The 111727-nt window shown below is 72.7% G+C and carries 68 protein-coding genes and 60 pseudogenes; 56 read left to right on the top strand and 72 right to left on the bottom strand.

All coding sequences use genetic code 11. The annotated features are described in order from the left end of the window. The first annotated feature begins 699 nt into the window (after nt 1-699). The gene (locus FF86_RS02270) at nt 700-2238 is read left to right on the top strand and encodes an LCP family protein (RefSeq protein WP_044883763.1); all 1539 of its coding nucleotides are present in this window, start codon (nt 700-702) and stop codon (nt 2236-2238) included. Here FF86_RS02270 and FF86_RS02275 read toward each other — a convergent pair. The 4 genes from FF86_RS02275 to ppgK form a co-directional block, all read right to left on the bottom strand. Next, nucleotides 2232-3632 (bottom strand): YihY/virulence factor BrkB family protein, encoded by a 1401-nt coding sequence (locus FF86_RS02275; RefSeq protein WP_044883762.1) that lies wholly within the window; start codon nt 3630-3632, stop codon nt 2232-2234. The genes FF86_RS02270 and FF86_RS02275 overlap by 7 nt on opposite strands. Nucleotides 3633-3840: 208 nt before the next feature. Then, nucleotides 3841-4041 (bottom strand): hypothetical protein, encoded by a 201-nt coding sequence (locus FF86_RS02280; RefSeq protein ID WP_009742431.1) that lies wholly within the window; start codon nt 4039-4041, stop codon nt 3841-3843. A 159-nt stretch (nt 4042-4200) separates the two neighbouring features. Next, the coding region (gene sepH / locus FF86_RS02285) for a septation protein SepH (protein WP_242418025.1) at nt 4201-6009 on the bottom strand (1809 nt) is incomplete at its 5' end. Nucleotides 6010-6322: 313 nt separating this feature from the next. Continuing rightward, entirely contained in the window at nt 6323-7192 is an 870-nt protein-coding gene (gene ppgK / locus FF86_RS02290; RefSeq protein ID WP_044883759.1) for a polyphosphate--glucose phosphotransferase, read from the bottom strand. Between the two features lie 381 nt (nt 7193-7573). On the opposite strand from ppgK, the gene moaA reads away from it, so the two are divergent. Genes moaA through FF86_RS02305 form a run of 3 tightly spaced genes read left to right on the top strand, consistent with a single transcriptional unit; the run spans nt 7574 to nt 9545 of the window. Continuing rightward, complete coding sequence (moaA, locus tag FF86_RS02295) at nt 7574-8560, top strand: GTP 3',8-cyclase MoaA (protein ID WP_055407728.1); 987 nt, start codon at nt 7574-7576, stop codon at nt 8558-8560. Continuing rightward, complete coding sequence (locus FF86_RS02300; protein WP_044883757.1) at nt 8557-9171, top strand: molybdenum cofactor guanylyltransferase; 615 nt, start codon at nt 8557-8559, stop codon at nt 9169-9171. The genes moaA and FF86_RS02300 overlap by 4 nt, the downstream gene beginning before the upstream one ends. A 2-nt stretch (nt 9172-9173) precedes the next feature. Beyond that, entirely contained in the window at nt 9174-9545 is a 372-nt protein-coding gene (locus tag FF86_RS02305; RefSeq protein WP_044883846.1) for a DUF6457 domain-containing protein, read from the top strand. Here the strand turns inward: FF86_RS02305 and FF86_RS02310 are convergent. After that, entirely contained in the window at nt 9509-9931 is a 423-nt protein-coding gene (locus tag FF86_RS02310; protein WP_044883756.1) for a hypothetical protein, read from the bottom strand. The genes FF86_RS02305 and FF86_RS02310 overlap by 37 nt on opposite strands. Nucleotides 9932-10714: 783 nt before the next feature. Between FF86_RS02310 and FF86_RS38600 the strand changes: the two are divergent. The 5 pseudogenes from FF86_RS38600 to FF86_RS38620 form a co-directional block, all read left to right on the top strand. After that, nucleotides 10715-11195, top strand: a pseudogene (locus FF86_RS38600) (hypothetical protein); the annotation flags it as partial. A 2-nt stretch (nt 11196-11197) separates the two neighbouring features. After that, a pseudogene (locus FF86_RS38605) lies at nt 11198-11783 on the top strand (ATPase); the annotation flags it as partial. A gap of 1 nt (nt 11784) precedes the next feature. Further along, a pseudogene (locus FF86_RS38610) lies at nt 11785-13131 on the top strand (AAA family ATPase); the annotation flags it as partial. Between the two features lies 1 nt (nt 13132). Then, a pseudogene (locus tag FF86_RS38615) lies at nt 13133-13408 on the top strand (ATPase); the annotation flags it as partial. 1 nt (nt 13409) lies between these two features. After that, nucleotides 13410-13524 (top strand): annotated as a pseudogene (locus tag FF86_RS38620) (hypothetical protein); the annotation flags it as partial. A gap of 260 nt (nt 13525-13784) precedes the next feature. Here the strand turns inward: FF86_RS38620 and FF86_RS02325 are convergent. Continuing rightward, nucleotides 13785-15140: an MFS transporter gene (locus FF86_RS02325; protein ID WP_082121679.1), complete on the bottom strand. Its 1356-nt coding sequence runs from the start codon at nt 15138-15140 to the stop codon at nt 13785-13787. Nucleotides 15141-15353: 213 nt separating this feature from the next. On the opposite strand from FF86_RS02325, the pseudogene FF86_RS38630 reads away from it, so the two are divergent. Next, a pseudogene (locus FF86_RS38630) lies at nt 15354-15555 on the top strand (hypothetical protein); the annotation flags it as partial. 1 nt (nt 15556) lies between these two features. After that, a pseudogene (locus FF86_RS38635) lies at nt 15557-15821 on the top strand (hypothetical protein); the annotation flags it as partial. Nucleotides 15822-15946: 125 nt separating this feature from the next. Here FF86_RS38635 and FF86_RS02335 read toward each other — a convergent pair. The 9 genes and pseudogenes from FF86_RS02335 to FF86_RS63920 all read right to left on the bottom strand — a co-directional run. Beyond that, a complete protein-coding gene (locus tag FF86_RS02335) occupies nt 15947-17350 on the bottom strand; it encodes an acyl-CoA carboxylase subunit beta (RefSeq protein WP_044883753.1) in 1404 nt (467 codons plus the stop codon). Nucleotides 17351-17743: 393 nt separating this feature from the next. Beyond that, nucleotides 17744-17902, bottom strand: a pseudogene (locus FF86_RS38640) (beta-ketoacyl-ACP synthase); the annotation flags it as partial. Nucleotide 17903: 1 nt separating this feature from the next. Continuing rightward, nucleotides 17904-18970 (bottom strand): annotated as a pseudogene (locus tag FF86_RS02340) (beta-ketoacyl-ACP synthase II); the annotation flags it as partial. Beyond that, a complete protein-coding gene (locus tag FF86_RS02345) occupies nt 18967-19212 on the bottom strand; it encodes an acyl carrier protein (RefSeq protein WP_009742445.1) in 246 nt (81 codons plus the stop codon). The pseudogene FF86_RS02340 and the gene FF86_RS02345, both read right to left, overlap by 4 nt. Nucleotides 19213-19265: 53 nt before the next feature. Beyond that, the gene (locus FF86_RS61750; protein WP_255355677.1) at nt 19266-19391 is read right to left on the bottom strand and encodes a hypothetical protein; all 126 of its coding nucleotides are present in this window, start codon (nt 19389-19391) and stop codon (nt 19266-19268) included. Beyond that, on the bottom strand, nt 19388-19911 hold a 524-nt coding region (locus tag FF86_RS38645), incomplete at its 5' end, for a 3-oxoacyl-[acyl-carrier-protein] synthase III C-terminal domain-containing protein (protein ID WP_304438090.1). The genes FF86_RS38645 and FF86_RS61750, both read right to left, overlap by 4 nt. A gap of 1 nt (nt 19912) precedes the next feature. Further along, nucleotides 19913-20311, bottom strand: a pseudogene (locus tag FF86_RS38650) (3-oxoacyl-ACP synthase); the annotation flags it as partial. 20 nt (nt 20312-20331) lie between these two features. Further along, nucleotides 20332-21360, bottom strand: a complete 1029-nt coding sequence (locus FF86_RS02355) for an ACP S-malonyltransferase (protein WP_044883750.1) — start codon at nt 21358-21360, stop codon at nt 20332-20334. A 275-nt stretch (nt 21361-21635) separates the two neighbouring features. Next, nucleotides 21636-22950: pseudogene (locus FF86_RS63920) on the bottom strand (PucR family transcriptional regulator); the annotation flags it as partial. Between the two features lie 719 nt (nt 22951-23669). Here FF86_RS63920 and FF86_RS02365 point away from each other — a divergent pair. After that, nucleotides 23670-23876 (top strand): RNA-binding S4 domain-containing protein, encoded by a 207-nt coding sequence (locus FF86_RS02365; protein ID WP_173667291.1) that lies wholly within the window; start codon nt 23670-23672, stop codon nt 23874-23876. A 26-nt stretch (nt 23877-23902) separates the two neighbouring features. On the opposite strand, the gene FF86_RS02370 is transcribed toward FF86_RS02365, so the two are convergent. From FF86_RS02370 to FF86_RS02380, 4 genes and pseudogenes are all read right to left on the bottom strand, one after another. Further along, on the bottom strand, nt 23903-24427 hold the full coding sequence (locus FF86_RS02370) for a lytic transglycosylase domain-containing protein (protein ID WP_044883749.1): 525 nt from the start codon (nt 24425-24427) through the stop codon (nt 23903-23905). Between the two features lie 82 nt (nt 24428-24509). Continuing rightward, nucleotides 24510-24909: tyrosine-protein phosphatase (locus FF86_RS38655; RefSeq protein WP_242418027.1), on the bottom strand; the 400-nt coding region annotated here is incomplete at its 5' end. A gap of 1 nt (nt 24910) precedes the next feature. Next, nucleotides 24911-25265: pseudogene (locus FF86_RS38660) on the bottom strand (tyrosine-protein phosphatase); the annotation flags it as partial. 59 nt (nt 25266-25324) lie between these two features. Continuing rightward, nucleotides 25325-26053 (bottom strand): acetyltransferase, encoded by a 729-nt coding sequence (locus FF86_RS02380; protein WP_044883747.1) that lies wholly within the window; start codon nt 26051-26053, stop codon nt 25325-25327. A gap of 155 nt (nt 26054-26208) precedes the next feature. Here FF86_RS02380 and FF86_RS02385 point away from each other — a divergent pair, with 155 nt between their 5' ends. Then, entirely contained in the window at nt 26209-27192 is a 984-nt protein-coding gene (locus tag FF86_RS02385) for an NAD-dependent epimerase/dehydratase family protein (protein ID WP_044883746.1), read from the top strand. Nucleotides 27193-27429: 237 nt separating this feature from the next. Here the strand turns inward: FF86_RS02385 and FF86_RS38670 are convergent. The 7 pseudogenes from FF86_RS38670 to FF86_RS38710 all read right to left on the bottom strand — a co-directional run. Further along, a pseudogene (locus FF86_RS38670) lies at nt 27430-27541 on the bottom strand (polysaccharide biosynthesis protein); the annotation flags it as partial. Nucleotide 27542: 1 nt separating this feature from the next. Continuing rightward, a pseudogene (locus FF86_RS38675) lies at nt 27543-27600 on the bottom strand (hypothetical protein); the annotation flags it as partial. A gap of 39 nt (nt 27601-27639) precedes the next feature. Continuing rightward, nucleotides 27640-27862: pseudogene (locus FF86_RS38685) on the bottom strand (polysaccharide biosynthesis protein); the annotation flags it as partial. A gap of 27 nt (nt 27863-27889) precedes the next feature. Next, nucleotides 27890-28110 (bottom strand): annotated as a pseudogene (locus tag FF86_RS38695) (polysaccharide biosynthesis protein); the annotation flags it as partial. Nucleotide 28111: 1 nt separating this feature from the next. After that, nucleotides 28112-28178 (bottom strand): annotated as a pseudogene (locus FF86_RS38700) (hypothetical protein); the annotation flags it as partial. 1 nt (nt 28179) lies between these two features. Next, a pseudogene (locus tag FF86_RS38705) lies at nt 28180-28354 on the bottom strand (polysaccharide biosynthesis protein); the annotation flags it as partial. A 1-nt stretch (nt 28355) separates the two neighbouring features. Continuing rightward, nucleotides 28356-29188, bottom strand: a pseudogene (locus FF86_RS38710) (nucleoside-diphosphate sugar epimerase/dehydratase); the annotation flags it as partial. Nucleotides 29189-29303: 115 nt separating this feature from the next. Here FF86_RS38710 and FF86_RS02395 point away from each other — a divergent pair. From FF86_RS02395 to FF86_RS35230, 3 genes and pseudogenes are all read left to right on the top strand, one after another. Next, nucleotides 29304-31280 carry a polysaccharide biosynthesis tyrosine autokinase gene (locus FF86_RS02395; RefSeq protein ID WP_044883744.1) on the top strand — a complete coding sequence of 659 codons (1977 nt, stop codon included), beginning with the start codon at nt 29304-29306 and terminating at the stop codon, nt 31278-31280. A 1016-nt stretch (nt 31281-32296) separates the two neighbouring features. Further along, nucleotides 32297-33258 (top strand): DUF4012 domain-containing protein (locus tag FF86_RS38715; protein ID WP_242418061.1); only part of this gene is annotated, 962 nt, incomplete at its 3' end. A 360-nt stretch (nt 33259-33618) separates the two neighbouring features. Next, nucleotides 33619-33816: pseudogene (locus FF86_RS35230) on the top strand (hypothetical protein); the annotation flags it as partial. A 1266-nt stretch (nt 33817-35082) separates the two neighbouring features. Here the strand turns inward: FF86_RS35230 and FF86_RS02410 are convergent. The 8 genes and pseudogenes from FF86_RS02410 to FF86_RS02425 form a co-directional block, all read right to left on the bottom strand. Next, entirely contained in the window at nt 35083-36372 is a 1290-nt protein-coding gene (locus tag FF86_RS02410) for an FAD-binding oxidoreductase (protein WP_255354297.1), read from the bottom strand. Nucleotides 36373-36596: 224 nt separating this feature from the next. Beyond that, a complete protein-coding gene (locus FF86_RS02415; RefSeq protein WP_044883743.1) occupies nt 36597-37343 on the bottom strand; it encodes a succinate dehydrogenase/fumarate reductase iron-sulfur subunit in 747 nt (248 codons plus the stop codon). Nucleotides 37344-37464: 121 nt separating this feature from the next. Next, a pseudogene (locus FF86_RS38720) lies at nt 37465-37891 on the bottom strand (fumarate reductase/succinate dehydrogenase flavoprotein subunit); the annotation flags it as partial. A 1-nt stretch (nt 37892) separates the two neighbouring features. Further along, a pseudogene (locus FF86_RS38725) lies at nt 37893-38088 on the bottom strand (fumarate reductase/succinate dehydrogenase flavoprotein subunit); the annotation flags it as partial. A gap of 1 nt (nt 38089) precedes the next feature. After that, nucleotides 38090-38357: pseudogene (locus tag FF86_RS38730) on the bottom strand (FAD-binding protein); the annotation flags it as partial. A 1-nt stretch (nt 38358) separates the two neighbouring features. Beyond that, nucleotides 38359-38959, bottom strand: a pseudogene (locus tag FF86_RS38735) (FAD-binding protein); the annotation flags it as partial. 1 nt (nt 38960) lies between these two features. Beyond that, nucleotides 38961-39402: pseudogene (locus FF86_RS38740) on the bottom strand (FAD-binding protein); the annotation flags it as partial. A gap of 17 nt (nt 39403-39419) precedes the next feature. Continuing rightward, a complete protein-coding gene (locus FF86_RS02425) occupies nt 39420-40085 on the bottom strand; it encodes a succinate dehydrogenase cytochrome b subunit (RefSeq protein WP_082121678.1) in 666 nt (221 codons plus the stop codon). A 167-nt stretch (nt 40086-40252) separates the two neighbouring features. Here FF86_RS02425 and FF86_RS02430 point away from each other — a divergent pair, with 167 nt between their 5' ends. From FF86_RS02430 to FF86_RS02470, 9 genes and pseudogenes are all read left to right on the top strand, one after another. Then, the gene (locus tag FF86_RS02430; RefSeq protein WP_082121677.1) at nt 40253-41329 is read left to right on the top strand and encodes a LysR family transcriptional regulator; all 1077 of its coding nucleotides are present in this window, start codon (nt 40253-40255) and stop codon (nt 41327-41329) included. A 662-nt stretch (nt 41330-41991) separates the two neighbouring features. After that, nucleotides 41992-44340 (top strand): FUSC family protein, encoded by a 2349-nt coding sequence (locus FF86_RS02435; RefSeq protein ID WP_044883741.1) that lies wholly within the window; start codon nt 41992-41994, stop codon nt 44338-44340. Nucleotides 44341-44497: 157 nt separating this feature from the next. After that, nucleotides 44498-45724, top strand: a complete 1227-nt coding sequence (locus tag FF86_RS02440) for a DUF3696 domain-containing protein (protein ID WP_044883740.1) — start codon at nt 44498-44500, stop codon at nt 45722-45724. Nucleotides 45725-46711: 987 nt separating this feature from the next. Beyond that, the coding region (locus FF86_RS64810) for a DUF262 domain-containing protein (RefSeq protein WP_396229739.1) at nt 46712-47096 on the top strand (385 nt) is incomplete at its 3' end. Nucleotide 47097: 1 nt separating this feature from the next. Next, nucleotides 47098-47473, top strand: a pseudogene (locus FF86_RS38745) (hypothetical protein); the annotation flags it as partial. A 1143-nt stretch (nt 47474-48616) separates the two neighbouring features. Next, nucleotides 48617-49236: alkaline phosphatase PhoX (locus FF86_RS38750; protein WP_242418028.1), on the top strand; the 620-nt coding region annotated here is incomplete at its 3' end. Nucleotide 49237: 1 nt separating this feature from the next. After that, a pseudogene (locus FF86_RS38755) lies at nt 49238-49951 on the top strand (alkaline phosphatase PhoX); the annotation flags it as partial. Nucleotides 49952-51755: 1804 nt separating this feature from the next. Then, nucleotides 51756-51955: pseudogene (locus FF86_RS38765) on the top strand (hypothetical protein); the annotation flags it as partial. A 256-nt stretch (nt 51956-52211) separates the two neighbouring features. Beyond that, nucleotides 52212-53276, top strand: a complete 1065-nt coding sequence (locus FF86_RS02470) for an amidohydrolase family protein (RefSeq protein WP_044883834.1) — start codon at nt 52212-52214, stop codon at nt 53274-53276. On the opposite strand, the gene FF86_RS31385 is transcribed toward FF86_RS02470, so the two are convergent. Then, entirely contained in the window at nt 53192-53755 is a 564-nt protein-coding gene (locus FF86_RS31385) for a hypothetical protein (RefSeq protein WP_052680953.1), read from the bottom strand. The genes FF86_RS02470 and FF86_RS31385 overlap by 85 nt on opposite strands. Before the next feature lie 130 nt (nt 53756-53885). Further along, nucleotides 53886-54912 (bottom strand): CAP domain-containing protein (locus FF86_RS02475; RefSeq protein WP_242418029.1); only part of this gene is annotated, 1027 nt, incomplete at its 5' end. Nucleotides 54913-55501: 589 nt separating this feature from the next. Between FF86_RS02475 and FF86_RS02480 the strand changes: the two genes are divergently transcribed. After that, nucleotides 55502-58537 carry an ABC transporter permease subunit gene (locus FF86_RS02480; RefSeq protein ID WP_044883735.1) on the top strand — a complete coding sequence of 1012 codons (3036 nt, stop codon included), beginning with the start codon at nt 55502-55504 and terminating at the stop codon, nt 58535-58537. A 25-nt stretch (nt 58538-58562) separates the two neighbouring features. Here FF86_RS02480 and FF86_RS02485 read toward each other — a convergent pair whose 3' ends face one another. The 5 genes and pseudogenes from FF86_RS02485 to FF86_RS02500 form a co-directional block, all read right to left on the bottom strand. After that, entirely contained in the window at nt 58563-59849 is a 1287-nt protein-coding gene (locus FF86_RS02485; protein ID WP_044883734.1) for an ABC transporter substrate-binding protein, read from the bottom strand. 201 nt (nt 59850-60050) lie between these two features. Beyond that, nucleotides 60051-60785 carry an NADPH-dependent FMN reductase gene (locus FF86_RS02490; RefSeq protein WP_052680952.1) on the bottom strand — a complete coding sequence of 245 codons (735 nt, stop codon included), beginning with the start codon at nt 60783-60785 and terminating at the stop codon, nt 60051-60053. A gap of 75 nt (nt 60786-60860) precedes the next feature. Then, nucleotides 60861-61318, bottom strand: a 458-nt coding sequence (soxR, locus tag FF86_RS02495; RefSeq protein ID WP_242418030.1) for a redox-sensitive transcriptional activator SoxR, incomplete at its 5' end; no start/stop codon positions are given. Between the two features lies 1 nt (nt 61319). Further along, nucleotides 61320-61415 (bottom strand): annotated as a pseudogene (locus FF86_RS38770) (MerR family DNA-binding transcriptional regulator); the annotation flags it as partial. Between the two features lie 60 nt (nt 61416-61475). After that, entirely contained in the window at nt 61476-62636 is a 1161-nt protein-coding gene (locus FF86_RS02500; protein WP_044883732.1) for an alkaline phosphatase PhoX, read from the bottom strand. Nucleotides 62637-63007: 371 nt separating this feature from the next. Here FF86_RS02500 and galT (FF86_RS38775) point away from each other — a divergent pair. The 5 genes and pseudogenes from galT (FF86_RS38775) to FF86_RS02515 form a co-directional block, all read left to right on the top strand. Beyond that, nucleotides 63008-63679: galactose-1-phosphate uridylyltransferase (gene galT, locus FF86_RS38775; protein ID WP_242418031.1), on the top strand; the 672-nt coding region annotated here is incomplete at its 3' end. A gap of 1 nt (nt 63680) precedes the next feature. Next, a pseudogene (gene galT / locus FF86_RS38780) lies at nt 63681-64168 on the top strand (galactose-1-phosphate uridylyltransferase); the annotation flags it as partial. A 50-nt stretch (nt 64169-64218) separates the two neighbouring features. Next, nucleotides 64219-65143: galactokinase family protein (locus FF86_RS02510; RefSeq protein ID WP_242418063.1), on the top strand; the 925-nt coding region annotated here is incomplete at its 3' end. A gap of 1 nt (nt 65144) precedes the next feature. Next, nucleotides 65145-65427, top strand: a pseudogene (locus tag FF86_RS38785) (galactokinase); the annotation flags it as partial. 382 nt (nt 65428-65809) lie between these two features. Beyond that, the gene (locus FF86_RS02515) at nt 65810-67129 is read left to right on the top strand and encodes a PHB depolymerase family esterase (RefSeq protein WP_242418032.1); all 1320 of its coding nucleotides are present in this window, start codon (nt 65810-65812) and stop codon (nt 67127-67129) included. A 30-nt stretch (nt 67130-67159) separates the two neighbouring features. Here the strand turns inward: FF86_RS02515 and FF86_RS38790 are convergent. The 3 genes and pseudogenes from FF86_RS38790 to FF86_RS38800 form a co-directional block, all read right to left on the bottom strand. Further along, the coding region (locus FF86_RS38790; RefSeq protein WP_242418033.1) for a DUF3418 domain-containing protein at nt 67160-67424 on the bottom strand (265 nt) is incomplete at its 5' end. 1 nt (nt 67425) lies between these two features. Next, nucleotides 67426-69679 (bottom strand): annotated as a pseudogene (locus FF86_RS38795) (DUF3418 domain-containing protein); the annotation flags it as partial. Between the two features lies 1 nt (nt 69680). Then, nucleotides 69681-71449: pseudogene (locus tag FF86_RS38800) on the bottom strand (helicase-related protein); the annotation flags it as partial. A 353-nt stretch (nt 71450-71802) separates the two neighbouring features. On the opposite strand from FF86_RS38800, the gene FF86_RS02525 reads away from it, so the two are divergent. Continuing rightward, a partial coding sequence (locus tag FF86_RS02525) for a sensor histidine kinase (RefSeq protein WP_242418034.1) occupies nt 71803-74418 on the top strand: 2616 nt, incomplete at its 3' end. A gap of 74 nt (nt 74419-74492) precedes the next feature. Here FF86_RS02525 and FF86_RS38805 read toward each other — a convergent pair. From FF86_RS38805 to FF86_RS38820, 4 pseudogenes are all read right to left on the bottom strand, one after another. Further along, nucleotides 74493-74633 (bottom strand): annotated as a pseudogene (locus FF86_RS38805) (transcriptional regulator); the annotation flags it as partial. Nucleotide 74634: 1 nt separating this feature from the next. Further along, nucleotides 74635-75118, bottom strand: a pseudogene (locus FF86_RS38810) (DUF5753 domain-containing protein); the annotation flags it as partial. A gap of 1 nt (nt 75119) precedes the next feature. Then, a pseudogene (locus FF86_RS38815) lies at nt 75120-75203 on the bottom strand (transcriptional regulator); the annotation flags it as partial. A gap of 1 nt (nt 75204) precedes the next feature. After that, a pseudogene (locus tag FF86_RS38820) lies at nt 75205-75359 on the bottom strand (helix-turn-helix domain-containing protein); the annotation flags it as partial. A gap of 1367 nt (nt 75360-76726) precedes the next feature. On the opposite strand from FF86_RS38820, the gene FF86_RS02535 reads away from it, so the two are divergent. From FF86_RS02535 to FF86_RS02545, 3 genes and pseudogenes are all read left to right on the top strand, one after another. Beyond that, nucleotides 76727-76942 carry a DUF397 domain-containing protein gene (locus FF86_RS02535; RefSeq protein ID WP_264762543.1) on the top strand — a complete coding sequence of 72 codons (216 nt, stop codon included), beginning with the start codon at nt 76727-76729 and terminating at the stop codon, nt 76940-76942. Between the two features lie 790 nt (nt 76943-77732). Beyond that, nucleotides 77733-77926 (top strand): annotated as a pseudogene (locus tag FF86_RS38830) (hypothetical protein); the annotation flags it as partial. A gap of 521 nt (nt 77927-78447) precedes the next feature. Continuing rightward, nucleotides 78448-78873, top strand: a complete 426-nt coding sequence (locus FF86_RS02545; protein WP_044883730.1) for a heme-binding protein — start codon at nt 78448-78450, stop codon at nt 78871-78873. Nucleotides 78874-78916: 43 nt separating this feature from the next. Here the strand turns inward: FF86_RS02545 and FF86_RS02550 are convergent, their stop codons facing one another. Next, nucleotides 78917-79216, bottom strand: a complete 300-nt coding sequence (locus FF86_RS02550; protein WP_044883729.1) for a SelT/SelW/SelH family protein — start codon at nt 79214-79216, stop codon at nt 78917-78919. A 134-nt stretch (nt 79217-79350) separates the two neighbouring features. On the opposite strand from FF86_RS02550, the gene FF86_RS02555 reads away from it, so the two are divergent. The 3 genes from FF86_RS02555 to FF86_RS38835 all read left to right on the top strand — a co-directional run. Further along, nucleotides 79351-80667 carry an ABC transporter substrate-binding protein gene (locus FF86_RS02555; RefSeq protein ID WP_044883728.1) on the top strand — a complete coding sequence of 439 codons (1317 nt, stop codon included), beginning with the start codon at nt 79351-79353 and terminating at the stop codon, nt 80665-80667. Nucleotides 80668-80959: 292 nt separating this feature from the next. Then, entirely contained in the window at nt 80960-81949 is a 990-nt protein-coding gene (locus tag FF86_RS02560) for a malate dehydrogenase (protein ID WP_044883826.1), read from the top strand. A gap of 206 nt (nt 81950-82155) precedes the next feature. Continuing rightward, nucleotides 82156-83150: effector-associated domain EAD1-containing protein (locus FF86_RS38835; RefSeq protein WP_242418036.1), on the top strand; the 995-nt coding region annotated here is incomplete at its 3' end. 3298 nt (nt 83151-86448) lie between these two features. On the opposite strand, the gene FF86_RS02575 is transcribed toward FF86_RS38835, so the two are convergent. Next, on the bottom strand, nt 86449-87231 hold the full coding sequence (locus FF86_RS02575) for an aminotransferase class IV (RefSeq protein ID WP_044883725.1): 783 nt from the start codon (nt 87229-87231) through the stop codon (nt 86449-86451). A 126-nt stretch (nt 87232-87357) separates the two neighbouring features. Here FF86_RS02575 and FF86_RS02580 point away from each other — a divergent pair, with 126 nt between their 5' ends. Both FF86_RS02580 and FF86_RS02585 read left to right on the top strand, forming a co-directional pair. Continuing rightward, on the top strand, nt 87358-87828 hold the full coding sequence (locus FF86_RS02580) for an SCP2 sterol-binding domain-containing protein (RefSeq protein ID WP_044883724.1): 471 nt from the start codon (nt 87358-87360) through the stop codon (nt 87826-87828). A 177-nt stretch (nt 87829-88005) separates the two neighbouring features. Continuing rightward, nucleotides 88006-88221 carry a hypothetical protein gene (locus tag FF86_RS02585; RefSeq protein WP_044883723.1) on the top strand — a complete coding sequence of 72 codons (216 nt, stop codon included), beginning with the start codon at nt 88006-88008 and terminating at the stop codon, nt 88219-88221. Between the two features lie 33 nt (nt 88222-88254). On the opposite strand, the gene FF86_RS38840 is transcribed toward FF86_RS02585, so the two are convergent. The 4 genes and pseudogenes from FF86_RS38840 to FF86_RS02595 all read right to left on the bottom strand — a co-directional run. Beyond that, nucleotides 88255-88441 (bottom strand): TerB family tellurite resistance protein (locus FF86_RS38840; protein ID WP_242418037.1); only part of this gene is annotated, 187 nt, incomplete at its 5' end. A 1-nt stretch (nt 88442) separates the two neighbouring features. Then, nucleotides 88443-88876: pseudogene (locus tag FF86_RS38845) on the bottom strand (tellurite resistance TerB family protein); the annotation flags it as partial. Nucleotide 88877: 1 nt separating this feature from the next. Continuing rightward, nucleotides 88878-89157 (bottom strand): annotated as a pseudogene (locus FF86_RS38850) (NUDIX hydrolase); the annotation flags it as partial. A 100-nt stretch (nt 89158-89257) separates the two neighbouring features. Then, the gene (locus FF86_RS02595) at nt 89258-90358 is read right to left on the bottom strand and encodes a GlxA family transcriptional regulator (RefSeq protein WP_044883721.1); all 1101 of its coding nucleotides are present in this window, start codon (nt 90356-90358) and stop codon (nt 89258-89260) included. Between the two features lie 1046 nt (nt 90359-91404). On the opposite strand from FF86_RS02595, the pseudogene FF86_RS64815 reads away from it, so the two are divergent. The 4 genes and pseudogenes from FF86_RS64815 to FF86_RS38855 form a co-directional block, all read left to right on the top strand. After that, nucleotides 91405-91509, top strand: a pseudogene (locus tag FF86_RS64815) (protease); the annotation flags it as partial. A gap of 156 nt (nt 91510-91665) precedes the next feature. Beyond that, entirely contained in the window at nt 91666-92097 is a 432-nt protein-coding gene (locus FF86_RS02605; protein WP_044883720.1) for an ester cyclase, read from the top strand. Nucleotides 92098-92232: 135 nt separating this feature from the next. Next, nucleotides 92233-92948 (top strand): neutral zinc metallopeptidase (locus FF86_RS02610; RefSeq protein WP_242418038.1); only part of this gene is annotated, 716 nt, incomplete at its 3' end. A gap of 1 nt (nt 92949) precedes the next feature. Next, a pseudogene (locus tag FF86_RS38855) lies at nt 92950-93123 on the top strand (neutral zinc metallopeptidase); the annotation flags it as partial. A gap of 35 nt (nt 93124-93158) precedes the next feature. Here FF86_RS38855 and FF86_RS38860 read toward each other — a convergent pair. Further along, nucleotides 93159-93536, bottom strand: a pseudogene (locus FF86_RS38860) (transcriptional regulator); the annotation flags it as partial. A gap of 1 nt (nt 93537) precedes the next feature. Next, nucleotides 93538-94016, bottom strand: a pseudogene (locus FF86_RS38865) (helix-turn-helix domain-containing protein); the annotation flags it as partial. Between the two features lie 67 nt (nt 94017-94083). On the opposite strand from FF86_RS38865, the pseudogene FF86_RS64820 reads away from it, so the two are divergent. Then, nucleotides 94084-94208 (top strand): annotated as a pseudogene (locus FF86_RS64820) (short-chain dehydrogenase); the annotation flags it as partial. Nucleotide 94209: 1 nt separating this feature from the next. Further along, nucleotides 94210-94857 (top strand): annotated as a pseudogene (locus FF86_RS02620) (SDR family NAD(P)-dependent oxidoreductase); the annotation flags it as partial. An 83-nt stretch (nt 94858-94940) separates the two neighbouring features. Here FF86_RS02620 and FF86_RS02625 read toward each other — a convergent pair. Then, nucleotides 94941-95554 (bottom strand): O-methyltransferase (locus FF86_RS02625; RefSeq protein ID WP_396229736.1); only part of this gene is annotated, 614 nt, incomplete at its 5' end. Between the two features lie 306 nt (nt 95555-95860). Here FF86_RS02625 and FF86_RS02630 point away from each other — a divergent pair. The 3 genes and pseudogenes from FF86_RS02630 to FF86_RS02635 form a co-directional block, all read left to right on the top strand. Beyond that, a partial coding sequence (locus FF86_RS02630; protein ID WP_242418039.1) for a LysR family transcriptional regulator occupies nt 95861-96707 on the top strand: 847 nt, incomplete at its 3' end. Nucleotide 96708: 1 nt separating this feature from the next. Further along, a pseudogene (locus FF86_RS38875) lies at nt 96709-96883 on the top strand (LysR family transcriptional regulator); the annotation flags it as partial. Between the two features lie 181 nt (nt 96884-97064). Further along, a pseudogene (locus tag FF86_RS02635) lies at nt 97065-97376 on the top strand (SAM-dependent methyltransferase); the annotation flags it as partial. 193 nt (nt 97377-97569) lie between these two features. Here FF86_RS02635 and FF86_RS02640 read toward each other — a convergent pair. Continuing rightward, entirely contained in the window at nt 97570-97893 is a 324-nt protein-coding gene (locus FF86_RS02640; RefSeq protein WP_044883715.1) for a type II toxin-antitoxin system PemK/MazF family toxin, read from the bottom strand. Further along, nucleotides 97890-98159, bottom strand: coding sequence for a hypothetical protein (locus tag FF86_RS02645; RefSeq protein ID WP_011606673.1), 270 nt, complete (start codon nt 98157-98159; stop codon nt 97890-97892). The genes FF86_RS02640 and FF86_RS02645 overlap by 4 nt, the downstream gene beginning before the upstream one ends. A gap of 62 nt (nt 98160-98221) precedes the next feature. Between FF86_RS02645 and FF86_RS02650 the strand changes: the two genes are divergently transcribed. Further along, on the top strand, nt 98222-98731 hold the full coding sequence (locus FF86_RS02650; protein ID WP_082121674.1) for an SAM-dependent methyltransferase: 510 nt from the start codon (nt 98222-98224) through the stop codon (nt 98729-98731). A gap of 94 nt (nt 98732-98825) precedes the next feature. Here the strand turns inward: FF86_RS02650 and FF86_RS02655 are convergent, their stop codons facing one another. Beyond that, nucleotides 98826-99479 carry a nitroreductase family protein gene (locus tag FF86_RS02655; RefSeq protein ID WP_055863983.1) on the bottom strand — a complete coding sequence of 218 codons (654 nt, stop codon included), beginning with the start codon at nt 99477-99479 and terminating at the stop codon, nt 98826-98828. A 178-nt stretch (nt 99480-99657) separates the two neighbouring features. Between FF86_RS02655 and FF86_RS61755 the strand changes: the two genes are divergently transcribed. Continuing rightward, a partial coding sequence (locus FF86_RS61755; RefSeq protein WP_255355684.1) for a hypothetical protein occupies nt 99658-99709 on the top strand: 52 nt, incomplete at its 3' end. 1 nt (nt 99710) lies between these two features. Then, a pseudogene (locus FF86_RS02660) lies at nt 99711-100392 on the top strand (IclR family transcriptional regulator); the annotation flags it as partial. Nucleotides 100393-100650: 258 nt separating this feature from the next. On the opposite strand, the gene FF86_RS02665 reads toward FF86_RS02660, so the two are convergent. The 3 genes and pseudogenes from FF86_RS02665 to FF86_RS64825 form a co-directional block, all read right to left on the bottom strand. Further along, nucleotides 100651-100890: a hypothetical protein gene (locus FF86_RS02665; protein ID WP_044883712.1), complete on the bottom strand. Its 240-nt coding sequence runs from the start codon at nt 100888-100890 to the stop codon at nt 100651-100653. 339 nt (nt 100891-101229) lie between these two features. Then, nucleotides 101230-101958: pseudogene (locus FF86_RS02670) on the bottom strand (NAD(P)H-binding protein); the annotation flags it as partial. Nucleotide 101959: 1 nt separating this feature from the next. Next, nucleotides 101960-102100, bottom strand: a pseudogene (locus FF86_RS64825) (NmrA family transcriptional regulator); the annotation flags it as partial. Nucleotides 102101-102295: 195 nt separating this feature from the next. Between FF86_RS64825 and FF86_RS02675 the strand changes: the two are divergent. Then, nucleotides 102296-102948 (top strand): LysR family transcriptional regulator (locus FF86_RS02675; RefSeq protein ID WP_242418040.1); only part of this gene is annotated, 653 nt, incomplete at its 3' end. Between the two features lies 1 nt (nt 102949). Continuing rightward, nucleotides 102950-103276, top strand: a pseudogene (locus FF86_RS38885) (LysR family transcriptional regulator); the annotation flags it as partial. Nucleotides 103277-103421: 145 nt separating this feature from the next. Here the strand turns inward: FF86_RS38885 and FF86_RS38890 are convergent. The 7 genes and pseudogenes from FF86_RS38890 to FF86_RS34090 all read right to left on the bottom strand — a co-directional run. Next, nucleotides 103422-104061: pseudogene (locus FF86_RS38890) on the bottom strand (helicase-associated domain-containing protein); the annotation flags it as partial. Nucleotides 104062-104063: 2 nt separating this feature from the next. Further along, nucleotides 104064-105807: pseudogene (locus FF86_RS63925) on the bottom strand (hypothetical protein); the annotation flags it as partial. A 172-nt stretch (nt 105808-105979) separates the two neighbouring features. Next, a pseudogene (locus FF86_RS02685) lies at nt 105980-106795 on the bottom strand (hypothetical protein); the annotation flags it as partial. Nucleotide 106796: 1 nt separating this feature from the next. Next, nucleotides 106797-106873: pseudogene (locus tag FF86_RS64830) on the bottom strand (hypothetical protein); the annotation flags it as partial. A 385-nt stretch (nt 106874-107258) separates the two neighbouring features. Next, nucleotides 107259-107861 (bottom strand): annotated as a pseudogene (locus tag FF86_RS38900) (CocE/NonD family hydrolase C-terminal non-catalytic domain-containing protein); the annotation flags it as partial. Nucleotide 107862: 1 nt separating this feature from the next. Beyond that, nucleotides 107863-108805, bottom strand: a pseudogene (locus FF86_RS38905) (CocE/NonD family hydrolase); the annotation flags it as partial. Nucleotides 108806-109807: 1002 nt separating this feature from the next. Then, on the bottom strand, nt 109808-109969 hold the full coding sequence (locus FF86_RS34090) for a hypothetical protein (RefSeq protein WP_157866921.1): 162 nt from the start codon (nt 109967-109969) through the stop codon (nt 109808-109810). A gap of 196 nt (nt 109970-110165) precedes the next feature. On the opposite strand from FF86_RS34090, the pseudogene FF86_RS38910 reads away from it, so the two are divergent. After that, nucleotides 110166-110299: pseudogene (locus tag FF86_RS38910) on the top strand (RNA helicase domain-containing protein); the annotation flags it as partial. Nucleotide 110300: 1 nt separating this feature from the next. Continuing rightward, nucleotides 110301-110777 (top strand): annotated as a pseudogene (locus tag FF86_RS02700) (AAA family ATPase); the annotation flags it as partial. 72 nt (nt 110778-110849) lie between these two features. Here the strand turns inward: FF86_RS02700 and FF86_RS02705 are convergent. Together FF86_RS02705 and FF86_RS02710 are read right to left on the bottom strand one after the other, a co-directional pair. Next, entirely contained in the window at nt 110850-111200 is a 351-nt protein-coding gene (locus tag FF86_RS02705) for a hypothetical protein (protein ID WP_052680951.1), read from the bottom strand. Next, on the bottom strand, nt 111197-111727 hold a 531-nt coding region (locus FF86_RS02710), incomplete at its 5' end, for an EndoU domain-containing protein (RefSeq protein WP_206778884.1). The genes FF86_RS02710 and FF86_RS02705, both read right to left, overlap by 4 nt.

A 111727-nucleotide genomic window follows, 5' to 3' on the forward strand; every position in this document is an offset into this window, starting at 1 on the left:
CGCCGTCATCCGTTCGCCGGGGTCGAGGGTCTGTGCCGGCTGCGTCCGGCAACTTCGGAAGGTTACCCAAGGGCTGGCCTTCCCGCTTCGAACGGGTTAACGCGGGCAAGCAATCGGTTGTGCGAGATCCGCCAAATCCGCCGTTACGTAACTTTCTGTCGCTGCCCGTTGACGGGGGTCCCGGACCCCGGGTAAGGGCCCGGGGCGGTGCGCCCGAGGGAGGTTCGGTCCGGGTGCGGACGTCATCGGTCACCNCAATCCCGGCCCGATATCCGCGTGTTCATCCGCCTCCTGCGGCAGGGATCGGGCGGCTCCCGGTGAGCCGGGACATCCGAGTCGACGCGGGTGACTCCACCAGGGTGCTGTAAGTGACCTCACATCCGGCCGATGTCGGCATTTTCGGCCCGATCGTCGATGCGGGTCCGCAATTGCGGTCGACGGCCGCGTCCACGGATTGTGAGTCGGGACCGCGTGCAGCGTGCTGGTCGGACCCGCGGTCGCCGGCGTGCCGGGTCGCCCATCCGACAGCCGCCGAGGACGCCGAGGGTGCCCCACGGCACGGGATCGGTGAGAGGCTGTCCCGGAGTGTTCCGTTCGTCGGCTCGCGGCGCACCGCCGGGACCGGCGGCAACGCGTCGATCGCGGCGCCGGCCGGCGCGGGAGATCTGCTCCCGGTGGATGAGGGAGGGGGAGGCGGCCATGACCTGGCCTCCGGAGCGGCCGGAACGGCACGGGCCGCCCGCGGGACGCCGCGCGGGGGAGGGCGGCGGCCGGCGACGTGATGCCCCCCGACGTGATGCCCCCCGGCCCGCCGCTGAGGAGAACTGGCCCGCGGGGCAGTGGCCGCGCCGCGACGCCGGGTCGCCTCCGCCCGCGGTGGACCGCCCGGCTCGTCCACGGGCCCAGCCGGGCGCCGGCGGCGGTTCCCGCGATCCCTACGGCGATCCCCGTTCGGGCCGTGATCCCCACGCCGGGCGTGATCCCCAGGCTGGTCGCGCCGCGCCGCCCGGCGGCCGTCGGGTTGCCGCTGCGCCCGGCCCGACCCGGCCGGACCTGCCGGAAACCGGCGAACCCGCGCCGCGCCACAGCTCGATCCGCCGCGGCGTCACCGCCGTCGCGGCGGTGCTCGCCGCGGTCGTGCTCGTTCTGGCCACCAGCGGCTGGGCCGTGCTGCGACACTACGACGGCCGGGTCCGACACACCCCCCTGACCTTCTCCGCCGGCGTGGACCGGCCGGCGTCCGCCGCCGGCGGCACCCAGAACATCCTGCTGGTCGGATCCGACACCCGGGCGGGGACCAACGGCGAGTTCGGGGTGGCCGAGGGGCAGCGGTCAGACACCACGATCCTCGCCCATCTCGACGGCAACGGTTCGACGACCCTGATCTCCTTCCCCCGCGACCTGTGGGTGCGGATCCCGGCCTACACCGACGCGCGGGGCGCCCAGCACGCGGCCCAGCGTTCCAAGCTGAACTCGGCCTTCTCCTACGGCGGCCCGTCCCTGCTGGTCGCGACCATCGAGGGCCTCACCGGGATCCGCGTCGACCACTACGTGCAGATCGACTTCGTCGGCTTCCAGGGGATGACCGACGCCCTGGGCGGGGTCACCGTCTGCATCAGGGAGCTGCCGGCCGAGCTGAGGGCGCGCGGCTTCGACAACCTGCATGACCACTACTCGGGGTTCTCCGGCCAGGTGGGGGAGAACCGGCTGAACGGCGCGCAGGCCCTGGCCTTCGTCCGCCAGCGGTACGGCCTACCGGAGAGCGACATCGACCGGATCCGCCGCCAGCAGCAGTTCCTGGGGGTCGTCTTCCAACGGATCGCCTCCACCGACACGCTGCTCAATCCGGCGAAGCTGATCGATGTGGTCGACGCCGCGACCTCGGCGATCACCCTCGATGACGGCACCTCCCTGGCCGATCTGCGCCTGCTGGCGGTCCGCATGCAGTCGATCGGTTCCGGTGGGGTCGCGTTCGCCACCGTGCCGGCCGCGGCCGGTCAACGCGCCGGGCAGAGCGTGCTGGTGCCCGATTCCGACCAGCTCGGTGCCTTCCTGAAGCCCTTCGGCGGTCGCGCCGCCGGGGTGAGTCCGGCGGGCGCGTTGCCCGCCGGTCCGGCCACCACCGCGGCCGTCCCGGTGTCCTGGTCCCGGCCGGCTGTGGCCGTGGGCGACGGAGCGCCGGTCAGCGCACAGTCGACTCCGGCCGCCGCCCCGGCGGGCGTCTCCTGCACCTACTGAGCAGGCCCTCGCCACAGCGGGGTCGTCGGCGTGGTGGGGCCGTCGTCGACGGCGCAACGCTCGAACGAGACGCCGCCGCCGGGGCCGGGCGGATCGGCCTCCCTGACGACCGGGCACGGGCCGTCACCGGTCGGCGAGCCGCCGCCGGCGGACTGACCGCCGGCGGAACGCGGATGCTCCGTGGAAGCCGGGCCGCCGACAGCAGCCGGGCCGCCGACAGCAGCCGGGCCGCCGGCAGCAGGCGGGTTGCCGGCGGGAGGCGGGCTGTCTGGGAAAGGCGGACTGTCGGCGGCGGGCGGACTGTCGGTGGGAGGTGAGGTGTCGCCGGTGGTGGGCCCGCCGTCCCGCCTCCTCCTGCGCTGGGAGGACTGCTCGTCCAGCGCCGCGTTGAGCTCGGCGCCCAGCAGTACCGCCAGAGCGGTGATGTAGAAGAACAACAGCGCCGCCACCGGCGCTCCCAGCGAGCCGTAGACCAGCTCGTGGCTGAACACGATCTCCAGGTACAGCCGCAGCACGTCGCTGCCGACCAGCCAGCACACCAGCGCCAGGGTGGCCCCGGGAAGCGCCCGCCACCAGGGCCTGCGCACCGGTAGGGAGAGGTGGTACAGCGAGGTCAGCATCGACAGCGCGACCAGCCCGACGACCGGCCAGAACAGCAGGGTCAGCAGATGGTCGACCGACGGGTGCTGGTCGGCGTCGAGAATCCGGGAGATCAGCCCAGGTCCCAAGATCAGCGCCGGCAGGATGATCACGCCGCTGGCGACCTGGGCGAGGAACAGCCCCAGCGCCACCAGTCGGCTACGCACCGCGGAGCGCTGGTCGCGCTGGCCGTAGGCGATGGTGATGGTGTTGACGAAGGTTGCCATCGCCGTCGAACCGGTCCACAACGACAGCACGAAGCCGATGGAGATCACATCCGGCCGACCGCGAGAGAGGATCTCGTCCACGGTGGGCCGCACCGCGTCGTCGACCACCGACTCGGTCAGCAGGTCACCGGCTCCGCGCAGGATGCTGTCCCGGATGCTGCTGAGGGCGTCCCCGCCGATGGCGTCGGCGACATAGCCGAGCGCACCGAGCAGGGACAGCAGCAACGGCGGCAGGGACAGCAACTGCCAGAATCCCGCCTCCGCCGCCAGGCCCAGCACCCGGTGGCGCCAGGCGTTGGCGAGCGTCGTGCGGGCCAGGCGCAGCGGCCCCCGGGGGACCCGGCGCTGCTGGCGGTCAAGACGGCGGAACATCGCGCTGCGCCGCACCTTCGCCTGGGCCACCGTGCGACGCTCCCGGGCGTGCGCCACCAGTTCCGGGTTGGCCTCGAGGACGACCCGGCGAAGCAGCACCGACCAGCGGCCCCGCGCCGGGCTGCGAGCCACGAGGGTGGACGCCTCCTTCCCCATGGCGGACACGGCCCCACCGTATGGCCTGGTGGAGTGCCTGGAGGTCAACGGCGCCCACACGGTGTCGGGGTAGATCCCCTGATTGGGGGAGGGGGCGGGGAAACGCTCGGTCTGACGTCACCGTGCCCGCTCTCCACCGTGACTGGGAGCAGCGAAAGGGGCACGCCACGTGGTCGTGGCATGCCCCTTTAATACCTGAGCGTAGGACTCAGGACACGCTGAGCTTGTCGGTCTCGTCGTGGTATTCGACGGCCATCTCACGCAGCTTGGAGTCGTGCGACTTGGCATGATGGCGGCAGAAAAGGAGATCCCCGCCGCCAGGCAGCACCACCCGCACGTATGCCTGGGCACCGCACCGGTCGCAACGATCGAGGTTGGTCAGCGTCGGCTTCGTGGTAGTCCCTGTCACATCTACTCCAACTGTGTTAGGCGGTCAGACGTTCCTGCTGACCATGTGACGGTTTACTCACAGCCGGCTCTCGTGGCGTCATTNCATCCAGAGCGGCGTGGTGTCCGCGGAGCTTCGGACCCGCGGACGGTTACTCGCCCCCGGCGAGCTACGGCCTGATCAGGGCCGTCGGGCGCCGAAGACGATGTCGTCCCATGCTGGCACTGACTTGCGTCCACGTCGACCGCCTGCGGGACGTTCCCCCCCACGGGTGCCGTTGTTCTGGCGGCTTCGTGACGCAGCGGGTGCACTCGACTTCTCTGCGGTCGACTCGTCGGTACCCTCCGTCGTCGAATCCTCCGGATCGGTAGAAGACGGCTCACCCTTGGCCGCTGGCGCCGACGCGCCTCGGCGTTGCCTGGCGGCGGTGGCGGGGGCTCCTTCCGCCGCGCTCGGGACCGCGGGGGAGCTCACCGCGGGTGTCTGGGCCGACTCCTCGGTGGGGGTGGCGGAGGCGCCGCCATCCGCGGATGGCGCTGCGGCGGCGGCATCGTCGGCCTGCCCCGGACGCCGGTCCGGGGGGGTGGCGACCGGCCTGGCCGGGCGGGTGGGTGCCCCGGCGGCGGCGCTCGGGCCGGCGGCCGCGGCGGGCGTCACGCCGGATCCGGCCGGCGACGTGGCGGAAGTCACGGCCGGCGCGCCGGCCTGGGCGACGGCGGCCCGGGGGGTTCCTCCCGTTCGTCCGGATCCGGCTGCGGCCGGTGCGCCCGGTCGGGACGACCGGGCGGCCGGGGCGGCGCGACCGGTGGCGGCTGCCGGCGGCGCGGCGGCGGTCCTGGTGCCGCCCGGCTCGGGGGCGACCCGGCGGCCGGTCCCGCGCGGCAGCGAGCCGACCCGGGTCGCCGCCGTCCGCCGCGGCGTCTGCGGCTCGGGGCGGCGCGCACCAGCCTCCTCGGCGGGCAGGGAAAGGTCAGGAGCCTCACCGGCCGCCTCGCCCCCCGCCGGGGCGGCCCAGGATTCGGCCGGCTCCGGCTCGGGCCGGGTCACCGGGCGGGTCGTGGCGGAGTAGTCGGCGGCCGGCTCGTCACGGCCGGCGGCAGGGCCCGGCTCCGGCACGGCGCGGAACGTCTCGGTCCGGGCCGGCTCGTCCCAGTGCTCCCGGGGCGCCGGCTGCCAGCGGCCGTCGGCACGTGCCGACGGGTGCCGCATCGTGGCGGCGGCCGGCGGCACGGCCGCGGGACGCTGCGGAGGCGTCCCGCCGCCACCGGACGGACGATCCTCGGCGGGGTAGGCGGCCGCCGGGGCGGCGGGAAAGGCGGTGGGCTGGACATGGGGCCGGACCATGGGCTCCTGCGGCGCCGCCGGGGGCGGGGCGGCGGCGACCGTCGGCTGGGCTGGCGTGGCGGGCAGCCCCTGGTCGGACACGAGCGTCAGCGCCGGACCCGCGGCCCGCAGCACGGGCGGCGCGGGCGGCGGCGGTGGGGGCTGCTCGGCGCTTTCCGGGGCGACCAGCGCCCGGGCGGCGTCGTCGTGGGGGCGGACCCGGCGCACGACCGGATCCCACGTCCAGCGGGCGCAGCGGCTGTCCGAGGTGAGCTGAACGAGCCAGATTCCGTCGACGCGGCGCCAGGCGTCCCACTGAGCGGCGGCGGGATTGTCCTGGGCGACGATCAGCCGGGCGTCGACGACCTCGCCGAGCGGCCGCCCGGGCACCCCGCCGGGGTCCTTGGGCAGCAGCGCCGCCCGGGCCTCCTGCACGACGCGGGCGCGCTCGGCCAGCACGGGACCCTCGTAACGCTCCACCCGCTCCACGGGTATGCCGGCGGCTCTGGCGACCTCCGCGGCGGTCTCCCCGGCGCGCAGCCGGGCCTGGATCTCCCGCGGGGTCAGCGCGCTTTCGGTGCGCACCTCGCTGCGGCGCATCCCGCGCAGGGCAGCCCGGAGCCGGTCGTCCACCGGCACTCGGAACTGCTCACCGTCGGTCCTNCCNCCTGCGTCCGCGAGCACGAGGTAGCCGCCGTCCTCGCTGAGTGCGACCGCCCTCAGCTCACGCATGGCGCCTCCTGTTCACTCGAAGCCGTACCGTGCCCGGGTCGGCATGCCGCGGCGCACATCTCGCCGGTCGGCCGACGAGCCTGCGAGCAGATCGGCATGACGCACCTGAACCCGCCTTCGGCCTGTGCGTCCCGGTAGGTGACACCCTGCCATCGATGCGGCCGGCTGGTGGGCTGACGGCGGACGACACGCACAGTCTGACCGAGTCGGGCCTGTCCGTCCGGGCCCGGGAGCCGGCCGGATGATCCTACGGCCGGCGGCCGCCGGGCGGGCGGGTCGCCGGTCCCCGCCGCCGCGTCGGGCGGGCCGACGGGCGCGGGCGGCTCTGATCGGCCAGGCCGGACAGCGCGGCGCCGACGATGCCCGCCTCGTTCTGTAGCTGTGCCGGTACCACTCGGGTGCGCAGGTCGAGCTGGTCGAGGAACTTGTCGGTCTTCTTGCTGACCCCGCCGCCGATGATGATCAGATCGGGCCAGAGCAGTGCCTCGAGCGTGTTGAGGTACCGGGTCACCCGCTTGGCCCACTTCTCCCACGACAGGTCCTCCCGCTCGCGGGCCGCGTCGGAGGCCTTCGTCTCCGCGTCGTGTCCCTGGATCTCCAGGTGCCCGAGCTCGGTGTTCGGGATGAGCTGCCCGTGCAGGAACAGAGCGGTCCCGATGCCGGTGCCGAACGTCGTCATGATGACCAGTCCGGCGGTGTCGCGGCCCGCCCCGAAGGCCATCTCCGCGATCCCGGCCGCGTCCGCGTCGTTCACCGTGGTGATGTCCGCCGCAGTGGCGGATCCGGGCGGCTGCGCCGGCACCGAGGTGGCATCCCCGTCGGTTCGGCCGAGGACGCCGGCGAGCAGGCCGACGATGTCGGTGCCGATCCAGGACGACGCGATGTTCGCCGCCGTCAGCGCCACGCCGTTCTTGACCACCGACGGCAGGGCGACACCCACCGGACCGGACCAGCCGAAGTGGCCGACGACCTCGGCGATGGTCGCCGCGACGGCGGCGGGCTCGGCGGGCTGTGGGGTCGGGATCCGCAACCGGGGCGCGGCCAGCGTGCCGTCCTCGATGTTGACCGGAGCGCCCTTGATCCCGCTTCCTCCGACGTCAACTCCGAAGACCTGCATTGCCCAGCCCCTCCCCGCGCCGAAAGTTCCCGCCTGTGGCGCCGGCGTCGCCGGCCCCGCGGTCGCGTGCGCGGACGGCGCCGCCCGCCGCACATGCGCGGCCGGGTGGGCCGGTCCATCGACCGCCGAGAGCTAAGTCTCGCAGGCCCGCTGACCACGGGCGCCGGCCGCCCGCCCGGCAGCCCCTTCGGCGCGCGACGGCCAGGGGCGGCGCGACGCCCCCGGCCCGCCGCCCGGCGGCGTCCGCGGGCTCGGCCGGGGCGTGGTTCGGTCGGCCCGACCGGGTCTGCCTTGCCGGCATCACCGGTCGGTCCGCCTGGCCGTCCGCCCCGGCCGAAGGGCCCGGTGGGTTGGGGCGCTTGGGCTCTATACGCTGGACCGGTGAGTCTTGTCGACACCCATGGTCGCGTTGCGACGGACCTGCGAGTGTCGCTGACCGACCGGTGCAATCTGCGGTGCGTCTACTGCATGCCCGCCGACGGCCTGCCCTGGCTGGCGCCGGCGCGTCTGCTGACCGACGACGAGATCGTTCGCCTGGTCGGCATCGCGGTGCGGCTGCTCGGCGTGACCGAGGTCCGACTCACCGGCGGTGAGCCCACCCTGCGGCCGGGTCTCGCGGCGCTGGTGGCCCGGCTCGCCTCCCTGCGGCCGCGGCCGGAACTCTCGCTCACCACGAACGGGCTCTCGCTCGTCCGGTTGGCCGAGCCGTTGCGCGCGGCCGGCCTGGACCGGGTGAACGTCTCCCTGGACACCCTGGAACCGACCCGCTTCGCCCGGATCACCCGCCGCGACAGGCACGGCGACGTGCTCGCGGGGCTGCGCGCCGCCGCGGCGGCCGGTCTTGCCCCGGTCAAGGTCAACAGTGTCCTCGTCCGGGGCGTCAACGACGACGAGGCTGCCCGCCTGCTGCGCTGGTCGCTGGCCGGGGGGTACGAGCTGCGGTTCATCGAGCAGATGCCGCTCGACGCCCAGCACGGTTGGCAGCGTTCGGCGATGGTCACCGCGGCGGAGATCCTCGCGGCCCTGCGCGCCGAGTTCACGCTGCGGCCCCTGCCGGGGCGGGGCAGCGCGCCCGCCGAGCTGTTCGAGGTCGACGGTGGGCCCGGTCGGGTCGGGGTGATCGGCTCCGTCTCCGCCCCCTTCTGCGCGGCCTGCGACCGGGTCCGGCTGACCGCCGACGGCCAGGTGCGCAACTGCCTGTTCGCCCGGGAGGAGAGCGATCTGCGCGCGGCCCTGCGCGCCGGCGCGGACGACGAGCGGCTCGCCGCGCTGTGGCGGGCCGCGGTGTGGGGCAAGAAGACCGGCCACGGGATCGGCGAGCGCGGTTTCCGGCAGCCGGACCGGCCCATGTCGGCGATCGGCGGATGACCGCCCCGCGGGCCGGCTGCAGCGCACTCGTGCTCGCCGGCGGTGCCGCCCGCCGCCTCGGCGGTCGGGACAAGCCGGCCGTCGTCGTCGGCGGCACCACCCTGCTCGATCGGGTGCTCGCCGCGGTCGCCGGCGCCGGCACCGAGCGCATCGTCGTCGTCGGCCCCCGCCGACAGCTCGCGGCGCCTCCCGAGGGCGGGGTGTGGTGGTGCCGGGAGGACCCGCCGGGCGGCGGCCCGGTCGCGGCGATCGCCGCGGGGCTGGCCGTGGTCGCCACCCCGTTCGTCGCCGTCCTCGCGGCCGACCTGCCGTTCCTCACCGGTCGGGAGATCGAGCTGCTGCGCCGCGGCGCCGAGGAGCCAGCGGCGCACGCCGCCGTCCTGGTCGACCCGGGCGGGCGGCGCCAGTACCTCGCCGCGGTCTGGCGTACCGCGAGGCTGCGTGCCGCGCTGCCGGCCGACCCGGTCGGGCGGCCGGTGCGCGGCCTGTTCACCGACCAGGTGGTGACGTCCGTGCGCGCGGACGCCCTCGCCTGCCTGGACTGTGACGCGCCCGCCGACGTGGCTCGCGCACGGCGATGGGCCGGCCGGGTCCGGCCGGGCACGATGTGACGATGACCTCCGCTCACACCCCGCCCCCCGGGGACAGCCCGCCGCCCGGTGGTGGCGGCGACGTCCTGGACCGATGGCTCGCCCAGGTCGGCGCCGAGCTCGGTCTGGAGATGACGGGCGTCGACGTCGCCGCGATCCTCGATCTCACTCGGGACGTCGCCCACGGGGTCGCGCGCCCGGCGGCGCCGCTGACCGCCTTCCTGGTGGGACTCGCGGCGGGCCGAGACGCCGCCGTCGGCGGCACCGACACGGTGGCGGCGGTCCGTGCGGTGACGGCCGCCGTGCACGGTCTGCTTGACCGGCGGGCGGTGCTCGACCGGCGGGCGGACGAGACCGCTCAGCCCATCCGGCCGGGGCCCGCCTCGTCGAGGTAGCCGCGCATGTCGATCGCCATGGTGCGCACCGCGTCCTGGTCGGGCTCCTCGTACTGCTCGCCGCCGCTCGTCGCCCGGGCGTAGCCGAAGGTCAGCCGGGGCAGCACCTGCGTCGGGGTGTCGAGGTCGTCGGCCCACTCGGGCTCGTCGCCGGTGAAGGCGGCCGGGCCGGAGGGCAGGTCGTCCGCGCCGGGCGCGGCCGTCACGACGGCCCAGTCGATCACGCCGAGCACGATGATCGCCGCCAGCGCGGGCACGGCCGCGATCGGGTTCCACGCCGTCAGCCCCACCAGGGCGAACACCGCGACCACCGTCAGCCCCCCGACGAGGTGACGTCGAGTGGGACGAAGCGCAGGAACCTTTCGACCACGCCGATAGTGCGCCATACCGACAGTGTGCCCCACGGTCGGCGTGTCCTGATGTGGTCGGTCGGGCCCGCGGGGTGTGGAGCCGGCTCCGGCCGGNAAATCGACCGGCACGCTCGTCCGATGGGTGAGGCCCGGTGTGGGNGAGCGGGAACGTGGGTCGCGTCCCACCGATTCGGCCGAGGCCTTCCGGGTATCCACCATGGACCTGACCGGCGCGACGCGACCCCGCGGCGATGCTCGCCGGACCCGGGTGACACCCGGGCCGACGACCGGGCCGGCACGGGACGGTGATTCTGGCCGCCCGAAAGTTCGGCCGCGGGGCGTCGGACCGGCCGGCGGGAGCCCTCCGTGGGCAGGTGGCGCGGTTGCGCGTGACGGTGGCGCCGCCGGTCGAGGCCCGACAGCGGAGGGTATGGAGCCTCACCCTTTTTGGTGAAGGTTGTGCACGTCGGGCGGCTTCTGGGCCACACTTTTCGGAGGAAAGCGATATGGACCCATGGCCCGGCGCCGCACCATGCGTTCGACCTTGCGAGGCGGGAGGTTTGCCGTGGCGGCTCGACGTCGGACGACCCGTCCGCGCCGAAAGTCTCTCCNAGGCACCCTGCTACTGCTCACGGTAGCGGCGGCGGTGCTTTTGGTCGGCGGCTGCGGCTCGCCGAGTTACGAATATGTGACAAACAAGAAGGACGGCGCGTTTCTCCGGGTTCCGAACGGGTGGAATCACCAGGAGATGCCCGGCCCGGCCCTGTTCGGTATCGATGCCCGCAACGTCAGTCCCGAGATGCTGCAGGGGTTGATGTNGCGGGAATGGGTCGTGGGCATCGACGCGGCCCGGCGATTCGACGACTCGCGCCTGCTCGTCCCGGACGCCACCCTGCCCAAGGGGTTCGCGCAGGTTCGCCACCTGCTGCCGGAGGAGGCGAACGCGGTGTCGACCAACGACCTGCGCAACTTCGTCCTGTCGGTGGACGACGCGGTGGCCGCGCAGGAAAAGGCCGTGCGCCAGGACCCCTACGGCGCCCGGCTGACGCCCGACTTCCTGCTGCTGGCGGACGAGGTCGTGCACAAGAAGGACGGCGTGCACGGGGTGCACCTCGTCTACCAGGTGCAGACCGACGCCGGCCTGGTCACCATCGACCAGACGAGTCTGCTCGACAACGGGCAGACGGTTCTCTACCAGCTCATCCTCGCGTGTTCGTCGCTGTGCTATGCGCAACACGCAGACCAGATCGGCGATGTGGCCAAGTCCTTCACGATCGAGCCGACGGACCGAGGGCAGTAGGGATGGGCGTGATGGACCACGCAGACGGGATCCGCGCGGACGGGATCCGCGCTGACGGGCCGGACGGCCCTGTGCCGCCCGGCGGGCCGACGGCGTCGACTGCGACGGCGCAGCCGGAGACGACGGCCAAGGGCGACGGGAAGCCGCGCCGCCGACCGCTCCCGCTGTGGGACCGGGTGAAGTTCCTGATCCTGCTCGGCGCCGTGTTCCTGTTCGTGGTGGCTGCGGACGTCTCCGGCGATCCGCTGATGACCTGGGGCGACGCGTTCCGGATCCAGGCCAGGAAGAGCGCCTGGGTGCTCGTCCTGTTCGGCCTTGAGGTGCTGCATCAGCTCCACATGCTCATCGCCGAGCGGTGGTCGGCCTACCACGTGTTCTGGACCGACCGGGTCTTCGGCCGGGCGGAGCGCCGGATGCTGCGGCTCAACGACTGGAACCGCTACCGGCTCAGCCGCGCGGCGAAGTGGGTCGTGGCGCTCGCCCTCGCCCTGTTCGTCTACGCCCGGCTGTCCCACACCTCGGTCTTCGACGCGCTCGTGCAGGTGCCGGGTGATCTGTGGAAGGCCATCCCGTTCGTCCTGCAGATCGNCCTGCTGATGGTCCTGGTCGTCGGCCAGTTCGTCGTCATGTTCTGGTTCCTGTCCAAGGGCGGGGTCGACACCTACTTCCCGGAGGACATCACCACCCGCTTCGCCGACGTGTGGGGTCAGGACCACGTCGTCAGCCGAGTACAGGAGAACGTCTTCTACCTGGAACGGCCCGAGGAGATCGAGAGTCGCGGCGGGCACGTGCCCGGCGGCATCCTGCTGTGGGGGCCGCCCGGCACCGGCAAGACGCTCATCGCGGAGGCGGTGGCCGGGGAGACCGGCAAACCCTTCGTGTTCGTCGACCCGGGCGCCTTCTCGGCGATGTTCATCGGCGTGGGCATCCTCAAGGTGAAGTCGCTGTTCCGCAAGCTGCGCAAGCTCTCGCTGCGCTACGGCGGCGTCATCGTCTTCTTCGACGAGGCCGACACGCTGGGCAGCCGCGGCGCGCTGAACGGCGGCTTCGGTGGGATGGGCAGCGGGGCGCGGTCGTGGTTCGCCCGCCAGGGCGCGCCCGCGGCCGGGGCGTCCCGGATGGCGTCGGGCATGGCCGGATCGGGCCCGGCGGGACGCCTCGCCGACCCGTTCGGCGCGCGGGGCGACGGCGGATCGCGTGACCTGTGCAACGGCCTGTCCTACCTCAGCTCCGCCGCCCGCTCGGAGATCACCCGGGAGCAGGCGCGGGAGCAGTTCGTGATGGGCGGTGGTGGCGGCGGGTTCGACGGCACCCTGCAGGCGCTGCTCACCGAGATGTCGGGGCTGAAGAAGCCGCGTGGGTTCCTCAACCGGGTGGTGCGCCGCACGCTCGGCATGCGTCCGAAGCCGCCGCCGAAGTACCGCATCCTGGTGATGATGGCGACGAACATGCCGCAGTCGCTGGACGAGGCGCTGCTGCGTCCCGGCCGTATCGACCGCCAGTACAAGGTCGGCTACCCGAGCAAGGAGGGCCGGATCCGCACCTTCGAGGGGTACCTCGCGAAGGTGCGCCACGAGCTCACCCCAGAGCAGATCGACCGGCTTGCCATCATGAGCCCGGAGTCCACCGGCGCGACCATCAAGGACACCGTCAACGAGGCGCTGGTGCAGGCGGTCAAGGACGGCCGCGAGGTGATCACCTGGCAGGACATGCTCCGGGCTCGGGTGATCAAGGAGTACGGCCTCGCCGACGACCACGAGCACATCGACCGGGAACGGCACAGCATCGCCCTGCACGAGGCGTGCCACGCCGTCGTCGCCTACCGGATGCAGCGCGGTCGCGTGATCGATCTGGCGACCATCGAGCGGCGCGGCGGTGTTGGCGGCTTCGTGGCCCACGTCGCCGTCGAGGACCGGATGTTCATGTGGAAGTCCGANATCGAGATCCAGGTGATGGTCTCGCTGGCCTCCCTCGCCGGGGAGCGGATGTTCTTCGAGGGAGACAACACCGTCGGGGTCGGCGGCGACCTGCGCAGCGCCACCCTGCTCGTCGCCAACTTCATCTCCTCGGCGGCGATGGGCGAGACCCTGGCCTCCCGGCTGTCCATGCTCGAACAGCAGATGGGTAACGCCTCCATCGACGCCGACCGGCCCTTCGGCGAGCAGGTCGAGGTCAAGCTGCGCGAGCTCTACGAGCGCACCGAGGCGGTGCTGNGCGCGAACCGTCGGGAGATCCTCGCCCTGACCCACGCCCTGGAGACCCACAAGACGATCACCGGCGAGGATGTGGAAGCCATCATGGAGGGCCGCACGGGGCCCACCGTCGACGGNCGTCGATACCACGAGCCGGACTTCCTCAACGTCGCCGAGCGCTACCATTCCGACGCCGTGCGGGCGCATCGCGGCCAGACCCGGGAGCTGCACAAGCTGCCCGAGCTCGGCCGCGCGGCGGCGAGCAGCTCCGCCGAGGCGGCAGGGTCGTCGTTCACGGTCCCGGCGGCGGCCCCGCCGACCCCACTCGCCGGCCGGCCGTCGGCCACGGGTCAGGGCCAGGAGGCCCCCGGCAACTAGGTCGAGTGACCGCTGAGGGTCATTCGATCGCCTTCGCCCGCCCCGCTCTGCCCCGTGCCGGGGGCTGGGTGTCGGCGGCCGGGGAGGGGCGTAGCGAGGCGAGGGCGAACACGGCCGCGGCGAGGGCCGCGCCGGCGGCGAGTAGCAGGCCGGCGCGCGGGCCGAAGGTCTGCGCGACCCAACCGGCGATCGGCCCGCCGAACGGGGTCGTGCCGAGGAACGCCACCGACCACAGCGCCAGCACCCGCCCGCGCATGGCCGGGTCGGCGGAGAGCTGCACGGTCGCGTTCCCCGTCGAGATGAACGCGACGCTCGTCCCGCCCACCAGCACGAGCGCGGCCAGCTCCAGCTCGATGGAGGGCGCGGCGGCGGCGAGCAGGAACGCGATGCCGAAGGCCCCGGCGATCACTCCGAGCGGCCGGACGCCGATGCGGCGGCGACGGGCCACCAGCAGCCCGCCGATGACCGCGCCGGCTCCCATGGCGGAGGTCATCATGCTGTAGGTCGCCGCGTTGCCGCCGAAGGTCTCCCGCGCCACCAGCGGCAGCACGACCTGGAACTCGTACGACAGCGCGCCGATGACCAGCATCATGATCAGCGGAATGCGCAGCGCCGGGGTGCGTCGGACGTAGGCGAAACCGGCCCGTAGCTGCCCCGGCGCCCGGTGCACCGGCGGCCTCTCGTACAGCGCCGAGGTGTCCATGCGGTGCAGGGCGACCAGCACCGCGCCGAACGACGCCGCGTTGATCAGGAAGCACCCGGCCGTGCCGACGGCCAGGATGACCACGCCCGCGATGGCCGGTCCGACGATGCGGGCCGCGTTCACCGTCACCGAGTTCAGGGTGATCGCGTTCGGGAGGTGATCGGAACCGACCATCTCCTGCACGAAGCTCTGCCGGGCCGGGTTGTCGACCGCGCTGCACAGGCCGATGAGCGCCGCGGCCACCGCGACCATCCACAGCCGGGCGGTGCCCGTCAGATCCAGCACGCCCAGGGCCAGCGCGGCGAGCCCGGAACCGACCTGGGTGATCATCAGTAGCTGTCGTCGGTTGGTCCGGTCGGCGATGAGGCCGCCGTAGGGCCCGAAGAGCAGCACCGGCAGGAACTGTGCGGCCGTCACCAGGCCGAGGGCGGTTCCCGAGGCGCCCAGCGACAGCACCAGCCAGCCCAGGGCGATGGTCTGCATCCAGGTCCCGCACAGCGAGACGACCTGCCCGGTGAGGAAGCGGCGGAAGTTCGGTATCCGCAGGGCGGCGAAGGTGCCGCCGCTCGGTGCGGCCACCACGGCTGATCCAGCCGTGGCACTGGTACCGGAGTCCGGCCGGTCCGGCTCCGTCGCCGGGGGCCGGCCGGGACTGTCGACCTGCAGGGACATGCACACACCTCCAGGCGGATCAACGCCTGGCGGCGAATCGTTATTTCGCAACAGGTAAACATCTTGCCCGATGGTGACGGAGCTGAGTCGGCGGTTGGCTTTCGCCGCAACCCGCTCTACTATGCGAACATACGTTCGATTGATGCGCCGTGGGGTGGGCAGAGTTCCGCCCGAGTCCGGTGCGGTGCATCGGTGCGGGAGGGGTTGGTGATCGTGATCGATGTCGAGGCGTTGCTGGGCGGGGTCGTCGCCGTCGACGCGCGCGAGCTGCCCGATGCGGAGGTCGCCCTGCTGGTCGTCGACGTCCGCCGGCTGGTCGACGCCACCGACGCGCTGTGGATCCGGCTGCTGGCCGAATTCGACCGGCGCGGGCTGTGGCGGCTCGACGGTGCGCGGTCGGCCGCGGCCTGGCTGCNGCGGGAATGCCGGCTGGTGCACCCCACGACGGCCACGGCACTGGTGGTCGCGCGTGCCGTCGAGGCGCTGCCGGCCTCCGGTGAAGCCTTCCGCGCGGGCAGTCTCAGCTTTGAGCACATGCGGGCGATCGCGCCCGCCGCCGCACCGGAGCGGCGTGAGGTCGCCTTGCGGGCGGATCCGATCTTCGCCCGCGCCGCCCTGTGGATGAACCCGCGGCAGATGAGCAACGTCGTGCGCACCTGGATGCAGTTGGCGGACGGATGAGTGCCACGATCGGGCGGTACAGACGCAGGGGAAGACGGTCGGGGGCGGAACGGTCTCCGGCTCGGACCCCGGGTCAGGGGAGTCCGAGGGTACCGGGAGACGGGGCGCGGTGGCCCCGGTGGCCGCTACAGCGGGATGTTGCCGTGGACGTTCTTGTCGGCGCGGGCGTCGGCGAGCGCGCTGGCCAGCGCGGAGGCGACAGCGCCTCGGGTCGCGGCCGGGGTGACGACGGCGTCGATCACACCCAGCTCGACGGCCCGGTCGATGCCGCCGACGGTGCGGATGTGCTCCTCGGTGAGCTCCGCGAGCACGTCCGGTCGGCGCTGGGCCGGCACCTCGGCCAGCTTGCGCCGGTGCAGGATGCCGACGGCGGCCTCCGCGCCCATGACGGCGACCTGCGCCGTCGGCCACGCGAACACGGCCGTCGCCCCGAGCGAGCTGGCGTTCATCGCGATGTACGCGCCGCCGTAGGCCTTGCGCGTCACGACGGTGACCCGGGGCACGGTGCACTCGGCGAAGGCGTAGAGCAGCTTCGCCCCGCGGCGGACGACGCCCTCCCATTCCTGCCCGACGCCCGGCAGGTAGCCGGGCACGTCGACCAGGACGATCAGCGGCACGCCGAACGAGTCGCACATGCGCACGAAGCGCGCCGCCTTCTCGGCGGAGGTGGCGTCGAGGCAGCCGCCGCGGCGCAGCGGGTTGTTCGCGACCACCCCGACGGTGCGGCCACCGAGCCGGCCGAGCGAGGTCACGATGTTCGGGGCCCACTTCGGGTGCAGCTCGATGCCCTCGCCGTCCAGCACGGCGTTCACCAGCGGCCGCACGTCGTAGGCCCGCCGCGGGTTCTCGGGCAGCAGCTCGGCGAGCTCGCGCCCGGCGACCTGGCCGATGTCACGCTGGTCGGCGAGCAGCACCGCGAGCGCGCGGGTCCGCTCGATCGCCTCGTCCTCGGAGTCGCAGGTCACGTGCACGACTCCGCTGCGCTTGGAGTGCACCTCGGGGCCGCCGAGGCTGGTGGCGGTGCACTCCTCGCCTGTCACCGATCGCACCACGTCCGGGCCGGTGACGAAGACCTTCGCCTCGGGCCCCATGATGACGATGTCGGTCAGCGCAGGGCCGTAGGCAGCGCCGCCCGCCGCCGCGCCGAGCACCAGCGAGAGCTGGGGGACACGGCCGGAGGCCCGGACGGTCGCGGCGAAGATCCGTCCGACACCGTCGAGCGAGGCGACGCCTTCCTGCAGTCGGGCGCCGCCGGAGTGCCAGATGCCGACGACCGGGCAGCCGAGCCGGACGGCGGACTCGATGGCGTGGACGATGCGGGCGCAGCCGTCGCGCCCCATCGCCCCACCCTGTACGGTCGGGTCGGTGGCGAATGCGACGACTTCGTTCCCGTCGACGAGGCCCTGGCCGGCGACGACCCCAGAGGTGTCGCCGGCTGCGAACAGGGACACCGTGTCGGCGTCGAAGAACCGGCCAAGCCGGGCCTCGGGTGTGCGGGGGTCAACTCGGTCGATCGTGGACAGACTCACCGTGCGTCTCCTTGCCTGAACGGCGTCGGACCGGTTCATCGGCCGACGCGCGACCACCTGGGGTACGCGCCGGCACCCGCGAGACACTCGGTCCGGCGACCATGGGCGCCCGCCGCACCGGCGGGCGGTGCCGTGGCGGCGGTGGGGCGGCCGGCGTCACGGCGACATCTAGGTGACTGCGATGGGCGGATCTGGTGCAGCGCTCAGCGGCGGAGCAGGGGTGGTGCTGAGCCAGGCGGGCACCCGTTCGGTGCCTCACCGCCGTCGCTGTGGCCGGCGGATCCGGATCCGCGCCTGGCTGGGCGCGGCATGCGGCTCCGCCGGCGTCCCGACGGTGACGGCCGGGTGCCCGGCCGGTACGGGGCGGCGTGGGCCGTCCCCGCGGCGGGGTCGTCAGACCGTGAAGGCCAGACAGACGTCGTGGCCGCCGAAGCCGAACGAGTTCGACAGGGCCGCGCCCGTGCCGATCTTGCGGTTGTCGATGCTCACGACATCGAGCGCGATCTCGTCGTCGAGGGCGTCGAGGTTGCGGGTCGCCGGGACGATCCGCTCNCGCAGGGCCAGGATGCTGACCACCGCCTCCACCGCGCCGGCCGCCCCGAGCAGGTGACCGGTCATCGACTTGGTCGACGTCACCGCGACCTCGTCGATGTGGTTGCCCAGCGCGGAGCGCAGGGCCACTGCCTCAGCCACATCACCCGACGGGGTCGACGTGGCGTGTGCGTTGATGTGGATGATGTCGGTGGGCTCCAGCGACGCCGAGCGCAACGCGGCACGAACGGCCCGCGCGGCGCCGGCACCGGTGGGATCCGGCGCGGCGATGTGGTAGGCGTCCGAGCTGATCCCGGCGCCCGCCAGCGTGCCGTGGACCCGCGCGCCGCGGGCGGCGGCGTGCTCGGCGGCCTCCAGGACCAGGATCGCCGCGCCCTCGCCGAGCACGAAGCCGTCCCGCGCCTTGTCGAACGGGCGGGACGCCGTCTCCGGCGTGTCGTTGCGGCGGGACAGGGCCTGCATCTGGGCGAAGCCGGCTATCGGCAGGGCCGCGATCGCGGCCTCGGTCCCGCCGGCGATGACGACGTCCGCCCGACCGGCCCGGATGATGTCCAGCCCGAGGGCGATGGCCTCCGAGCCGGACGCGCAGGCGCTGACCGGGGCGTGCACGCCCGCCTTGGCCTTGAACTCCAGGCCGACCGTGCTCGCCGGTCCGTTGGGCATGAGCATGGGCACCACGTGCGGCGAGACCCGCCGGGCACCCTTCTCCCGCAGCACGTCGTGCTGGGTGAGAAGGGTGATCACGCCGCCGATGCCGGAGGCTACGCAGGCCGCGAGGCGCTCCTGGTCGACGTCGGGCGAGCCCGCGTCGGCCCACGCCTCGCGGGCGGCGACCAGCGCCATCTGCTGGCTGCGGTCGAGGGTGCGTGCCTCGACCCGGCCCAGCGGGAGTTCTGCCGCGAGCGGCGCGCCGATCTGGACCGGAAGTTGCTCGATCCATTCCTCGGTGAGCCGCCTGGCGCCGGAGCGGCCCGCGAGCAGACCCGCCCACGTCGAGGCGACATCGCCACCGAGGGGAGTGGTTGCCCCGAGGCCGGTGACGACGACCTGCCTTGGGGTTGTGGTCACGCCGCCACACCAGCCCGCTGGATGTACGAGACCGCGTCGCCGACGGTCTTGAGGGACTTCACGTCGTCGTCCGGGATCTTCACGGAGAACTTCTCCTCCGCGGCGACGACCACCTCGACCATGGACAGCGAGTCCACGTCCAGGTCGTCGATGAAGGTCTTCTCGGGGGTGACGTCGGCGGGGTCGACACCGGCGACCTCTTCGAGGATGACGGCGAGACCGGCGAGAATGTCCTGGGACACGGTGGTTCCTCCTGTGGGATCTGGGCTCTGGTGGCGGCGGTGGCTGCGCGCGATCAGGCGATCGTCGCGGGCGTGCGCCGGGGTGCTGGTACCTGGGACAGGGGTGTGGCGGGCCCGGTCATCGGACCGCCGGGGGCGCGGCGCGCGGACATCCGCGCCGCGAGGTCAAGCAAGGTCACGGGCATCGCACGACCTGCCCGCAGTAGGTCAGGCCGGCGCCGAAACCGAACAGCAGCACCGGGTCGCCCCGGCGGATCTCGCCGGTGTCGAGCAGGCGGGCGAGCCCCAGCGGAATGCTCGCGGCGGAGGTGTTGCCCGAGTCGACGACGTCGCGGGCGACGGCGGCGTTCGTGGCGCCGATGCCCGTCGCGAGTGCCTCGACGATCCGCAGGTTGGCCTGATGCGGAACGATACCCGCGAGCTCGTCGGGCGCCACGCCGGCCCGTTCGCAGATCTGCCGCACGGTCGGCACCAGGGAGATCGCCCAGCGGAAGACCGCCTGGCCTTCCATGCGGAACATGTTGTCCCCGTAGCCGGGGACGCGAATCACCTCCGGCCGGGAGCCGTCGTGGCCCCAGACCGCCGGGCCGATCTCGTCGGTCTCGGCCGCGCCGATCACGGTCGCCCCGGCGCCGTCGGCGAGCAGGATGCAGGTGCTGCGGTCATCCCAGTCGGTGTAGTCCGACAGCCGCTCGGTGGNGACGACGAGGACGTGGCGCACGCTGCCGGCGCGAACCATGTCGGCGGCCGTCGACACCGCGTAGCTGAACCCGGCGCAGGCGCCGTTGATGTCGAACGCGCCGGCCTGGCCGGCCCCGATGCGGTGGGCGATCTGCGGCCCGGCGCCGGGGATCTGCGAGGGCGAGGTACAGGTCGCGCCGATGACGAGGTCGATGGTGTCCGCCGTCAGGCCGGCGGCCGCGAGCGCCTTCTCCGCGGCGGCCGCGCCCATGGCGACGGTCGTCTCCTCCTCGTCGGCGATCCGCCGGGTGGCGATGCCGGTGCGGCTCTGGATCCACGCGTCCGAGGTGTCGACCCGCTGGGCGATCTCGTCGTTGGTGACGACCCGCGCCGGGCGGTAGACGCCGAGCCCGAGCATCCGGGCTCCGCCCGTGGCGCTCACGCCCGCACCCCGACGAGGGCCGCGTCGCCTGCCGGCAGCGCGTCCGGCGGCGTCCGCGGCGCTGGGCTCGCCGGCGCCTGGCTGAGGTGGTCGGTGCCGACGTGTTCGGCGATCAGGTCGCGCGCGGCGGGCAGGTCGTCCGGGCTCTTCACGGCGAGGATCTTCACGCCGGGCAGTTCGCGGCGGGCGATTCCGGCCAGGGTGCCGGCCGGTGGCAGCTCGATGACCGCGGTGACACCGAGCTCCCGCAGTGTCGCCAGGCACAGGTCCCACCGCACCGGCGCGGCGACCTGGGCGACGAGTCGGGAGACGAGATCGGCCGGGTCCGTGACGATCGCGCCGTCGGCGTTGGACAGGGTCGCCACCCGGGCCACGGCCGGCCGGATGCCGCCGGCGACGGCGTCGAGCGCGTCGCGCGCCGAGGACATGTGGTGGGTGTGGAAGGCACCGGCGACGGACAGCGGGCGCAGCCGGACGCCCGCGGGCGGCTGCGCCGCGAGCCGGGCGAGGTCCTCCGTCGTGCCGGCGGCGACGATCTGGCCGGCGCCGTTGCGGTTCGCCGCAGTCAGACCGAGCTCGTCCAGCCGGGCGGTCACCGCCTCCGGCTCCCCACCGAGCAGCGCCGTCATTCCGGTCTCGGTCCGCGCGGAGGCCTCGGCCATCGCGCGGCCGCGCAGGGCCACGAGGACCAGGGCCTCCTCCGCCGAGAGGATGCCGGTGAGGGCCGCGGCGGTGATCTCACCGACGCTGTGGCCCGCCAGGACGAGCGAGGTGGTACCGACCGGGGCGGCGACCGGCAGGCCGAGCTGTTCGGCGGCGATGAGACCGCTGGCGACGATGAGCGGCTGAGCGATCGCCGTGTCCCGGATCGTCTCGGCGGGCGCCTCGCACCCGACCTCCAGCAGATCGATGCCGGCCGCGGCCGACCACCAGCGCAGCCTTTCCTCCGCCCCGGGGAGGCCACGCCAGGCGCGGAGCTGTCCGGGGGTCTGTGCACCCTGGCCGGGTGCGAGGATCGCGAGCACGTGACTACCTAACCCTTCGCGAGGACTACTTGTCGCTGGCGGCCACTCACCGATGTCCCGACCGGGCGTTGTAGATGGCCTACAAACCGATCTGCCGTCACCGTGAATTCGTTCGTGCTGCGGGCATCGGGCCGGATTCGCGTGACAGGCCAGCAGAGTGNCCTGATGTGACCGTTCTCGCACTGGGGTGCGACGACTCCGGAGCGATGCACCCGATCATGTTTTCCCTGTAGATAACGCACCGTCGAGGCGTCCCAGGACGAGCGCAACATGCNGGATGAAACGCTCCCGGTGATCCGCCGGGTCGAGACCGCAGACCTCCGCGGCCTTCCGTAGCCGGTAACGGACAGTGTTGGTATGGAGATAGAGGGCTCGGGCCGTGGCCTCCAGGGACGAACCGAAGTCGAGGTATGCCCCGGCGGTCTCCAACAACGGCGTGCCCGCGTCGCGCAGCGGCAGATAGACCTCCTCGACAAGCGCCCGCCGGGCGTCGGCATCCCCGGCCAGCGCCAGTTCCGGCAGCAACGCCCGGGCCTGAACCGGCCGGGGCGCGGCCGGCCAGGCGGCGACGACGTCGGTCGCGGCGAGCGCCACCCGAGCCGCGCGCGGCGCGCCGGTCAGGTCGGCGACGACCGGGCCGACGACGACCGGCCCCGGACCGCAGGCGGGCAGCAGCGCCCGGGCCGCGTCGAGCGCGGTGTGCACCGCAGTGCCGGGCTGCCGGCCCGGCGCCGGGCCGCTCGGCGTGCCTGCGCCGGTGGGGCCGCCAGCGGTCGCGTTGTCGCCGGCCGCGGTGGCGGTCGCCATCCCGTCGGGTCGGCCGGTGCTGTCGGAAGTGGCGAACCGGCCGCCGACCACCATCACCAGCCGGTTGTGATGGACCCCGGCGAGCACCTCCAGCTGGGCCGCCCGGGCCAGCCGGTGCACCTCGTCGACCACCGCCTCCGGCGCGTTGCCCTCGGCCCCGCCGACGATGACGGTCACGGCCGGCGGGTTGCGCCAGCCCACCGCCGCCGCCCGTGACGGCAGCGCCCGGTCCACCTCGCCGCGCACCACGTGATCGACGACCAGCGCCTCCAGCCGGGCGTCCCAGGCGCCGCGCTCCTCGGCGGCGCGGGCGTAGACGACCGCCCCGGCGAAGGCGATGTCGCGGGAGTAGCGCAGGACGTCGGCGAGCAGCCGCAGCTCGTCCTCCGGGCCGGCCATGTTCGGCACCTCGGCCTCGATCGCCTCCACCGCGACCCGGACCAGATCGACCAGGCGGCGGAAGGTCACCGCCCGCACGAGCTCGCGTGGGGCGACCCGGAAGACGTCCTCCGACAGTTGCCGGGCATGCTCGGGCCGCCGGCACCACTCGACGAACGAGGAGATACCGGCCTGCACCACGAGTTGGATTCCGGCCCGATGGCTCGCCGACATGGCCGGAAACCAGGGCAGGACCTCGCTCATCCGCGCCGCGGCCCGGGAGGCGAGCATCCCGCTGGAGCGTTCGACCCGTCGGACCACGTCCTCGCCCGTGCGGCCGACAGTCGCCGATCCCGACCCATCGCCGGTCTGGACACCCGTGCGCAGGCTGTCCAGCGGGGGGATGCGCTGGTCCGGGTAGTCGTCGAGGGCGGGTAGCTCGCCCGGGGCCGCGGTGCCGAGGGCGGGGGTGCGCACGCCGCGCCTCGCCCGCCCGCGCGCGGCGATGCGGCGTCGCGCGGCCGCCCGATCGGCCTCGGCCGGCGTGGGGTCGCCGTCCCCGTCGCCCGCCGAGGCAAAGGGACCGTCCGCCGGGGCGCGTGGTTCGCCTGATGGGGCGCGTGAATCGTCCGAGTCGAGCAGGCTGTCCGGCGAGTCACCTGGGCCGTCCGGTGGACGGAGTGGGTCGGCCGGCGCGGCGGGTGAGCCGTGGAGTGGGGCTTCTCGACCGTCCGGCGCGGCAGGCGGGGGCGCGGCGCGCGGTGCCGGCGGGCCGCTGCCGGGCGTTTTCGCTGGTCGCGGGGATCCGCTGCCGCGCCTGCCCGTCCCGTCCGACGGGTCCGAGGGGATACCTGCCACGTCCGCCAGCATGCCTCAGCCCTCCGCCCGGGATGTGGATTGTCGTTCCCGAACGGTGGTCCGGACGGGCCGGTGACGCGGGTGAGCGGGTGTGTTCACGGTCGCGCCGGCCACGCCCGATGGTGCCTGTGCGGGGCGTCGGCCGCGAGCAGCCCGCTGTGCGGCGTGTCCGGCCCAAGGCCGGCGGACCGGGCGGGCTCGACGGGGTGGGTGCACCGGGGGATGCCCCGCGCGCCCGGCCACGGGTACCGGCGATGCTTGAGGGCATGCGTGAGGTGAGCATCCAGGGTGACGCGATCCGGCTGGGCCAGTTCCTCAAGCTCGCCGACGTCGTCGGCGTCGGGTCGGAGGTGAAGGGGCTGCTGGCGGGCGGCCTGGTGCGGGTCAACGGAGAGGTGGAGAGTCGCCGCGGGCGTCAGCTCGTCCCCGGCGACGAGGTCGTGGTGCCGGGGGAGCGGCTGCGGGTGGGCTGAGGAGACCGACGGCGCGGGCGGTCTGGTCAGAGCTGGTCGGAGTAGGTGTCCGCCCAGTCCCGGACCTTCGTCACGTACGCCTGGGTCTCGCCGATGTCGGGGATGCCGCCCGCGAGACGCACGGCGTCCGGCCCGGCGTTGTAGGCGGCGAGGATCAGCGAGACGCGGTCCCCCGGCAGGTGAGCGACCTGTTCGGCGAGCCGCGATTCGTAGTACGCGGCGGACAGGATGGCGTCGCGGGGGTCCAGCGGATCCGCCACACCGTCCTCGTTGCCGTCGAGCCCGAAGGCCGCCCAGGTGGTGGGCAGGAACTGCATGATGCCGCGGGCACCGGCATGCGACACCGCCCGCGCGTCGAACTTGCTTTCGACGCGTGCCTGCGCGGCGAGCTGGGCGGGGGTCAGGATGCCGTACGCGGTGGCGGCCGAGCGGAACACCGGGATCAGGTCGTCCGGCACGCGGTGGGTCCGCCGCAGGATGCCGCAGCTCGCCACCAGCGTGACCGCGAGCAGAACGGCCAGGACCGCTCGCAGGGACACCCGGTGGTACATGTGCGCATCTTCCCCCGGCGGCGGTGGGGTCGGTGGGGTCCGGTCAGTCATGGCAGTCCGGACGGTCCGCTGCCGGCGTGGACTAGGCGACCAGGCTCTGACGCAGCGCGGTCAGGTCCGACTCGGCGAGACCCGCCTTCAGGGCCCAGGCGGCCGGGCCGCCCCAGCCGGCGTCGACGCCGGCGAGGAAGCCCCGCATGACCTCCGGGCGGCAGGAGAGCTGGTCGGGCGTGAGCGGGGCGGTCGGCCGGTTGTAGGAGGGACGCTTCGCCAGGCGCGCGTTGACCAGGTGGATCCGCTCGTTGGTCTGCGCGTAGTCGGCGACGATCGCGTCCCGGTCGACCCCGGCGATGCTCAGCAGCAGGGCCGCGAGGACGCCGGTGCGGTCCTTGCCGGCCGCGCAGTGGAACAACGCGGGGCCCGTGGTGGGCTGGGCCAGCACCCGCAGCGCCTGTGCCACGGCGGGGCCGGCCAGCCGCAGGNAGTCCAGGTAGTGCTCGATGCGGTCGACCGAGTCGAGGTCCCGGACGATCGCGGGGTACCGCGGATCGTCCGGCATCACCCACTCGCCGGGCAGGAACGACAGGTTGTGATAGTCGATGGGATGTGCGGCGAGGGGCCCCCGGCCCTCCCGCGCCGCCTCTTCCCTGGCCCGTAGATCGATGATCGTCCGCAGACCGAAGGTCTCCCGCAGCAGCAGGACATCGGCCTCGGTCAGCGTCTGCACCGAATCGGAGCGCAGGAACACGCCGTGCCGGGTGGCCGCTCCGTCGACGGTGGGCAGCCCACCGAGATCGCGTACGTTGTCGCAGCCCGCGAGGTTGAACCAACGCTCCACAAGGCGATCCTAGGGCCATGGGTGGCACCCGCCGGGCCGAAACAGGCGAATCGGTGCCCTCAGCCCGATGTCGGGGCGTCGCGTTGGCCGGGCGGGCGGCCGGTGCGGTCGCCGGGCGGCCGCGGTCGGTCGGGGGCGGCGTCGATCGGCCGGGCGGGCACGCCCGCGACGACCTGGGCGGCGCGGATGTCGTCGGTGACGACGGAACCGGCGCCGACGACGGCGCGGTCGCCGACGTTGCGGCGGGCGACGATGTTGGCCTGGGCGCCGATCCACGCCTGGGCGCCGACGGCCACCCCGCCGGAGATCCGCGCTCCTGGCGCGACCGTCACGTAGTCGCCGAGGCGGCAGTCGTGGGCCACGCTGGCGCCGACGTTGACCACCACGTGCCGACCGGTGCGGACGTTCGTGGTGATGCTGGCCAGCGCGCAGACCACGGTGCCGGGCCCGAGGCGGACGTCGCCGCCGAGGCTGGCGCGGGGGTGGACGAGAGTCGCGGGGCGCCGGCCGTGGACGCTGGCGTACCGGTCGACGCGGAGGCGGGCGGCGGCGTCACCGAAGCCGATCAGGTAGTCGGCGTCGAGGCGGCCGAGCAGGTCCAGCCCGCCGAGCAGGGGCGCGCCGCGGCGGGCGACGGGGTCGGGGTCCGCCGACCCGTCGTCGAGGAAGCCGAGGAAGGTGTAGCGGGTCCGGCCGTCGGCCATGTTGACCGCCTCGACCACGTCGAGCAACTCCCGGCCGTGGCCGCCGGCGCCCACGATGACCAGCGAGCGCGGGTGGTCGGGCACGCGGTGACCCTAGACCGGCGTCACTATGAGTTCAACGTGACACTCAAGGTAGCCGTGTGGGCGGTGTTCTCGGCCGCCTCCGCGCGGGGTGGTCGGCGGATCGGGTCGACTCAACTACTATCAGCATCCTTCTGAATTCGAAGGGTGATGAATCGGTGAAGGTAGTCGTGACGGGCGGTGCCGGTTTCATCGGTGCCCACCTGACCAGAGCGCTGCTCGCCACCGGGGCCGAGGTGGTGGTGATCGACGATCTCAGTACCGGGGCGGTGTCGAACCTCGCGGGCCTGCCCGTGAAGCTGGTGATCGGCAGCGTCACCGACCGTTCCCTGGTCGAGGAGGCGTGCACGGGAGCGGGGAGCATCGTGCACCTGGCCGCGCGGCCGTCGGTGGAACGTTCACTGCTGGACCCCATGGCCACCCACACGGTCAACGCGACGGGCACCCTGACGGTGCTCGGCGTCGCCCAGCGCGCCGAAACCCACGTCGTCCTCACGTCGTCGTCGTCCGTCTACGGCGGGGCGGGGCCGCTGCCCCGCGCGGAGGACGCCCCCACCCTGCCGCGTAGCCCCTACGCGGCCTCGAAGCTCGCCGCGGAGGGGTACGCGCTGGCCTATCAGGCCGGGTTCGGCCTGCCCGTGCTGGCCGTCCGGCTGTTCAACGTGTTCGGCCCGTACCAGTCGGTGGGGCACGCCTACGCCGCCGTCGTCCCTTCCTTCATCGACGCCGCGCTCGCGGGACGGTCGCTGACGGTCCACGGCGACGGCCGCCAGACCCGGGACTTCACCTACGTGGCGGGCATCGCCGACATGCTGTGCGACGCGGCGGTGCGCCGGGTGAGCCACCCGCGGCCGGTCAACATCGCCTTCGGCACCCGCACGGATCTGCTCACCGTCATCAGCGAGCTGGAGCGCATCGTCGGGCGCCGGCTGAGCGTGCACCACGACGCCCCTCGCACCGGCGACATCCGCGACTCCCAGGCGGACGCGGCGACGATGCGGACGCTGTTCCCCGATGCGACCGGACTGGACCTCGCCGCCGCGCTGGAGGCGACGGTCGCCTGGTACGCCGACCGGACCGGCACCACACCGGGCGCCGGTCCCGGCGCGGTGCCCGGTGCACCGGCATCCGAGCGATTCTGACCCATCGCCGCCCGCCGGGTCACGGCGTGACGGGCCGGGTGGCGTCGGAGCGGTCCGCGGTCGGCTGGCGGGGAATCAGGCCGGCCGCCGGGGCGGGCGGGGCGGCCGGGGTCTCGACAGCCGCGGTGGCGGGGACGAGGACCTCCTCGCGGGCCAGGGCGGCGAGCTCGGCCAGCACCTGCGCCGGCGGGGCCCAGGGGTCGAGGGCGAGCGCCCGGGTCGGGTCCAGCGCGGGCNCATCGACATGCGAGATCAGGGGATGGTGCGGGCGCTGGTCGGTCTCGCCGTCGCCGAACAGCTCCTCGTGCAGCTTCTCCCCGCGGCCCAGGCCGGTGTAGACGATCTCGATNGGCTGCCTCTCGCGAGCCGCGAGCCGCGCGGCGACGTCCGCGATCCGCACCGGGTCGCNCATGTCGAGGACGAGGGCCTCACCGGGGGCGCCGAGCNCGCCGGCCTGCAGCACGAGCTGAACGGCCTCGGGGATGGTCATGAAGTACCGGGTGACGTCGGGATGGGTGACCGTGATCGGGCCACCGGCGGCGAGCTGGCCGGCGAAGACGGTGAGCACGGAGCCGTTGCTGCCCAGCACGTTGCCGAACCGCACGCTGACCAGCGTTCCGTCGGCCTCCCGGGCCAGGTGGGCGGTGAGCCGTTCGGTGATCCGCTTCGANTAGCCCAGCGCGCTGACCGGGTTGGNGGCCTTGTCCGTCGAGATGTTCACCAACCGCTCGACGCCGCAGGCCACGGCCGTCCGCAGGATCGCCAGCGTGCCCCAGACGTTGGTCTTCACCGACTCCCCGGGGAAGCGTTCGAGCAGGGGGAGGTGTTTGAGGGCGGCGGCGTGGAAGACGACCTGCGGTCGGCGCTCCATGAACAGCGTGGTGACGAGGTCGAGGTCGCGGATGTCGCCGAGCACGANCGCGTCGTCGTCGAGCATCGCGCGGCCGGTGATCGACAGTTGCACCGCCCGCAGCGCGGACTCGTCCNGGTCCAGCATGATCAGTTCGGCCGGACCATACCCGGCGATCTGTCGGCACAGCTCCGAGCCGATCGACCCGCCCGCGCCGGTCACCAGCACCCGGCGCCCCACCAGGTAGCTCCCGGCGGCGGCCATGTCGGTGCGGACCTGGCGGCGGCCGAGCAGGTCGGCGAGGTCCAGGTCNCGGATGTCGCCGACTCCGACCCGTCCGTCGATCAGATCGGCGACCTTGGGCAGGACCTTCACGATGAGACCGACGCTCTCGGCGATTCTGCTGATGTCCCGGAGCAGTCCGGCGTCCGCGCTCGGGATGGCCACCAGCAGGGTCCTCGCTCCGGTGGCTGCCGCAACCGGGCCGATCGACTCCCGTCCGCCGAGCACCCGGACCCCGAACAGGCGCAGGTTGTGCAGGTTCGGGTCGTCGTCCAGCAGGGCGACGGGGTAGTAGGGGCTGTCCTGGGTGCGCAGCATCGCCGCGAGGACCCCTTCGGCTCCGTCGCCGGCGCCGAAGATCAGCACCGGCTCGGCGCTGTCCCGGTTCGGCCGGCGTAGCTGCTCCTCCACCAGCCGCCACAGGTAGCGCACGCCGAACATCACGACCAGGGTCACCGCACCGCCCAGCAGCGGCACGCTCAGCGGCATCGGGCGCGGCGAGCTGAACACGGCGATGACGACGAGCACGCCGACGTTCGTCAGCAGCACCGCCACGAGCAGCCCGAGGACCTCCTCGAAGCCGCCGAAGCGGTAACGCCCCAGATAGAGGTGCAGCGCCGTGCCCAGGAAATGGAGCAGGCAGACCGCCAGGGCGCAGATCACCCAGAAGTCGAGGTCGGCCAGGGCGTCGTGGGCGAAGTCGAACCTTCCGAGCTGGGCCGACGTGAGGCCGAGGACCATCGCCGCGCTGTCCAGGGCGATCTGCAGTCCGACCCGTTGGCGGAGGTTGAGCCTCAGGACGCGCCGCGCGAGGTGCGCTGTCCGCCGCCGGTCGACCGTGCCGTCTACTCTACGTCTCCACATGAGGTCATAGGGTAAGCGTGACTGAGAGTAAAATAATCGCTACTCATCGAGTATGTTGAGGCGATCCTCGATGACGTGAGTGGTCGGTACATACATCCCGGAGGGTGGTCGACGAGTGGAACTGCGCGACTATGTCCGCGTCCTTCGCCGCAGCTGGATGCTCATGGTGGCCTGCGTGGTGCTCGGCGGCCTGCTTGCCGCCGCCTCGACCTGGCGGGCGACGAAGGAGTACGCCGCGTCCGTGACCATGGTCGTCTCCTCGCCCGACAATGCCGAGGGCGCCGCCTCGGCCTACCAGGGCGGGCTGCTCTCCCAGCAGCGGGTGAAGTCCTACGCGAACCTCGTGGCCAGCGAGCGGGTGGCGGCCTCGGTCATCGACCGGCTCCACCTGAAGTCGACCCCGGAGGCACTGCGGGGGCAGATCTCCGCGCAGGCGGTCCCGGACACCGTGCTGCTGCGCGCCACCGTTCGCGACCGGGTGCCGAGAAGGGCCCAGTCGATCGCCGACGCGGTCGGCGAGTCGTTCTCCGTCGCCGTCGCCCAGATCGAGGCTCCCGCGGGCAACGAATCGCCGTCGGTTCGGGTGAGCGTCTGGGAACGCGCCAAGCTGCCGGTCTCCCCGGTCTCCCCGCAACCGACCCGCAACATGGCTCTCGGTCTGCTGCTCGGGCTGATTGCCGGCGTGGCGGTGGCGCTCGTCCGCTTCCGCCTGGACACCAGCATTTCCGGGGTGGAGGACGCGCGGGAGTCGACGGACCTGCCCAACCTGGCCGTGATCGCCTTCGACACCGACGCGGTCCGCCGGCCGCTCATCACCAACGCCCGGCTGCACTCCGCCCGCGCGGAGGCATTCCGTCAGCTTCGCACCAACCTTCAGTTCGTCGACGTGGATGCCGGCCCCCGGTCGATCCTCGTCAGCAGCTCCGTGGCGGGAGAGGGCAAGACCATCACGATCTGCAACCTGGCCATCAGCCTGGCCCAGGGCGGTGCCCGGGTCTGCCTGATCGAGGGCGACCTGCGCCGCCCGTCGTTCGGGGACTATCTCGGCGTCGAGTCCGCGGCGGGCCTGACCTCCGTCCTTATTGGCGCCGCCGACCTCGACGACGTGCTGCAGCCGTGGGGCGAGGGCCGCGTGGGGGAGGGTCGGGTCGAGGTGCTCGCCTCCGGACCGGTTCCCCCGAACCCCAGCGAGCTGCTGGGCTCCAAGGGCATGGCCGATCTCGTCGCGCTCCTGCAGGCCCGGTTCGACATCGTACTGATCGACGCCCCGCCTCTGCTCCCCGTGACCGACGCGGCGGTGCTCGCGACCCGGGCCGAGGGGGTACTGCTGGTGGTGCGGGTCGGCCGGACCCGTCGCGAGCAGCTTCGCCGCGCCGCCGAGGCGCTGCGCGCGGTGGACGCCCGGATGGTCGGCACGGTACTGAACATGGTCCCGACGAAGGGGCGGGACGCCGCCTACTACTACGGCCAGTACGGCAACTACGCGCCGCGAGGCCGGCACGCCCGCTCGTCGACGCTACGGGCGGCCAGCATCCCCGCGCCGGACGCTGGCGTCGGGCCCGCCCGACCGCTCGGCGCGCCCGCGTCGACCGGCGCGTCGTCGTCGGGATCGTTCCCGTCAGGAATGTCGTCGTCGGGCTCGTCGTCGTCGGCCGCCGCGGCCGGCCGTTCCGGTGGCACCCGAGCCGCGGCCGGGGACAGCGGGCGTGGGGCCATCTCCGTACCGGCCGCGCGGGAACCGATCGATGCGGATCCGGCCGCCTCGGCGGAATCCGGCGAGCCGGGAGACCTGGCCGGCGCCGGGCTGCGCAGCGGCTCCGCTGTTCCGGGGCACGCCCGTACCCGCCGGGGTGAGACTCGGCCGGGCGACGCCGGCAGGTCGGCGACGAAGCCGCCCGCGGATCGCCACACGCCCGGAGGCCGGCCCGACGGCTCGGCCGGGACCGACAGCTCACCCGGAACCGGCAGCTCGCGGAGTGCCGGCAGCTCGCGGAGTGCTGGCAGCTCGCATGGTCTCGGCGGCCCGGGTGGTACCGGCTCCGCCGCGGCGACGGGCGGACGCGACTCCACCCGACCGCCGTCCAACCGGTGACGGCTGGGAATTCGGGGGCTGAGGGATCCGGGAACAGCGGTGCAGGCGGCCGCCCGGACGCAGGACAGGCCATTCCGCGCCAGCTCGGCGTGGAGTCCGCCCCGGACGGCGTGCCGAGCCGGGCCGGGGCGCGTTCGGCGTCCTCGGCCGGCAGGCCGGCCGACCGGGGTGCGGTGGCTCCTGCGCCCGGGACTGTCACCGCTGCCCCCGGTGAGATCGGTGCCGCCGGTCAGCCAGGTGGGTCTGAGGCGATCGTTGCGTCCGAGTCGATCGGCGCGGCGGATGCGAGTGGTGTGGCAGATCCGGCCGGGGAACAGACCGTGGCCGGGGAACAGACCGTGGCCGGCGCGAGCGGCGGGCAGCCCGCGGGCGGAACAGCGTCGTCCCGCCGACGCGGCGGACGGGCCCGCTGGCTGATCGGGGGCCTCGCTGTCGCGTTTGCCCTGATCGCGGGCCTCTCCGGCTGGGTGGCCGTCCGCGGTCTGATGGCGCACTCGCAGCTCGACGAGGCCCGTACGCGCATCGCGACGTTGCAGCGGCAGGTGCTGGCCGGGGACATCCCGGCCGACGATGAGCTCCGGGCACAGGTGGCGGGGATCGCCGAGCGGGCCCGGGCTGCCCGGTCACTCACCGGCGACCCGGTGTGGTCGGCCTTCGGACGGCTGCCGTGGGCAGGCTGCCCGCTGCGCTCGGCGGCGGCGCTCGTGCGGGCCGTCGACACGATGGCCGGCGCCGGGCTGCCGTCCGTCGCGGACCTCGGCGGTGACCTCAATCCGGACCGGCTGCGCCACCAGATGACGATCAACGTTTCCGCGTTGGCGGCGGCCCGCGTCCCGGCCGAGCGGGCCGCGGCGGCGCTGTCGGCGCTGTCGGCGGCCGCCGAGAGAACCGAGACCTGCGGCTGGCCGGGTCGGGTCAGCGGCGTCGAGGACGCCCGCGCCGAGGTGATCGACCGCGGGCGAACCCTGTCCGGGGCGTTGGACAGCGTGGCGCTGGCGGCCCGCATCGGGCCGGACATGCTCGGAGCCTCCGAGCGGAGGCGCTACCTGCTGATCGTCCAGAACCCCGCCGAGTCCCGGGCGACCGGCGGGATCATCGGCGGCTTCGGCCTGCTGACCGCGGATCGGGGGCGCCTGTCCCTCGACGGCATCTCCGGCAACGGCTCGCTACCTGGCGGTCCCACCCAGCAGACCCCGGCCACCGTGCTACCGGGCCCGTTCGCGGCGCGCTACGCGTCGTTCTGGCCGGACCGGGTGTGGGCCAACGCCAACCTGACGCCCGACTACCCCACGGTCGGCAAGCTCTACTCCCATCTCTACCGGACCGGGACTGGCATCGACGTGGACGGCACCATCAGCGTCGACCCGACCACGCTGTCCTATCTGCTGGCGGCCAGCCGGCCTGCGGTGCTGCCCGACGGCCAGGTCGTCACCTCGGCAAACCTGGTCGACCTCGTCGAGTCCAAGGTGTACGCCCGCATCCCGACGGTGCCTGCCCGAGACCGTTTCTTCGCTCAGGTGGGTCAGGCCGTCTATGCGGCGGTGGAATCGGGCAGCGGGGACACGACGAAGCTGCTCACCGCCATGTCCAAGGCGGCCAAGGAGGGGCGACTCAATCTGTCAAGCAACCACTCCGATGAGCAGGACGTTCTTTCGACGACCGCGCTGGGTGGCGCGCTGCCGACGGGATCCGGCCCCTATCTCGCCGTCGTTACGCAGAACGCCACGGCAAGCAAGCTCGACTACTGGCTTCGCCGCCGGACCAGCTATCGGGTGCAGCGGCTGCCGAACGGAGCCGGCGCGGTGACGATCGCCGTCCAACTGACCAACATGGCCCCCGACGGCCTGCCGGAGTACGTCCGCAAGCGCGAGGATGTCCGGAACTTCGGCGGCAACCCGCAGGCCCAGAACAACCTCTGGCTGTCGGTGTACACGGGTCGGGGCAGCCTGTTCGCCGGTGCTCATCTCGACGGCCAGCCNCTCGGGCTGACCAGCGGTTCCGAGGACGGTCTGCCCATCGTCTCCACCTACCTGACCGTCGATCGTGGCCAGACCAGGACCCTGGAACTCAAGGTGCTCGAGCCGCAGGCGGGCCCCGCGCTCGCGGTCCGTCCCCAGCCGCTGCCGGTTCCCGAGCGCCTCGACGTCGAGGGGGTGCCGGTCACCTCCCCTTGGTCACGCAGAGTCAAGAACTGACTATGGAGAGTTGTAGACACGGAGAGTAATCATCGCTACTCTCTGTGTATTCAATCATCCAACTGCTTGACCTGATGATCCGCAGGGAGAGTGCCTGTATGAAGTTCCGATCCCTCGGAGTTGCGCTGGTGGCAGGCGGCGGCATGGCGCTCGCCGCCCTGCCGGTTTCTCCAGCTGCGGCGCTCGACACGCCCATCTTCGGCCCCGACGGCCCGGGCGACCCGGGCGGCCCCGACGGTCCGGGCGGCCCTGACACCGGCTATTCGCCGGTGGGCGACGCGGGCACCGTGTGTGCCGGTCCGACCGGGGCGGGCACCCTCGACGATTCCGTTGTCACTGTCNGTGAGACCGTGACATTCAGTGGTTGCGGATTCCTCCCGGGCACCGAGGTCGAGATCGCGCTCGACGGGGAGTACCTGTACCACGCCCAGGTAACGGGCGGCACGGGTGAGTTCAGCGCGCCGGTCAACCTCCCCAGAACCGGCCAGCACACCATCACCGCGGTCGGCGAGGGCATCATCGCTTCACCGCCGGACTCGGTTACGGACTCGCCCTCGGTCGCGGACTCGCCCTCGGTCGCGGACTCGCCCTCGGTTACGGACTCGCCGGACGTGCCCGGCGGCCCGGAGTCGCTCGACGATCAGAGCATCCCGGCTGACCCGGGTCTGGTTGCCGGGCCGGGCGGCCCCGAGCAGCCGGGCCTGCCCGGCGGTCCGGGGGGACCAGGTGGCCCCCCCGGCTACGAGCCGGGCAAGGACAGGTCGATCCTGCCCCCGATCAACACCGGGCTGGCGGTTCCGCTCACGCCCGCGAAGCAGGCGTTGCAGACCCGCGTCGTCAGCGCCTCCGTGCTGGTGATCGGGTTCGGCGAAGANGGCATCGAGGGCCTGCCGTTCAACCCGGGCTGGATCGGCAACTGGATCAACGACTTCGTGTTCGACCACAACGGCAGGCATCGGAACGACCGCGACGACTGCTTCGGCGACAAGGACGGCCGGGACAACAAGGACGGCTTCGGCAAGGANGGCCGCGACGGTAAGGACGGGTTCGGCAACAACGGGTTTGGTAAGGACGGGTTCGGCAACAAGGACATCCGCAACGACAAGGAGCTGCGGGCCGACGAGCTGGGCGGCTCGGACTTCCGTGACGGCAAGGACGGCCGTGACGGCACGATCGGCAAGGACGGCTCGGACTTCCGTGACGGCAAGGACGACTGGTTCGGGGACAAGGACGACAAGGACCGCGACAAGCGTGACGGCGGCCCGTGCTTCGTCGGCGTCGGCGTCGGCGCCGGGGTCGGCGTGGTCGGCGCGGGCGTCGGCGCGGGCGCGGGTCTCGGCGCGGGCGCGGGTGTCGGCGCCGGTGCCGCGGCGCCCGCCGGCGGTGCGCTGCCCTTCACCGGAGTCGAGACCGGGGCAATGGCCTCGATCGCGGTGGCCCTGCTCGGCGGCGGTGCGCTGCTGCGGGTCGCCGCTCGGCGTCGCCGGGGTGCCGGCGCCACCACGCGTACCGAGGCCTGATCGAGCCCGGTAACGCGAGTCGGGTGCGGCCGGGACGGGTGTGTCAACCCATCCCGGCCGCACTCACGCGTGCGGTGGGGTTCCGGCTCAGCGCAGCGGGTCGAAGGGGGCCAGGTCGGCCGCGGGCGTGCCGACGACGATGGCGTCGGCGAGCAGCCGGCCGGTGACCGGGCCCAGGGTGATGCCCCACATGCCGTGGCCCCCGGCGACGAACACCCGTGGCGACGCGGTCGGGCCGATCAGCGGCAGGCCGTCCGGCGTGCAGGGACGCGGCCCGACCCATTCGTGGGTGCGGGTGTCGAGGTCGACCCCGCGCAGCAGGCCACGGGTGGCCTCGACCACCGCGCGGGTGCGGCGCGGATCCGGCGGTGCGTCCGGACGGCGAAACTCCATCATCCCGGCGACCCGCAGGCCGTCGCCGATGGGCGTGCAGGCCACCCGGGAGGCCGGGAAGTAGATCGGCCCGCTGGGCGGCCGCTCGGTCGTGACGTGGAAGCTGTAGCCGCGGCCGGCCTGCACGGGCAGGCGGACCCCGAAGGGTCGGGCCAGCCGGGGCAGCCAGGCGCCGGTGGCGAGGACGGCGGCGTCGAACAGGCCCGCCGCGGGGAGCGGGCCGAGCACCTCGACCCGGTCGCCGACCTCACGCACGCCCGCGACGGCCGTCGTCTCGTGAACCGCACCGCCCCGGGCCCGCACGCTTTCGGTGAGGGCCGCGACGAACCGTCCCGGGTCGCAGAACCGCTGCCCGTGCACGGAGGCGACGTAACGGACCTGCTCGGACAGCAGCGGCTCGAGGTCGCGGGCGGCGAGGGGATCGAGCACCTCGGCGTCGACCGGCTGGCCGGCGGCGCGCACCTCGGCGAGCTCGACGAGCAGCGCGTCGAGGTCGGCGCGGTCCTGGTAACCGGCGAGGAAGGGCGCGGCGGCCCGGGTCGGCGCGGTCACGCCGCCCGCCGCGAGCTCGTCGAACGCGCCGAGGGCCGCCCGGGTCAGCGGCGCGAGTGCCCGCATGGCGCGCCGCCAGCGACCGGTCGTGCTGTGCCGGACGAATCCGGCAACGAAGCGGGCGAGCCCGGCGTCGGCGACCGGCGGCACGTACACCGGCGAATCCGGCCGCAGCAGCACCCGTAGCCCGTAGCGCAGCACCGCCGGCTCCGGCAGCGGGGTGGCGAGGCCGGGGGTGAGCCAGCCCGCGTTGCCCCACGACGAGCCGGCGCCGGCCCAGGTCGGCCCGGTGGTGAGCCGATCCCGGTCGAAGACCGTCACCCGCACCCCGCGTTCCTGCAGGAACCAGGCCACGCACAGCCCGACCATCCCGCCGCCGACCACCGCCACTTGATCGGGAACGTCCCGCGCCCGCCTGTCCACCGTCACGATTGTCCGCCGGCGGCCGCGGGAGCGCCGCGGTTCCGCCCCGTCCGCGAGCTTTGCCACGATTGCCATGATTCTCGGGCGCCGCCACGTGGCGGCGCCCCGCCGACGGGAGTGCTGTCGACGGGGCGCGGGCCGGCCTTCTCTGTGCCCTCCGGTTCCTTGCCCTTCCAGCGGGTTCTGTGTCTGTTTCGTCCCTGTGGAAAGGCAAGGAAGTCGGGCGGGGCGGGCTACTTGCGGCCGAGGGAGGCGCGCAGGTACTCGCGGTTGAGGGTCGCGATGCTGTCCAGCGGGATGCCCTTCGGGCAGGCGTTGGTGCACTCGCCGGTGTTCGTGCAGCCGCCGAAGCCCTCGGCGTCCATCGCCTCGACCAGGTTGAGCACGCGGCTCGCCCGCTCCGGTGCCCCCTGCGGCAGGCTGTTGAGGTGCGTCACCTTCGCCGAGGTGAACAGCATCGCCGAGCCGTTCGGGCAGGCCGCGACGCAGGCCCCGCAGCCGATGCAGGTGGCGTTGTCGAACGCCGTGTCCGCGATCGGCTTCGGCACCGGTGTGGAGTGCGCCTCCGGGGCGCTGCCCGTCGGCGCGCTGATGTACCCGCCGGCCTGGATGATCCGGTCGAGGCCCGACCGATCCACCATCAGGTCCTTGAGCACGCCGAACGCGACCGAGCGCCAGGGCTCGATGTCGATCACGTCGCCATCGGAGAACGAGCGCACATGGAGCTGGCAGGTGGTGGTCAGGGCGCGCGGCCCGTGCGCCTGGCCGTTGATGACCACGCCGCAGGAGCCGCAGATGCCCTCGCGACAGTCGTGGTCGAAGGTGACCGGGTCCTCGCCCTCCAGGGTGAGCCGCTCGTTGAGCACGTCGAGCAGCTCGAGGAAGGACATGTCCGGGTTCGCGTCGGGCACCTCGTAGGCCACCATGCGGCCGGGTTCGGCCGGGCCGGCCTGGCGCCAGATCCGCAGGGTGAGCTTCACGGTCGGCTCCTTGCGCTGTCTGCGCTGTCGTGGTTTTCCGGGAGCGCGCGGGTCATGGGTTGCGCGTCGATCACTGGTGTCTCGTGGTTCATGGCTTGGTTCACGGCTACCCGACCCCGTCTCACGCGTAGTTGCGCTGGGCGAGGTGGACGTAGTCGAACTCGAGCGGCTCCCGGTGCAGGATCGGGGTGCCGCCGGTGCCGCCGAACTCCCAGGCGGCGGCGTAGGCGAACCGGTCGTCGTCGCGGCGGGCCTCCCCGTCCGGGGTCTGGCTCTCGACCCGGAAGTGACCGCCGCAGGACTCCTCGCGGTGCAGCGCGTCGACGCACAGCAGCTCGCCGAGCTCGAGGAAGTCCGACACCCGGTTGGCCCGCTCCAGGCTCTGGTTCAGGCTGGCGCCGCTGCCGGGCACCTTCACCGAACGCCAGAACTCCTCACGCAGCTCGGGCAGGCGGCCCAGCGCCTTGCGCAGGCCGTCCTCGCTGCGCGCCATCCCGCACTCGTCCCAGAGGATCTCGCCGAGCTCGCGGTGGAACGAGTCGACGGTGNGCTCGCCGTCGATCGACAGCAGCCGGTCCAGCCGGCCCGTCGCCTCGGCTACCGTCGCGGCCACCTCCGGGTGGCTGGCGTCGACCTTGTCGAACTTGTTCGACGCGATGTAGTTGCCGAGCATCGGCGGCAGCACGAAGTAGCCGTCGGCCAGGCCCTGCATCAGCGCGCTCGCGCCGAGCCGGTTGGCGCCGTGNTCGGAGAAGTTCGCCTCACCGATGACGAAGCAGCCCGGGATGGTGCTCTGCAGGTCGTAGTCCACCCACAGGCCACCCATCGTGTAGTGGATGGCGGGGTAGATCCGCATCGGGACCTTGTACGGGTCCTCGCCGGTGATCCGGTCGTACATCTCGAACAGGTTGCCGTACTTCTCGCGGACGGCGGCCTCGCCCATCCGCTTGATCGCGTCGGCGAAGTCGAGGTAGACGCCCAGGCCGCCGGGGCCGACCCCGCGGCCCAGGTCGCNCTGGTTCTTCGCCGCGCGTGAGGCGATGTCGCGGGGGACCAGGTTGCCGAAGCCGGGGTAGATGCGCTCGAGGTAGTAGTCGCGATCGGCCTCGGGGATCTGGTCCGGCGAACGGGTGTCGCCCGGGTTCTTCGGCACCCAGATCCGGCCGTCGTTGCGCAGCGACTCGCTCATCAGGGTGAGCTTGGACTGGTGGTCGCCCGAACGCGGGATGCAGGTCGGGTGGATCTGCGTGTAGCACGGGTTGGCGAAGTACGCCCCGCGCCGGTGCGCCCGCCAGATCGCGCTCGCGTTGGAGTTCTTCGCGTTCGTCGACAGGTAGAACACGTTGCCGTACCCGCCGGTGGCGAGCACGACCGCGTCGGCGATGTAGGTCGAGATCTGGCCGGTGATCAGGTCACGGGCGACGATGCCGCGGGCGCGGCCGTCGATGACGATCAGGTCGAGCATCTCGGTGCGCGCGTGCATCTCCACGTTGCCGGCGTCGATCTGCCGCGACAGCGCCTGGTAGGCGCCGATCAGGAGCTGCTGGCCCGTCTGGCCGCGGGCGTAGAAGGTGCGCGCGACCTGCACGCCGCCGAACGACCGGGTGTCGAGCAGGNCGCCGTACTCGCGGGCGAACGGCACGCCCTGCGCCACGCACTGGTCGATGATCTGGGTCGACGTCTGCGCGAGCCGGTAGACGTTGGACTCCCGGGAGCGGAAGTCACCGCCCTTGACCGTGTCGTAGAACAGCCGGTAGACCGAGTCGCCGTCGTTGCGGTAGTTCTTCGCGGCGTTGATGCCGCCCTGCGCGGCGATGGAGTGCGCCCGGCGCGGCGAGTCCTGGTAGCAGAACTGGATGACGTGGTAGCCCTGCTCGGCGAGGGTCGCCCCGGCGGCCCCGCCGGCCAGCCCCGTCCCGACGACGATCACGCTGTGTCGCCGCCGGTTCGCCGGGTTGACGAGCTTGGCGTCGAAGCGGCGCTTGTCCCAGCGCTGCTCGATCGGCACGTCCGGCGCGGTGGTGTCGGCGATGTCATCGCCGAGCTTGTAGAAGGACATGTCAGCCTCTTTCGTGCTCAGTCGACGAGGCCGGCGAGGACCGACACCGGAACGATCAGGAATCCCACCGTGAGAAGCACGGCGAGACCCGTCGCCACACCCTTGAAGGCGCGGTCGCGGCTCGGCCGGTTGTACCCGAGGGTCTGGGCGGCGCTCCAGAAACCGTGCTGGATGTGGAGGCCCAGGCAGATCATGGCGGCGATGTAGATGACCGTGACCCACCACACGCTGAAGCTCGACACGACGTTGTCGTAGGCGGCGCCGTCGACTCCGTGGCGGTTCAGCGTGAGCGTGGTGAAGTCGAGGATGTGGTAAACGATGAACAGCGCCAGGGTGATGCCGCCGTAGCGCATGATGTGCGTGGCGTAGCCGGCCCTGGCCCGTTGGTGGTGGGAGTATTTCGTCGGTCGGGCCTTCAGGTCACGTCGGCTGAGCTGGTAGGCCGAGACAGCGTGTAGCACCACGGCCACTACCAGGACGAACCGCTGGATCCACAGATACCAGCTTTCGTGCAGGACCGGATTTCCGATCGTGCGCAGCCAGTGGGCGTAGTGGTCGAAGTCGGTTCGGCCGAAGAAGATCTTCAGGTTCCCGAGCATATGGACGATCAGGAACAGCAACATCAGCAGACCGGTGACCGCCATCACGGTCTTCTTGCCGATCGTCGAACGCCAGAAGTTCAACGGGGCGAAGGAGGACCGCGCGGGGCGCGGGGGGCGTCCAGCGGGCGCCGGTCGCGTCGGGGTTGTTACAGCCACGCCCGCACCCTAGAGCCGGGGCCTCGAGTGGTCCAAGACATGATAAACCTGGACTCCATAGCCGGCTTCTATCGAGGTCTACGCTGGCCGGTGTGCAGTTCCACCAGCTCGCCTATTTCGTCGCCGTCGCGGAGACCCGCCATTTCACCCGGGCCGCGCAGCGGATGCATGTGGCGCAACCCTCGCTGTCCCAACAGGTTCGCGCGCTCGAACAGGAGTTGGGCACACCACTGTTCAACCGTGCCCGGGGCAACATCAGCCTGACCGCGGCCGGGGAGACGCTGCTGCCGCTGGCGCGACGGATCCTCGCGGACACGGAGACGGCTCGCCAGCGCGTCAACGAGCTGCTGGACCTGCGCCACGGCACGGTCCGCCTCGGCGCGACGCCGAGCCTGTGCACCGGTTTCCTGCCCGACGTGCTGCGCCTGTTCCACGAGCGCTACCCGGGCATCCGCCTGCTGGTCGAGGAGGGCGGCTCCCGTGACCTGGTCCGCGACCTCGCGGGCGGCGACCTCGACCTTGCCCTGATCATCCTGCCGCTGCAGAGCTCCGACCCGGCACTGGTCACCTCCCCGCTCATCCGGGAGAGCCTGGTCCTGGTCTCCTCCCTCGACGAGCCGCCCGTTGTCACCGGTCGCTCGCTGACCGTCGCAGACCTGCGCAACCAGCCGCTGGTCATGTTCCGGCGCGGCTACGACCTGCGCGAGGCCACCGTGACGGCCTGCCGGGAGGTCGGCTTCGAGCCGACCTTCGCGATCGAGGGCGGGGAGATGGACGCGGTGCTCGGCTTCGTCGCGGCGGGACTCGGCAGTGCCGTGATCCCGAGCATGGTCGCCCGTCGCCTCGGCATGCGGGTGACCCCCTTCGTGGCACCCGGGCTGCAACGCACGATCGGGCTCGCGCGGCGCCGCGATGTCGAGCCGACCCGCGCCGCCGTCGAGCTCCAGCGCGCCCTGTGGGAGTACCTGCGCCACGCCGCCGCCACCGGCAACCTCCCCGACGGCACCCGGCTGCTCGGCGACCGCGCTGGTCCCGCCCCCGCTGTCCCCGCTGCCCCCACCATCGCGGCCGCCCCTACCGTCGCGGCCGCCGCCGGGGTCGAGGTCGGGATTGAGTCCGTTCGGCGGGAGCCCTCGGCCACGGACCTCCCGGTGCCTGGCCGGGACTGACGAAGCGAGTTGGTGGCAGGATTGTCGACGAGGCCGGAAAACTGTCGGTCGGGCATCGACGCCGGCCGGCTTTTCGTAGTTCNCCGGGACCCGTGATGACAGTGTGCCGAAATTCGGCACACCGGGATTCTCGGGGAAGTCTGTCTACGGATAATCCTGTCCGGGAATGTTGGTCGCCGCGTGTTGTCCCGCTGGTGCCGGCGGCGGGGTTGGTCGCGCGTGACCGGCGAGCGCGCCGTCACGTTCGGCGACCGAAGGGGTGGCTGATCGCGCTCGGGCGCGGCGGGCGGGGCGCGGACCGTCGCACGTTCCGTGGTGCGCGGCGGGCGCGCGGTGAGTCCCCGTCGCGACCAGCCCGAAAGGCTCAGGGGAGATCACCCTATTCCCTCACCTGCTGTCACATCTCCCACATCCGGAGAGAGCACTCCGGTAGCTGAAATATTGCTAACTTATAAATAGCCGCACATCGGGTTCCGATCGTGCGAATCGCCGCCGGGGCTGTCGGCCTCGCCGCGTCCATCGCCCGCACGGGCGCGGTCTGGATGACCGATGCCGTTCGCCGGGCACTGCCGCGTCATGCACGAGGGCGGGCCCCCGTCGCCCTCGGCCAGTCGATCCGATCCTCGACCAGGGCGGATCGCGACCCCCGTTGGAGGGATGTATTGAGCATCGGTGAGGCCCGGCTCGACGTCGCCACCGCCAGCCCGCCGGCCCGGCCGGCCGAGCAGCTTCGCACCCGCTGGGTTGACCGCTTCCTTGGATCGGACCCCGGCCTGAACCGGTTCCGGATGGCGCTGCACTGCGTCGTCACGATCGGCGCGATCCTGCTGGCCGAATGGCTGTTCGTTCGGGCCACCCACGCGCTGCAGATCGACACCCACGGCGCCCACCTGCCCGCGGCGAAGGCGGCCGCGGTGGCGGCGGCCAACCACCAGTACCAGGTCATCGCCATGATGCTGGGCGCGCTGATCGGGCTGATCTCGGTCTTCGGGGTGATGGACGCGACCGCGCGGGGCCAGCTCGTGACGATGCTCCTGCTGCCGGTCCCCATGGTCCCGATGCTCGTGCTCGGCATCAGCCTCGCCGATCACCGGACGATCTCGCTGATCGTCCTCGCCGCCAGCCTGGCGGTCGGCACCTACTGCCGACGGTTCGGCATGCGTGGCTTCATCGGCGGCATGGTGCTGTTCATGGGCGTCTTCCTGGGGTTCTTCCTGGGAGCGGGCGTGTCGTTGGGTGACCTTGGCTGGTTGTGTGCCGAGCTCGGGGTGGGGCTGGCGGTGGCGATCGTCGTCCGCTTCGTGCTGTTCTATCCGCATCCCGCGAAGGCCCTGCAGCGGACCCAGCGCTCCTATGCCGCCCGCGCCCGCAAGGTGGCGAAGCTGGCGCTGGAGCTGTTCGAGGACCCGGAACACAGCGCGCGCCAGGAGCAGCGCCTGCAGCGACAGCTGGTCCGGCTCAACGAGGCCGCCCTGATGATCGACGCCCAGCTCGGCGATCCGGCCGCGGTGGCGGACGGCTCGTCGGGCCAGCTCCTGCACCAGCGCCTGTTCGACGTCGAGCTGGCCCTGACCAACGTCGCCCGGTTCGCCCAGGCCATGGCCCGCCTCGACCTGCCCGCCGACCAGCTCGCCGAGGTCCGCGGGGCCCTGCACGGGATCCTCGACCGCGACGCCGAGGCGGCCGACGCCCACGCCCGGGCGCTGATCGAGCTGCTGCGGGCGGTCGACCACGACCCCGATCCCCTCGCCGGCAACCGGGACCGTACCGCGGTCGTCGTCGTGCACCGGTTCGCCGGGTCGGTGCTCGCGCTGACCGAGGCGATGGTCCAGTGGCTCGCCCTGGGCTCGGTGCAGGCCGAGGACGGTGCGGCCGCGTTCCAACCATCGGTGATGTTGTTCGGTGGCTGGCTGCCGGGGTCCGCGGTGCCGAGCGCCGTGGCCTCGTTGGAACGGGGCGTCCACTCCGGTGGCAGCGTCCGGCTCGCCCCCCACGTGCGAGCGGCCATCCAGATGGGCGTCGCGGTCGCGGGGGCGATCGCGCTCGGCGACCTGCTGTCGGGCCGGCGGTTCTACTGGGCGGTGATCGCCGCGTTCATCACCTTCATGGGGGCGAACAACTCCGGCGAGCAGGTGCGCAAGGCGCTGTCCCGGGTGATCGGCACGCTGGTCGGCATCCTGATCGGCTCGGTGCTCGCGCATGCGGTCGGCCACGACACCGCGCTCTCGCTCACGGTCATCTTCGTCTCGCTGTTCCTCGGCTTCTACCTGATGCGGATCAACTACGCCTTCATGGTCGTCGGGATCACCGTGATGGTCTCCCAGCTCTACGTCCAGCTCGACGAGTTCTCCAACTCGCTGCTGCGCCTGCGGCTGGAGGAGACCGCCCTCGGCGCCGGGGTCGCCATCGTGGTCGTGATGGTGGTGTTCCCGCTGCGTACGCGCCGGGTGCTGCGGATCGCCCTGCGGGCGTACGTGCAGGCGGTGGCGAACCTCGTCGAACATGCCAGCTCCCGCCTGCTCGGCGACCCGGTCGGCGGCGACTCCGCCCTGCGGGCCGACGCCCGCGCCGTCGACGCCGCCTACCAGGGCCTGGTCGCCACCGCCCAGCCCCTGCGCCGCACCGTGGTCGGCGGCATCGACGAGGCCCTCGGGGAGGTCATGCGCCTGGCCACCGCGTCGCGCAGCTACAGCCGCAACCTCGTGCACGACGTTGAGAAGGCCGGCCTGCTCGACCTCGGCAGCCGACGGGAGATCAAGGGGGCGACCGCGACCCTGCACGAGTCGCTGGACGTCATCGCCGCCGCGCTGAACGGCCCGCGCGACGCGACCTACACCCGGTCGTCGGCGCTGCTCGACCGGGCCGAACGCCGCAGTGAGGAGCTGGCCGGCACCGTCCACGACGGCCAGCTCGCCATCCGCGACCTCAAGCTCATCGACGGCGCCATGGCCCGCCTCGCCGAGACGATGTCCCTGCGCATCGCCGACTACGACACCGTGGCCGTCGGCTGACCTTCGCCCCACGATCCCGCATTGTCGCGCTCCCGGCCCGGCGGCATCGACCGCCGGGCCGGCAGCGCGTCCGCGCCGGAGTGGACCTCGCCCCCGGGCGGGGGCCGCCTGCCGCGATCGCGCGGGATACCACATGGGGCCCCGCTAGGCTGGCCACATGTCCCTGGTGGCCCTCACCGTCGAGAAGTACAAGTGCTTCGAGCGCCGCCAGACCCTCGAGCTGCGCCCGATCACCGTCCTGCTGGGCCGCAACAACTCCGGCAAGAGCGCCCTCGCCCGCCTGCCACTTCTGCTGGAGACCGGGCTGCGCACCGAGTCCGAGGCACCGCTCGAACGGGAAAATCTCGGGATCGAGCTGGCCGGCGACTTCACCGACCTCATCTTCGGTCAGCGTCCGCATGGAAATGTCACCTTCGGGTTGCATTTTGACGCTGCGGATATCGAGGCAACCATCCAGAACGTCGACGAGTACCAGATCCAGGTGGTCAGTGAATTCCGATCCTCGTCTCGGGATGGTTCATTTCTCAATGCCACTTGGAACCTGGATGATCCGAGGAGGCCGACTTGGAGCTCGTCGACGTCTGTTCGTGATTCAATTGATGTAACATTTCGGGGACTTATTCCGTGGCCGCCGGACCTTCATCTCAAGCGTCGTTCACGTATGAGTGCCATCCCCGATGAATATCCTCTGATTCGGTATGTGGGCCCCTTCAGGGACAGGCCACAGCGGTTCTATCGGCTCCCCTCGCGGGCACCCGCCGCCGTGGGAGTTCTGGGCGAGGATGCACCGCATATTCTTGCGGATGATGTGAGCCGTGGTGACGGAGGTCTGCTGGCTGCGGTGAACGATTATCTCCGCCGCGAGCTCCCCGGCTGGCTGCTTGGCGTGGACCGGAGTAGCAGTTTGTACTCGCTGGTGCTGACCTCGGGCACCGATTCGACCGTTCGGGTCAACCTTGCCGATACCGGCACCGGTCTCGCCCAGGTACTGCCCATTCTTGTGCAACGGACGATGGACGAGCTGCGGCCTCCGAAAAGATCGGTACTGGAGATTATCGAGCAGCCGGAGCTGCATCTGCACCCGGCGGCGCACGCGGCGCTCGCCGATCTGTACATAGCCGGGACGGCGCAGAAGCGATGCCGTTTCCTCATCGAGACGCACAGTGAGACGTTCGTGCTCCGACTGCGTCGACGGGTGGCCGAGGGTCGGATACCATCGAACCAGATCGCTCTTTACTACGTGGAACACGACGGCTCGTCGGCGGATATCCGTCGTATCGAGCTCGACAATCTCGGAAACGTGCAGAACTGGCCGACAGGCATCTTCTCCGAGGACTATGCCGAGACCCGCGCGTTGGCGGCTGCCCAGATCGAGCGGACGTGATCTGGTGCGTGTCGCCACCGATCCCGAAATATTCTCGGACGACGACCTCTTCGAGGTTCTGGTCCGATTCATCGCTCTGATCATCGAGGCGCGCCATCACTGGGATGTCGATCCGGTGAGCGAGAAGCGCGCATCGGACTACTTCGAGCGGAACGCCCCGGCTCGTGCGGCAGTCTACCGCCAGCTCATGCAGAAAAGCGTCACGGACGCGGCGTACAGACCGCCGCCTGCCGCTGGTCGGCCGAGGATAACCCTCTCGACGGCACGGGCGAGCATCCGGGATCTGGAGCGGCCGGCACTGGTGGTCCTGGAGAACCAGGAGTCGGACGGAACCTTTCTCAATGCGGTGTTCCGCGCATTTGGTCGCGATGACCTNCTCGCAGCCCTTGACGCGGGACGGTTGTCGTTCCGACACGCGGGAGGCGGCAAGGTGATTTTCAGGAAGATCGCGATAGAGGCTGCCCGCGAGTACGGCGTTCACGTCCGCGTCTGCGGCGTGATGGACAGCGACCGGCTGGTGCCCCATGCTCGCACGGATGCCCACAGCCACGCTGCCCAGTTAGCCGACCACGGTGTCGCCGTCCTGGTCTTGGCGCTGCGGGAGGTAGAGAACTACATTCCTCCCGCCGCGTTGGCGCCGCTGGTGGAGAAGTCTGGTGTGGGAGGTGCTGTCACGGCACTTGCTCGACTCAGCCCCGAGCAGCGTGGTTACTATGACATGAAGAACGGCTTCGGTGCCACCGGATCGAAGCCGGCGGCGGTGAGGCCTGAGCAGCGGGATCTGTTCGCCGATCTGGACCCGAGACTGGTGCAGGAACTGGGGCACGGTTTCGACGGGAAAATCATCAAGTGTCTGATGCGTCGCGACCTGGACCTGACGGCTGCCGATTTTGGGGCTGTCGGGCCGGGCGTCCGGGCCGAACTTGACGAGCTGATCGCAATGATCGACGAGGTGCTGTGATGGAGACCGTCCCGGGGCAGACCGAGATGATCGTGAAGCCGGAGGTACAGCTACTGGGTGACATTCTGGGCGCGATCGCCCAGGGGACACTGCGGATTCCTCGGTTCCAGCGCCCGTACGTCTGGCGACCGGACCAGATGCTGGAGCTCTTCGACAGTCTGGAGCGCGGATACCCGGTCGGCAGCCTGCTCGTCTGGGAGACGAATCTTCCCCTCCCAAGCCTCGACCGAGTGGGCGACATAGCGGTTCCGGGGCCCCCTCAAGGGACGCCCACGGCCTTTGTGCTCGACGGCCATCAGCGACTATCCACCCTTTTCGGGACCCTCATGAGGTCGGTCGACCAGGCCGTACCCGATGGTCAGAGCGACTGGATCTGGAGGGTTTTTCGGGAGCTCGGTGACCGTCCTTCTCNAGAGTCGGGCGATCGCTCCTCGCGGAACCGCTACCGGCATTGGAAGCAGGTCGGTATGCCACCCGCGCAACTTCTTCCGATGCGCTCGGTGCTGCGAACGCTGGACTTCCTAAATTTTGCTCGGAGGCTTCAGAGTGGAACTGATTTCATTGTTGATCCGCGCGATGTCGAGAACATGATCGACGAGGCCGAACAGGTCTCGCAGCGCATCAAATCCTATCGGTTCGCTGTCGTCCGGCTGCAGGGCGGCACCTTGGATCAGGCCGTCGAAGTCTTCTCTCGGCTGAACAGTAAGGGCAGCCCGATGACTCCGCAGCAGATGGTCTCCGCGTTGACCTATAACGCGGATTCGGCGGACACTCTGGGGGATCGGATCNCCTTGATTCTCGAGGGGCTGGGAAGTCGGGGTTTCGCCGAGCTGCCGTCCAGCACGGTCTTCCGGGCAGTGCTTGCCGTCGCCGGTGAGGAAGATGTCCAGACGGGGCGGTGGGAGAGCCTCGCCAGGCGGAGAAAGGGAAAGCTCGACACTGCGGTCGTACGGACTGAGACAGCACTTGGTCTGACGGTCGAATTTCTATGCTCTGCCGTCGGAGTGCCGCTCGCCCGCTTGGTTCCATACAGCATCCAGGTTCTCCTGCTCACCGCCTTCTTCGATCTGTGCCCGGAACCCGACAGGCGTCAACGCGATGTGCTGGTCCGCTGGTTCTGGTCGACGTCCTGGTCCGGGTTCTTCGCGAGCGCCAACACGACCCAGGTCAAGAACTATCTCGCGGCCATGAAGAAATTTGCGGAGGGCGGGCCCGATCCCGACGGCTGCGACGAGCAGGCCCGCCCGTTCCCGGATCGCTTCGATATGCGCAGCGCCCGGGTGCGGACCTACCTGCTCTGGGAGCTCCAGGAACTGCCCGAGCGGCGTTATNCGACCGGAGAGGAGTTCCAGGCCCTGGAGGAGTTGGTCAAGGCGGACACCAGGGCGTATCGGCACGTCGTCACGTCCGGTACCACCGGCGGTGAGCAGAGCCCCGCGAACAGGCTGATCATGCCGACTGTGCCGGGTCTGTCCGTTCGGCGGGCGCTGCTCGCGCTCGCGCCTGACGTCGCCGACGCGGTGCTGGCGAGCCACGGCATCCCGCCCGAGGCGATGGCCTTGCTGCAGGGCGGCGACGACCAGGGCTTCATCGCCCACCGCGCGAAACATCTTGCCGAGCGGGAGCGTGAATTCATCGTGCGGAAGGGAATACGTCCGGCCGATGCGACGGCGGGCGAGACGGAGATCGATACCGAGTAGTGTGACGTAACACTGCGCAACCATCGGGCCGGGCTTGCTCGCGGTGCCACGGCGGGAGAGCGGCGTTGGTGCTGGTCGTCGGGGNTGGGGAGGGTCGGCTCGGTGACGGTGGGCGAGCGTATCGGTTGGTTGTACGTGCACTGATGTTTCCGTCCGTGTCGATCTCCGGCCATGTTCGGCTGACAGCGTTCCCTGCGGCGTCGATGGGACCGGCGCCGGAGGAGGACACACATGGTTGTGAACCGTCGACAGTTGATGGCCGGCGCGGGGACCGCCGGCCTCGGCTTCGCCCTGGCCGGGGCGGTGGACGCCGTCTTCGCGGGGACCGCGAACGCCGCGACGCCGAAGGCCTTCCGCGGGTACGGGGAGCTCGTCGCGGATCCGAAGAAGGTCATCGACCTGCCGGCCGGCTTCCGTTACACGGTGTTCTCGCGCGCCGGCAAGGACACGCTGGACGGCGGCGGCGCGGTGCCGGGGTCGCACGACGGCATGTACGCCTTCCCCGGCGGGTTCGGGCGCAGCGTGCTGGTGCGCAACCACGAGCTGTCGCCGGGAACCGACATCCCGGCGGTACCGCACCGCGACGGCCTCGTCTATGACCCGGCCTGCGCCGGTGGGACGACGACCCTCACGGTCGCGGGCGACCGGCTGCTCGGCCACGTGCCGAGCCTCGCCGGCACCTACCGCAACTGTGCCGGCGGCGGCACGCCGTGGCGGACCTGGCTGTCCTGCGAGGAGACCGAGGCCACCCCGGCCACCGAGGCGGTGCTGACCAAGAAGCACGGTTACGTGTTCGAGGTCGACCCCTTCGGCCGGCTGCGCGACGCCGCCCCGGTGCCGCTGACGGCGCTNGGCCGCTTCCCGCACGAGGCGGTCGCGATCGACCCGCACTCCGGCATCGTCTACCTCACCGAGGACGCCGCCAAGCCGTACGGCCTGCTCTACCGGTTCCTGCCGCGCCGCCCGCTCGGCGGCCCCGGCAGCCTGCGGGCCGGCGGAAAGCTGCAGGCGCTGTCGGTGCCCGACGTGCGTGACCTGTCCGCGGTGCGGGAGTTGCACACCAAGCTGGCCGTCACCTGGGTGGACGTGCCCGATCCGGACGCGACCACGGTGTCGGTCCGTTCGCAGTTCGACGCCGCGAAGATCACCCGGGTGCCGAAGGCCGAGGGCATCTTCTGGTCCGAGGGCACCGCGTACATCGTCTCCAGCTACGCGAAGAAGTCCGACGGCGCCGCCACCGACCACTCCGGGCAGGTCTGGCGGTTCGACCCGAAGCGCTCCACCCTGGAACTCGTCCTGCGCCTGGAGCCGGGCGGCCGGTTCGACGGGCCTGACAACATCACCGTCTCGCCGCTCGGCGGGATCGTCCTCTGCGAGGACGGCGACGGCGAGAACTACCTCGTCGCCCCCTCGGCGGACGGCACCCCCTATCCGCTCGCCCGCAACGCCGGCAGCGACAGCGAGTGGGCCGGCGCCACCTTCTCCCAGGACGGCCGCTGGCTGTACGCCAACGTCCAGGGCGACGGTCTTACGGTGGCCATCACCGGGCCGTGGTGGCGAGGCTGAACGCTGCTCACTGGTAGGTGATGAGGTCCGGCGGGGGNGTGAGGGTGAGCGTCTCCGCCGGNCTGAACATGTTCGTGTCCTCGTCGAGGAAGAGCTTGAATCCGGTGAAGAACGGCGCCTTGGCCGCCAGCAGCGCGTACTTGTCGAGCTTGTCCTGACGGACGCCGAACCCGTCGATATGGAAGACGGTGGCGAGTTCGGGGCGGGCCGCGATGGCCGCCCGGTCGGGCAGCATCGATTCGGTGAACTGATGTATCACAAACAGTTTCTGTGGCAGATTGTGCGCCCGGGCGACGCCGGCGAGCCAGGCGGAGACCTCGTTCAGCCCGGCCGCGTCGCTGCTACCGATCTGGCGGCCGGGGACCTGGCCCGGTCCCATCTTCCATTCCGGGTCGAGGGCGAGCCCGACGTCCGGTTCCTGCAGGAAACGCTCGTACCGGCGCGCCTGGTCCAGAAAACGCCCGCGTCCGGGCTGCAGATCGAGGATGAGCAGCATCCGGTGCGCCCGGGCGGCGGCGAGGTAGGGCTCGACTGCGGCCGGGGGCAGCGCGGAGCTGTACAGCCCGTCCGCGCCGGGTGAGGCCGACGCGACGGTCGTGATGAGCTCCATCGCCGGCTGCACCGGCCGGCCGCCCGCCGCGAAGGGTGCCGCGGCCGCGANCACGCGCTGCGCCGCCTGCTCCGGCGTCCCCTCGCCGAGCACGCCGAGCGCGCCCCCGCCCGCCGAACCGTAGTGCGCCACGATCCGAAAGCGCGGCAGCAGCGTGCGACCGCCCATCGGGAGCTGCGGCGCGTCGGCGCCCCCGGCCGCGGGCCGCCCCGGCTCGTCCCCATGCCCGGCCGCACCGGGCTCGGGTCTCGATCCCGGCCCCCCGCCGGGGCCGCTCTGCACAGTGGGGCCGGTCGGGCCGATCAAGCCGGTCGGGTTGGTCGGACCCGGACTGGTCGGACTGGTCGGACTGGTGTCGCCGGCGGGTGCGCGCTGCGCCGCCGCGGTCTGCTGCGCCCCCCTGGGCTGCGAGCCGCATCCCGCCCCGAGAACCGAGACGAGGACCAGAAGGCCCAGCACCGCGACCGGCAGTGCACCTCGCCGCCCGGGCTGCCCGCCGCCCCGCCGCGTGTCGTTCTGCCGAAGGCTGCCCCGGTGCCATGTCGCTCGGTGATCGGCCATGCCGCCGCTCCTACCCCGCGCAACACCGGATCATGGCGCCCGCGCCGGGGGATGTGCGCTGCCGCCCAGGCGGATTCGGCGGCGACGACGGGGCCGTCGACGGCTCCCGCGCGGCCTGCGCGGCCTCTGACCGATATCTCCATCGTCGAAGACCTATCTTCATAATCATTTTTGCATGTTAATGCAATGCCTGGTGGTTCGGTGGGGAGGCTTTTCGCGGGTCGGNGTCGGCCGGCCAATGTGGTCTCGCTGTCCGCGGACGTAACTTTTTGGTTCAGCCTCGTGCGTTCCGGTCGCGGCCGATTAAAGTTGGATGAGCAGTCGTAGATCGGGCAGTTTGAAGTCTGCGAGGGACTGTGATGCGGGGACGATTGTCGACGCGCGGTTCGCGTGAGCCCACGTCGGTGCACACGGGCGGCGGCGTCGGCGCCGCCGTCCACCTCGACAACGCGGGAGGCGATATGAACAGTGTCGATATAGCGCTGAAGGAGTCGTTGGAGATCGGGGGCGCGCTCGGGGTGGCCCTCGTCGATTTCACCAGCGGCATGACCCTCGGCACGGCCGGAAACGCGCACACTCTCGACCTGNAGGTGGCTGCTGCCGGCAACACCGAGGTCATCCGGGCGAAGCTGNGGACCATGGAGAGTCTCGGTCTGCAGGACACCATCGAGGACATCCTCATCACGCTCGGCCGCCAATACCACCTGATCCGCCTGTTGCAGAGCCATTCCGGCCGCGGCCTGTTCCTCTACCTGGTGCTGGACAAGGGGCGGGCGAACCTCGCGCTGGCTCGCCACCGCCTGCGCGCCATCGAGACCCAGCTCGACGTCTGACGCCGCCACCGTCGCCCCGGCTTCGGCGCATCCCCGCGTCCCGGCCTCAGCGCGGGCCGGGGCGCGCTGCTCCGTCGGGAAAAGGGCAGACTGGGCCCGACGGAGCAGCGGAGGCGAACGTGACGACATGGGTCGGAACCAGGCTGGCCGTTCCCGAGACGGAAGCTCGCGGAACGGGGTCGGCTCGGTCGGGGGCAGGCCGGTCGGAGGCAGGCCGGTGGTGACGGGTCAGCCGGCCCTGCGGATCCGGGGCGCGATGCTGGTCGGGCCGGAGGAGGTCCGCGACGAGCTTTGGGTCGTCGACGGTCGAATCAGCTTCACCGCGCCCGTCGGCACCGCCGCCCGGGACGTGCGAACGGTGTCCGGTTGGGCGCTGCCCGGCCTGGTCGACGCGCACTGCCACGTCGGCCTCGATGCCGGCGGCGCCGTGGACCGGCCGACCGCGGAGGAACAGATCACCACCGACCGTGCGGCCGGCGCGCTGCTGCTGCGCGACGCCGGCTCCCCGGCGGACACCCGCTGGGTCGACGACCGCGACGACCTGCCCCGCCTGGTGCGCGCCGGCCGGCACATCGCCCGTCCCCGCCGCTACATCCGCAACTATGCCGCCGAGGTCGAGCCGGACGACCTGGTGGCCGAGGTCGTCGCCCAGGCCGGCCGCGGCGACGGCTGGGTCAAGCTCGTCGGGGACTGGATCGACCGCGGCGTCGGGGACCTCGCGCCCTGCTGGCCCGCGGACGCCGCGAAGGCGGCGATCGACGCGGCCCACGCGGCCGGCGCCCGGGTGACCGCCCACTGCTTCGCCGAGGACTCGCTCGCCGACCTCGTCGAGGCGGGCATCGACTGCATCGAGCACGCCACCGGGCTCACCGAGGACACGATCCCGCTGTTCGCCGAGCGAGGGGTCGCGATCGTCCCGACCCTGGTGAACATCGCCACTTTCGAGGGCATCGCCCGCGGCGCCGAGGAGAAGTTCCCCGCCTACGCCCGGCACATGCGGGCCCTGCACGCCCGCCGCTATGACACGGTGCGGGCCGCGTACGACGCCGGGATCCCCATCTACGTCGGCACCGACGCCGGGGGCAGCCTGCCGCACGGCCTGGTCGCCGCCGAGGTCGCCGAGCTGCGCCGCGCCGGCCTGCCGGCGCAGGCCGCGCTGTCCGCGGCCACCTGGTCGGCACGGGCCTGGCTGGGCCATCCGGCGCTCACCGAGGGCGCCCCCGCCGACCTGGTCGTCTACCCCGTCGACCCGCGCGCCGACGTCGGCGTCCTCGCCGCCCCCGACCTCATCGTCCTACGCGGCCTCCCCATCGTCCCCTGATTCAGATAGACGCAACTCGTCGAGCGCGGTCGGTAGAGATTGGAGCCGACGTTGTTGGGGTCACAGTTGTTGAAGTAATACTCGTACATCAGCCCCTTGCCGGCGTGGGCCGTGAACCAGTCGTACATCCACTGGATGTAGTTCGCGCTGTCGCCGCCGCCGTTCGTGCCGTCGCCGGCGGCCACTCCCCATTCACCGACCCCCATCGCCTTGTTGCGTGTCTGGGCGAAGTTCCACCAGTGGTTCAGACCGCCTTGTGCATTGGTCTGAGCATCGAACTGGGCCTTCGTCGGTGACGGCGGATAGCCATCGCAGGCGTCGATACCGATGCTGTCCACCCAGGCGTCGTCCGGGTAGAGCTCGAGCGCGTTGTGGCTGGGCGGATTCTGTGAGTAGTGGGCGTTGAGGCACCAGCACAGGGTGGGATCAGGTTCCGCGGTCGAGTTGATCGCGTCCGCGATGTGGCGCCAGCAATTCACCTAAACGGTGGGATTGGTTCCGGACCATGGGTACCAGTCCCCGTTGGGCTCCCAGGCGAGGCGGATGAAGGAGTTCTGCCGGCCATAGGTGTTCAGCTCGCGGGGGCGCCCCCCGCGATCGGTCGGCGGCTCAGAGCAGGACGCCGAAGACCTGCGTCCAGTAGGTGCCGTACTCCCCGCCGGTGGCATGCCCGACGCCGATCTGGCGCAGCTGGGGGATGAGGATGTTCGCCCGGTGGCCGGGGCTCTGCATCCAGCCGGCGACGACCTCCTCGGCGGTGGTCTGGCCGGCGGCGATGTTCTCGGCGACCCGGGCGTAGCGGTAGCCCAGGTCCGTGACCCGATCGGACACGGTCCGGCCGTCCGGGCTGGTGTGGGCGAAGAAGCCACGCGCCACCATGTCCCGGCTGTGCTCGGCGGCGGCGGCGGTCAGCATGGGGTCGACGGCGAGCGGGGCGAGACCCTCCCGCTCGCGTTCGATGTTCGTCAGCGTGACGACCTGGGCCAACATCGCCGGGACGCCGCCCTCCCCGGCCCACCCGGCCCCGTCCGGCGCCGGCCGATCGTCGGGCACCTGCCCGTGGCCGGACGCGGAACGGTCGCCCCACCGTGCCGGCGGGCCGCCGACGGGGACGGGAGCGGCGCTGGCGGGGGCGGCGCTGGCGGGGGCGTCCTGGCGGGGGACGGCCGGGGTGAGATCGGGCGGGGGCGCCGCGGACTCCGGCGTGGCCGGGCTGTCGTCGTCGACGTCCACGCCGAAGTCGCGGGCGAGGCCGGCGAGGCCGTCGGCGTAACCCTGCCCGACGGCGCGGACCTTCCACTCCGCTCCCCGGCGGTAGATCTCGATGAGGGTGACCACGGTCTCGCTGGACAGCGGCGGCGGGGTGAAGTGGGCGCTGAGGTTGCCGCGCCGGTCGTGCAGCGTGACGACGGGCCCGGGCAGCTGCCCGAAGGGCGTCGTGCCGTCCTCGGAGCTGGCGACGATCACGACGCGTTCGGCGCCGGGCCGCAGTCGCTCCGGGTCGACCATGACCTCGTCGCCGCTGAGGATGACGCCGGCCGTCGCCGGCTGGTTGTAGAACACGAAGTCGTCATCCCCGTCGACCTTGCCGTGCGCCGCGGTCACCAACGCGCACAGGTCGAACGGCCCGATCAGGNGAACCGAGACGGGGCCGCGGGGCAGCGGCGCGTTCGCACCGGGCACGAGCTCTGTCATCCGTCCCACTCCCGTGGCTGTTCTGGTCGGTGCGAATGNGCTGCCGCCGGCCGATCGCCGGGTGCGGGCGGGCGCCGGGCGACAGCGACGTGTCCGCCTGTTCTAGATGTACCGGGTGATGGGCGCGGCCACCATGCCTGACGCCGCGCGGCATCAGGTCCGTGCCACGTCCGGGCGGGATTGTGGCTCGTCCGAGTGACCTCCGTGAGTGTCCGGTGTCTGCCCGTAAGACCACGATCACCCGACTTGGTTCGCCGCCGGGAGTCCCGTGGGTCGCGGTGGCCGCCTCCGCCAACCAATGATCACGGCGTGGGTTGCCGTGGCTGTTGTGGATGGTTTGCTTGTCACGCCGGTCGCGCCCGCCGTACCGTCTGCGTCGGTCGCCGTGATCAGCGGTTCCGGCGCGAGGTCCGTGGCGCGATGGGCGGGAGTCGCTCGTCGCGACCGGGGCGGGCCGGTGGCCGCCGTGGGGGACCGCTGGGGGATGAAGCAGGGCGCGCCGGTGTGTGGCGCCCGGAGCAGGGTGGACCGTGAACGACGTCATGGGCTTCGCGCTGCTCAGCCTCGGGACGGGCGCGCTGTACGCGCTGGTCGCCGCGGGCGTGGTGGTGATCGCCCGCGGGGCCGGGGTGCTTAACATGGCCCAGGGCGCGCTGGTGGCGTGGGCCGCCTACGCCTTCCACGGCCTGCGCGACCCGTGGGGGCTCCCGCTGGTCCTGGCCGCGGTGCTCGCCGTCGCGTCGACGGTCGGCATCGGCGTCGGGTTCCAGGTGCTGGTCATGCGCCCGCTGCGGGAGGCGACGGCGCTGCTGCGGCTGATGGCGACCCTCGGCCTGCTGATCATTCTCCAGTCGTCGCTGACGCTGATGTTCGCCGGTGCGGTGCGCACCTCCCCGACGGTGCTGCCCACCGGCACGGTCGAGCTGTTCGGCGAGTCCGTCGGCGTGGACGTGTTCGTCCGGCTCGCCGCGGTCGTCGTGCTCATCGCGGCGGCGTGGGCGGTCTTCCGGTTCACGACGGTGGGGCTCGCCGCGACGGCGGCCACCGAGAACCCGCGGGCCGCCGCCACCTTCGGCTGGTCCGTCGACGCGATCGCCGCCGGCGCGTGGGGTGCCGGCGGCGCGCTCGCCGGGCTCGGTGGCGTCCTGCTCGCCCCGTTGCAGAACCCGCTGTCCGCGACGAACCTGCTGCTGCTCATCGTGCCGGCGCTGGCGGTGGCGCTGGTGGCGCGGTTCCAGTCCTTCCCCGGGGTGCTGCTCGGCGGCCTCGTGCTCGGCGTCATCGAGGTGGAGGCGCAGTACGAGCTCGTCGCGCACCATCCCTGGTGGCGCGGGGTCGACCGGGCGGTGCCGCTGGCCGTCATCGTCTTCTACCTGGCCGTGCGCGGCCGGGGCCTGCCCGAGCGGGGTCACCTCGCCGAACGCCATCCGGTGCTCGGCAGCGGCCGGGTCCATCCGCGTGCCCTCGCCGTCGCCGTCGCGGCGATGCTGGCGGCGGTCTGGCTGTTGCCCCGCGACTGGGTCGACGCCCTCGACGCCAACGCGCTGTGGGCGTTGATCATCCTGTCCGTCGTGGTGCTCGTCGGGTTCACCGGGCAGCTCTCCCTGGCCCAGCTCGCCTTCTCCGGGATCGCGGCGCTGATCGCCGGGCGGCTCGTCGCGGCCCGCGGCTGGCCGTTGGAGGCGGCGATGGCCGTCGGCGTGGCCGGCACCGCCGTCGTCGGGCTGCTGTTCGCGCTGCCCGCGCTGCGCACCCGGGGGTTGCAGCTCGCGGTGGTGACCCTCGGCCTCGGCGCGGCCGTCGACGCCCTGTTGTTCCAGCGGGGCTACCACTCCCCGCCACCCCCGGGGGCGGGGGCGCTGGGCTCACTGTTCGGTGACCTCGCCTCGCCCGAGGGGACGGTGGTGGGACGCCAGCGTTTCCTCGGCGTCCCGCTCGACAAGGTGACCGATCCGCGGGGCTTCGCGACCGTGTCCGTGCTCGCCTTCGTCCTGGTCGCGCTCGCGGTCGCGAACCTGCGCCGCGGCCGGGCCGGGCGACGGCTCATCGCGGTGCGGACCAACGAGCGGGCCGCCGCGGCGCTGGGCATCAGCGTCGTGGCCGCCAAGCTGTACGCGTTCGCGCTGTCCGCGGCCATCGCCGGGTTCGGCGGGGTGCTCTACGCCTTCTACGTCTACGGCGAGCGCGGCAACATCGACTACGGCGACGGGACGTTCGCGCCGTTCTCCTCGATCCTGCTCATCGCCTACGCCGTCGTCGGCGGGGTCGGCTGGGTGAGCGGCTCGTTCGCGGGCGCGACGATGGCCGCCGGCGCGCTGGCGACCCGCATCGGCGGCTCGGTCGGGGAGTGGCTCGGCCGTCTCGGCGCGGTGCTGCGGGTCGTCGTCGCGGCGATCGCCGGCCTGCTCGGCCTCGCTGCCGGCGCCGCGGTGGCCGGCGACCGGCGCACCGGCGGCCGGCTCGGCGCGGCGGCGCGGCGCCGGCTGCCCTGGCTCGTCGCGGCGGCCGCGGCCGTGCTCGCCGCCGCCTTCGGGGGCGTGGTACGCGACTGGCTGGCCGAGCTGGACCGGTACGTGCCGCTGATCGGCGGCATCGTCCTCGTCGTCGTGCTCTCCCGCTCCGGCGGCGGAATGGCGCCCGAGAACGCCCGCACCGCCCGCCTGCTCCGCGACCGCTACCTGCCCGGCGCGGCCGACCGCCGCCGCCGTGCCGATGCCGCCCGGCTGGACCAGGCGCTGCGCGCGGCTCCCGGCCAGGGCCCGCCGTCGGGCGCGGTCGAGCCGGCGGCGTTGTCGGTGTGGGGGCTGACGGTCAGCTTCGGCGCGGTGCGCGCGGTGCGCGCCGTCGACCTGCGGGTCGTTCCCGGTCAGGTGGTCGGGATGATCGGCCCGAACGGCGCGGGCAAGACGACGGTCATCGACGCGATCACCGGCTACACCCCGGCGTCGGTCACCTCGATGACGCTCGGCGAGGTCCGCCTCGACCGACTGCCCGCGCACCGGCGGGCCCGCGCGGGCATCAGCCGGTCGTTCCAGAACCTGGAGCTGTTCGACGACCTCACCGTGCTGGAGAACATCCAGGCGGCCAGCGACCGCCGCGACGCCCGCGCGTATCTCACCGATCTGGTGTTCCCGCGGTCGCGGCCGCTGCCCGCCGCGGCGATCGCCGCCGTCGACGCCTTCGGGCTGCGCGAGGATCTGCTGCGCACCGTCTCCGACCTGCCCTACGGCCGCCGCCGGCTGCTGGCCATCGCCCGCGCCGTCGCGGCCGGGCCGGCCGTGCTGCTGCTCGACGAGCCCTGTGCCGGCCTGGACGAGTCCGAGAGCACCGAGGTCGCGGCCCTACTGCGCCGCCTCGCCGACGAGTGGGGGCTCGGCATCCTGCTCAACGAGCACGACATGGACGTGATCATGGGAATCTGCGACCGGGTGGTCGTCCTCGATGCCGGCGCCCTCATCGCCGAGGGAACGCCGGCACAGGTCGCCGCCGACCCCCTCGTGCGGGCGGCCTACCTCGGCGACGCCGAGGAGCCGGCCCGCCAACCGGCCTACCTTCCGCTGCCCTGACGGCCCCGGTGCCGCGGACGGCGGGTCAGGAGGCGGCGCGGCGCAGAATGTCCAGGCCGTTGTAGGTCTCGGGGCCGAGGGGGACGAACGACTTCGAGGCGCTGTCCCAGCGGGCGCCCCGCAGCGTCGTGTTGAAGATCCGCTCCGCGCCGGGGATCGGGGTGGTCGCGGTGAGGTCCAGCGGCGGGACGATGCCGCCCAGGTCCAGCTTCCTGGTCCGGTTGAGCTGGGCGAGCAGGTTCTTCGACGTCAGCGGTCCGGACACCTGGTTGCCGACCTTCTCGGCGATCTGGACGGACAGCCACGCCCCGGTGGTGGTCGTCGTGGTGCGCAGGGCGGGGGCGGCGTCGGCGTCCCCGGCGGTCTGCTCCGCGTTCAGCTCGGCGACCATCCGCGCGACCTCGGGGAACTGGGCGGCCTGGCTGAGTTCCGGGAAGGCGGTGGCGACGACGAGCTTGTCCGCCGCCGGGCCGAGCGTGGCCAGGTACTTCGGCGACAGGGTGCCCGCCGCGTGGCAGGTGCGGATCTGCTGGCCCGCCTTGGCGATCACCGAGTAGGCGGCCTGGTCGAACACGACCAGCACGGCGCCGTCGGCGCCGGAGCGGGACAACTGGGAGATCGCCGGGGTGAAGTCGCTCGTCGTGATCGGGATGCGGATCTTCGGGTTGATCGGATGGTGGACCGCCTTCGCGCCGCCCTCGGCCATGACGATCAGCCGGTCGCTGGCGCTGAGGTCGTAGCCGACCAGGCCGAGGTGGCTCGCGCCCGCCTTTGCCAGCAGCGCCGGGCAGACCGCCGGGTAGAGCGTCAGCGGGCTGATGACATAGCTGGCGGGGGAGCTGAGCTCGGAGCCGTCGGCGGAGATGCCGGCCGACCCGATCGACGGGATGCCCGCGTTCTGCAGGATCGGCATGATCCCGCCGGTGCCGCTGACCTCGCTGACGACGGCGAGGACGCCGGAGTCGACGGCCTGCTGGGCGCACTTCTTCGCGCTGGCGGCGTCGTTGCGCTCGTTGCAGTGGACGAGCTCGACGGGGTGCCCGGCGATCCCGCCGCGGGCGTTGACCCCGCGGACGGCGGCGCGGGCGGCCGCCACCATCTCGGGGTAGTTCGTCCCGGCGGTACCCGTCGGCGCGATGATCATCAGCTTGACGGGTGATCCCTTCGCGGCGGGATCGGACGCTGCGGCGCTGCCCGACGCGGCGTCCGAACCACCGCCGCACCCGGCGAGCGTCGCCGCGAGTGCGGCGGCCAGACCCGCCCGGGCCAGACCTGTCCGGGCGAGTCCACGCAGCCCGTACCGTCGTCGCACGTCGTCTCCTCGTCGTCCGCCCACCCGGCCGGGCCGGGCACCCGCGCNCCGCCGCCGGGGCCAGCCACGGTAGACCCGTCCCGTCTGGGCGAATACGTCAGGGTGCGCCGTGGCGGGACCGCCGTGGTGCGGAGCAGTACCGGGACGGGGAGAGTGTCACCGGGAGGGTCTGTAGGCGGGGCGGCCGGTGGGCGCGGCGGTTCAGATCACTTGAGACCAGGCATAGGTGAATCCCATGATCTGATCGGCGAGCGTTTCGAGTCTCGCCGCGGCGGCCGCGTCGACGAGCCGGCCGTGGGCGTCGAAGAGGGGCTGCGCGGTGTTGAACGTCACGCCCAGCGGGGTCGGCCAGCCGCGCAGGGCGTGCACGGACGAGCGCAGCGCGTTCAGCGTCGTTCCGGCGGCCTGGTCGCCCTGGGCACAGACGATGAGACCGACCGCCCGCCCGTCGAGGTACGGTCGCGGCGCGCCGCGCAGGTCCTCCAGGTAGTCCAGCGCGTTCTTGACCAGGCCGGACATCCCGCCGTGGTAACCGGGGGTGGCGATCACGACGGCGTCGGACTGCTCCACGGCGGCGAGCAGGCGCAGGGCCGCGGTGGAGCGCTCGGGGCGTTCCGGTGCGTACATCGGCAGGTCCAGCTCGGCGGACCCGAACTGCACCGTCTCGGCGCCGGCCTGGGCCATCGTCGCGAGCACCGTCGTCAGGGCCCGGTGGGTGGTGGAGTCGGCCCTGGTGGTGCCGCCGAGTCCGACGATCATCGGCCGGCGGCGACGGACGCGGACCGGGCCGGGCCCGGTGGGCGGCGCCTCGACGGGTCGGTGGCCGACCCGGCTGGGCAGCGGGGACAGTGGTTCGCCGCCAGTCCATTGGCCGTGGCCGTCGACCTGCTCCGTGGAGCCGGCATTCGACCGGAACGCGCCGTATGTGTCCCCCACAACCCCTCCTCAGACCCTGCTTCGGCTCGCCTTGGCGCGGTCGCGGACCGCCGCGCCACCCGCCGTCACGTCTGTCTATCCGACCGACCCCGACTCGGTGGCGGCGGGTCCGCTCGGACACGGTCCGGCGCAGTCGGGGGCGGGTTGCGGGCGGTGGCCGCCGTGGTGCATCCGCCCGGCGCCGCGCAGCGATGCGGGCAGCGCCCGGGCCCCCGGGCCGAGGGCGCCGATCCGGTCGGCGGGGTTGGAGATCCGGCAGCGGCGCAGTGACAGGCAGCCGCAGCCGATGCACGAGTCGAGCCCGTCGCGCAGGGCCTCCAGGGCCGCGATCTCCTCGTCCAGCCGGGTGCGCCAGCGCCGCGAGATGGCCGACCAGTCCGCCTTCGTCGGGGTGCGGGCATCCGGCAGCGACGCCAGCGCCTGCGCCACCTCGTCGAGGCTGAGCCCCATCGCGGTGGCCGCGCGGATGAACGCCAGCCGGCGCAGCACGTGTCGTTCGTACCGGCGCTGGCCGCCGGCGGTGCGGGTGGCGGNGATCAGCCCCTGTCGCTCGTAGAAGCGCAGCGCCGAGGGCGCGAATCCGCTGCGCTGCGACAGCTCGCCTACGGTCAGCAGGTCGGTGGGGAGCATGCCCGCGATCCTACGGCCCTGGAGCTGAAGTCAGGTTCAGCTTTACCGTCGGGTTCGGCTTTACCGGCGGAAGGGGCCGGTCACCTCGAAGGTGATGCCGCCGCGGTTGCGCCCGGTCACCCCGCGCTGGGAGGAGAAGTACAGCCGGCTCCCGTCCGGGCTGAACGCCGGGCCGGTGATCTCGGACCTGTCGTGTTCCGGCAGCCGCAGGAAGGGCGCGACCACGCCGTCCGGGGTGATGAGCACCAGGGCGGGACGGGAGTGGTCCTCGGCGACGTACAGATCGCCCGAGCGCGCGCCGACGACGTTGTCCACTCCGGTGAGCGGCGGCGGGTCGGGCAGGCTTGCCCGGTCGTAGAGCAGGTCGATCCGCTCGGCGTCCGCCCGGTACGCCCACACCCGGTCGTCGCCCTTGGTGGTCAGGTAGCAGACGCCGTGGGCGTACCAGCAGCCCTCGCCGCCATGGAAACGCCGGGCCTCGCGGACCTGCCGGCGGGTCGCCCGGGGGAAGCCGTCCGGATCGCGTACCCGCTCCCAGCGCACCGGCCCGGATTCGGCGTGCGCATCGGCGACCAGCACCTCCAGCTGGCCGGCGGACAGGTCGCCCCAGCGGTCCGGGCGGAACCGGTAGAAGCAGCCGTCCCTGCGGTCCTCGGTCAGGTAGATCACCCGGTGGTCGGGGTCACAGGCCGCCGCCTCGTGGGTGAAACGGCCCAGCGCGGGACGCGCCACGGCCTTGCGCGACCCGTCCGGCCACGCCTCGTACACCCGGCCGGAGAAGAACTCCTCGCACGACAGCCACGTCCCCCACGGGGTGGCCCCGCCGGCGCAGTTGGCGGTGGTGCCGCCGAGGATGCGCCCCGACGAGGCGATCGAGCCGTCGGCCCGGAACCGCAGCGCCGAGGCGCCGCCGTGCAGCATCACCTCGGAGTTCGACACGTAGGTCCAGCCGTCGGCGGGCCCGGGGAAGCAGGCCCCCCCGTCCGGCGCGTCATGCCACACGTACTCGGTCGCGCCGACGAGCAGGTGCGAGCGGGCGACGATCCGGCTGGTGAAACCGGCGGGAAGTGCCACCCCGGAGCGGTCCGGTGGGCGTAGCGGTCCGTAGGGCCCCACCCCGGGCCGGGCGGTGGCGGCCAGGGCCGCATGCCAGGTAGCTCCGGAGAACGCGGCGGTGCCCAGCGCCGCCACCGCCGAGCGCAGCAGCATCCGTCGATCCATGCCCTGCCCGTCCCTTCCGCGCCGGTCGGCCGTCGACCGTCCCCGCCTGTCTGATCCGCCGTGCGCTGCGCCTTCGCCGTGCTGCGCGTCCGCCGTGCTGCGCGTCCGCCGTCCGCCGTGTGATGCGCGTTGCATGCATCGGGCGGCCGTGGCGCGCCGACGGCCCCGACCGTCGCCCATCCGGATCACCGCACGTGCGGGTTGTCGCGGCCGCGCCGCGGCGGTGCCACCTCTCTCACCCTAGGGTCGTTGAGGCGTTGCGTCAGGTAACCGGGCGGTGGGGATCGCCTGCCGTCGCGACCGCCGGTGGATCTTCCGGGGTGGTCCGGACGGGGCTGGTCCGGCCGCAGCCGTGGCAGGCTGTCGAATCGATGGACGACACCACGCATCGGCGGTTCAATCCACTGACCGGCCGCTGGGTTCTGGTCTCGCCGGGGCGGGTTCGGCGCCCCTGGCACGGCGGTCGGGAGACGGCGGCGACGCCTCCCGCCGTCGCGTACGATCCCGCCTGCCATCTGTGCCCCGGCAACGAGCGCGCGGGCGGCGCTCGCAACCCCGACTACCGGGGCACGTACGTGTTCACCAACGACTTCCCGGCGCTGCGACCCGCCGGGAGCGATCCCGCGCCGCCCGGCGCCGACTCCGTCAACCCCGTCAACCCCGTCGACCCCGCCGGCCTGCTGCGCAGCGCCCCCGCGCACGGGACCTGCCGGGTCGTCTGCTTCGGCCCGGATCACGGCCGCGGGCTGGTCGACATGTCCTCCTTCGAGGTCCGCACGGTCGTCGACACGTGGGCGGCGCAGGAGGCCGAGCTGTCCGAGCGGTGGCGCTGGGTGCAGGTCTTCGAAAACCGCGGCACCGCGATGGGCGCCTCCAACCCGCATCCGCACGGGCAGATCTGGGCCTGCGACGCCCTGCCCGACGAGGCCGCCGCCGAGGACACCCACCAGCGGGAGCACTTCGCCCGGTCGGGCAGCTCCCTGCTGCTCGACTACCTCCGCATCGAGACGCGCGCCGCGGAGCGGATCGTCCTCGACGACTCCNACTGGCTCGTCGTGGTGCCGTTCTGGGCGGTGTGGCCCTTCGAGACGCTGCTACTGCCCCGCCGACCCGTGCAGCGGCTCGCCGAGCTCGACCACGCCCAGCGGGACAGCCTGGCCGACGTGCTGGGCCGCCTGCTTGCCGGCTACGACGCGCTGTTCGACCACCTGTTCCCGTTCTCCATGGGCTGGCACGGCGCACCGGGTCCGCATCCGGCGGGGGCCGTGGGCCGGGCGACCGGTTCGCGGCGCCCCCCCGAGGGGGTCTGGCAGCTACACGCCCACTTCTATCCGCCGCTGCTGCGCTCGCCGACGATCCGCAAGCATCTCGTCGGCTACGAGATGCTCGCGGAGCCCGCGCGCGACCTCACCCCCGAGGACGCCGCGGGCCGGCTGCGCGCGGTCGTGGCGGATGCCTGGGACGGGGAGGCGACCCTGCCCGGCGGCCTCGAGGCGGTCCCGGCCGCGCCGCTGCGGATCCGGCCGTCGTGACGCCGCCCCCGGGCCGCCCCGGTTCGGCGGCCGGCCCGGGCGAACGGGCGGTGCCGGCCGCGGTACGGGCGGTGCGGGCGTTCGTGGCGGCCTACGGCCGCGAGCCGACCCTGCTGGTGCGCTCACCGGCCCGGGTCAACCTCATCGGCGAGCACACCGACTACAACGACGGACTGTGCCTGCCGGTGGCGATCGATCGCGAGCTCTGCATCGCCCTGCGCCGCACGGACGACGTTCCCACCGCAGGGGACGCCACCCTGCGGCTGGTGTCCGAACAGGATCCGGCGCCCGCCGTCGTCGGGCTGCCGCCGCCGGCCGCGGACACGCCGCCGCCGGCCCGTGCGACCGGCTGGGCCCGGTACGTGCAGGGCGTGGCGGTCCAGCTTGCCGCGACCGGCGAGCTTGCCGCGATCGGCGAGCTTGCCGGGGCCGGCCTCGTGCCGTGGCAGGGCGCGCTCGCCAGCGACATCCCGCTCGGCGCCGGCCTGTCCTCCTCGGCCGCCCTGGAACTCGCCGTCGCCGTGGCCTGCACCCACCTCGCCGGCTCCGTGCCGGCACCGACGGAGCTCGCCCGGCTGGCCCAGCGGGCGGAGAACACCTGGGTCGGCGCCGCCACCGGCCTGCTCGACCAGCTCGCCTGCGTCGGGGGGATCGCCGGGCACGCCCTGCGCATCGACTGCCGGACCCTGACCATCACACCCGTGCCGCTGCCGGCCGGGCTCGCCGTCGTCGTCATCGACACCGGCTCACGGCGGGAGCTCGTCACGAGCGCCTACGCCGACCGGCGCGCCGAATGTGAGCGCGCCGCGCGGGCGCTGGCGGTGCCGGCGCTGCGTGACCTCGAGGCCCTGCCAGCGGACGCCGCCAGCCGTCTCGACCCGGTGGCGCTGCGCCGTGCCCGCTTCGTCATCGCCGAGAACGCCCGGGTCGACGCGGTCGCCGAGGCGCTGGCCCGCGGGGACGCCGAGGCGGCCGNCCGGCTGCTGCTGGCCGGCCATCGGGGCATCCGGGACGACTTCGAGGTGTCGGGGCCGGAGCTTGACGCGGCCGTGGCCGCGGCGCAGGCCGCCCCGGGCTGCTTCGGTGCCCGGATGACCGGAGGCGGGTTCGCGGGCTGTGCGGTGGCCCTCGTGGACCGGACCCGGCTGGACGCGTTCACGGCGGCGTTCGAACCCGCCTATTCCGCCCGCACCGGCCGGGAAGCCGTGCTACATGTTTGTTCGGCCGTCGCCGGCACCTCGGTCACGGCGCTGCGCTAGCGCAACGCCTCGAGCAGTCCCCTTCCCGTTCGTGGCGGCTGGCGGTGTGACGGAGGCGGGTCGCGGAACGGGCGACGGCTCGTGCGTCGGCGGCGGATGCGGGGGAGAGCGCCCACCCGGGTCCTTCTGGAGGGTTCAACGTCCGATTCATCCCCCAGAAGAACACAGATGGCGCCGCTCCCAGGCACAGGTCCGGGGCGGGCGGGTGCCCGCGCCCGGGCGGTCGCGGCACGGTCGGGCGCACCCGGGCGGGTGCGCAAGCCGTCCGAGTTCGGCCGAATCGCCCGCGGCTGTGCTGTGCTAGCCCGGTATAGGAGTTCTTGACGGGAAGCGGGTTAGCATGACCGCTCTGACCGGGCGGAGACGAGGAGTTGAGAGGACGGTGTCCGTGCTGCGTTGGGCGCGGGTCGGGCTGTCCCGGCGGGGACGGCTGCGGCGCGGGGTCGGGATCGTCGGCGTTGTCGCCGTCGGCCTGGCCACCCTCATCCTTGCGACGCTGTCGCCGTCGTCATCCGCGTCGGCCACCGCCGCGTCGGTCACCTCGGCCCCGGCGGCCGCCGCAGGGTCCCCGGCCGGCGCTGCCCACCTCGCCGGCCCGTCCTCGATAGCCGCCGCGCCCGCCGCGTCCAACCCGGCGGCCGCGCCCCGGCTCCCGGACGCCGCCTCCGTCTCCGGTACCCAGCTGCCGGGCGTCCCCCCGCTCCCGGCGGCCAGCCCACCCCCCGCCGGCACTCCGACCGCCGTCTCGCCCTCCGGCGCCGTCTCGCCCTCCGGCGTCAGCTCACCTGCTGGCGCAGGCGCGCCCGGCGGCACCAGCGCGACCGCGGCCGCCGGGTCGCCCGCGGTCGCCGGCCTGGCCGCAGCCTCGGGCGCGGCGACCTCCGCCGGGCCTTCCGCGTCCGCCGGGCCCTCTCCGGCCGCGTCCGGCCCGGCGACACCGTCCGCGGACACGGTGCACCGCGTGGCCTCCGGGCGGACCTACGAACTGCACACCGACGTCCGGCTCTCGCCCACGTTCCGCGGCACGGCCCGCCCGCTGGTGATTCTCCTGCACGGCCTGCTCAACAGCCCCGAGAACGTGCGGGAGATGTCGGGGGCGGATCCGTTCGCCGACGCCCACGGCTTCGCCGTCGCCTACGGGGTCGGCGTCCACGAGGCCTGGAACGCCGGCGGCTGTTGCGGCCAGGCCACCACCGACGACATCGGCTACCTGCGCCAGGTCGTCGACGACGCCGCCCGCCACACCCCGGTGGACCGCAGCCGGGTGTACGTGTGGGGCTTCTCCAACGGCGCGATGCTCGCCGCCCGGGTCGCCTGCGAGGCCCCCGACCTCGTCGCCGCGGTCGGCATGGTCGGCGGGCAGGCGCTGGTGTCCTGCCCGACCGTCCCCGTCCGGATGCTGCACATCCACGGCACCGCGGACAGGACCGTGCCCTGGCGCGGCGGCTGGTCGGACTACCTGAAGATGAACCTCCCCGATGGCGAGGCGGAGGCCACCCGCTTCGCGCCCGGCTCCGAGCTGCAGCACATCCTGTGGGACGGCGGCCATGCCTGGCCGTGGTGGGCCGTCGGCGCCCTGTGGGACTTCTCCGCGCCTGCCTCCCTCGACGCCCCGGTCATCCCGGACGCCCCCGCCGCCCTGGGCGCCAGCATCGCCGCGGAGGTTCCTGCCGTTCCTGCCGCCCAGGGGGACAGGCCGTAACCCGGTCGGCCCGGGCGCAGGCCGCTCCGGTCAGCCGAGGAGGGTGTCGATGGCGCGGTAGACGCGTTCCTCGGAGACGGGGTACGGGGTGCGCAGGTTCTGGGCGAACAGGCTCACCCGCAGCTCCTCGAGCATCCAGCGGATGCGGCGGATCTCCTCGCCCGGCTCCCGGCCGGCGGGCACCGTCGCGAGCAGCTCCCGGTAGGCCTCCCACGCCCGCCCCACGGTCGCGGTGTTGATCCGGTCCCGGCCGGGGTCGCGGGGCAGCCGTTCCAGCCGGCGCTCCAGGGCGGTGNGGTAGCGGGCGAGGTCGGCGAGCCGGTCCGCGCCGGTGTCGGTGACGAAACCGCGGTAGATCAACGCGTCGAGGTGCCCGCGGGCGTCGGCGACCGAGGCGGCCAGCACCGGCGCGCGCAGGTCCCGCAGCGCCAGGTCGACGGTGTGCGCGAGCGCGAGGACCTGCTGGACCTCGCGGACGACCGCGAACGACGCCTCGGGCAGGCCGGCGCGCACCGCGGCGAGCAGCGTGGTGAAACCCGCCTCGTCCCAGACCGGACCGCCGGCGGCGGTGATGAGGCGGTCGGCGGCGGCTCGGACACAGTCGTCGAGCAGGTCGGCGGCGTCCCGGTGCGGGTTGTGGCTCAGGGCGAGCTTCGCCGCGTTGGACAGCCGCCCGTTGAGGCCGCGGATCGGCGAGGCGACGCCGAGCAGCACGAGCCGGCGGGTGCCGGCCCACATCGTCTGGCGCTGCTCGGTCTCGGTGTCGGTGGCCCGGACCGCGACGGTGTTTCCCTCGTCGACCAGCGCCGGGAACGCCTTGACGACGTGGCCGCCGCGGCGCAGCTCCACGACCTTGGGCAGAGTGCCGACGCCGTCCCAGGACCGCAGCCCGGACCGTTCGACGCCGTCCGCCGCGGCGGCGACGGCCTCCCGGGTCCGTGGCCGTAGCCGCTGCTTGATCGCGTCGAGGTCCTTGCCCTCGGCGAGCACCGCCCCGTGGACGTCGGAGACCCGAAAGGTGATCCGCAGATGGTCCGGGACGGCAGCCAGCGACCAGGAGTCCCGCGGGATCTCCGGGCCGCCCATCCGGCGCAGCTCATGCTCGACCGCGACCAGCAGCGGGGCCTGACCCGGGGTGATGTGCGCGAGCACCGCGCGGGCGTAGTTCGGCGCCGGCACGAAGCTGCGCCGGACCACCTTCGGCAGTCCCCGGATCAGCGCGGTCACCAGCTCCTCGCGCAGCCCCGGGACCTGCCACTCGAAGCCCTCGGCGGCCACCTGGTTGAGCACGGGCAGCGGAATGTGCACGGTGACCCCGTCGGCCGCCGACCCAGGTTCGAACTGGTAGCTCAGCGGCAGGGCCAGTTCGCCGAGCCGCCAGACGTCGGGGTAGTCGTCCTCGCGCACGTCCGCCGCGCCCGCGGAGACGAGCAGTGAACGGGGAAAGTCGAGCAGGTCGGGGGTGGCGCGCCGGGCCTTGCGCCACCAGGCGTCGAAGTGCCGGACGGAGACGACGTCGGCCGGGATCCGTTCGGCGTAGAAGCCGAACAGCACCTCATCGTCGACGACGATGTCGCGCCGGCGCGCCCGGTGCTCCAGCTCCTCGGCGTCGGCGAGCAGTCGCTGGTTGCGCTGGAAGAACTCGTGCCGGGTCTGCCAGTCGCCCTCGACCAGGGCGTGGCGGATGAACAGCTCCCGGCACAGCGCCGGGTCGATCCGGCTGTACTGCACCGGGCGGCCGGCGACGATCGGCACCCCGTACAGCGTCACCCGCTCGTCGGCGAGCACCGCCCCCTGCCGGCGGGACCAGCGCGGCTCGCTGTAGCTGCGGTGCACGAGATGCCCGGCCAGCGGCTCGATCCAGTCCGGGTCGATCCGCGCCGCGGTGCGTCCCCACAGCCGCGACGTCTCGACGAGCTCGGCGGCCATCACCCAGGCCGGCGGCCCGGACGGACGCTGCCGCGGCGCGTCCGGGCCGGTCCCGTCGGCGGCGGTGTCCGCGGCGGCGGCGCGGTCGGCCCGGCCCCGGCCGCGGGCCATGGCCGAGCCCGGCCACAGCATGAACCGGCTGCCGCGGGCCCCGGCGTACTCGCGGCGCTCCGGGTCGTACCGGCCGATATGCGACAGCAGGCCGGTCAGCAGCGCCCGGTGCACCGCCCGCGGATCGGCCGTGCCACCTGCGCCGTTCCCGCCGCCCGTGCTGTTCCCGCCGCCCGTGCTGTTCCCGCCGCCACGGTCGTCGCGGGGGGCGCGGTCGCCGGCGCGGGCGTCGGCGTTCAGACCCAGGCCGCGGGCCACGGCGGCGAGCTGGCCATGGACGTCCTGCCACTCGCGGATGCGCAGGTAGTTGAGGAACTCGGTCCGGCACATCCGCCGAAACTGGTTGGCGGACAGCTCGCCGCGGGCGTCGCGCAGGTAGTTCCACAGGTTCAGGTAGGCGAGAAAGTCCGAGGTCGGGTCCGCGAACCGGGCGTGCCGCTCGTCGGCGGCCTGCTGGTGTTCGACCGGACGGTCCCGCGGATCCTGGATGGCCAGCGCCGCCGCGATGACNAGCACCTCCCGCAGGCAGCCCTGCTCGTCGCCGGCGAGCACCATGCGGGCCAGCCGGGGATCCACGGGGATCTGCGCGAGGCGCCGACCGATCGGCGTGATCCGCCGGCCCGCGCCGGTACCGCCCGCGCCGGTACCGCCCGGGGTGGCTGCGCCTGGGGTGGTCGCGCCCGCGGCGGGCCCGCCTGCGCCGGTGCCGCCGGCGTCGAACGCCCCCAGCTCGGTGAGCAGCAGCTCCCCGTCGCTGATCTGGCGCGGGTCGGGCGGGTCGAGGAAGCCGAAGGTGGCCATGTCGCCCAGCCCGAGATCGGCCATCCGCAGGATCACCGAGGCCAGATTCGTCCGCAGGATCTCCGGGTCGGTGAACTCGGGCCGGCCGGCGAAGTCCTCCTCGCTGTAGAGCCGGATGCAGATGCCGTCCGCGGTCCGCCCGCACCGGCCCTTGCGCTGGTTCGCGGACGCCTGCGAGACCGGCTCGATCGGCAGGCGCTGCACCTTCGTCCGATGGCTGTAACGGGAGATGCGCGCGGTGCCGGGATCGATGACGTAACGGATGCCGGGCACCGTCAGCGAGGTCTCCGCGACGTTGGTCGCCAGCACCACCCGCCGTCCGGTGTGCGGCTGGAAGACCCGGTGCTGCTCGCCGGCGGACAGCCGGGCGTAGAGCGGCACGATCTCCGTGTTCGGCCGCTGCTCGCGCGCGAGCGCCTCGGCGGTGTCCCGGATCTCCCGTTCCCCGCTGAGGAACACCAGGATGTCGCCGGGGCCCTCGGCGCACAGCTCGTCGACGGCGTCGCTGATCGCCTGGGTCTGATCGCGTTCGGGCTCGACCGGCTGCCCGCGGCGCCCGCCCGGGCCGCTGCCGCCGCGGGCCCGGCCGGTCCCGCGGCCACCGGCAGACTCCTCGGCGGGCCGCGCATCCGGTTCGGCCGCGGTCGGGCCTGTCGGGCCTGTCGGGCCTGTCGGGTCGGCGTCGCGGGCGCCCGGCACCAGCGGGCGGTAGCGCACCTCGACCGGGTAGGTGCGCCCGGAGACCTCGATGACGGGCGCGTCGCCGAAGTGCGCGGAGAACCGGGCCGTCTCGATCGTCGCGGAGGTGATGACCACCTTGAGATCCGGCCGGCGGGGGAGCAGCGAGCGCAGGTAGCCGAGGATGAAGTCGATGTTGAGGCTGCGTTCGTGGGCCTCGTCGATGATCAGCGTGTCGTAGCGGCGCAGCGACCGGTCCGAGGAGATCTCGGCCAGCAGGATGCCGTCGGTCATGAGCTTGACGAGGGTGTCGTCGTGCACCTGGTCGGTGAACCGGGTCTGGTAGCCGACGACCCCGCCGGCCTGCGGCGAGGGGGTGCCCAGCTCCTCGGCGATGCGGTCCGCGACGGTGCGCGCGGCGATCCGTCGCGGCTGGGTGTGACCGATCATCCCGCGGACCCCGCGGCCGAGCTCCAGGCAGATCTTCGGTAGCTGGGTGGTCTTGCCGGAACCGGTCTCACCGGCGATGATCACAACCTGATCGTCGCGGATCGCGGCGAGGATCTCGTCCTTACGCTGAGTAACCGGGAGGATATCGGGGTAACTGAGCGCGGGCACGTTCGCCCGCCGCCGGGCGACCCGCGCGGCCGCCCGATCGGCGTCGGCGGCGATGGCCCGCAGGGCGCGCTGGCGGGCGGCGGGCTCGCGGGTGCGCCGGGTGTCGGCGAGACGCCGGCCGAGCCGGTGGGCGTCACGGGGTCCCAGCTCCGCCAGCCGGGCGGACAGCTCGCCGACCCGCAGCGTCCCCTCCCGGTCGGCCTGCTCCCGGTCGGCCTGCTCCCGGTCCACGCGGGTGGGGTCCGCGGACGGCGGAGGATTCACTGGCGGTCCTTCCACACGCGGTCAAGCCTAGGGCACTTCGGGCGCGGGGCCGCCGGCCTCCGGGCGACCGCCGGCGACCGACTCCTCGATCTCGCGCCGCCGACCTGCCCGGACGTCCAATTCCCGGTGCCGGCGGCGGGAGGCATCCTTTGCCGGCGGGAGGGGGCACCCGACCTGTAGCCTGCGACCAGCTCGCCCGGGCGGAACGGGCTTCGGGTCGGAAGTGATGCCAAACCATGACGGAACCGCCAAGCCATGACGGAGCCACCGTGGTGAGGCGCGGCATCGGTTCCACCGTGGGGACGGCGGAGGAACTCGAACCCGAGGGTACCGGCCGCCACGGCAGGCGGGCGGCGACGCCGGGCGGGCCGGCGGCCGGCGACGGGATCACCGACACCGCCTTCGGCGCCGCCGCGCTGGAGCTGGGCCGCGCGTCGGTCGAGGCGGGCCGTGCCTACCGGGCGCTGGAACAGGTCATGGCCGCGGTGCTCGTCGCGCTGCGCGCCGTCGCGGTCCTGCTGACCCTGGCCTACCTACTCGTCTGGCACTGGTACGCCGGCCACCCGGCGGCGCTGGCGGTCGTGCTGGTCAGCGTCGGCTGGGGCGTGTTCTTCTGCGTGGTGGGCCTGCGTCGCGGGGTGGGGCACCTGCTCGCCGCCGCGAGCGTCGCGGTCGCGCTGGCGCTGGCGCTGACGGCCGGGCGTTGGCTGCCGCCGCAGTCCGTGGGGGACAGCGGCAACTTCGTGTTCCTGACCGCGATCAACGCGGCGGTCGTCGCCGTCTGGGCCTTCCCGCCGGCGCTGGCCGCGCCGAGCATCCTGCTGCTCGGCGCGGGCACCCTGGTGGGGGGCTGGGGGCACAACCCGCAGGTCATCGTCGAGTCGACGATTCTGGTGCTGGTGCCGGGGCTGCTGGGTCTCGCGATCGGCCGGCTGCGCCAGATCGCCCGTACCGCCGACCGGCGCTGGGCGAACGTCGTGGCCCGCCACCGCGGCGAGGCCGTGGTCCACGCGGTCGCCCGGGACCGCCGGGAGCGCGAGCGGATCATCCATGACACGGTCCTCAACACGCTGACCGGGATCGCCTGGGGCGGGGGGCGGGACGTGGCGCTGGCCCGTAGGCGCTGCGGGCAGAGTCTCGCCGCCGTGCAGGGCCTGCTCGACCCGGACGAGGCGAACGAGCCGCCCATCGACGAGCGTCTGGCCGAGGTCGTCCGCAACGCCAACGGTCCGCGGCTGCGGGTCACCTTCGACAACCACCTGCGCGGCGCCGCCCGCGGGGCGGTGCGAACCGAACCGCCCGCCGTCGTCGGTGCCGCGTTCGCGGGCGCGGTCGGCGAGGCGTTGGCGAACGTGGAGCGCCACGCGGGCACCCGGCGGGCGCGGGTCCGCCTCGACGGGGGCGCGGGTGTCGTCACCGTGCAGGTGTCCGACGCCGGCCGCGGTTTCGACCCGGCCCGGGTCGACCCGGCCCGGCTCGGCCTGCGCCGCTCGATCGTCGGCCGGCTCGACGACGTGGCCGGGACGGTCGACATCGTCTCGGCGCCGGGTCGCGGCACGACCGTGCGGCTCCAGTGGCGCACGCCGAGGACCACGCCGATCCTCGCCGGTGCCGGTGCCGGTGCCGGTGCCGGTGCCGGTGCCGGTGCCGGTGCCGGTGCCGGTGCCGGTGGTGGTGGTGGTGGTGCCGCGGGTCCGGCGTCGGGTCGCGGTGGCGGGGTCGTCGCCGACCGGCGGGGGGTCACCGCGATCGCCGCCGACCTCGATGACGCCTATGCCGCCGGGCAGCGGCGCGCCGTCGGCCAGATCGCCGGCCTCTGGTTGGTCGTCATGCTGGCGCCGCTGGTCGCGACGCTCGGTTGGGTGCGGGAGCGCCCGGTCGCGGCGCTGCTGTGGGCGGTCCTCGCGCTGGTGATCGCCGAGACCGCACGGCGGGTTCGGGACCGGCCGCTGGGGCGCGCAGAATCGCTGGCGCTGCTGGCGACGACCCTGGCCGTCACCGCCGCCGGGGCGGCGAACACCCGCGGGCCGGACATCGTGCGGATCGCCAACTGGCCGCTGTTCGTCCTGCCGCTGCTGCTCGCGTTCATCACCGCCTCCCGGCCTCGCCGGGAGTGGACCGCCGCCCTGGTGGTGACGATCCTGCTGCTGGTCGGCCTGGTTCTCGTGCGGGACCCGGACAATCCGTTGGTGCTCGCCCGGTTGAGCTCGAACATCTACGGGATGTGCGGCGTGCAGATCGTCGCCGCCATGCTCGGCCCGCTGCTGCGCGCCACCGCCGACACCACCGCGCGCACCCTGGCGGCCGAGGCCGAGGTCGCCGCGCGCATCGACGCATCGCTGATGATCCGCCGCGAGCGCGTCCAGTGGCTGGGTTCCGTCGAGGCGGACGCGTTGCCGCTGCTGGCGGGGATCGCCGACGGCCGGCTCGACCCGCGGGCGGCGGCCGTGCGCAGCCGCTGCGCGGTGCGGGCTGCGACGATCCGCCGGATGCTGACCGGCGGCGGGCCGTCGTCCGCGCTCGCGGATCTGGACCCGGTGCTCGCCGACGCCGAGAATGCGGGGATCAGCATCGAGATCCAGCTCTCCGGCGATCTGCGCTCGGCGCCGGCGCCGGTGCGCGCGGCGCTGGCCGACCGGGTCGGTGCGCTGCTCGCCGCGGCCTCGGGCGGGCGGGCGATCGTCACGGTGCTGTGGGCGCCCGCCGGTGGCAGCGTCTTCGTCGCGCTGCCCTGGCCGGACCGGGTGCCACCGCCCTGGCCGAACGGTGCCGGTGCCGTCGGGCCGGAGGGGGACGCCCCGATGGTGGGGATCGGCGTCGACCTGGACGATCAGTGGCTGAGCCTGGAGCTCACCTGGCCGCCGTCCGCGTGCGCCGCCGTCAGCGCCNTCGGGTCCCAGGGCCGCTGAGCGGCCGCGCCGCCGGCCGGCACCGGGCAGGTGCGTGGCCGGCCGGCGCGGACTCAGTACTCGTTGACGATGCGCCGCAGGACGTCGGGGGTGGACGCCGGGGTCGTGCTGTCGACGCTGAGCCGGTTGTAGACCTCCATGTACCGGTCGACGTCCTCGCGCTTGTCCAGGTAGGTGGAGCCGGTGAGCTGCTCNAGGTAGACGACGTCGGGCAGGTCCATCTCCGGGAAGCGCAGGATGGTGAACGCGCCGCCCTCGGCCGCGTGGCCGCCGAAGGCGAAGGGCATCACCTGCAGGGTGAGGTTCTGCAACGGCGCGATGTTGATCAGATGCTCGATCTGCGCGCGCATCACCTTGGGGCCGCCGATCGGCCGGCGCAGCGCTGCCTCGTCAATGACCACCCACAGTCGCGGAGGGTTCTTGCGGTAAAGCAACTTCTGCCGGTTGATGCGGACGCTCACCCGCCGCTCGATGACCTCGACGGGAGCCCCGACACTACCTTGAGTGATGATGGCTCGCGCATAGTCTTCGGTCTGGAGCAGTCCCGGAATGAACTGCAGCTCGTAGGTGCGGATCAGTTGGGCGGACTCCTCAAGTCCCACGTACGGCTGGAACCAGGTGGGGAGAACGTCGTTGAAGTTCTGCCACCAGCCGGCGGTGTTCGCCTCGCGCACGAGCGNCAGCAAAGGAGCGCGCTCGGCTTCGTCCGTGACCTGATAGAAGGTCAGCAGGTCGGCGACATCTCGTTCTTTGAAGCTGACTCGNCCCAGCTCCATCCGGCTGATCTTCGACTCGGAGGCGCGGATGTGGTATCCAGCGGTCTCCCGACTGATGCCCTTCTCCTCGCGAAGTCGACGGAGCTGTGAGCCGAGCAGGATCCGACGCACGGTCGGCCCACTTCCCGGCTGAGCTGTCGTCACGGTCGGCCCCCTCGCCATCGGTCAACGCAAGAGTATGACATCTGATCTTCTGGATCCGGTTATGTGGCTGGTTCTCTTGTCTGGATGACAGCTGCTTGTTTAGCGCAGTGAGGGTTATTTGTATACACGCTCACAGAGAGTGCCGGTGGTGGGTGTCCGCTGGCCTGGCGGTACAGATGCCCCCGAAGGTGCGGCCAGGGATCGGTCGTAGCTCCCAGTGACGCGGGCCTTCCGATCTGCTCCGACGAGGCCGCCTGGGGTCGCCCCCACTCCCTCCCGCTCGCACGCGTTCGCTTCCACTCTCTCGTGCCCCCGCCCGCCCGTTTGTCCCATGGTCCCCGCGTTCGTCTGGTCCCCGCGTTCGTCCGGTGCGCCGGCTCAACCTCCGCCGGAAGCCCCGGACCGTCGGCTGCCGCCCCCGGCCGTGGAACGCGAGTGGCTGCGCGGTTGCTCGTCGTCTGATTCCACCTGACCGCGGGACCGGGCAGGGCGGCCGACTCCCCACTCGGGTGAATGCGGCCGGGTCGCCGGCCCGGTCGTGCTGCCCGCGCCGCCCACCGGTGGCGGTCGCTGCGCCGGGTGCCGCCGCGGCGGCCGGAGATGTTCCGGCGCCGGGACGGTGGATCCGGGATGTGGTCGGCGAGACGCTGCGTGGTGCGAGGGCCTCCCCGGTGGTCCGGCGATGGGTTCTCATTGCGTTGTCCCTCGCGAGTGCGAGTGGCCTCCGGATCCGGTCGTCGTCCGCTGCGTCCCGATGCCCGACGTGTCGGGGCTATGAACTTTTACACCAGCGGGCGCCCCCCCGATCGGCGTCCCTTGGTTCCGGAGCCCCAGGGCCCCGCCGCGCTCGCAGGCCATTCCCGCAAGTCACCGCCCCCTTCCTGCGGCCAGGTCCCTTGGTACGCCGTTACGGCGTCGCTGGTCGGCTGCGTGATTCGCCACTTTGCGGGTTTATTCGGACGATTCGCTACCTCCTTCGGGTCATCTCTGTGAACTCCCGACCAGGAGTGCTAGCGCCACCGGGGTACGCGGTCACCCGGGGAGCGCCCCGGCCGGCCGCTCCCCGGGTCCAGGGGCCGGGGGTCGCGACCGCGGCAACCGCATGGCCGGTCGCACGTGAGGCCGTGGCGCGCACATGCGACCCGCTTGATGCACGTGCACCTGACCGTGCTGTATCGTGAGCCGAAGTTCGTGCAGGCGCACACGCGGGCACATCGGCGGGGGNTTCGGGGGNAGTCCCGTCCGGGGTGGCCGGCGAGGAGTCCATCGCGGTGCGGCGGTGCGACAGGCGGGCTGCGTGGGTGAGGGCCGTCGTGGCACGGCTACTCGGGGCTTCGGGAGATCGCGTGACCAAGATCTACAGTGGCATGTCTGCGGCGGCGCTGGAGCGCGTGACCTGGCAGAAGAGCCGGCGGAGCAACTCGCAGGGCAACTGCGTCGAGATGGCGAAGCTGCCGGGCGACGAGGTGGCCGTCCGCAACTCCCGGCATCCGAACGGCCCTGCCCTCGTCTACACCCGAGCCGAGATAGAGGCCCTGATACTCGGCGCCAAGGACGGCGATTTCGACAACCTGCTGCAGTAGGCGTCCGCCATCATGGTCCTGCTGACTCCGGTCGTCCCTTCCCGGCAGGCGTGCGCCACGGCCGTGCGGGCTCCGCTCGCCCNCAGCCCGCAGCACGCGTGGCTGGCCCAGACGTCCCAACGCGACGTCGTCTCGGCCCCCAACCTGCTGGATCGGACGGACATGCGGTGCAACGAGGCCCGTTCTGTCCCTACCCGTACCGACCCGCCCCTGCGGCCGGCGATCGCCTTCGCGGCGCTTCCGGCCAACCGGACCGGAGACAGCATGCCCCCGCCCGCCACGGAACGGATCTTCAGCTCGGGAGATCTTCCCCTGCTCTCACTGCCGGGTGCCGATGGGCTCATCACCTGCCAGTGGACCCACGAAACCCTCGGAGTGCCCAGCTCGATAGAGGACGGCGGCGACNCGATCGCCGAGCGTCGGCGGGCCCAGGTGGGATTTGTCCTGGTCGAGCCGGCGTGGCTGGTCCGGGCCGCCGCCGAGCAGGTGCGCTCGCCCGGGGTCGACGCCATCGTGCTGCACGCCCACGCCAGCCCCCCTGGGCGCAGCGCGCTGGCCCTCGCCTTCGCCTCCCATCTGCGCAACGTGCTACGCCGCCCGGCGCCCGGGCTCGATCCCCGGCTCGGCAACAACGTGGTGACCGCCGGGCTTCGGCCGGACCTGGCGGGCTTCAGCGACCTGGTCCGGGTGCCCCACCTGGTGACGATCACCGACGGTACCGGCGCGGTGGCCGACACGATCGTGTGGGAGATCATGACCGGCGGGCAGTTCGACGCCTGGCTCGACGGCNCCCCCCGACCCGACCAGCGGGCCATCGAGGCGCACCTGCCGGGTCTGCTGCGGCTGCGGGGTCTGCACCGGTCGGGCCGGCTGGACCATCGCCGGGCCGGGGCGCTGCTCGACATGCTCGACGGCGGTCAGCTCACGACCCGGCTGATCCACCGCTTCCCCCGGGTCGTGCTACCGCTGGCCGCGGCGGCCTGACCCGGCGCCGGCCACCGGACTCACCACGGCCGCCCCGCAACGGCGCGGGTCGGTCGTGGTGTCCCGCGCGGGCGGCGGCGACGTGGACCGCCGCCGCCCGCGCCACCCACCTCGGCGCGGCGCCGCCACCGGTCGGGACGGCTCTGCAACCGGACCCGGCCGGCGCGGGCCGGCGCGGCGGTGGTGGTCCGCCCGGGCCACCCGTCTGGCCCGGGCGGGCGACCCCAGCGGCGGGCCGGGGCCGTCGGGGAACCCGGGTCCCCGCGTCCCGCCGACGCCCGCGCGAACGGCGCCGCCGCGTGACCCGCCTGGCGCGACCTCACTGTTTCCCCGTGTTCCGTGCCCCGGCCGCGGCGCCACCGCGTCGGCTGCGGGCAACCTGTGTCCTTCTGTGTGCCGCCGCTCGCGCGGGGAACCGCCGTGAGCGACGGTTGTTCTGCGGCGCGCCTTCCACCACTCGACGGCCGATCTGGGCCTATGGTCAGGCGCACCGGAACGCCGCTTTATGGGGAGAGTCGCGGATGACCGTATCGCTCGAGGATGCCCGCCGGATCATCGCGGCCGGGGAAAGGTATGCGATTCACCTCGGTCAACCGGTTAACATCGCCGTCGTCGACTACGCGGGCATTTTGGTGGCCCATGTCCGGATGGACAACGCCCGCCTGCAGACCGCCGACATCTCGGTCGACCGGGCGTGCGCGGCGCGGGCCTCCGCCGCGCCGGCCCGCCTGGTGAACCACACCGGGGGCGAGGGCGGCCCCGCCGGGTCCGGGGTAGGGGACGAGGGGTACGGCGGCTGGGAACGCCCGCCGGCCGAGCCCGGCTCGGGCCTGACCGGCGCGCTGCCGTTGCGGCGGGACGGGATGATCGTCGGCGCCGTCGGGGTCAGCGGCGCTCCCGCACCGCTGGACGAGGCCATCGCCCGAGCCGCCGCCGCCGCGTTCTGATCTCCCCGCGCCCTGATCTCCCCGCGCCCTGATCTCCCCGCGGTCAGGCGTCCGGATCGCCTGCCGACGCTTCCACATGGCCGAGAGGTCGTCCGGGCGCAACCGCGTCCCGCACGAGCCGCTTGACGGCGGACGGCTCGGGAAAGCCCTGCTCCCGCCGGTCCCAGAGCACCCGGTCGCCGAGCCGCACGACGAACACCCCGCCCGTCCCGGGCACCAGGCAGACCTCGGCCAGGTCCCCCTCGAATGTGGTCAGCAGCTCCTGGGCGAGCCAGGCCGCCCGCGGCAGCCAGCGGCAGCGGGTGCAGTATTCGATCTTCAGGGTCGGTTTCGCCGCGGCCATCGCCCCATCCTTCCCNCCCCANCCNCCCCGCCCGCTGCGGTGTGAGCCAACGAGCCGGTGGCACCGCCGGCAGCCTAAACCAGCCCAATCCAGCTCTGGCGAATCTCACAAAATCAACGGAATGGCACCGGAGCATGTCATCCTGCGCCAAGGTTGGTGGAGTGAGCAGCGTCACGGTCCCGGCTACCGGCCGGCGTCGACCGCGGGGCGGGTCGCGGCGTCGAGCGCGGGCCCACCGTCGCCTCCTCGTCGGCCTGCTCGGCGTCGCGGTCGCGCTGGGGGTGGTCGGCTGCCGGGTGTCCAGCGACGAGAAGCCGACGGCGCCGGTCTGCGCCGAGCCGGGCGTCACCCCGGACGCGGTGCGTCTCGGGCTGCTCTACCCGGACACCGGCAACGCGGCGTCGCTGTTCGCGCCGTTCCGCGCCGGCGTCGACGCGCGGCTCGGGGTCGCCGACGCCGCCGGCGGCGTGGGCGGTCGCCAGGTCCGTTACACCTGGCGCGACGACGCCTCGAATCCCGCGGGCAACGAGGCCGGTGCCCGCGCGCTGGTCCAGACCGACCGGGTCTTCGGCCTCATCGAGTCGACCTCGGTGGCCAGCGGCTCCGCGGCCTACCTGCACGGCGCCCGGGTGCCGGTGACGGGCACGTCGCTGGAGGCGGCCTGGACGCAGAACGACAACATGTTCAGCTACTCCAACATGATCTCGGACGGGCCGTCCGTCACCACCTGGGGCGCGTTCGTGGCCGAGCGCGGCGGGCGCACCGCGGTCATCGCGCAGTCGGCGTTCTCGGCGACGTCGATGACGATGGCGGACAAGCTGGCGCTGAGCCTGCAGGCGGCAGGCATCCGGGTGGTCGGCCGGGTCGACGCGACCGGCCCGATCGACATCCCCGGCATCGGGGAGAAGGTGCGGGCCAGCGGCGCGGACGTCCTGGTCGGCGCGGTCACCGGCGCCGCCTTCGGCCAGGTGGTCGTCGGCGCCCGCGCCGCCCACGCGAACCTGCGCGTGATCCTGTCGCCCGTCAGCTACGACCAGCGGTTGTTGCGGGTCTTCGGCCCGGTGCTCGCCGGCCTCTACACGTTCGTCGACTACCAGCCGTTCGAGGTGGGCACGCCCGCGCACCAGCGCTTCCTCGCCGGGATGCTCAAGTACGCCCCGCAGGTGTCACCGCCGGCCCAGCAGGCCGCCCTGTCCGGCTGGATCTCGGCCGACATGTTCCTGCGAGGTCTCGCCGCGGCCGGGCCGTGCCCGAGCCGGGAGTCGTTCATCCGGGGGCTGCGCGGGCTGAAGGGCTACGACGCCGACGGTCTGCTGCCCGCGCCGATCGATTTCTCCTCGCATTTCGGGCAGATCAACCGCTGCTATACCTTTCTCCAGGTCACCGCGGACGCGCAGCATTTCGAGCTCGTGCCGCCGGCGCCCCGCTGCGGCGACGAGATCGGCCAGTAGGGGCCGGCACCGCCGGGGAGTCGCCGGCGGTGCCGACCCCGGCGTACCCACCCCTCGCGGGCCTGTCCGCGCACGTCCGCGGCCCGGCGCCGGCGCGCCCGCCGGTCGGGCCGACGCCTCCTCGGGGGGTGTGAGCCGCTCCGCCCCGCCAAGCTGCCCGTGTTGCAGGCGGTCGGACTAGCATCGCTGGGGCGAAGGAAAGACATCGCATTTCGTGGGCCGGTCCACGATCGCCGCCGGTCGTCCCGGTCCGCCGCCCGAGCTTCCGGATGACCTGTACCAGGAGATGCCAGTGAGTTCAACGCCCGTCAACGTCACCGTCACCGGCGCCGCCGGTCAGATCGGCTATGCGCTGCTGTTCCGCATCGCGTCGGGCCAGTTGCTGGGCGCGGACACGCCGGTGAAGCTGCGGCTGCTGGAGATCCCGCAGGCCGTCCGGGCGGCCGAGGGCACCGCCCTCGAACTCGAGGACAGCGCGTTCCCGCTGCTGGCCGGGGTGGATGTGTTCGACGACGCCAAGCGGGCGTTCGAGGGCACCAACGTCGCCCTGCTCGTCGGCGCCCGCCCGCGGACCAAGGGCATGGAGCGCGGCGACCTGCTGTCCGCCAACGGCGGCATCTTCAAGCCGCAGGGCGAGGCGATCAACAGCGGCGCGGCGGAGGACATCAGGGTCCTGGTCGTCGGCAACCCGGCGAACACGAACGCGCTCATCGCCCAGACGCACGCGCCGGATGTGCCTGCCGAGCGATTCACCGCCATGACCCGCCTCGACCACAACCGCGCGATCGCGCAGTTGGCGAAGAAGCTCGGCGTTCCCAGCGCCGAGATCCGCAAGATCACCATCTGGGGCAACCACTCGGCCACCCAGTACCCGGACATCTTCCACGCCCAGGTCGGGGGCCGCAGCGGCGCCGAGGCCGTCGGCGACCAGAAGTGGATCGCCGAGGAGTTCATCCCGCGGGTGGCCAAGCGCGGTGCCGAGATCATCGAGGTTCGTGGCGCCTCGTCGGCCGCCTCGGCCGCCTCGGCCGCGATCGACCACGTCTACACCTGGGTCAACGGCACCCCCGAGGGTGACTGGACCTCCGCGGCGATCCCGTCCGACGGCTCGTACGGCGTGCCCGAGGGACTCATCTCCTCGTTCCCGGTCACCGCCGCCGGCGGGAAGTTCGAGATCGTGCAGGGTCTGGAGCTCGACGCCTTCTCCCGGGAGAAGATCGACGCCTCGGTGCGTGAACTCGCCGAGGAGCGCGAGGCCGTCCGCGCGCTCGGCCTCATCTGAGCTCTGTCGGCTGAGCTCTGTCGGCTGAGCTCGGCCGGCCGAGCTTGGTCAGCCGAGCTTGGTCAGCGGAGCTCCTTCAGGCGCAGCGCACCCTTCGCGGCACGCGCGGGCGACATCCCACCGTCCGCGCGCTGCCGACGAGGATGTGCACCGGACCTGTCACGGATGAGACGCACCTGGTCGAAGCCGTCCGTCCCGGGACTAGAATGATCGCGGAAATCGCGCCGGCCGGCGGAGGCCTGTCGGCGCCCGCCGCATCTTGGAACCGGTTCGGGGGACTCGTGACGCAGCGGCTGAGCGAGGTCGAGATCTGGGCGCTCGCCGACGCGTTCGACACGAACTCCAAGGCGAAGCGGCTGCTGGTGCGCGCCGGCCTCACCCGTGGCCGGGTGCCGGAGCTCGTCGGCGCGCCCTATGACTTCTGGTCGGAGATCTCGGAGCTGCTCGAGAACGGCGTGCTCGTCGACGGTCGGGCACGCCTGCTGGCCGCCGCGGCGGAGGCGTTCCCGGCCAGCGAGGTCTTCGGGGCCCACCGAGGCCCCGCGTCTTCTCCGCTCGACGTCGACGCGCCGCGGGACATCCTCCCGGCCGTGGGCGGGCGGGGACGATCGGCCGCGGGCATGCCGGAGCAGGTCAGCCTGTTCTTCCTCGACGCCCGCCGGTACAGCCGGCGCGGCATGCTCGACCAGCTCGACTGGCGGGCGGCATTGCAGGAGATCGTGGCGGCGGCCGTCGCGGGGCTGCGACTGCCGGCGGAGTCGATCCGGCTGCGTCAGGACCAGGGCGACGGTTTCCTCATCGCCGTGGCCGGTTCGGTCGCGAAGGCGTACCTCGCCAGCGATTTCGTCCGCGAGCTGCAGATCGCCCAGCGCGTCTACAACAACGGGCGCGAACCCGACAGCCGGCTGCGGCTGCGGATGTCGCTGCACCACGGCGATGTGATCATCGATGGAACCGGTGCCCCGGGCAACGCCGTGGTGATCGCCGCCCGGCTGATCGACGCCCCCCAGGTGCGCGGCATCCTGGAGCGCTACCCCGACGCCGACCTGGTCCTCGCGCTGTCTCCGGAGTACTTCCGGGACACCGCCGCCGAGCGGCTGCGGGATCTCGACCCGGCGAAGTTCCGCGAGATCGACGTGTCCGTCGGCGACAAGTACACCGGTACCGCCTGGGTGACGCTGCCCGGTCATCCCGCGAATCCNCCCCTCGACGAGGACCCGGCCGCCGCGCTGGCCGCGGACGCTCCCGCCGGTGCGGTTCCGAGCCTGCCGGGCGCCGCCACCCTGCCCGCGGGCGACCCGCGCGGCGACACCCCGAACATGGCCGAGCCGCCTGGCGTCCCCGAGGATGCTGCCTCGGCAGTCGCGGCCGAGGGGGCTGGGACCGTTGCGGCGCCGGCATCATCGGGCTCCGGGGCCACGGGCCAGGCGGGCGGGGACGAGGGGCACAGACGGATCGGGATTCTCCGGGGGCGCGGGAAGCGCTCGGCTTCGCCGCCGCCGTTTCCTGGCGGGCGGCGCGCCTGATCCCTCGCCGACTGGCCGGCACGTCCGCCGCCCAGACCGGTCTGCGGTGGTGTGGCGCTCACGGCGTCAAACGGTGCTCACGGTCACCGCGCCGCCGGTCGCCGCCGCGAGGAGCTGACTCAGGCCACGGCCGTAGCTGGTGNTCCCGTCGAAGCGGCTCCATTCCGCCAGCGCCGTCATCATGGTCCGCAGCTCCGTCGTGGATGCCTCGCCGGTCCGGGCTCGCTCGATCAGGCTGTGCACCCGGGCGGTCCAGGTGAGGGCGTCGTCGCCCGCGGCCCGCGCCCGGCGTGCGGCCTCGTCGATGCGGGCGCGACGCAGGATCGGCCGGCCGGTGGCGGTCGGCGCCTCGGCGAGCCGGAGCAGTCCGGCGGCCCGCCCGGCGTCGGAGTCGATGCGGCCGTAGGCGGCCAGCGACCGTCGCCACAGCTCCTCGGCCCGGTCCAGGTAGGCCGGACGGCCCGAGGGGATCGGCGAGCCGTCCGGCCTGCGGCCCAGGGTCTGCGCCCCGCCGTCTGGGAAGCCGGCCCAGTCGCCTCGCACCAGGGCCGCGTGCGCGAGCGTCGCGTCGTCGGCGCCGCCCGCCGTCTCCACCACATCCAGCGCAACGCCGGCCTCGGCCGCCCGACCCAGCCGGAACAGCAGGTCCGCGCGCAGGATCCGGGCGTACGCGCTGGCCTGATGCACGGGCAGCTCGGCCAGCCGGGCGACGAACGCGTCGGCCATCGTGAGCGCGTCCACCGCCGCCAGGACCGAGCCTTCGACACCCGCATCGGGTACCGCCGCGGTCATTGCCGGGCGCGCCTGCGCGACCACACCCGGGGGCGCGGCGGGCCCTGCCACCGCGGCCTTTCCCTGCAACGCGACGCCGCCCAGCGCGGCGACTCGGAGCGGCAGGCCGGCCGGGTCCGCAGGCCTGGGGGTCCCGGCGGAGCGCGGCAGCCCACCCGGAGCGGGGGTCCGGGTGGGCACGGGGGTCAGGGCCGGAGAGGGCGCTGGGATCGGGGAGGGCGCTGGAGGCGGGGAGGGNGCCCGGGTCGGGGAGGGCGTGGGCGCCGGGGAGGGCCGGTCCGTCGGCAGGGGGGAACCGGTCGCGGTGGGGACGTCGACAGCAGGGCCGGTCGGGCCGGATGGGATGGCCATACCGGGTGGGATGGCCATGCCGGTGGGAGTGGTCGGATCGGCCGGGTCGCTTCGCGCCGGGGCGCTGTCTGTGGCTGGGAGTGCCGCGGCGTTCGACGTGAGCGGGGAGTCCGGCCCGACTGCGACGGACATGGGGACCGTCCCGCTCCCGGGGCTCTTGACGTCCGGGGCGACCGCGATGTCCCGGGCGACTTCGGCGATCTCGGTGGCCGGGGAGATCGGGCCGTCCGATGGGAGTGGGCCGTCCGGGAGGAGCGGACCGTCCGGAGTGGGCGAGTCGTCCGGAGACACTGGGCGGTCGGGCAGCGGGGAGCCGTCGGGTGGCAGCGGGCGGTCGGGTGGCAGTGGGCCGTGGGGAGGGAGCGGGGGGTCCACCTGGGCGGTGAGGTCCTGGGGGATCGGAAGGCCTCGGATGACCTCCGTGCCTTGGGGAGCCTCCGCGGGTTGGGCGATCTGCCGGCCAGGGGTGACCGCGGTCTCCCGGGGGGCCGGGGGGCGCGCTCGGGGGTCGCCGATGCGCGCAGCGGGCGCTGCGTCCCCGGGTGGGGACCCCGGGTGCCCCGCGGACGACCGGCCGACGGTGAAGCCCCAGCCCAGTATGGCGGGGAGGAAGCCGCCGGCCCGGGAGCGAGCCCGCGGTCCCGTCCGGTGCAGCCCGTGGGCGGAGGCCGTGTGCCGGACGAGCCCCGCCGCACCCGTCCAGCCGAGGACCATGGGCAGGGTGTTGAGCCAGGGGGTGGTGTCCGCGCCGGTGCCGCCGGCGGAGGGGGTACCGGCGGCACCGCGTCTGGTGGCGACCGCGTGAGCCCGCCCCTCCCCGGCGGCCGCGGGCCGGTGCCTCGTCCCGGTGGTGGGCGAGTGGCTGGCATGGGGCGAGTGGCTGGTGGCGGGCGAGCGGCTGGCGCCGAGTCTTCGAGCGGTGGGTGGGAGCGGGCGGCGGGCGGCGGCGGGCGCCTCGGTGCCGGCGCCCGCCGCGGGCGGGATCGACGCGGCGAGCAGACGGGCGCGGGCCATCCGAATCGCGGGGATGACCTCGGCCGCGAGTACGCAGATGACCGCGGTGGTCGGGGCGAGCAGGTCGTGGCGCTGCCGGACGACCGCCTGCGCCGTCCAGGCCGTCAGCGGGCCGTCGGCGGGGGAGACGGACGGCGCCGGGTCGCGGGTGCGGGACGGGGCTGCGGACCGGCCGACGGTGGCGGGCGAGGGTCGCAGGAGGCCCGCGTCGTCCGGGGACCAGTTCCGGTCGAGGGNGAGCGCCGCGAGGTAGAGCGCCTCGTGCACCGCCACGTGGTCGGGATCGGCGGGGTCGTGCTCGCTCTGGCGCAGCTCGCGCAGGGCGCCCTTGGACCGGCCGGCGGCGACGGCTGTCGCGGCGCGAAGGAGGTGGCGCTCGGTCGGCGGCGGGAAGGGATACCGCACGGGCACGCCGGCGGGCTCGACGCGATGTTGCTCGTGCAGCAGGAGCGCTATGAGGAGCCTTGCTGAGGAAAGCGGCATCGGTGCGGTGTTCCTTCACGGGCGACACGGAACCGTATCCGGTTCGGACTGTTCGGACCCGCCGGAAAATGCCGGCGGAGCCATGACAGTACCTAGCATTCCGCCGCCGGGAAATGGTTCGTGGTGGTTCCGTGACGGCCCGGTTGTGGCATCGAATGTAGCTCGCGGAAATGGTCGTCGACGCAAAGATAATGCAAGCACGATCAAGTAGAAGAATGATTTCACTTCGTCCTATCGGCGGCTGGCGTCCCGGGAGGGGTGGGGCCGCCGGCGCGATCGGCGAGAGACGCCACCCGGCTCCGCCGGCCCGGCCGATCCGCGGGTGCCGACCCCTCAGACGAGGTCGCCGGGAACGGCGTCGTACCGACGGGCGAGTTCGGCGATGCGCGGTGTCGGGCCGGCGAAGCGGTGGTCGTCGACGGCGGCTACGGCGGCGATCCCGCGGGAGTTCGTCACGAACGCCGCCTCGAAGCGGTCGAGGTCGGCCAGCCGCACCGGCGCCCGCACGCTGTCCGGCGACCGTTCCAGCAGAGCCATCGTCACGCCGTGCAGGGCCGGCGCGTCCGGCCAGACGACCGCGTCCCCGGCGAGGAAGCCGATGTTGGTCGTCGCACCCTCCGAGACGACGCCACCCGGGCCGGTGAGCAGCGCATCGTCGAAGCCGTGCCGGCGAGCGAGCCGGCCGTACTGGAGCTGACCGAATGTGCCCAGGTGCTTGAGGTGCGGGAACGGCCGTGAGTACGGCACGGACATGAGCCGCTGCGGGGCCGGAGGCGGCTCGGCGGGCGCCCCGACCGCGACGATGAGCCGCGTCGGGTCGCCGTCCGGGGTGCCGGTGACGACGACCCGCACGGTGGCGTCGCGGGTCGAGGCGGCCAGCGCCGCCCGGATCCGAGCGCGCACCAGCTCGCCGTCGAGCGGCTCGGCGTAGAGCTCACGGTTCGCCGCGTCGAGACGTCGCAGGTGCAGGTCGAGACCGCGGGTCCGGCCGTCGCGGACCTGCATGACCGTGAAATGACCGTGGGGAAGCAGGGCCAGCGGAGGTGGATCGTCGAGGGATACGGGACATCCGTCGATCTCGATGCGCAGCAACGCCGGGCTGGCCACGCCGGTCACGATAGCCACCCCGGCGCGGGGTGCCCGATCGGGCGCCCCGGGCGACGAATGCCACCGCGGGGTTCGCTAGCGTGCTCGTGCCGCGCCCGTCGCCTGGCGGGCCGCCCGTCAACGAATGGAGTGGCCATGTCCGACCTCGCCGTCGACCCCACGGCCGACCCGGCCAAGATCGTCAGCGGTCTGTCCACCCTGTCGGAGCGGGAGATCTCCGATCTGCTGGGTGGCCCGGCCGGGGAGGGCGTCCTTGACGAGATCTTCCGCCAGATGCGCGACACGTTCCGGCCCGAGCAGGCGCAGGGTGAGAACGCGCTGGTCCGCTTCGCGCTCACCGGCGGCCCGGGGGGCAGCACCCGCACCTACGAACTGCGCGTCGTCGACGGCGCCTGCACGCTCGCGACCGAGCCGCCGGCCGGCTCGGGCACGGCGCCGGCCGACCGTGCGCTGACCATCACCACCGACCGGGTCCGCTTCGTTCGGGTGCTCACCGGCCAGGCCAGCGGCGCCAAGCTGTTCCTCACCCGGAAAATCAAGATTGACGGCGACCTGAAGTTCGGCGGCAAGGTGATGGGGTGGTTCGGGATCAAGCAGGACGACTGAGCCGGCGTGCGCCCGGCGCCGCCCGGCTCGCGGTGACGCACTCCGTGTACGGAACGCATTACTGTCGGTTGACGATGGTGGCGGGTCGGGTGGTTCCGGTCGGTGGGCGCGCGGCCGGTGGACGCGGTCGGGTGGGCGCGGTCGGGTGGGCGCGGTCGGGTGGGCGCGGGAGGGTGAATGGTGCGGCTGGTGCTCGACGGCCGGGCGTATGACCTGCCGGCCGGGACCGACGCGGCCGCGCTCCGTCGACGCGCCGAGGAGGTGATGAGCGGCCGGGCCGGCAACGTCGGGCTCGACCAGATCACCCTCGCGGACGGCGACGTCCTGGCGGTGAACTGGCGCGCGGTCGGCACGGTCCGCGTCATCGAGGCGGGCTCGGAGGACGACGCCTGACCGGCGGCCGGACGCCGGACGCCGGACGCCGGGTCAGAGGGCGAACTCGGCCGGCTCCAGCCCGAGGGCGAGCGCCGCCTCCCGCACGACCGCCCGCTCGCTGGCGACGAACTCCCCGTCGACCAGGCCGATGACCTGTCCGATCCGCACGACGGCGACGGCCTGCGCCACCCGGCCGCGCACCTTGGCGATCTCGGCCAGCGCCGCGTGGCGGCCGGCTNCGAAGTCCGCGGTCAGCCGATCGAGGTGTGCCTCGAACAGCCGCACCGTGTCCTGCTCAGGGAACTGGGACAGCACCGGGTCGGTGGCGGCGAAGCCGCGCACCCCCTCCCGCTCGGTCGGGTCGATGTGTCCGTCGGCGGCGGTGACCAGCGCACACATCGCCACCGCCGCGTCGCGGAAGGCCAGCGTCCGCAGCTCCTCGCGGCGGGCGAAGAGCTGCGACCGCAGCGAGGCCAGCGACGGCAGCCGCCGGTTGGCCCCGGCGGGGTCCAGCCCGCGCCACAGCGGCCAGCCCTCGGCCAGCCAGCGGCGCACGACCTCGGCCATGGACAGCGGGCGTAGCCGCGTCGCGAGCAGGACGTCGATGTTCACCGGGACGAGGGTGTGCTCCCCCCAGCGGGATGGGGTCGGGATGTCGGTCGGCCAGACCCCGNCGAACAGCACGCTGAGCACATGGTCCGTCGCGGATTCCGGAGAACGGCCGGTGATGGAGCCGTCGTGCTCGACCGCGCCGACGAACTGCCGGGAGACGACCCGCGGCCCGGCGAGCCGCCCCACCTGCCGCTCGAGTGCGTCGTCGGTGCTCTCGCCGCTGACCACCGGGCCACCGGGGAGCACGTGCCAGACATCGTCCGGCGGTCGTGCCAGCAGCACCCGGTCGTCGATCCGCAGCAACAGCCGGACATCGAGCCGAACGGCGGCCTGGACTGGCATACCGACTCCCCTCCCGAAGACGCACGGCACAAGGTGGGTCACTCGCTGACGGCATCATCCCCCAGGCGGGCCGATGACCCGACCCGACGGTTCGGCTGCGTCACCGTGCACTGTGAGGTGTCCGGCTCCGGTGGCCCATCGGTGTGGGCGCGTCCGCGACGAGGACCGCCGACCGGGCCATGCCCGTCACCGCCGTTCCGGCTGTTCCGGCCGTTCCGGCGCTTCTGGCCGCCTCGACCGTCCTGGCGCTCGGGGCCGGGGTGCCGCCGCCGAAGGTCCGCCGGTAGGCCCGCGGGCTCGTCCCGACCAGCCGGCGGAACTGCTCCCGGAAGGCGGCCGGCGAGCCGAACCCGACCTGCGCGGCGATGGCCTCCACCGGATGGCAGGTGGTCTCCAGCAGGTACTGGGCCCGGCGCAGCCGCGAGCGCTGCAACCAGGCCACCGGCGTCAACCCCGTCTGTTCGCGGAAGCGGCGGTTGAGCGTGCGAGTGCTGACCATCGCGTGCGCCGCGATGTCGGCGAGGGTGAGCTCGCGGTGGACGTTCGCCGTCAGCCAGTGCAGCAGCGGTTCCAGCTCGGTGCCGTCGGGCGGCGGCTGCTCGCGGGCGATGAACTGCGCCTGCCCGCCGTCGCGTTGGAGCGGCATGACGGACATCCGGGCGGTCTCGGCGGCGACGGCCGTGCCGTGGTCGCGGCGCACCATGTGCAGGCACAGGTCCATCCCGGCGGCGGCGCCGGCCGAGGTCAGGATCTGCCCGTTGTCGATGAACAGGACGTTCGGGTCGACGTCGACGGCGGGATGGCGCCGCGCGAGCTCCGCCGCGGCGATCCAGTGGGTGGTGGCGCGCAGCCCGTCGAGCAGGCCCGCCGCGGCGAGGACGAAGGCGCCGGCGCAGATCGAGGCGAGCCGCGCCCCACCCGCCGCGGCGGTCCGCAGCGCGTCGAGTACCTCGACGTCCGGCTCCGTCGCGGGGTCGTCGCAACCCGGCACGATGACGGTGTCCGCCGCGGTCAGCGCGTCGAGCCGCCAGGGAGCGCGCAGGGCGAACGCGCCGGTCGTCACCTCCGCGTTCGCGGCGCAGAGCCGCACCTCGTAGGCCGGGCGGCCGTCCGCCAGGCGGGTGCGACCGAAGATGTCCAGCGGTGTCGCGAGGTCGGACGGGACGACGTCGTCCATCGCGAGGACGGCCACCACGTGCATAGCGGCCAACCTAACCCGGTCCCGCGACGCCCGTCCGCCCGCTTCCTGGGCCGCCGACGGGAGCCCGCGGCGGCTCGACGGGCCCGTCCCGGTCCGATGGGCCGAGGCCGGGCGCGAGGTCGGGGGTTCGGGCGAGCCCGATGGTGGCGCACGGATCATTTCCGTCGTCCAGCGGGCGTTTTAGCAGCATTTGAGCTGTTTGTGCTGGTAGGAGGCCTGGGGGGCGCGGACGGGCGGGTCCGCGGCCGCCGGCACCGGCGGGGGTTGGCGAGAAGGCGGCGATATCTGGCAATCCTGCCGACGTGCCGGCGTCCCGGGGGTCGTAGCGTCGACGTCGTACCGTCCGACCCTTCTCCCGGCTCCGCGATGTCCGCGGCTCGGTGATCCCCGCGGCTTAGCGATCCCCGCGGCTTGGTGATCTCCGTGGCTTCGCGGGCGGGCGGTGCCCGTTCCGGCGAGGTGTTGCGTGAACTGCTTGCTGTGCTCTCGGCCGCCGCGGCCGGCGCCCGAGGCGTCCCGCGGGGCGAAAGCGTGACCAAGTTCCTGCTCAGCGTGCACGTCCTTGCCGCGATCGTCGCGATCGGACCGGTCACGGTGGCGGCGAGCATGTTCCCACCGGCCGCCCGCGCGGCGTTGGCCCGGCCCGGCGACGAGCACTCCGCCGGGATCGCGCGGGTGCTGTACCGGATCTGCGGGATCTACTCGGCGCTCGGCCTGCTCGTGGTCGTGTTCGGGTTCTTCACCGCGCAGAGCCTCGACGTGCTCGGCCAGACCTGGCTCATGGTCGCGATCGCGCTGACCGGCCTCGCCGCGCTCGTGCTCGCGTTCGCGATCCTGCCCGCGCAGCGCAACCTCATCGACGAGATCACCGCCGCCTCGGCCGCCCGCGTCGCCGGCAGCGGAGCCGGCACCGACACCGACACCGACACCGGCAGCGGCGAGGCCTCGCCCGGGGGCGCGCCCGCCGCCGGGGCCGTCTCGGCGATGGACCTGCCGACCGCCGACATGCCGACCACCAGCCTGCCCGCCTCCCGCGTGGCGGCGGNCCTGGACAGCGGCGCGGCGACCGGCAACGGCATCGCGCTCGCCCGCACCAAGCGCCTCGCGATGACCGCAGGCATCTTCAACCTGCTCTGGGCCACCGTCACCGTNCTGATGATCCTCCGCCCCGGCTCGACCACCGGCGTCTGACCGCCGTCCGTCGCCGCCTGTCGGTCGCGGGATCCGGTGAATCCGTCGTCGCGCGGCCGTGTCCGATGGGATGATTCCGCCTCGGTGAGGTCGCGGCGACGCAGCGGGAGGGCCGGATGGGGGAGGCACTGGACACGGTCAAGCGGGCGCTGGACGCCTTCGACGCCGGTGACGAGGCTGCGGTCCACGCGCTGCTCGACGACGACCTCGTCGTCGAGGCCCCCGGTGGGGTGCGCATCTGCGGGCGCGACGCCGCCGCCGGGTACAGCGCCGCGTTCCTCGCCGCGTTCGGCGACGCGGACGTCGACACGCACATCCTCGCCGAGCAGGGCGAGCTCGTCGTCGAGGAGTACACCCTCACCGCCACGCACACCGGGATCCTGCGCGACGCCGACGGCACCGAGCACCCCCCGACCGGGCGGCGCGTCACCCTGCGGGTCGTCGAGGTCTACCGCGTCCAGCACGGCCTGATCACCGAGAACCGCCTCTACTTCGACCAGACCCTGCTGGCCCGCCAGCTCGACGCCGCCGACCAGCCACCCCGCTGACGGCACCGGCCCACCGGCCGCCGCACGCCGCACACCGCGGGTCGATGTTCGACGGCTGACCGGCACGGACATACTGCCTTGCGGAACCCGGCGAACCGGACAGGTCCGCGATCGGGACAGGGCGAAGGGCGGGACATGCAGTTCGACGACGACTCGGTGGACGCCTCCGAGCTGGAGGACCAGCGCGGGGGTGGGGGGCTCGGCCGGGGACTCGCGGTCGGTGGCGGCGGGGCCGGCATCCTCGGCGTGGTGATCTACCTGCTCGTCGCGGTCCTCGGCGGCGGCGGGTCGGGCTCGGCCGGGTCGCCGCTGTCACAGCCCGGCGGCGGCACGTCCGGCGGCGGCACGTCCGGCGACGTCGCCCGGCGCTGCAACACCGCCGGGGCGATCGACCAGTACGACGACTGCTTCGTCCTCAAGGCGTTCAACGAGATCAACGAGGTGTGGGGCGCCCAGTTCGCCCGCAGCGGCCAGACCTACACCAAGCCGCGGCTGGTCTACTTCTCCCAGTCGGTGCGCACCGGCTGCGGCACGGCGTCGTCGCAGGTCGGGCCGTTCTACTGCCCGCCGGACCGCAAGGTGTACATCGACCTGGGCTTCCTCGACCAGCTCCAGCGCAACTACGGCGCCCAGGGCCGCTACGCGCAGGCGTACATCGTCGCCCACGAGGTCGGCCACCACCTGCAGACGCTCACCGGCACCGAGGCGCGCGTCCGCCAGGCCCAGCAGGCCGACCCGTCCCGGGAGAACCCGCTCAGCGTCCAGCTCGAACTGCAGGCCGACTGCTACGCCGGGGTGTGGAGCACGTTGGCGAACAACGCGGGCAACGTCACCATCGGCGAGGCCGACCTNGACGAGGCCCTCGGCGCCGCCCAGGCCGTCGGCGACGACCGCATCCAGGCCCAGGCCGGCCAGGTCAACCCGGAGACCTGGACCCACGGCTCCGCCCAGCAGCGCAAGAACTCGTTCCTCACCGGCTACCGCGGCGCCACCCTGGCCTCCTGCGGCACCGTCCCCCACGCCTGAGCGGATGCGACGTCATCGAGTACGCCCGCCGACCGCTACCGCGGGGTACTGCCTACGGTCATCGCCTCGGTGCCGATGACGTTGAGGAGCCTGAGTCGGTCGGCGGCCTCGCTACCGGGGGCGGCGGTGTAGGCGACGATGCGCAGGTCTCCGCCGGGAGCGGTGAGCACGTCGCAGTCGAGGGCGAGCACGCCGACGGTGGGGTGGTGGACGGTCTTGGTGACCGCCTCGTGGACGCCGACGACTCCGGCGTCCCACATCTGCGCGAAGGTGATGCTGACGTCCCGTAGGTCCCTGATCAGGGCGCGCAGGCCGGCATCGTCGGGGTAGCGGGCGGCCGCCGCCCGCAGATCGCCGACCATGGCCGCCCTGAACCGGGTCTCCTGCTCGGGGGTGTGGCTGATCCGGCTCGGNGGACCGGTGAAATGCAGCCAGACGATGTTGCGCTCCCGTCCGCGCAGCGCGGACGGGTCCCCGAGCAGGGCGGCCCACAACGGGTTCCACAGGATCAGGTTCCAGGCGGCGTCCCACACGCTCAGCGGCGCGCCGTCGAGCTGGTCGAGCAGCCGTCGGACCCCAGGCGGGATGTGCGCCGACACCTGCCCGGGACCCGGCGCCCACTGGCCCGCGAGCAGGTACAGATGCTCGCGTTCGGCCGCCGACAGGCGCAGCGCGCGGGCGAGGGCGGACAGCACCTGCGCGGACGGGGAGGTCGCCCGGCCCTGCTCCAGGCGGACGAGGTAGTCCACCGACAGGCCGGCGAGCTGCGCCACTTCCTCGCGGCGCAGCCCGGCAGCCCGACGTACTCCGCCGGCGGGCAGCCCCACCGTGGCCGGAGCCATGCGGTCGCGCCAGCCACGCAGCGCCCGGCCCAGTTCCCTGGATCCGCTCACGTTTCCCAGTATCCGCCGGCGGTGCCCGAACAGCCTGGTACTGCTAGTCCACCGGCAACGATGGGCACTGGCTGCCCGTCCGGGGTACGGGCGAGGGTGGAAGCGACACCAGCCCGCCGATCACCGGAGTCGATCACCCATGACCACCACCCTGATCACCGGAGCGAACAAGGGCCTCGGCTTCGAGACCGCNCGCCGCCTGACCGAGGCCGGGCACACCGTCTACGTCGGGGCGCGCGACGCGGACCGCGGCCGGGAGGCGGCCGGGCGGCTCGGCGCCCGCTTCGTGCAGCTCGACGTCACCGACGAGGATTCCGTCGAGGCTGCGGCCAAGACCGTCCGCGCGGAGGCCGGCGGCCTCGATGTTCTGGTCAACAACGCCGGGATCGTGGGCGCGCGCAAGCTCGGCCGGCTCGGCGAGGTCACCGCGGCCGACATGCTGGCCACGTACGACACGAACGTCTTCGGCGTCGTGCGGGTCACGCGGGCCTTCCTGCCGCTGTTGGCGGACAGCGACGCCCCGGTCGTCGTCAACGTCGGCAGCGGTCTCGGCTCGCTGGCGGCCACCAGCGACCCCAGCCGGATCGAGTCCCAGGTGACGGGGCTGGACTACCACTCCTCCAAGACCGCGCTGGTCATGATCACCTCGCAGTACGCCAAGGCGTTCCCCGCCATCCGGTTCAACACCGTCGACCCCGGCTACACCGCCACCGACCTCAACGGCCACCAGGGCACCCAGACCGTCGAGGAGGGCGCGGAGGTCATCGTCCGCCTGGCGACGATCGGCGCCGACGGCCCGACCGGCGGCTACTTCGACAGGACCGGCCCGGCCGCCTGGTGACGGGCCGGTCAGTAGTGGCTGGCGGGGCCAGTGGTGGCTGGCGCGGCCAGTGGCGGATGGCGAGGCAGTGGCGCAGGGCGGGATCAGTGGCGCAGGGCGAGGTCGAGGCCGTCGTCGAGGGGGATCTCGACGCCTGTGTAGCCGTTGCCGGGGGTGTGGACGTAGTCGAGGTAGTCGCGGGTCTCCGCGGGGAACAGGGTGACGTCGTCGGCGACGATGAGGGCGCCGGGGGCGAGCCGGGGTTCGAGCAGGCGCAGCAGCGGCAGGTAGAGCTGGTTCCAGCCGTCGAGGAGCAGCAGGTCGATGGGTCCGGGCAGTTCGCGCAGGGTCTCGAACGCGTCCCCCGTCCGGATCTCGACGAATGCGTCCAGGCCGGCCTCGGCGAGGTTCCCGGCCGCCGCCTTCGCCTTCGTGGCCGACAGCTCGGTGGTGATGATCCGGCCGGCGCCGTTGTCCCGCGCGGCCGCCGCGAGATGAATCGCCGAGATGCCGTAGGACGTGCCGAACTCGACGGTCAGCGCCGGCCGGTTCGCGCGGGCGAGCAGGTAGAGCAGCGTGCCGACCTCCCGGGACACCGGCATGTAGACGTCGGCGGCGAGCTCGGCCAGCTCCACCGCGGTGAAGTCCCCGATGGTCCGGTCGGGCCCCACCGTCGATCGGAAAGCGTCGAGGGTGATGGCGTCGTTCTCGGCGGCGGNGAACGAGCGGTCGAGGACCGCGCTGACGGCTTCGTCCTGCAGGAAAATGGGCATGCGGAAGCAATCCCTTTCGAGGTGCGGTGGGATTCGAGGTGCGGGTGGGCGGTGGGCGGTGGGATGTGGAGGTGGGATGAGCTGGGTCGGTCCATGCCGCGCTTGCCCGGAGCCCAGAACGGCTGGATGGATCGGCCGTCACGGCAGCTCTTCGACGGTTTACGTAACATCGCGATAGGTCGTTAGGGCTGAGCGTAGGACGACGACGATCTGCCTTCAAATGCAACTANGGCAATGCGAGGATGCATGCCATGCATTCCGCCGCCGACCTTCCCGCCGCCACCGGACGCGACGGAAGGCCGATACATCCCGTGCTCCTCCCGGCCGCCGCGCCCGGCGAATCCGCCGAGGCCCGCCCGCTCGCCGGCGTTGATCTCAACCTGCTGGTCACCCTGGACGCGCTGCTGGCCGAGCGGAGCGTGAGCGGCGCGGCGCGGCGCCTGCACCTCACCGAGCCGGCGGTGAGCCGGGCGTTGGGACGCATCCGCAAGGCCACCGGTGACCCGATCCTCGTGCGCGCCGGCAACGCCATGGTCCCGACCCCGCGCGCCCTGGAGATCCACGCCGAGGTGCACGCCCTCGTCCAGCGCGCCCACGCCGTGTTCGCGCCGGTGGGGGCGCCGGACCTCGCCACCCTGGACCGGACCTTCACCATCCTCGGCAGCGACATGCTCGTCGCCGCGATCGGCGTGGACCTGCTCGACCGGCTGGCCCGCCAGGCCCCCCGCGTGCGCCTGCGCTTCCTGCCGGAGCCGACGCCGTCGGCGGACCCCCTGCGCGACGGCACCGCCGATCTGGAGATCGGCCAGATCGACTCCACCGCACCGGAGATCCGCGTCGAGACCCTCGGCGAGGATTCGGCCATCGCCGTGGTCCGCGCCGGACACCCGCTCACCGAGCGTCCGCTGACCCCGCAGCGTCTCGCGGCCGCCCGGCACGTCGTCGCCTCGCGCCGCGGCCGGCTCCATGGGCCGATCGACGACGCGCTGGCGACCCTCGGCCTGCGCCGCGCGGTCGTCGCCTCCGTTCCGTCACATACCGTTGCGCTGGCGCTCGTCGCGCAGAGCGATCTCGTGGGCGTGGCGCCGCGGCGGCTCGNCCGGGACAGGCTCGCCGCGCTTGGCCTCGTGCCCCTCGATCTCGGCCTGGACCTGCCGTCCCTGTCCCTGTGCCTGGCCTGGCATCCCCGCTTCGACGCCGACGCCTCCCACCGCTGGCTGCGCGCCCAGGTCCGCGACGTCATCCGCGGATCAATAACTCAGAGTGAATTCTAGGTCGGCCCCACCTCTGGGGGTCNTGTCTTCGATGACCCCTGAAAACACTGCGGGATAAGGTTTTCGGGCTCGGTTCTTCGAGTCGGACGCGCCGGTGGGGGTTGATGCGGTGAGTAATGCTGGACGGTGGGCCGCAGGGTCCGAGGGATCAGCCGTCGACGCCGGGCGCCGGAGCGACCCGGTGGATCTGCGCGTCGACCAGCCTCATGTGGCCCGGATGTACGACTACTACCTCGGCGGGAAGGACAACTTCCCGGCCGACCGCGAGGCCGCCGAGCAGGCCATCGCCGCCTTCCCGAACGCGCCGCTCGCCGCCCGCCAGAACCGCGCGTTCCTCGTCAGGGCCGCCCGCTACCTCGCCACCGAGGTGGGCATCCGGCAGTTCCTCGACGTCGGGACCGGCATCCCGACCTCGCCGAACCTGCACGAGGTCGTGCAGGGCATCGCCCCCGATGCCCGGGTCGTCTACGCGGACAACGACCCGACCGCCCTCGTACCGCTCTCAGGGTTCTGACCTGCATCTTTTTGGTGATCGGGCCGTATCCGGGTCCGTACCCGGGTTGCGCATTCCGCGCGGCTCGGCCGGGGGGCGGTAAGCACCGCTCGACAGGTCTGTCAGCTGTGTCGGACCTCCGTCTTCACCCGGTCGCGCGGGGAGGTCGATGTACGGGAGCCAGACGATGCGCTCAGCGCAGCAGGCCGAGGTAGCGCGAGAGGGTGTGCTCGACCTGGGCCATGTCGTCGCGGGAGAGGTAGTCCACGAGTTCACCCGTGACATAGGAGCTGTCGATGGTGCGGATCTGGTCGATCAGGATCCTGGTCGACCGTCCCGTAATGATCACCTCTGGTCTGAAGGTGGACGCCTGTGCGCTGGTCGACGTGGGCACGATCGTGACCGTGGACCACGCGTTCTGCTCCATGCTCAGGACGAGGCCGAGTCGACGTCCCCGCTGTTCATACCCGCGCTTGGCGTCGCCGAGGTCCACCGGGTACACGGCGCCGCGGATCACGGGTGGTCCTGGGACCTGGCTGGTACCGCGAGGTTCGTACCTGTGATCACGATGTTGCCGTTGGTGTCGTACTCCCATGCATCGGGCTCGGCGGACAGGTCCTCATTCCGCAGCCGGTGCATGTCCTCGCGGGCACGCACCTCCCACGCCTCCCGGTCCAGCAGTCGCAGGGCGCGCCGGATGACGTCGCTGGTCTTCTCGTCCTGGCGACGGTTGGCCTCAACGATCCGGAGGTCCTCTTCGGTGGGGCGGAATCCGACACTCATGACTCCACTGTACAACAAACGTACAACATCCGAAGGGGTCGGTGGACGCGTAGGGCAGGGGCATGTGTATCCCGGGGCTGGTACCCATCGTGCTCACGCACGCCCGCGCGCTGCTGACCAGCACGCCCCAGGGCCGGACCGCCTACCTCCACGCCGACCTGCACGACCCGGCGAGCATCCTCGACTCCGCGGAGCTGCGCTCGACGTTCGACCTGACCCGGCCGGTCGCGCTCTCCCTGATCGCGATCTTCCACTTCTTCCCCGACGACCACGACCCGCACGGCATCGTGCGCCGCCTCGTGGACGGCCTGCCCTCCGGCAGCCACGTCGTCATCACCCACTCGACCGCCGACTACGACCAGGGGGTGGCGCGGCTCGTCCAGACCTACCTGGACCGCGGCATCCCCGCCGCGGCCCGCAGCCGCGCCGAGGTCGAGTCCCTGTTCGTCGGCCTGGAGCCGGTCGAGCCCGGCGTCCAGCTCCTGCATCGTTGGCGCCCCGACGCCGACGTCCCACCCGAGCTCACCGACGCCCAGGTCAGCGGCTACGGCGGCATCGCCCGCAAGCCGTAGCCACCGGCTTCTCCCCGGGCTCTGCGGCCACCACCTGCCACCGCGGCCACCATCTGCCACCGCGGCCACCACCTGCCACCGCGGCCACCACCTGCTACCAGTGATTGCGGTGCAGCACCTGGTCGAGGGGGGCGCGGGAAGCCGGTCGGAAGTCGGTGCCGAGGGTGTAGGCGAGGGGGATGAACGCGGCCAGCATCACCTGGTCGTACGGGACTCCCAGCACCTCGGCCATCTCACGTTCGAGGGGCGCCTGCGCGGTCGTCCACACCGTGCCCAACCCCCGCGCGCGAGCGGCGAGCATGAAGCTCCACACGGCTGGCAGGATCGAGCCCCAGGTCATCGACTGGGCGAGGACGGACGCGTCGTCGGTCCGTCCCTCCACACAGGGGACGACGAGCGCGGGTACCCGGTGGATGTTGTCGTAGAGGTGCCGGAAGCCGCTGCTGATCCTGGCCAACGACGTCGGGTGGGCGTTCATCCGCTCGACGTCGTGCCGCGTCAGCGGGCTGGCCTGCGGGTCGGCTGCGGCGACGGCCCGCCGGAAGACATCCGCGAGCGCCCGGCGTCGTTCGGAGTCGGTGACCACGACGAAGTGCCATCGTTGCCGGTTGCGGCCCGTCGGTGCCTGCACGGCGAGCTCGACGCATTCCTGGATGAGCTCCCACGGCACCGGCCGGGACAGGTCGAGCCGGTGGCGCACCGCCCGAGTGGTGGACAACAGCTCGTCCGACGACAGGTCCAGCAGCATGCTCGTGCCTCCCAGGGCCTGGTGCGGATCGGGGCTTCCACAGGTTGCCCGGCGGCGGCGCCAGGGCGGTAGCGTCCGGTTTCATCAGGTGAAAGCGGCGCGGCGACGGGCGCGTGTGCAGAGCCGTGATGCGATCACGCGACGCCGGGGGATGGTGCGGCGTCCGGAAGGCGGTGGCATGTCGGCGGTGGGAAGGGCACTGTCCGTCCTGGACGTGTTCGACGGGGCGGNCTGCCTGCGGCTGACGACGATCGCGGCGCGGACCGGTCTTCCGGTGCCGACGGCGCTGCGGCTCGTGCGGGAACTCGTGGCGTGGGGAGGACTGGAACGCCAGGCGGACGGGTCGTACCGGCTGGGGACCCGGCTGTGGGTGCTGGGCGGCCAGGTCCCGTGCCAGCGTCGGCTGGCCGAAGCCGGGCGCCCCTACCTGCGTGGACTGCGGACGGCGACGGGCCGGCCCGTCGCGCTCACCTGCCTCGACGGCGACCGGCTGCTCGTCGTCGACGAACTGGGCGAGGCGGTGGCTGCGGGCTCGCACCTGCCGCTGCACGCGACGGCGGCGGGCAAGCTCCTGCTGGCCCACGGCCCGGACGCCCTGCGCCGGCAGGTCCTCGGCAACCTGGTGCGGATCACCCCCTACACCGTCACCGCACCAGGGCTGCTCCTGCGCCAGTTCGCCGATATCCGCGGCGGCTCACCGGCGACCACCAGGGAGGAACGGCGCCTCGGGGAGTGCGAGGTGGCCGCCCCGGTGGGTCCGATGGGCGAGGCCGGTCCCGCCGCGGCGCTCTTCCTGACCGCGCCGTCCACCCCGGCCGCGCGCCGCGCCGCCCCCCTGCTCGCCGCGACAGCCGCCGCCCTCACCGCCCACCTCACCCCACCCGACTCGATCGCCGAGGCGCGCCTCACCTGATCCCACCGATCGCCCCGACCACTGGAGAGGTCATCGATGCGCGGATAATTGATCCGCCACCTGTCGGCGGTTCTGCGGAACCGCCGGGGCAGCGCGGCGGGAGGCTTCTACCGCTTGGCCGGGTTGGCCGCGATCTAGCCTACCGTCGCCTGCGAGCCGGGGGNAGGCTGGCGCGACGGTGGCGTCCTCGGTCGGCGTGGCGTTCCCGGTCGGCGTGGCGTTCCGGGTCGGCGTGGCATTCTCGGTTCCACAAGGTCGTCAGGCGGGATCGACCAGCGGGGTGTCCTGGTCCGGGCGCCCGCGGCGACGTCGAGTCCGGTTCCATTCCTCGACCGTCGAGCGCCGCCAGCGTGGCCTGCGACGATTCGCCGGGCGATCGGAGTCGGGGTCGTCGGCGGCCGGGGCGTCTCCGCTCGCGACATTGGCCCGCCAGGATGACGGAGTGATCCTGAGGTGGTTGGCCACCTCGAGGACGGTCATCAGGGGGTCGGAATCCATCGGCCCATCATCTTGGCCGAGATGCAGCGGCGCGCCATGGCGCAGATCACTCATCCTGACCCGATGCGCGTGACGCAGCGCACCGTGCTCGGAAAGCGAAACCTGCGGATGAAGTGTCCCGGGAGGTGAGGGGCGTACGACGGCCTCGATTCATCGGATCGTCGGGAGGTCGACGGCGGTCGGACCGTGATCGAGGACAAGCTGGTCGAGCACGCATGGGCCGTCCGATTGTGCCACTCGCCGGCCACGTTGTTGGCCGTGGCGAAGTCGAGGGTGTCGTTGCGGAGGCAGCATCAGGGCGTGCTCGGGCGAGACCAGAGCTCACTNAGGCGAGGACGNCTGGCTTGAGAACTTCCTCGCACCATTGGCGGAAGGTGGTGGGGGTGGTGAATTCGGGGGTTCGGGGCTCGGCGTTGTCGAGGCCGTTGTCCTTGGCTGTCAACATGTCGAGCATGGCCTGCGCTATCGCGTCGGACATTCCGTGTTCGATCAGCGTCGCCCTGAAGGCGTCGCCGGGGATCTGCTGGTAGCGGATCGGGCGTTCGAGCACCTCGGACATGATTGCCGCCAGGTCGTTCTGGGAGAGGTCCTCGGGGCCGAGCACCGGGACGTCGTCCTGCCCCGTCCAGGAGTCGTCGAGCAGCAGACGGGCGGCGACGGCGGCGATATCGCGGGTGGCGCAGGTCGGGTGCTTGCGGTCGCCGGACAGCGTCGAGAAGAATGTTCCCTGGTTCCTGATCGCCTCGACCTGGTTGAGCATGTTGTCCATGAAGCCGGGCATCGCCAGCGACCGGTAGTGCACGCCGGTGCTCGCAATCAGGTCGTCCATCGCCAGGGCCGCCGTCACCAGTCCGGCGTTGCGGCCCAGGGCCACCCCACGGCCGAGGGCCGAGACGCCGACCACCCGGCTGACCCCGTGCTTCTCGATGGCCTCACATGCCGGCCGGGTGAAGTCGAGATAGGCAGCCTCGACGCTCACGGCCTGGGGGTTCGGGGGAGCCAGCCAGAACACCGCGTCGGCGCCCGCGAACGCCTGGGTGACGACGTCGGCGTCGCTGTGCGAACCCGNCACGACCTCGACGCGCTCGCGGGTGTGTGCGGGCAGGCGGGAGGGGTCGCGTGCGATGACGCGGAGGGGCTGGCCGCTGGTCAGGAGGGTGCCGAGGAGTTGCCGGCCGATCTGACCGGTGGGAGTGGTGACGATGATCAAGAGGGGCTCCAAGGGGCTGCGCCCGGACAACGGTGAGGTGCGCGCCGTTGTGCCTGCGGGACGGGTAGATGGCCTGCTCGGCGACGGCGTGCGCGGGATGTGTGGGCCCGCGCGTCGGCGTCGGCATGACCCAGTCAAGCCGGCGCGGCGCCGGAGCTGAAGGACCGATCCGCACCGGATTGATACCGTGCGGATATGAGTGAGCTGGAGGTTCGGCAGCTTCGGTACTTCGTGGCCGTCGCGGAGGAGCTGCATTTCGGGCGTGCGGCCGAGCGGCTGGGCATGGCGCAGCCACCGCTGTCCCGGGCGATCCGCGACCTGGAGCGTCACCTGGGCGTGCGGTTGCTCGAGCGGACGACGCGTCAGGTAGCGCTCACCCCGGCGGGGGAGGTCTTCCTGCACGACGCCCGGACCGCACTCGACGCGGTCACCGCGGCCGCCCGGCGGGCCCGGCACGCCGGGCAGCCGACGCCGAGCCTGCGCGTCGCGCTCAAGGCCGATTTCGACGCCGGGCTGCTCCCGCGGATCCTCGCCGCCTTCCAGCGCGAGGACGCGGCCCTCCCGGTGGAGCTGCTGCTCGGCGGCCGTGGCGACCAGGTGCCCGCCCTGCACGACGGCCGGGCGGACATCGCGCTGCTGCCCACCCCGTTCGACAACCACGATCTCGACGTCGAGCCGCTGCTGACCGAGCCCCGCCTGCTCGCGCTGGCGGCCGACGATCCGCTGGCCGCCCGCTCCTCCCTGTGCCTGGCCGACCTGGCCGGCCGATCGCTGCCCGACGGCACACCCGCCGACCGCGACGGCCGTCCGCCCACGACCGCGCGGACCCAGAACGGCCGCGAGCAGTCNCCCTCCCCGCCCCGGGGACGGGTCGTTGAGGCCCAGCCGACTCCCCTGGACCTGGCGAAGATCTTCAACCTGATCGAGCTGGGCAGCATCATCATGTTCCTGCCCGTCTCGGTCGCCTCCCGGCACCGCCGGCTCGGCATCGCCTACCGGAACGTCGGCGATCTTCCCCCGACCACACTCGTCCTGGCCTGGCCGCAGGACTCCCGCTCGCCGGCCGTCGCCGCCTTCGTTCGTGCGGCCACCGCCGTCGCGAAGGCCGCCCAGGCGGACGCCCAGACGGATCAGGACCAGACGGATCAGGAGGCGCCGCAGCGAGCGATGATGTGATCCTTTGCCGTGGGTCAGCCGGCGGGGGAGATGGACTGGATGTTGGCGATGGCGAATTCGCGGTCGTCGTTGCGGAGGTGGCACCAGGCGTCGAGCCAGCGGCCGAACATGGCGTTGATGGTGATGCGGCGGACGGTGNGCTTGNCGTTCTTGTCGCGGTAGGCGATCACCACGTCGCCGCGGGACTCGACGGCCTCGGCGAGCAGGGCGAGTTCGCCGTCGTTGAGGCGGTCGTTGAGGCCGGCGAGCTCGCGGACCAGGGGGCTCGGCGGGGGCACGCCCTCGTCGGCGTCGGTGAGCAGGCGCGTGACGAGCTCCTCCGGCGTCACCCTCCGGGGTGCGCCGCCGGCGCCTCGGGTCCGGCCGCTACCGGCGGGAGGCGGCGAGGCGGATTTCTGGTGGCGCGTCAGCGGCCCGGACGATGCGCGGCCGGACGACGGGACGATGACGGTGCCGGTGGCGTCCTCGGCGACGGGGTAGAAGCCGGCGCGGCGCAGTTCGGCCAGGACGGTGTCCAGGTCCTCGGGGCTGGACAGGACGGTCGGGGCGAGCCGGGCCAGGTGCAGCTTGGCGAGGACGCGGGTGTGCAGCAGCTCGGTGGTCGTCGGCTCGTCGCCGAGGATGGCGCTGCGCAGGCCGCGGACCCGGACGTGGCCGTGGCGGCGGGCGACGTCGGCGACGAGGTATTCCAGGGCCTGGGGCGGCGTGTGGTCGGCCATGGCGCGCAGCGCGTCGAGCAGCTCGTCGGCGGTCCATCCGGCGTCCAACGCCGCGCGGACGGACGCNNGGGTGAACCGCCAGGTCCCGGCGGCGCCGCGGGATTCGGGTTCGGCGGCGGCGCGCAGCACCTGGGCCATCGTCGCGGTCGGTGGGCCGGAGACGACGGCGGTGAGGTCGGACTGGAGGATCAGGCTGGGTCTGGACTCGGGCAGCAACTCGGCGCAGCGGTCGCCGAGGGCGGTCGCGGCCGTGGTGATCGCCGCGGTGAGGGCGCGGTACGACGGGAAGGCGGCGGCGGGGCCGGCGAGGTCGGCCAGGTCGGCGGCGCTGGTCCGCAGCGCCTCGCCCAGCTCGGACAGGACGTCGACCGCCACGACGCCGAGCAGCTCGGCCTCGCGGATCGTCGCTGCCATCACGGCCGCCCGCAGGGGGTCGGGGTAGCCGTCCAGCGGGAAGAACCAGTCGATGTTCTCGGCGGTCAGCCGCACCGACCGACCGCCGTCGGCGGCGCGCAGCAAGGTCCCGCGCAGCAGGCCGGCTTCGGATTCGATCGGCAGCGGCGGGGCGATGTCCCGCTCGTCGTCGAGCTCCCGGCCCGACGGGGCATGCTCCTGGACGTACCAGGCCAGCGCGAGCGGGGCCCACTGCCGGCTCGGCGTGGCCTCCCGCCAGGCGGTGAACCCCGGTCCCGGCACGTAGCCGGCGTCGTCGTGGATCAGCAGGCCCGCGGTCGCCGTCAGGTCGATCCACACCGGCAGGTCCGCCGGCGGCAGCGACAACCGCTTGGCCAGCCGTAGCCGTTCCCGTCCGCCGATCCCGCCGCGCTTGAGCGCCGCGATCGGCACGGTCGCCGCCTCGTCGAGCAGCGCCGCGACGGTGCGGACGGCGTCCTGCGCCGCCGCCTGCGCACTCGATCGCACCCCGGCCGGATCCACCGCCGGTCGGGGGACGTCCGGCGGGCCGGTCAGCGTGCCGCGGTGCTCGGTGATCCAGACGGCGACGGCAACCTCGCGGGGCAGCTCCGCCAGACCCCGGACCGGCAGCATCAGGCCGGCGTGGATCAGGGCCCGCACGGCGGCCGGCCCGGCGCGCTGCTCCCGCTCGGCCAGCATGAGGACGAAGGGGAGGTCGTTGTTGACCGCCGATCCCAGGTCCGTCAGCAGCTCCCGCGCCGGCGCCGGGAGCGCGGCGACGAGGACCGCCACCCGCACGGAATCGGCCAGCAGTCGGGCGAACAGCGCGACGAGTTCGGGCTTGCGCAGCCCGGTCGGGTCCTCGCCGAGCGCGCGCACCGCCGTCCGCACGTCCTCGACCAGCGCGGCGCTCGCGAGCTGCGTCGCGGTGTCAATCTCGGCGAACGGCTCCGACCAGTGGCTGTGCAGCGGCGCCGGGAGGCGGATGGCCGGCTCGCCGAGGATGCTCTCGCCGCCTTCGCCGCCTTCGCCGCCTTCGCCGCCTTCGCCGCCGGTCGCCGCCGGGACGGGCCAGGCCAGACCGCGGGCGAACAGACCGTCCACCACCGCGTGCATGGCGTCGCGGGGCACGCCCAGCAACGTCGCGAGGCGGTCGGCGGTCACCGGGCCCGGCAGCAGGGCGACCGCCACGCCCACCTGCAGACTGTCCCGGTCGAGCTCGGTGAGCGCCCGGCTCAGCGAGCGGGCGTCGGTCAGCCGCTGGGCGAGCTGCTCGAAACCGCGGGGCAGCGGCTCGACCAGCACGTCGGGGCGGGCGCGCAGCACGGCACCCAGCTTCACCGGATCGAGACCGGCGAGATGCGTGGCGAAGGAAGGCGTGGAGGACATCGAAACCATTGTCACCGCTGTGCCGGACGCGCCCTCCGCCAGTCCGTGAGCGTTCACACAGGGACAACAGTAACCGGGGAGTGGGTAGGACGAGCCNGGGCGACGTGGTCGCCACATCGCCGAGGTCGTGATGCAGGCGCACCGCCGGACGACGCCTCGCCGTCACCGCTCGGGATGCCTACTACCGAAGGTGATCATTGGATGGCGGGGCCACGGAGGGTGGCTCGGGGTCCGGCCAGGTGAGATTGGCCAGCTCGGCGATCTCGGCGGAGGGGATGCCGTGCCGGCCGGCCAGCTCGCCGATCGGCACCCCGCCCTGATACTGCCGCACGATCGTCTCGACGTCCGCCCCCGGGCCGCCGCGGGCGAAGAACGGCCGGCCGCCGGAGATCCCGCTGTCGACGATCACGTCCGCCGTCGAGTACCCGGGTAGTCGGATCCGGCGGGTGTAGCCGTCCTCGCCATAGTCCACGTGGGCGGCCACTCGGGCGACGAGGAGCGCGAACTCCGACTCGTCGGCTGGTAGAGCGGCCGGTGGCACCGGCAGGTCTCGCGCGGATGGTGATGGCGGCGCGGTTGGCGGGATTGATGGGATTGATGGGATTGGCGGGATTGATGGGGTCGACGGGGCGGGCGCGGTCACGGCCTGGACGATCTCCGGGGCGGCGTCCTCGTGCTGGGCGTAGGCGCGCAGCACGGCGAGCGCATCGGTGACGAACGCCCTGGTGGCCAGGGGGTGCGCGCCGCCCAGGCTCTTCCGAACGATGGACAGTGCCCCGTGGGCGTGGATCTGCGGCAGCGATGTCCCCTGCCGGACGGCCGCGTACACCACGGCCTCGGCGAGGCCGATGAACGGGATGCGCGGCTCCGGCGGGGAGGGGCGGCGAAGTGAGGTGACGATCGGTGGCGGATTGTTGCTCATCGTGCCGATCTGCTTGCCGATCCGTGCCCGGCCGACCGTCCACATCGCGGCGCGATGCAGGTCGTCCGGGTCGAGNCCGACGTGGCGGGCCGTCTGGGCGCGCGTGTAGACCGCATGGGTGAACCGGGCGTCGAGGACAACGTCGGAGCTCATGGGCGGACGTCTCCGAACCGGTGGGTGGTGGCAGTGGCGGCAGTGGTGGCGGCGGGCGCAGCCGCCGAGCCTAGCCGCCGGTGGGCCCGCGCCCCACCGATCCGTACCGCGATGCCGGGCCGGCCGCCGAACGCCGTTCGGTCGCCGTCGTCGTCGCGGACGGATCGGGCCCGTGCGGCGTCCACCGCACGGGCCCGGCCATCGCCCCGGCCCTGACTCAGGCGAATGTTCCGCGGAACAGGAGGGTTATTCCGCGTCGGGCAGGTCGGCGAGGGGGAGCTCCAGGTAGGAGGCGGCCCCGTCCGGGGAGGCGAACTCGACCTGNNCGCCGTCGACGGTGGCGTCGGCGAACAGGCGGTCCTTGGTGNCGATCACGAGGGCGAGNTGGTGGCCGGCGGCGATGCGGTAGTCCGCGGGCTGGAGCTGGACGTCGATCGCACGCGCCTCGCCCTCCCGCTCGTTGAGCAGCGTGTACGGCGCACTGGTGATGATCTTGCCCTTGGCGCGGCCCGGGTCCACGTCGAACAGGTGGGTCACGATCGTCGCCGTCGCCGCGGACGGGCGGATCGTCAGGTGCAGCCGGACGTTGCCGGTGAGCTGGCTCTGCGCGACCAGCGGCTCGGTCACCCAGACGGCCGCGTCCCGCCGCGAGATCGACGCCGTGTCGTAGATCGCGGGGGCACCGAGCCGCTCCAGGACGCCGGTCTGGACGAGCGCCTCGGCGACGTGCGCGGGGGTGTCCACGCCCGCCTGGATGGTCGTCGTCCACCCGGTGGCCGGACGCGACGCCAGGACGCCGTCGGTGGAGCCGCCCCGCGGCTGGTCGAGATAGAACCGTCGGGTCGGCTGGACGTACGACTGCCAGTCGTTGGACTTACGCAGGTCGAACAGGTTGTGCATGTACTCGGTGTGGACGTTGCCGTCCTGCCCGATGCCGTTGTCCTTGCCCCGAAGGTGATGGTCCAGCCAGCGGAAGGTCGTCGCGGTCNGCCGGCTCCAGCCGCCGAGGAAACCCAGGATCTCGTCGCCGCCGTGGTCGCCGATCTGCACCAGCAGCCGGCGCGGGCCGGTGAGCTGGTTGAAGAACTCGACGACGGCCGGCACCGAGAAGATCGTCTCGTGCCAGTAGGTGCCGAGGAAGACCGGCACCCGGCGGCTGTTGAGCCGCTCGACGTAGCTGATCGGCGAGCGGATGGCCCCGAAGTCCAGCAGGTTCTTGATGTTCTTGTTGGAGCGGAAGTCCGCGAAGATCTGCCGCGTCTCGTCGGACAGGCGGTCCTCGCCGAACAGCGCCGCGAGGGCCTCGAAGGCGGCGATGTGCCGGGTCTCGTTCTCGTACAGCGAGCGGGTGAGATCCGCCCAGGCGCTCTGCGCGGCGACGGCCTTCACCCGGTCGTCGTGCGCGGCGATGATCAGGCTCTGGCCGGCGCCGTAGGACGATCCGGCGAACGCGATCTGGTCCGGGTTCACCCGGTCGGCGTGGTTCTCCAGGATCCAGTCGATGACGGCGGAGCCGTCCGCCCGGTCCCGCGGCCCGGCGACGTCGATCTTCCCGGTGGAGTCGGCGAGACCCCGCTCGCTGTACGCGACGGCCAGATAGCCGCGGATCGCGAAGTTCACGAGCAGCCCAGGGTAGGAACGCCACCCGGTGGGAGCCAGCGGGGCCGGCAGGACGACCACCGGATGCGGCCCGGCACCGAGCGGGACGAACACGCCCGCGTCGAGCTGGACGTCCGGATCCGCGCCGGGAATCCGGACGGACGCGAACGTTCCCGCGCCCTGAAGTTGCTGGAACTTGCCGGCGGTCGCGGGCGGAAGCTCCCGGAAGTCACCGCGGTCCAGGTTCTCCAACGCCCGGATCTGGGCGTCGAGCAGGGTTCGGTCCTGGGGGGCGAAATCGAAGACCGTCGTTCGCTGGGGGCTGGTGGCCACTCGTGGAGTCTCCTTGCCGAAAGTCGGAGCAGAACAGGGCAGATCGCCCGGCGGCGTCAGGCCGTATGGTGAGGTGACGGGATTTCACCGTTGTCCGGCTGGCGGTGGTCCGTGAACCACCGCCCGGTTCGTCGCCAACCCGCCGACCCGCCGACCCGCCGACCCGCGGCGATGACGATTCCCGGTCACAGGCCCGAAGCGTAGGGCCGGCCGCGACCGTCGCCGCTGAGGCGGACACTTGATGCGTGGCGTTCGGCGACGCCGCGTTGGTCCGTCTTCGGTGGGGCCGCCGCCGGATTGGCCGTCGATGGTGGCCGCTGTTGCTTTGGATGCCCCGAATCCTGCTGCGGCCGGGACGGACAGCGGAGACCCACAACGGCCAGCCGTCGTCAGCGACAATGACACCACCTGGATGTTGCCGCCGTGGTTGTGGGCCTTCGCCGCCAGTAGTGCATTGCGCCTTCCCCCACTCCCTCAGCCATCACGGTCCGCGACTGTTATGGAGGGTGGCGAACCGTTGCAGGGAATGGCTCACTGGCAGGAGTACTACCGGGCGGGTCTGCGCGGGCGATGGACTTCGTGCCGACGAGCCAGTCCCAGAACTGTCTCGACCNGGCGCAGCGAGCCCTTCGGGTGGAGCCCGCGGCTGGATGATGCCGGACCCCGCTCGGGAACATCGTCCCGCGAGTGTGATTGATGTCGCCGTCGCGGCGGTGAACTAAAACGGGCTGTGGAGATAGTCGATGATTTCTCCTGATCAGGAGTGCCGGCAGTTATTGGACGGGACCGCCGACCGATCTTCACGGTCCAGTCGATCAGTGTACGGCCTCTTGACATGGGCACTTTCTGGTAGCACCCGGTGGGGCCCGGCTGCGCTAGTGTTCGGATCGCCATCGGGACCGCGCTTACGGCAGAATTCCGACCCCTTCCGGAATTCTTCGCCGTTTGTTCGCCAGAGATTTCTGGACGGTCTGCGGAGCGGGCTGCCGACGCCTTCGGTGATCAAATGTGCCGTCCCTCGACGGAAAGGTAATGATGGGTACAGTAGCCCTGCGCAAGATCCAGGTGGCCGTGGCGGCCGTCGGGGTACTCGTTTTCGCTTTCGGCATCGGCGGCGTCGCCTCCGGGGGACTGCCCGCCCTCACCGGTCAGCCGCAGATACACCACGGAGTCGTGCATCTCGCCAACGGGCCTGCCAGTATTGGAAACCAGCCTGCCGGTGGTACGAGCCGGCCTGCCGGTAGTACAAGCCGGCCTGGTCGGTAGGCGCGGGCGCGGCTCGCTGAGCTGATCACTGGAGTAGTGGGGTCTGCCGGTGGGCGCCCCACTGCTCCACCGCGATGCTGATACCGTTTCCCGGGTGCTGATCTGGCTCAACGGCCCCAATGGCATCGGTAAGACGCAGGTGGCCTACGAACTGCACCGCGGGTTGCCCGGATCCTTCGTCTGCGACCCGGAGCATCTCGGTTTCGCATTGCGCCGGATGCTGCCCGCNCAGTCGCGCGGCGACTTTCGCGAGATGCCATTGTGGCGGGACGGTGTCGCCCAGACGCTCCGCACTGTGCTCGATGGTTGCGGCGGCCCGGTCGTCGTACCGATGACCCTGCTCGATCCCGCGTTGCTCGCCGCGTTCGTCGACCCGTTGCGCGCCGCCGGGCACGAGGTGCGGCACGTGACGCTGCTCGCCGACAGGGCCGTCCTGCTGCGGCGCATCCGCTCCCGCGGGGAGACCGCCCGCAGCTTCGCCGCCACCCAGGCCGACCGTTCCCTGCACCTGCTGCGGGCCCCGGAATTCGCCCGCCACCTGCCCACCGACGGCCTGCCGATCGGCGCCGTCGCCGCGAACATCGCCGCCGGCGCCGGCCTGGCGTTCACCCCCGATCCCGCCGGCCCGGTCCGCCGCCGGGCCCGCCGGCTCGGCGTGCAGCTCCGCCACCTCCGCTTCGACGAGCTCGTCGGCCTACCCCGCTGACGGTTCGGCTCTTGCTGGTGGTGCGGCGGAACCGCTCGGCGGCCTACTCCGGTGACGGTTCCGCGGAACCGCTCACCCGTTGGCGTCGGGCCGGCGCCGGGAGTCGAGGAACGCCGCATAGTCGTCGAGCAGCTCCTCGAACTCCGCGATCGTGAAATACACCGACTCCCACTGCTCGTACAACGACTCCAACAACACCCGATCCCCCTCGATCTCCTGCACGGTGCCGTTCCCCAGCGCAGCGTTCAATTCGCCTGTGCGTACTTTCTGCCATCGTTGCACATATCTTGTGATATCAGCCGGGTGTGGGCCGACATCGCTCTCCAAGAAGTCGAGAACGGCGGCCTCGGTATTCCGGTCGATCGAGGGCGCGGACACCTCCAGATTCTGTTCTTCGTCGCGCTGGAACGTCCATCTGCTCATCGAGGATCCCCTGGTTCGGCCTTCTGGATCGGGAATGCGGTCCTGAGTTCTCCGCCTGGGCTGACATAGAGCTGTATCAGCACACCATCGTAGCTGTCGCGCAGCGCCTTCTTGGGAAGTTCCTCATTATTTCTGAGTCTAGGCTCGATGGTGTCGTCGTAGATCCTCTCGTAGGTTGTCTGCACGGCATCGCGCACTTTCTGCTCCGACCACTGGTTCGGGAACATGGTGTGCTCCGGAACATCCTTCCTCCTCCACTCGCCAGTGGTCGGATGGCGAAACTCGACGTCGGCATGGTAGGTGCCGTCCGGTTTCCTGTCCTCCATCGAGGTGATGCGGCGGTCAGGCGGGGGATGGCCGTCGGGGGCGCTGTGGAAGCCGACGGGGCGGCCGCGTCTGTTCCATTCACCGTGCAGGATGTGCTGGAACACCTTCTCGCTGATCTCGGGCCGGACGGGGGTGTCCGCGGGGCGGGTGGGCGGTCCGTCCGGCAATCGAGACGGCGGGTCTCGCGGCGATGGGGCCTG

This window comes from Frankia sp. CpI1-P (genome assembly GCF_001421075.1).
GTDB classification, from domain to species: Bacteria; Actinomycetota; Actinomycetes; order Frankiales; family Frankiaceae; genus Frankia; species Frankia torreyi.

Excerpts from the sequence above, each read along its gene's own strand:
- FF86_RS02270 (WP_044883763.1), top strand. The coding sequence starts at position 700 with ATGACCTGGCCTCCGGAGCGGCCGGAACGGCACGGGCCGCCCGCGGGA.
- FF86_RS02275 (WP_044883762.1), bottom strand. The coding sequence starts at position 3,632 with ATGGGGAAGGAGGCGTCCACCCTCGTGGCTCGCAGCCCGGCGCGGGGC.
- ppgK (WP_044883759.1), bottom strand. The coding sequence starts at position 7,192 with ATGCAGGTCTTCGGAGTTGACGTCGGAGGAAGCGGGATCAAGGGCGCT.
- FF86_RS02300 (WP_044883757.1), top strand. The coding sequence starts at position 8,557 with ATGACCGCCCCGCGGGCCGGCTGCAGCGCACTCGTGCTCGCCGGCGGT.
- FF86_RS02305 (WP_044883846.1), top strand. The coding sequence starts at position 9,174 with ATGACCTCCGCTCACACCCCGCCCCCCGGGGACAGCCCGCCGCCCGGT.
- FF86_RS02310 (WP_044883756.1), bottom strand. The coding sequence starts at position 9,931 with ATGGCGCACTATCGGCGTGGTCGAAAGGTTCCTGCGCTTCGTCCCACT.
- FF86_RS02325 (WP_082121679.1), bottom strand. The coding sequence starts at position 15,140 with ATGTCCCTGCAGGTCGACAGTCCCGGCCGGCCCCCGGCGACGGAGCCG.
- FF86_RS02365 (WP_173667291.1), top strand. The coding sequence starts at position 23,670 with ATGCGTGAGGTGAGCATCCAGGGTGACGCGATCCGGCTGGGCCAGTTC.
- FF86_RS02370 (WP_044883749.1), bottom strand. The coding sequence starts at position 24,427 with ATGTACCACCGGGTGTCCCTGCGAGCGGTCCTGGCCGTTCTGCTCGCG.
- FF86_RS02440 (WP_044883740.1), top strand. The coding sequence starts at position 44,498 with ATGTCCCTGGTGGCCCTCACCGTCGAGAAGTACAAGTGCTTCGAGCGC.
- FF86_RS02470 (WP_044883834.1), top strand. The coding sequence starts at position 52,212 with ATGCTGGTCGGGCCGGAGGAGGTCCGCGACGAGCTTTGGGTCGTCGAC.
- FF86_RS02500 (WP_044883732.1), bottom strand. The coding sequence starts at position 62,636 with ATGGATCGACGGATGCTGCTGCGCTCGGCGGTGGCGGCGCTGGGCACC.
- FF86_RS02535 (WP_264762543.1), top strand. The coding sequence starts at position 76,727 with ATGTCTGCGGCGGCGCTGGAGCGCGTGACCTGGCAGAAGAGCCGGCGG.
- FF86_RS02545 (WP_044883730.1), top strand. The coding sequence starts at position 78,448 with ATGACCGTATCGCTCGAGGATGCCCGCCGGATCATCGCGGCCGGGGAA.
- FF86_RS02550 (WP_044883729.1), bottom strand. The coding sequence starts at position 79,216 with ATGGCCGCGGCGAAACCGACCCTGAAGATCGAATACTGCACCCGCTGC.
- FF86_RS02555 (WP_044883728.1), top strand. The coding sequence starts at position 79,351 with ATGTCATCCTGCGCCAAGGTTGGTGGAGTGAGCAGCGTCACGGTCCCG.
- FF86_RS02580 (WP_044883724.1), top strand. The coding sequence starts at position 87,358 with ATGTCCGACCTCGCCGTCGACCCCACGGCCGACCCGGCCAAGATCGTC.
- FF86_RS02585 (WP_044883723.1), top strand. The coding sequence starts at position 88,006 with ATGGTGCGGCTGGTGCTCGACGGCCGGGCGTATGACCTGCCGGCCGGG.
- FF86_RS02595 (WP_044883721.1), bottom strand. The coding sequence starts at position 90,358 with ATGCACGTGGTGGCCGTCCTCGCGATGGACGACGTCGTCCCGTCCGAC.
- FF86_RS02605 (WP_044883720.1), top strand. The coding sequence starts at position 91,666 with ATGGGGGAGGCACTGGACACGGTCAAGCGGGCGCTGGACGCCTTCGAC.
- FF86_RS02645 (WP_011606673.1), bottom strand. The coding sequence starts at position 98,159 with ATGAGTGTCGGATTCCGCCCCACCGAAGAGGACCTCCGGATCGTTGAG.
- FF86_RS02650 (WP_082121674.1), top strand. The coding sequence starts at position 98,222 with ATGTGTATCCCGGGGCTGGTACCCATCGTGCTCACGCACGCCCGCGCG.
- FF86_RS02655 (WP_055863983.1), bottom strand. The coding sequence starts at position 99,479 with ATGCTGCTGGACCTGTCGTCGGACGAGCTGTTGTCCACCACTCGGGCG.
- FF86_RS02665 (WP_044883712.1), bottom strand. The coding sequence starts at position 100,890 with ATGGATTCCGACCCCCTGATGACCGTCCTCGAGGTGGCCAACCACCTC.
- FF86_RS02705 (WP_052680951.1), bottom strand. The coding sequence starts at position 111,200 with ATGAGCAGATGGACGTTCCAGCGCGACGAAGAACAGAATCTGGAGGTG.